This window comes from Caballeronia sp. LZ001 (assembly GCF_031450875.1).
Classification (GTDB): Bacteria; Pseudomonadota; Gammaproteobacteria; order Burkholderiales; family Burkholderiaceae; genus Caballeronia.
Map to the genome: position 1 here is coordinate 341516 of NZ_JARTVX010000006.1, position 111010 is coordinate 452525.

The following is a 111010-nucleotide window of genomic DNA, read 5'->3' on the forward strand; positions in this document are numbered from 1 at the left end:
TCCTGCAGCGCAAGCGCTTCAAGATGATCCGAGCCGTGCACTATCAGCCGATCAGGTACGTGCCGAGCTGGAAAAATCTCGCACGCGCCACGAATGAATTGGCGCGTACAGTTTGCGCCCGAAGCGCTTAATCAACTGCGGAGACTTGAAAAGCGCATCGCAAACTCGGGCGCTCCGATAGCGGCGGCACGATATGTTGATTCGATCGTCGATTTCTGCATGAAGCTCGATACGTTTGCAGCGCGAGGTGTCGCCCGTGACGACTTACTGCCTGGACTTCGGATCACTCATTTCCGCAAGCGCGCGATCATCGCCTACACGTTAGAAACAGATGCCGTCTCGATCTTGGGCATCTTCTACGGCGGTCAAGATTATGAGGCAGCGCTTGCGCCTGAAGACGGGTAGAACGTTGACAGATGGAGAGTACAGATCGTCTCAAAGCATTGAGCAAATTAATCGATTCAACATAAGTAACATTAACGTAGTTAGTTTGCAGTCCTTATGGAATGCATGTTCAGTCGGCTTTTCCGAGCTGTCGATGTTTAGATTGCAATTACTGAAATTCGCGATGGTGGTCATCGCGGGGGCGCCTGAATGTGCGCTTCCGACCCGTTTACATCCTTAGTCTCTCAAGCTGCCGACGGCGGCTCCTGACTAACCGGGTACCCGCCCGTTTGCGCCAAACCGTGCCTGATTCTGAAGTCGTCCGTCCGCACACGAACTGCGCGTGGCGCGGTGCCCCGCACAGTTGAATGCCGAAATTTCAAACAGCCACAGTTGCCCGCAGACGATTGACAAGCTGATTATCCTTGCCCTGCACCGTCGCCGTCAGCACGAAATTGAACTCGATCTCCTTGTACGCATCTTCCTTCAGCCCGAGCGCCTGGCCGCCGGTCTTGTCGATCACGGGCGGAATGAGGTCTTCACGCGTGGCATAAGCGAAGTCGTCCCAGATGAGCGGATCGCCTTCGATATTGATCTGCGTCGTCAGCTTGCGAAGGCCGTCGCCGGTGACGAAGAAGTGCACGTGCGCCGGACGGTTGCCGTGCCGCGCCAGCACATCGAGCAACTGTTGCGTCGCACCGTGTGGCGGGCAGCCGTACCCCACGGGTATCAGCGTGCGGAACTCATAGGTTCCGTCGCCGCCCGTACGCACTGAGCCGCGCAGATTGAACGGGCTTTGCGCGCCGGTCGGGTCGAAGTGCGAGTAAAAGCCGTTCGAATTGGCGTGCCAGCATTCGACCACTGCGCCCGCGACCGGGTTGCCGTCCGGATCCGTGACGGTGCCGCGGATAACGAGCGGACCCGCGTTGGCATCGGCGTCGAGATCGATTTTCGACATGCCATCTCGTACCGGCGCACCGGCCACATACAGCGGACCTTCGATGGTGCGGGGCGTGCCGCCATCGATTTCGGCCTGCTTGTCGGCCGCGTCCATGCGGATGTCCAGAAACTTTTCCAGTCCGAGTCCCGCAGCGAGCAAGGCGGCTTCGCCATCCTGCCCGAGTTTGTTGATGTAGTTCACCCCAGCCCAGATTTCATCGGGCGTCATGTCGAGATCGTCGATGGCCTTGAAAAGGTCGCCCAGCAAACGATGCGTGATCTGCTTCGCCCGCGCATTGCCGCTTTCGCTCTCGAGATTCGTGGCGGCCTTGAGCAGGTCCTGCACTTCCTGACTGACAAATACCTTGACGTTCATGATTTCTGTCTCCACTGATATTGGGGGTCTTTTTCTAAGGCTCGCACTCATGCATCGCCGTCGCGGATGGACGACGGGTGCCGGCACAACGGCGTCACCGAAATCTTCATGTACGGAAAAAGCGGCAAGGCGATTAGGATGTCGTGCAGTTCCGCATTGCTCTCGACATCGAACACGCTGTAGTTCGCATACTCGCCCGCAATGCGCCAGATATGACGCCACTTGCCGCTTCGCTGAAGCTCCAGCGAATAGGCCTTTTCGCGCGACTTGATTGAATCTGCGATATCGACGGGCATGTCGGGCGGAAGGTGTACGTCCATTCGTACGTGGAAAAGCATTGTCGGTCTCCTGATGATTTATTTTCTGACTTTCTTCAGCCCGTCCCGCGTGAAGCGTTTGAGCTTGTCTTCGTCCAGTTCGATACCAAGGCCCGGACCGCTCGGCACCGTCAGTTCGAAATCGCTGTACTCGAGCGGCTGGGTGAGGATGTCTTCGGTGATGAGCAACGGCCCAAACAACTCGGTGCCCCATTGCAGATTGGCGAAACTCGCGAAGAGATGCGCCGACGCCACCGTGCTGAATGCGCCTTCCAGCATCGTGCCGCCGTACAGTTCGATGCCCGCCGCATCCGCAATGGCCGCCACGCGCTGCGCCGCGAACAGGCCACCGGTTTGCTCGATCTTGATCGCGAACACATCCGCGCCCGCGTGCTTCGCTATCTCGAAGGCGCTGTCCGGACCTTGCAGGATTTCATCGGCCATGAGCGCGACGGGAAAGCGGCGCATCAGACGTGCGAGCGCGGCGGCGGACGCCACGGGTTGCTCGACGAGTTCGCAGCCTGCATCGGCCAGCGCGGGAATGGCCCACGCCGCCTGCGTTTCGCTCCACGCCATGTTGACGTCGACGCGCACCGCGCCGCGATCCCCAAGTTCGCGTTTGATCTGCGCAACGTGGGCGATGTCGGTCGTCAGTTCCTTCGCGCCGATCTTGAGCTTGAACACCTTGTGGCGGCGCGCGTCGAGCATGCGCCCCGCTTCCGCGATGTCCTTCGCGGTGTCGCCCGAAGCGAGCGTCCACGCCACGGGCAGACGCTCGCGCCTGCGGCCGCCGAGCAGTTCGCTCACGGGCACGTTCAGACGCTTGCCGTGCGCATCGAGCAAGGCGGTTTCGAGCGCGCTTTTGGCAAAGTGACTGACCTTCACGAGTTTGCCTATGTATGCCATCGTGTCCTGAACACGCGTGGCATCGCGGCCGATTGCGGCGGGCGCGAGATAGGCATCGATTGCGAGCTTCATGGACTCGGGGCTTTCGGGGCCGTACGCCATACCCGCGATGGTCGTGCCCTCCCCGATTCCGATGACGCCATCGCTGCAAAATACTTTCACGAGCATCAGTGTCTGACCGTGCATGGTCGCGACCGAAAGCTTGTGAGGGCGGATGGTCGGCAGATCGACCAGAAAGGTTTCTATACGCTTGATCGTTGCGTGACTCATAGCAAACCTCGCAATGGTATGGCCGTATTGCGGAGCGTCTCGGGATCGAGCGGATTGCCCGCAGCGATAAGTCGCTTGCACGCGCCGATGTCCCGGCCCGCGTTGACGCCGGCCACCGCTTCGAGCTGACGCGCCTCATTCAGGCCCAGCACGCAGAACGACCCGCTCGACGGATCGCCACGGGTGATCAGCGCATGTGCGGCATGGAAAAGTCCGAGCGTCTGCAGGTTGCAGTCGTACTGATCGGACCAGAGCCATGGGATTTCCGCATAGTGCCCGGCGCCACCCAGCATGTTCTCCGCAGCGACCACGGGCTGATTCTCCGCGACTTGCCAGGACTCCACCCGCACATGCCGCCCGAGCCGGGAGTTGAAGTGCGACGTGACCTCGCCTGCGGCAAAGATGGACGGATCGCCGGTCCGGCATTGCGCGTCCACGACAATGCCGTTCTCTACTGCGAGTCCTGCTTGCAAAGCGAGTTCGGTATTGGGAACCACGCCGATCCCGACTACCACGATATCCGCGTCGATTGCTCCATGGTCGGTTTCGACAATGGTACTGGCCGCACCCTGACGCACCGCGAGCGGTGTCGTGCCCGTTCGCACGTCCACACCTTTCGACCGATGCAAATCGTGAATGAACTCCGCAACCGCACGCGGCATCGAACGCATGAGCAGCCGCTCGGCCGGTTCGACCAGCGTGACCGCGCAACCGGCCTTCGTCGCCGATGCCGCCACCTCCAGCCCGATGAAACCGCCGCCGATCACCGCGACGCGCCGGCCTGGCATCAACGCACGACGAAGCGCCCGCGTGTCTTCCACGGTACGGATGTAATGCAGCTTCACGCCCTCGTCCACATGACCGGGGAACGGACGCACGCGCGAACCCGTCGCAAGCAGCAGACTTTCATATTCGATGCGTGCGCCGCCATTCAGCACGACGCAGTTTTCCGCGCGATCGATGGCGTCGACCCGCACGCCGAGCCGCACGTCGATACGCGCTGTGTCGTACCACGCGGCATCGCGAATAAAGATGCGCTTTTCGCCGTCCTCGGACAGCAGCGCGGCTTTGGACAGTTCGGGGCGATCGTACGGCAACGCGCGTTCGTCGCCGATCATGACAATCGCTGCGTGCGCATCCTGTTCGCGCAAGGACTCGGCAGCGCGACGCGCGGCATGCCCCGCTCCGACGATCACGAGATGCTTAGTCGACATGGATCTCGACCTGTCCGTCGACGATGCGGATGGGATACGCGCGCACGGCTTCCGTCACCGGCGCGCAACGCGGCGCACCCGTGCGGATATCGAAAAGTCCTTGATGCAGGGGACACTCCACGCAGCCGTCTTCAACGAAGCCTTCCGACAAACGCGCATGTCCGTGTGTACACAGGTCGTGCAGCGCGAACACTTCATCGCCCATGCGGAAGACCGCGACGGGTTTATCGCCCGCAACGACTGCGGCGGGCTCGCCTTCCGTGAAATCGTCGACATGGCCGATGACCTGCCACACATTCGAGAGCTGTTCCATATGCGCTCCTCAGATCGGCGTGGCGAGCAGTGTCTGCACGCGCGACGTATCGTAGATCACGCGCTTGGACTGATAGCGCAAGCCCTCTTCCGTGCGTACGACGCGATCGAAGTACTTGCCCGCCTGATACACATTCGACTCGCCGTTCGTGCGCGTCTGGATCACCACATAGTTGCTTTCCGTTTCGATCACGCCGTCTGTCTCGCCAGTCACCGTGAGCCCCGACGTCATGTGCCGGTAGCTATGCTCTTCGTAGATATTCGCATGACGCAGCGACACCACGCGATCGCGCAGCATCTTCTGGTTCGTGCAATGGATGATGCCCACCGGTAAGCCCAGGTCCGCGTTTTCTTTCGGCACGATCTCGTAGAGACAGTCCTCCGTGAAGAGCGCGGGCCACGCTTCGAGCTTGTCGTTATCGAGCGCGTTGATGTATTGATCCTGCAGGATATGCAATTCGAACCACTGCTTCATCTGTTCCATTTCTTGCCTCGCCGCCTCAATAGCCCATCAGCTTCTGATAACCGACCCAGAACTTGCGGATCAGGCTTTCGGTAATGACCGTGTCCTGCTGGTCCGGGTTGCCGCGCGACATTTCGATGACGGAGGTCGCATCCGCATCGCGCACGGTGCCGCGCTGGACGAGTTCGGTCGCCTCGGTGTCTTCCATCGAGATATAGCCTGCCGGGCCGACGAGATTCGCCTGCTTGATGCGCAATGCGCGAAGCTCGGGCGTGTCGTCCGCATAGCCGAAGAAGTGGAAAACCAGCTCGAAGTTGTTCGGCCCTTTCGGCAGCAACTGACGCGCGACGAGCGTGTTGTGGATCTGCTGGATGACGAGTTGCGGGAAGATCGGCTGAATATGGTTTGTCGTGTCTTCTTCATATTCGGAGACGAGACCGAGGATGGAATCGTCTTCGAGCGCGAAGCCTTCATTGAACGAGCGGATGTTCTGTTGCTTGTACGCGGACGACGTGTCCTCGCCCGTCTTCGTCACCGTGATGATGCTGTGCAGGCCATGCGACGCATCCGGAATGGAACGCGCCTTCATGCCGACGCGGAAGATGTTGAAGGTCGTATGGAACAGATGCAGCATGCTCGCGTGGTACGGGTCCTTCACGTTCTCGAAGTACAGCTTCCAGTTCGACTTCGAATACTGGCGCGTGCAGCCGAGATATTCGATCGGCTTGTGAAAGATGCGGTCGATCCACGGACGCATTTCCGCGCCGAGGTAGTCGGGCAGCGGCGCGACTTCATCGCTGAAGCTGGCGAATACGAGGCCCTTGTAGCTTTCCACGCGCAGCTTGCGCAGACTGTGATTTTTCGGGTCGAAATCGGCGGGCATGCCGGTCATGCCCTTCTGTCCGCGCCGGAACGGCACGCCGAGCAGAATGCCGCTGTTGTCGAAACTCCACTGGTGGTACACGCACGTATGCGACGTGGCATTGCCGCGCGATTTTCGGCACACGGATGCACCGCGATGCGCGCAGCGGTTCACCCACGCGGCGAGACCGCCGTCTTCCAGACGCGTGACGACGACGGGCGTGTCGCCCACGAAGGTGCTCTTGTAGTCGCCTGCGTTGAGAATTTCCGCTTCCAGCGCAACGAAGTTCCAAGTGGCCCCGCGAAAGATGCGCTCCTGTTCGCGGTCATAGACGGCCTGCGAACTGAAGACTTTGTAGGGCACGCGCGAGCCGTCGTCGTGCGGAAAGTGGACATGAGCCGAATCGGGCGAATCGGGCGGATTCTGAGGGCGAAATACCAGTTCTGCCGTTTCCACGGAAGTTCTCCTGTTGCGGGTCGGCGTGATCGGAACGTCACGGTGTCATCGCATTTTTGGAGAGAGACAATGACGGGTCTATCCACCAAAAACATCCGGTATCCCGTACTATCCATAAACGGCGGTTTTATTTGCCCGGCTTGCCTGCAACGTCTTTTGCACTGCAACGAAAGGGCTTTCCGCGCATAACCATGTCCCCGACTTTCTTTGCGCCACTGGCGCTTCGCGACTATCGGCTGTTCGAATCGAACGATCACGACGAGACGCGCGATCTGATTTCGCGCGTCATGCAGCCGCATGTACTGGAGCCTGCGGGACGGGCGTGCGGGCGGTCGTATATGGACTTCGTGAAGGTCGGACGGCTCGGGCTGGGCGCGATTTCATTCGGCACCTCCATGCATGTCGATGTCGAATCCGTCGATGGCTACTACCTCCTGATGTTCTGCCTCTCGGGTCATGCCCGGGTCCGCACGCTCGATGCCACGCTCGACGTCGATCGCAACAACGCCGTGCTGTGCGCGCCCGGTCAGCCGTTCGATGCGTGGTTGTCGTCGGATTGCGAGCAGTTCGTCCTGCGCATCGACGCGGATGCGTTCAGAAAGGCGGGAGGGTCGCATGAACCGGGCGTGTCCATCGACAGTCCGGCCTTGCAGGGATGGATGCAGCAATTGCGCGCGCTGACGAGTTCAGCGGCGCTGCTGGAAAGCGCGCGGTCGAATATGCAGATTGCCGGGCATATGGAACGGCTGCTGATCGATCTGCTCGCCGGTGCATTGCCGGGCGCACCGGGCGCGCTCCCGTCGGTGGCGCCGGCTTTCGTGAAGCGCGCGGAAGAGTTCATCCGCACACATGCGGGCGATGCATTGCAACTGGAAGATATCGCGAGCGCGGCGGGCGTGTCGGCGCGCACCTTGCGTGAGCGCTTTCAGGCCGTGCGCGGTGTCAGCCCCATGCAGTTCGTGCGCGACGTCCGCATGCAGCAGGCACGCGACGCGCTGCTGGCCGCCGGGCCGCAAGCGCGTGTCGCGGATATCGCGCTGGCTTGCGGCTTCTTTCACCTCGGGCGGTTCTCGATTGCGTATGCGAAGACGTTCGGAGAGATGCCTTCGGAGACGTTGCGCAGACGTGGGCAGGCGTCCTGACGATGGCGGACGATGGCGTTCAGTTCACAAAGCAATCGCAGTTGGCCAGTTCCGCCGGAACCGCCAGACCGAGCGCCTTCATCTTGCGGCGATTGATCAGCGCCTTGTAATCCGCGGGCACCGCGACATAGACCGGCATCGCCGATGGCTTGACGCCCTTGAGCATCTGCAAGGCCATGTCGGCGGCGTGGGCGCCCTGCGATTCGTACGACGGCGCATATGCCACCGCGATAATGTCGCCCTTGCGGATCAGTTCGTGTTCCGCGCTCAGAATGGGCACGTGCCGCTGATCGACCACGGAAGCGACCGCCGGCAGCGACGACTGAATCAGGCTGGAGCCGATCGCATAAAAGAAGTCGATACCCTGCAGCGAGCTGGCGCGTTGCGGCACATCGACGGTCGAATCCGCAGAGGTCGGCATTATCTCCAGACCGGCTTTTGCGGCGGCTGCCTTGAGGCTGGCGATGGCCGCGACATCGTTGACTTCGCCAGAGTTGTACAGCACGCCGAATTTCTTCGCCTTCGGAAAGACCTTTTTGGCAAACGCGAGCACCGCGTCGTAATCCGTCACGCTCGACGTGCCGTTGATGCGGTTGCTGCCATGCTTCCAGTCCGGCACGATGCCCGCCTTCACCGGATCCGTCACCTGCGAGAAGACCAGCGGAATGTTCTGGTTGGCGATGTTGCGCACGGCGGCCTGCGTGACCGGCGTCGTCACCGTCAGGATCACGGACGGATGCTGCGCTTCGATCTGCGCCAGCGTCTGCGGAATCAGGCTGGGTGTGAAGTTCGCGTCGCTGTAGGCGTAGCGCACGTTTTTATTTTCTGTATAGCCATGCGTCTGCATCTCGTCCTTGAAGCCCTGGATCGTGCGCGACAGCGCCGGATGAGGACCGAAATTCGCAATGCCGACCACAATCGGCGCGGGCGTCGGCGCTGCCGCAGCGGCCTGCGCGTGTGCGTCCATCGTGGCCAGCGCGCTCAATCCGAACGTCACCGCCGCCAACAGCACTGCCGGCGCGCGCCGCTGTGCGCTGGATCTTCGAATGCATTCGCCAAACAGTTTCATATCGTGTGGGCCTTGAAAAGAGACAGGGTAGCAACGGACTCATTGTTGGCATGCGAGGGCCCACCGCCCACATCGCCAAAAAAGAAAATTCCGATTACATATCTATTCGGGCCGTTTCGCGCCGCGCAGATGGCGCGCATCCTTGGGCGCGAAGCCGTAGAAGTCGCGAAACGATGTCGTGAAGCTCGTCGGATGCTGGTAGCCGACCGCCGCCGCTACTTCGCCCACGGACTGCCGGTCATCGACGAGCAGACGCAAGGCCTCCTGCATGCGCCGCCGCAAGCTGTAATCGAACACGGTCACGCCATGCAGAAACTTGAAGCCGCGCTTGAGCTTGGACGAATTGGTGCCGACCGCGCGCGCCAGGTCGGGAATGGTCAGGTCTTTTTGAGGTCCGTGTCGATCATCGCGCGGGCGCGTTCCATCAGCATGAGATCGCGCGACGAGAGAATTTCGTCGGGCGCGTCGCTATTCAGGCTGTCGATCCACACGCCGACGCTCGCGTACAGAATCTCCATGCATTTCGCTTCGACGAACAGCAGATCGCGCACACCCCGATGCGGACTCGCAAGCAGCCGCTCGATGGCCTGCACGGCGTCCAGCGTGAGGCGCATCTGGAGGTTGTAGAGTTCGTCGGGCTTCACGGCGGCAAGGCGCGCGCGAATGTCGTCGCCTTCCGGGCCGAGCGCGTCGAGCAGACGCTGAAAAAAGGACGATGACACATACAGCGCCAGCGCGCGGCGCGGGCCTTCGGGACAGGTGATCCGATAGTGCAGCCCCGCGCCCTGATAGCAGATGATGAAGTTCGGCGCTTCCACCTGCACGTCGTCCGCATCGTCGACGCCGACGCTCGCCATGCCGGTCACGAGATAGTGGAATTCGATCAGGCCTTCCGGCGGCACGGGCTCGGTGCGGGCATGCGCGTAGCGGCAATAGGAAACCGCGACGTAGATTTCATCGCGTATCGAGATCATTTTCCACGCGCCTTCGCCGCCGTCGCCAGGCACATCGACAATACGTCCGTACAGCCCCAGCGCCGGTGCAGTTGCACAGCGCGAATCGTCGCGCAGAAGGCGGTACGCTTCGGTCAGCGGCGCGCCCGAATGCGCGAGCGCCGTGCGGAAAAGACCGGCGCGGCGTGCGTCGCCGATGCTTTCTGGTGAAGATCGATCCATGACGGTTCCATCGTCTAGAGGATGACGACGATTCTAGCGATGCAATCCACGCCGCCAAAATTCAACGCAGCGCATAAGCGTGTGCTGCCGATGCCTCGCTCACATAGCCCAGCCGCACGTCGTCCGCCAGCTGCTCGCGGTCACGCTCGCGCGCCGCGCCGATGCCCGCGCCGCCGGGCAAGTCGAGGCAGAGGCGTCGTCCGCGCGGCACGGTTTGCAGGCCCATGGCGGCCATCGGCGTGCCGTCGTCGAGCGTGACGGCACCGGGTGCGCCTTCGCCGCCGCCATCGCGTCCACGCGCGGCATGCACGATGCGGTCGTACATGCCGAAGAACTGGAACGGCGCGCCATCCACGGATGCGATCTCCAGCCGCTGACCCAGCCCGCCACGCCAGCGTCCGGGACCGCCGCTGTCCGGCCGCAGTTCCTTCTTCCAGATCAACACCGGATAAAGCGATTCGACGATCTCGCACGCAATGGCCCGCACGCCGCTCGGGAACGCGGTGCCCGACATGCCGTCGTCGCCGGTGCGCGCGCCCGAACCGCCGCTGTTGAAGAAGAGCGTTTCGAACGCGCGAGGCTGCTGCGCCGCCGATGCATCGGGCAAGGTCTCGCCCGCCGCCATCCACGCCGCCGCGCCGCCGCGCAACTGCGCGCCCCACACGCAGGACGCGCCTTCCGCTGGCACACGGTCCGGCAGCACGCCCGCGAGCGCGCCGAACACCACGTCCGGCAGAAACTGCCCGATGATGTGCCGCGCACACACCGGCCAGGGCCGCTGCACGTTGAGAATGGAGCCTTCGGGTGCACTGATGTCGAGCGGTTCGAGCGAGCCGGCATTGTTCGGCACCTCGGGCGCGACCGCCGCCCGCACGCCGAACGCCGCATAGGCGCGCGTGTAGTTCAGCACGACATTGATGCCGCGATGGCTCGCCGCCGACGTACCCGCGAAATCCACCTTGACGCGCCCGTTCGCTACTTCGAGCGTCGCCACCAGATCGACGGGCGTATCGAAACCGTCGATGCGCATTGCGTACGGGTAACGGCCTTCGGGCAGCGTTGCGATGGCCTGCTGCATGGCGGCGCGCGACCGGTCGATGATCGCATCCGACACGCGCACCATGTCGTGCTCGCCGAACTCGTCGAGCATGGCGACAAGACGTGCGGCACTGGCTTCGTTCGCACCCACGTAGGACAGGATGTCGCCCTCCGCTTCGTCCGGCGTACGCACGTTAGCACGAATGATCTCGATGAGATCGGCATTGATCACGCCCGCGCGCGCGAGCGGCAGACGCGGAATGCACAAGCCTTCTTCGAACACCGAGCGCCCGTCCGGACCTTGCCCGATGCCGCCGATATCCACCTGATGGCACGTACACGCAAAGAACGCGATCACGCGCTCGCCGCGAAACACGGGCGACACCACCGTCACGTCATGCAAATGCCCCGACGCCAGCCACGGATCGTTGGTGATGAAGTGGTCGCCGGCGCGCATGGTCGCGAGGGGAAACACATCGAGAAAATGGCCCACGGCGGCGGCCATCGAGTTGACGTGGCCGGGCGTGCCGGTGACGGCCTGCGCGACGAGACGCGCGCGGGCATCGAATACGCCTGCGGACAGGTCGCCCGCTTCGCGCACGGTCGGGCTGAAGGCGGTGCGCATCAACAGACGCGCCTGTTCCTCCACGACGGCGATGAGGCGATTCCAGATCACTTGCAGGCGGATGGGGTCGAAAGCGGCGGTCGATTCATTCATGGCGTTCAATTCCTGACGATGCGGCGATCGAGCCGCAGATGACCGTCCGCGTCGATGCGGGCATCGAAATCGGGCGGCACGACGACGGTGGTTTCACGATCGACGATGACAGCGGGACCGTCGATCGCCGCGCCGTTGGCGAGCGCATCGCGGCGGAAGAAGCGCGCGGATAAGCGTTCGCGGCGGGACTGATCGAGCACGAGGCGCGTGGTTTCCGCTTTTTCTTCTGGAGGCGCGGCTGATTCCACGGGCTGTGACACGGGCGCGGCAGTGAGCGCTTCGCGCTGCGGCGCGCTCACGCGCACGCTCCAGCCGAGCGTTTCGACCGGCGCACGCGGCACCAGCCGGCCGAAGCGCGCGAGATACACGGCTTCGAAGCGCTCGCGCAGCTTTGCAACGGCGTCGGCATCGAGCCGCGCGGAGGGGAGCGTGACTTGCAGTTCGTGTCCCTGGCCGCGATAGCGCATCGACGCAGTCGCTTCGATGCTGCACGTCTCACGCGGCGCCACGCGTTCGACGATTGCCGCCGCTTCCGCTTCCAGCGTTTCGAGCAGCGCATTCACCGCGCCGGTGTCGAGTTGCGCAAGCGGTTCGAAGCGGCTGCGCACCGCATCGAACGCGACGGGCGCAAGCAGGAAGCCATAAGCGGAACCGACGCCTGCCGCCGTCGGAATCACCACATGATCGATGCCGAGCTTTTCCGCCAGCCGCGCCGCATGCAACGGCGCGGAGCCGCCGAACGCAATCAGCGTGCGTCCCGCCACGGACTTGCCGAGTTCGATGGCATGTTCGCGTGCGGCACAGGCCATGGCTTCGTCCGCGAGTTCGGCGACTGCGTAGGCGGCGGCATCGGTTTCGACGTTCAGCGGCGCGCCGATATCCGTTTCGATGGCCCGGCGCGCCGCGTTTGCATCGAGCGACAACGTGCCGTTCGCAAAGTACGCGGGATCGAGACGGCCGGCGCTCATGTGCGCATCGGTGAGAGTGGCGCGCTCGCCGCCGAGTCCGTAACACGCCGGCCCCGGAGCCGAGCCAGCGCTCGCCGGGCCGACCTGCACGCGGCCGAGCGCATCGACACGCGCAATGGAACCGCCGCCCGCGCCGATCTCGCACAGCTCGACCACCGGAATGCGCAACGGAATGCCGCTGCCCGGCTTGAAGCGATACAGCCGCGCCACTTCCAGCGAACGCGACATGTGCGGACGGCCATCGTCGATGAAACAGAGCTTCGCCGTGGTGCCGCCGATATCGAGCGACAGCACGCGCGGCAAAGCGAGCGATTCGCTGATATGCGCCGCCAGCAGCGCGCCACCCGCCGGGCCGGATTCGAGCAGACGCACCGGCAGGCGGCAGGCGGTATCGACATCACAAAGACTGCCGTCGGAAGTCATCAGCAAGAGCGGTGCATCGATCGACAAGTCGTGCAAGGCGTCGCCGAGACGCGCGAGATAGACGCCATCAGCGGACGCACGTAAGCGTTCACCGCCGTCGTCGAAAAGCGCTCGAACTCGCGCACTTCAGGCGATACATCGGAGGACAGACTGATCGACAGATGCGGCAGACGCGCGGCGAGCCATCGCGCGGCTTCGGCTTCATGACGCGGATTCCGGTAGCTGTGCATGAAGCCGATGGCGAGACTCTCGATTCCGTGTGCCTCCAACTGAGCGGCAATGCCTGCGAGCGCATCGAGATCGAGCGGCGCCAGTTCGTCGCCTTGGGCGCTCAGGCGGCCTGCAATCGTGAAGCGCAGGTCGCGGGGAATGAGCGGTGCGGGTTGCCGCACACGCAGGTCGTAATGATCGGCGCGCGCTTCGAAGCCGGTTTCGATGACATCGCGAAAGCCTTCGGTCGTCAGCAGCGCCGTGCGTGCGCCGCGCCGTTCGATCACCGCATTGGTGGCGAGCGTGGTGCCGTGGACGATGGCGCCGAGCGTCGCGGCATGAATACCGGTTTCGCGCAGCAGATGCTGCACGCCTTCGAGCACGGCGCGCTCGGGGGCGTCGGGCGTGGTGAGGCGTTTGTGGGTGTGGCGGACAGCACCGGCTTCGAGCACGAAATCGGTGAAGGTGCCGCCGATATCGATGCCGAGTCGCGGTCTGGACTCGCGCTCGCCGGGCGCAACGGTTGGGCTCATGACGTATTCGAAAGTGATCGGCGCGCGTGGATGCGCAGCCTGAAACTCAACGATACAGATTAGCTTTTTTGACCGCGTTCGATATTGGAACTGTGTGCTTCGTTATTGGCTTTTAAGGCGCGCCGAAAGACGCGCCTTGCCCTGTTACGATCAGACTTCGGCCAGCTTGTCGAGCGGCGGCACCGCGCCTTCGTTCGCCAGCAGCGCGCGCTTGCGGACATAACGCATAATGCTCGTCGCACCATAGCGGGATCCGCCCATGCCCGACTTCTTGAACGCGGTCTTCTCGCCCGCGAACATCATCACGCGCGGCAGTTCGGTATCGTTGATGCTGACGCCGCCCGCTTCCATCTTCGTCGCGAAGTCGCCCGCCGTGTGCGTGTCCGGACCGAACACCGCCCCGCTCAGGCCGAACATCGTATCGTTCATCAGGCGTTCGGCTTCTTCGTCGGTCGTAAAGCGCATCACCGGCACGACGGGGCCGAACGTTTCAGCGGTCATCAGCGTCATGTCGTGCGTCACGTCCGTGACGATGGTCGGGTCGATCCACACGGAGCCGTCGACCGTTTCGCTCTTGCCGCCCAGCACGATCTTCGCGCCCTTGGCCACGGCGTCGTCGAGTTGCAAATCGATGATCGATGCCTGTTGCGCAAAGATCATCGGACCATAATGGCCGCCGTCGCCTGCCGCGTGGCTGCGCCTGAGCGTTCGGGCCTGAGCGGAAAGTTCGGCGACGAGTGCATCGTAAAGGGATTCGTGTGCATAGACGCGTTCGATTGCGTAGCACACCTGCCCCGAGTTATAGAGCGCGCTGCGCAGAATGCTGGTGGCCGCACGCTGCACATCCGACCCGGCGAGCACCACGGCCGCGTCTTTGCCGCCGAGTTCGAGGAAGGCCGGAACGAAGGCTTGCGCCGCCGCTGCCGCGATCTTCTGGCCGGTCGGCACGCTGCCGGTGAACACGACCGCATCCGCTTGCGCTACGATCGCCGCGCCCGTTTCCGCGCCGCCCTGCACGAGATTGACGATATTTTTGAGCGCAGGCACGGCATCGATCGAACGCATGAGCGGTTCGACGAAACGCGGCGTGACTTCGCTCGGCTTGATGACGACCGCCGCGCCTGCGACGAGCGCGGGAATGGCATCGATGAAAGACAGCACGAGCGGAAAATTCCACGGGCTGATGACGCCGACTACCGGATACGGCGCATACGTCACCTTGAAGACGATGTCGGGATGCGCGTCGAGCTTGCGGAAGGGCGTGGTGAGCACTTCGGGCGCGGCATCGCAGAAGCCGTGAATGAAGTGGATGACCGCGCCGAGTTCTTCTTCCGAGATGCGATGACGCGCCGTATCGACGGACAGCGCCGCCACGATCTCCTTGCCGTGCGCCTCCAGTTGCGCGGCCCATTCGCCCAGCGTCTTCGTGCGATGTTCGAGACCGCGCGACTGCCATGCGCGCTGCTCGTCGCGCGCCTTCGCCATCATATCGCTTACGTCTTGCGCGGATGCGGCATCGAACTCGTAATCGTGTTCGCCCGTGCGCGGATTGCGTACCTTGATTGCCTTCATCGTCGTTCCGTTCTGTTGTCTGCCCGGTGCGGGCGTGGTCCCAAAGTGAGGACGATGCTAACAACAGAAATTTCGGCACGGCAGGCACGCACACGCGATGTGGCCGAATTCCTATATCTGAATGCCTTGTTCCAACAATCAGGGTTTAGCCGTTTCTTCGGTCTTGCGCACGCGCAGGGTCGCTCGCGCGGCTTCGGGCGTTTCGCGCTGTTGCGTAGCAGGACTCGCGAGACGGCGCGCATCCTTGGGCGCGAAGCCGAAGTAATCGCGGAACGCAGCGGTAAAACTGGTCTGATGCTGATAACTGGTCGCCAGCGCGACTTGCCCGACCGGCATGCGTTCGTCGACGAGCAGATGCAGCGCATGATTCATGCGGCATCGATGACCATATTCGAAGATGGTCATGCCATATAAAAACTTGAAGCCGCGCTTGAGTTTCGACGCATTGGTGCCCACCGCGCGCGCCAGTTCGGGAATGGTCGGCGCAACGCGCAAATCCGCGACGATCATCTTCTGCGCCTGTTCGATCAGCCGCAGATCGCGCGCGGAGAGCGTTTCGCCGGGCGAGTCGTCACGCAGATGTGTCAGCCACATTTCGATGCACGCGCACAGAATCTCCGTACACTTGCCTTCGAGATAGAGCAACTGTCTCGCGCCACTGTACGTCGATGCGAGCAACTGTTCGGCAATGTGCAGCGCATCGACACTGAAGGGCATCTGACGGTTGTAAATCTGATCGCGCTGGATGGCGGCCAGTTCCGCGCGAATCTTGTCCGCTTCGCCGCCGAGCGCATGCACGAGACGGTCGAAATAGCGCCGCGTCACATACATGCTGACGGACTGCCACGGCCCCGGCCCGCACGTCACCTGATACTGCACGTCCGCTCCCTGACTGCACACCAGCAGGTTCGGCGCATTCACATGCAGATGTCCGGTATCCGAAAAGTCGACGCTCGCGGGGCCTGCGATCGAGAAATGAAACTCGACGAAGCCTTCGGGAAGAATGCGTTCCGAGCGGCTGTGGGCGTAGTTGCAGTCGGAGACGACCAGAAAGATTTCATCGCGGATGCTGGCCATCTTCCAGGCACCTTCTTCGGCATCGCCGGGTACGGTGATGGTCGCGCCGTAGAGGCCGAACTCCGGCACGCTGATGCAATCCGGGCGTACGCGCAACTGGTAGAACGCCTCGGTAAGCCGCGCCTGCGGTCCAGCAAGCGTGTTCCGGAACAGACCCGTATTCGATTCGCTCATCGTGTCTCCGTGCTGATGGTCGCGCCTGCGGGGAGAAGCGGTCAGGCTTGCCGCTTCGGGCGCGCTCGATGATTTATCTGACTGCATTATCGGTCGCCAAAACTCGGCGATGCGTCTGCACGATGTTTTCGTGCATCGGCATGAAGAAAAACCGCTTTTCCTAGGTTCGCGTCGTGTTTGAGCATCCTCGCCAAAATTGCCACGGTTATAAGAAGGCACGGGCGCATGCCGCGCCCCTTTTATGCCATTTCTGCCTTCTCTGCCCGACACTCACGATGCGACATTACCTATCCCGGCTGCGCGCACGCGGCGATCTTCTGACCGTGACGCGCGAAGTCGATCCGCGCTTCGAAGCCGCCGCCGTCGCGCGGCGTCTTCAGCGCGAAACCACCAAGCCCGTGCTCTTCGAGAACGTGCGCGGCAGCAAACTGCCGGTCCTGCTCAACCTTTACAGCGATCACGAGCGCTTGCGCGAGATCATCCGCTGCGCGCCGGACGAGACGTTCTGCGCGCGGCTGGATCGAGAGATCACGCTGGCATCGACGCTCGACACCGCGACCGAACCGGTGCCGATGCCGTCGGACTGGGTCACGGGCAAGCTCTCCGATCTGCCGATCCTGACGTATCACGAACGCGACGGCGCGCCCTACATCACCTCGGGCATCTTTCTCGCGAAGGACCCGGACAGCGGCGTGCCCAATTTGTCGTTCCATCGTTCGATGGTCGTCTCGGATGACGAACTGCGCATTCGTCTCGGCAGCAGTCATGATCTCGCGCAGTATCAATTGCGCGCGGAAGCACGCGGCGAAGCGCTCGAAGCGGCCATTCTGATCGGCGCGTCGCCGGAACTGTTCATGAGCGCGTGCGTGTCGCTGCCGCCGGAAGGCGACGAACTCGCGCTCGCCGCAGCGATTCGCGGCGGGCCGCTCGGCATGCGCCGCGCGGTCACGCTCGATCTGGACATTCCGGTGGCGGCGGAGATCGTCATCGAAGGGCGCATCCTGCCGAACGAGCGGCGGCCGGAAGGACCGTTCGGCGAGTTCATGGGCTATTACGTCGAAGTGGGCGACAACCATGTGTTCGAAGTCACGCACGTGGGCTGGCGCGAAGGCGCGGTGTTTCATGGCCTGATATGCGGGTCGGACGAAGACTTGCGGCCGCTCGAAGCGGCGACGGCGGCGCGTATCTACAAGGCGGTATCGGCGCAAGTGCGCGGCGTGCTCGACGTCACGTGCAAGCCGACCGTGATGAACACCATCATCAAGATCGATAAACAGTACGACGGCCACGCGCAGCATGCGTTGCTCGCGGCGCTGGGATCGCATCTGGACTACAACAAGCTGTGTATTGTCGTGGACAAGGACATCGATATTTACGACATGAACGAGGTTATCTGGGCGTTTTTGACGCGTGGCCGCGCGGATACGCGGACGATGGTGATCAACGGCGTGCCCGGGTTCTATCGCGATCCGCACAAGGATCATTGGGGACGTCTTGCCATCGATGCCACGAAACCGTGGGGACGTGAAGCCGAATTCGAACGGAAATCGATTCCGGGCGTCGATACGCTGGTGCTCGACGACTATCTGCCGAAGGCTGTGCAGCGATGAGCGGCTCGACACGTCCGCGGCGCATCGTCGTTGCCATCACGGGTGCGACGGGCGCGATCTATAGCGTCCGTCTGCTTAGTACGTTGCGCGAGCGGGAGGTGGAGACGCATCTGGTGGTATCGCGTGCCGGATGGCTGACGCTGCACGACGAACTGGCGATGGACCGGCACGCCATGCGCGGCCTCGCCAGTGTGTGGCACGAGGCGAACGAGGTCGGCGCGACCATCGCGAGCGGGTCGTTTCAGCATGACGGCATGGTCGTCGCCCCCTGTTCGATGAAGACGCTCGGCGCGATTGCGCACGGGCTCGACGACAACCTGGTTACGCGCGCGGCGGATGTGACGTTGAAGGAGCGGCGCAAGCTGGTGTTGCTGGCGCGGGAGACGCCGTTGACGCTGGCGCATCTGAACAACATGACGCTGGTTACGCAAATGGGCGGCGTCATCATGCCGCCGTTGCCGTCGTTTTATGCAAAGCCGGCGACGATCGAGGAACTGGTGGACTACACGGTGCAGCGGGTGATGGATCAGTTTGGGTTGAATGACGAGTCGGCTTATGCGCGGTGGAAGGGGTTGGGTGGTTGACGCAAAGAAGAAGGCCGCTCGAATATCCCGAGCGGCCTGTTTTTGTTTCCGGTGCAACGACTAGGCACTTACCCCCACCGCCTCCACCTTTTTCTTCGCCCCCCCGCGCTTCTTCCGCTTCGCCATCGAAAGCAAGGTCAGCAGCACGAACAAAGCCGTGACGAGCTTCAGGTCCGATGGCTGGAAGCCGAGCGCCAGCACCACCGAGATCAACTGAAAGTACACGATCGACCCGAGCACCGGCGCGATCACCGGACGCGTCATCGACCGGTTACCGATGACCGCTTCACCGAGCAGCAACGCGGCGAGACCGTTCACCAGCACGCCGAAGCCCATGTTCACGTCCGCGAAGCCCTGGTTTTGCGCAAGCATCGCGCCGCCCATTGCCGCGAACAGGTTCGCAAGCCCCAGTCCCACGAGCGTGTACACCTTCACGTTGATGCCCTGCGCCTTCGCCATCGACGCACTCGAGCCGATTGCACGCATGGCCAAACCATGTTCGGTGCCGAGGAACCACAGCACGCAAGCCGCAATCGCCACGTCGATCGCGCCCAGCATCAGGATGCGCGGCATATAACCGCCGCCATCGCCCGGCAGCCACGAAAACACGCTGAAGAACGCGAACAGCGCAGCGTTCGGCTGACCCATCACGCGGATATCGACCGAATAAAGCATCGACAGGACGAGAATGCCGCACAGCAGCGTGTTGATTTTCGCCTTCTCGTGGATATATCCCGTCACCAGTCCCGCCAGAAAGCCCGCGAGCGCGCCGCCGAGCAGCGCCATCACCGGATTCAGGCCGAGCATCAGCAGCTTGGCGCACACGCACGCGCCGAACGGGAACGCGCCCTCGCCCGTCATGTCCGCGAAATTCAGGATGCGGAACGGAATCATGATCGCAATGGCGATCAGCGCGTACGTCAGGCCCTGCATCAGGCCGACCGGAACGAGGTCGAAAAAGCCCAGCAAAAGGTTCATGAGTTCACCGTCTTTGCCGTCACCGGCCCTTCGTTGAAATACGCCATGAGTTTTTCGACGGTCATCGCGCGCTTCGCATCGCCCGACAGGTCGCCGACGATCTGGCCGTCGCGCATCATGATTAGCCGGTTGCCGAAGTCGATGGCGTGCTGCATGTTGTGCGTAACCATCATGGTCGTCAGGTTCTGTTCGCGCACGACCTGTTTCGTCACGCGCATCACGATGGCCGCGGTGCGTGGATCGAGCGCGGCCGTGTGTTCGTCGAGCAGCAGCAGTTCGGGCCGCTGCAAGACCGCCATCAGCAGCGACAGCGCCTGACGCTGGCCGCCCGACAACAGCGACGCCTTCGTCTTCAGCCGCTTCTCCAGCCCGAGATCGAACGATGCAATCCGGTCGCGAAACTCCTTCGACAACGCACTCGTCAGACCGAAGCCGAAGGAGCGCTTCAGTCCGCGCCGGTTCGCCACTGCCAGGTTCTCTTCGAGGCTGAGCGCCGCCGCCGTCCCCACCGACGGGTCCTGAAAGACGCGCGCAAAATGTCTTGCGCGCTTGTGCGTGGGCAGCGACGTGACGTCGTGGCCATCGACGAAGATCGCGCCGCTGTCAGGCGTCACTTCGCCCGCGAGCAGGTTCAGAAACGTCGATTTGCCCGCGCCGTTGCCGCCGACCACGACCGCGAAGTCGCCCGCATACAATTTGAGCGATACATCCGACAACGCAACACGCTCATCCACGGTGCCGGGATGAAAGGTCTTGCAGATTTTCTCCGCCGACAACATGGGAATATGGCGCTCGCGCATTGTAGTGACCTTGGCCTTGCTGCGGCCGTTCAGTTGATGAAGCATTTGCAGTCCTCCAACGCGGCAGGGACCATCAGTCCCAGCGCTTGATACTGGCTCTTGCTGATCTGCGTGACGTAATCCGACGGCTCCGGCCGCGCGGGCGGCAGCGTCTGCGTCTTCTCGCCCTTGAGCACGCGGCCCGCGAGCCTCGCGGCATTTGCGCCGACCGATTGCAGCGACACCGCGTACGACGCCGTCGCCATGCCCTTCTTGATAAACTCGGTCTCCGAACTCAGGATCGGAATCCTGAGGCGCTGCATGCTCGCGGCCACGGCGGGAATGGCGGATTGCACGAGGTTCGACCCGGTGATGTATACGAAGCCCACGCCCTTCAGCAACTGCGTGCGCTGTGCAATGTCGTTGACCGAATCGACGCTGACCGGCTTGAACGTCAATCCGGCGCGCTGCGCCGCTGCTTCGAGCGCCTTGGTCGTCACCACGTCGTTGGCTTCGCCGGGGTTGTAGAGCGTGCCGAATGACTTCGCCTCGGGGAACGCCTTCTTGGCGAACGCCAGCACCGCATCGAAATCCTGCAGGTCCGACGAACCCGTGAAGCGGTCGCCGCCCTGCTTCCAGCTCGGCACGAGGCCGGCCGCGACCGGGTCCGTGACTTCGGTGAAGACGAGCGGCGTTTTCGTATCGACGACGGCGGAGCGCGCCACCTGCGAAACGGACGTCGTCACCGTGAGGATCAGCGCCGGATGCTTCGCGGAAATCTGCGAGAACATCTGCGGCATCAGCGCCTGCGTGAAGTTGGCATCGCTATAGACGTAGCTCACGTTCTTGCCTTCGACGTAGCCTTCCTTCGCCATTTGCTCCTTGAAACCTTCGATGGTCTTCGCAAGCGACGGATGCGGCCCGAGATTGGCGATACCGATCACCGTCTCGTCCGCCACGGCGGGCAGCGCGGTCAGGGCAAGCGCGGCGAAGCACAGCGCGCCGAGCGTCGCCGGCAACTTGCGATTCCTGACGCGTGCAGGCGTGATGCAATTTTTCATATTGGATTCCGGGGAAACGCGGGACGCCGAACCGAATCGACGGACTGGCATTAATTTAATGCCGATGTTTTGCGCAACATTAAAGCGAGCCGCACAACTGCCGTTTCGCTACAACTCGCGCCGTTTTGCCTAAGTTTCAGGCGGCCACGCGAGGCCGCGCGGCGGGCATGCGTCCGGTCAAAATGCCCGCCGCGCGCTCGCCGCTGGAGCAGGCGCCCGTCAGCAAGGCTTGTGAAAGCCAGTCGCCGCAATAGACGACCGGCGATGCGCCGCTCTGCCCGCGCGCTTCCTGCCAGCGCCAGAACGCATTCACGCGCGCGCCGTAGCCCGGCGAAAACACCGGCAGCTTGCGTGCGATCCACTGATTCGTGACCTGCACGACGTGCTCGTCGAAGCCGGGAATGCGGGCGCGCAACTCATCGCGGATCAGCACGTCGAGTTCGTGTTCGAGGCCGCGCCGGACGGCTTCATCGGCGGCTTCGGGCTTGAGCTGGCAGTAGATCTGCGTGAGCGGACGGCCGTTGGCAGGCGCGGCCGGCAATTGCTGATAGGTGGCGATGCGTCCGGGCAGACCGCGCATCGCAAAGTTCATCTTCGGCGGCAAGGGCTGCGCGAAGCCGTAATGCACGACGCCGAGCGAGTTGTAACGCACGGCATCGAACATGCGGCGTTCTTCGGGCGACGGCTCGTCGATCAGCGCGCCCGCCAGCGAGCCTTCGACCGCGCAAACGGCGTAATCGAAATGCTCGGTTTCGCCGCTCGCCAGCAGCAACGCCGCGCCGTCCGCGTGACGCCTGAGCTTGTGCACGGGCATCGCCGTCCGGACATCCAGTTGCGATGCCAGCGCCTGACACACGCGCCCCATGCCGCCCTTGAGGGTATGCACCGTGCTTTCGCCGATCATGTGCGGCACCGTCGATACATAGAACAACGCCGACAGCGTTTCCGGGTTGAAGCTGCGCGTTGCCCGGAACACCGGCTCGATCATGCGTTCCAGCACGTTCGGGCCGAGCGTCTCGCGGATGTACGCGGCGAGCGTCATGTCGTCGAGGCGCGCATCGGCATTCAGGGCGCTCGTCGCCCAGTCCGGATCGACGTGCGGCTTCGCGCGACGCATGGACAGCGCATGCGTGACGAGCCGCATCCGCTCGCCCATGCCGAGACCGGGTGTCGCCAGCGAGCGCGGCGACGGCATCAGTTCGATGGTGTGCTCACCTTCCGGCGACACGCACTGCGCCGTCAGCCGGTGCAGCGGCACCAGCGCATCCTGCATCGACAGATCGGCGACGAGGCGGTTGAACGCCTGGCCGAACGGATAGACGAGCCGTGCGCCGCTGTTGTAGACGAGGTCGCCAGTGCGCCGGTCGCCCATGCGGCCGCCGACGACGCTTTGCGCATCGAACACGGTCACCTGCGCGCCCGCCTGCTTCAGCCGATACGCGGCCGTGAGTCCCGCGATGCCCGCGCCGATCACGGCGACGCGCGGCCCGAAAAGAGATGAATTCGTCATGTGCATAAGTAGCTCGTCAGCCAACCGGCTTGGTCACAGAAGAAGGCACGCGCAGCTCGATCAGCCTGACGCCGCCGGACGCCAGCGCACGATGCAGCGCAGGCGCGAAAGCGTCCGTGGTTTCGACGGTTTCGCCGGGAACGCCGAAGGATTGCGCGAACGCGGCGAAATCGATTGCGCCGAGCGCCGTGCCCGTCGTGCGTCCGAACTGGCGGCGTTGCGCACTGTCGATTGCGCCGTACGCGCTGTTGTTCACCACGATCATCAGCAGATCGACGCCCAGGCGCTGCGCCGTCTCCAGTTCTTCCGCGTGCATCATGAAGCAGCCGTCGCCCGCAATGGCCACGACGCGCCGCGATGCGTCGAGTAAAGCTGCGGCGATCCCCGCCGGCAGGCCGTAGCCCATTGCGCCGCTTTTCGGTCCGAGCTGCGTGTTCGGCCGGCGATGACGCAAGTAACGCTGCGGCCAGGTGGCGTAGGCGCCCGCTCCGGAGGTGACGAGGGTATCGTGGGCAAGGGTTTCATCGAGCAAGGCGTAGACGGCGCGCAGATCGAGCGGGCCGGGACACGTTCCGCTTTCGATATACGCCAGCCGTTCCGCACGGGCTTCGCGGACCCACGCTTCGTCGCTTTCGCGTGTCTGCGAGACCGACACCCACGCTTCGACGAACGCGTTGGCATCCGCTGGAATGGCAAGGTCCGCGCGATACGCCGCGTTCAGTTCCGCCGCCTCGGGATGCACATGGACGAGCGCATTCGCCTGCTTCGGCGGCGTCCATAGCGTGAAGCCCGCGAACGCGCCCGCGCCGACCGTGTTCAGTTCGCCGAGCCGTCCGTTCAGCATCACGACGAGATCGGCCTGCGCGATGCGCGGCGCCAGCGCCCGGTCGATACCCAGACCGATCTCGCCCGCGAAGTTTGCATCGTCATGATCGACGAGATCGCGCCGCCGGTACGTGGTCGCCACCGGCAGGCCGTTCGCGCGCGCCAGCGACGTCAGCGTGCGCAACGACTCGCTGCGCCATCCCGTGCCGCCGACGATGAGAAACGGCTTGCGCGCCTGCGCGAGCATCGACGTGAAGCGCGTCATGTCCTGCGGCGCAGGCGCGGCGGCAGTGGGCAAAGGACGCGGCAGGTCGGCGACATCCGCAGTTTCACGCGACACGTTTTCGGGCAGCACGAGCACGACCGGACCGCGCCGGCCCGACATCGCGATGTGCCACGCGCGCGCAAGCATCTCCGGAATCCGCTGCGCGGATTCGATCAGCCCGACCCACTTCGTCAGCGGCCCGAAGACCTGATGGAAGTGCGAGACGCCGAGCATGGCTTCGCGTTCCGCGCCGTGCATGTCCGCCTGGCCGACGATCATGATCATCGGCGCGCTGTCGGTGTAGGCAGTGTGGATGGCGAGCGTCGTATTGAGCGCACCGGGCGCACGCGCCGCGAGGCACACGCCGGGCTGGCCGCTCAGCTGGCCGATCGCCTGCGCGGCGTAGGCCATGCCCGCTTCGTGCCGGAAACTCGCAAGACGGATAGACGGCGCGCGCGTCGCCAGCGCATCGACGAGTTCGAGAATGCCCTCGCCCGGTATGAACGTGACGACGGGAACGTCGAACCGATGCAGCGCATCGGCGAGAATCGCGGCCCCGTTGCGAGGCGCGGCTGAGGTCTGGTCAGGCAAGGGAACATCCTCGAAAATGCGCGCCCGCGAAGGCGCGCCTGCGAAGCATCGGAACCATCAGAAACGATGGAAGATGCCGGCCGTCACCGCGAGCTGGCGCTTGCTCGTCGATGCCCCGCCGCTGCTCGCATATTCGATGTTCGCGTGCTGTGCATCGCCGGCGGCGAGTTGGAAGATCGCATCGACGTACAGGATGGTGCGCTTCGACAGGAAGTAGTTGTTGAAGAGCGAGAACTCATGATACTGCGGAGAAAAATCCGTGGGCTGGACCTTTCCGAGTGTGTACGTGTAATCGAAGGAAAGCTGATACGCCGGCGTGATGTAGCGGCTCACGTTCGCTTCGACGTTGGTGTAGCCCGCGCGGCCGTTGGCCAGGCCGAGCGCCGCCACGCCGAGGTTTTCATAGCGGCTGTGCGTGACGACGAGGCCGTACGTCGTCTTCCCCGCCGTGTAGGAGCCGCCGCCGCCGTAAATCTCCATGCTCGACGGCGACACCGCTGCTGCAATGGTCGGCGACTGCGCCGAGATCGACGGGAACAGCGCCGTGTTCCAGATGCCTTCGCTTGCCGCAATCGACGGGTGATTCATGCGCATGTAGGCCGCCGAGAGCTTGAGCGGGCCGTTCGCATAGTTGAGGCCGAAGCTCTCCGCGCTCTGGTTGCCGAAGCTGCCCGCGACGCCGCCAAAGCTGTACATCGCGCCGCCCTGAAGGCCGTGATAGTTCGGCGTCACGTACTTCACCGCGTTGTTGGTGCGGAACTGGAAGTTGAAGTTGTTGTTGTCGCCGACGGTCGCCGCGTAGCCGTTCCACATGTAGGCGGCCGAATATTGCGCGAGCCAGTCCTGCGTCAGGTCGTACTGACGGCCGAAGGTGAGCGAGCCGTAGTTGTCGGATTGCAGTCCGACATACGCCTGACGGCCGAACTGACGTCCGCCCTGCGCCGATGAACCCGTGTTGGGATTGAAGCCGCCTTCGAGCTGGAACACGGTACGCAGTCCGCCGCCGAGGTTTTCGACGCCGCGGAAACCCCAGCGGCTCGGACCGTTGGCCGTCGATACGGACGCGCCCTTCAGCGAATTGTTCGTGTAGATGAGACCCGACATCACCACGCCGTACAGCGTGACGCTGCTGTCGGACGGCGCGGTCTGCGCATGAGCGGCGGTGGCGGCGGTGGTGGATGCAAGCAGCAGCATCGTGGAGCAGACTCGTTTCATGTTCTTGTTCCGTTCAGGCGGTCGTGGGCGGCATCGGTGGAAAAGCGCGTATGGGTCAGAGCAGCGCATGGCTTGTATGGCCACGAACCGCAGAGTAAAAACCACCATGAGCATCGACAATCGGGTAAAAAAAGTTAGAACCGATTTCCTTCATTTGAGGATCGGTTCGCTGGTGCCGAGTGTGGGATTTGTCATCGTGCGTGCGTCGGATGCACGGTGCAAACGATTGCACGGACGGGTTGGAAGCCAGCCGTCCAAAGAGATAGGCGATCGGATTTGTTTATTTTGTCGGCCTGCCGGTGCGCGGCGCTTCTTCTCACAATGAGCCAGAGCCAACTCTTCGGGCCTTCGACTCATGCGTTCTTCTTCTTCGTTGCGCACTCGCACGATTCACGGCGTAAGCATCGGCATTCTGATGCTCGATACGGGCTTCATGCGCCTGCCCGGCGATATCGGTCACGGCGACACCTGGCCGTTTCCGGTGCAGTACGCGCTGATGGAAGGCGTCACCGGACCGATGGTCATGGCCGCCGCCGCAGGCGACCGCGAAGCCGCCGCACCGCTGATCGACCGTTTTGTCGATGCGGCGAACCGGCTCGCGCGTCTGGGCGTCGACGGCATTGCGACGAGTTGCGGTTTTCTGGTGGCGTTTCAGCGAGAGATCGCGGCGCGCTGCACCGTGCCGGTTGCGACCTCCAGCCTGCTGCAACTACCGATGGCCGCCAGCGTGCTGAACGGCGGCAAGCGCGTGGGCGTGCTGACGGCGAAGCGTTCCGCGTTGACAGCGGCGCATCTGCTGGCGGCGAATGCATCGCCGGATGTGCCGGTTGCGGGTTTGCCCGAAACCTCGCGCTTCTTTCAGAATCAACTCACGAATGCCGCCCATGTGAGTTTCGACGATCAGGCACACGACATTCTCGACTGCGCCGCGCGCCTGCTGGACGAGCATCCGGATATCGGCGCGATCGTGAGCGAGTGCGCCAATTTTGCGCCTTATTCATCGCTCATTGCGGAGCGATTCGACGTGGCCGTGTATGACGTCGTGAGCCTGATCGAATGGTTCCAGCAGGGGTTGCGGCCCCGGCGCCTGAATGCCTCCTGCCCTGCCTGAACTGCCGCTCGGACCGATAGTGTCTTCTGACTGGACGGGCGGGAGCGAACCGGTCAGCCAAATCAGTTCGACGTTGCGCCGGCACTCCCGTGTTACCGATAGTCAACTACGGCTGCACGCGGTGCTTGTAGTCGTGCACCGTTTCCTTCGCGTAGTTCCAGTATTGCCCGGCGCGACCCTCGCGACCGCGCATCTGGCGCAACTGCTGTTCATCCAAATCTTGCGCGCACACATGGAAACCGACGCGGTGCTGTCCGCAGGCTGGTTTCGCGCGCTGAGCGACCGACGTCTTGCGCCCGCCCTGGCCTTGATGCACGGCGAACCCGCGCGCAACTGGCGTCTCGAAGAACTCGCCGATGCCTGCGCGATGTCGCGCACCACTTTCGCGCTGCGCTTCAGAACGACGGCGGGCGTGCCCGCTCTGACGTGTCTCGCCGAGTGGCGCATGCGTCTCGCAGAGCGCGCATTGCGGATGGCGCGACGCCATTCGATGAGGAGTACATACAAAATGTGTTAATGTTAGTTATGTGAAATTTGAGATTTCACTGTGGGGCTTGGGTTTACTTGCGTTTTGCCAGCTCGCGAAAGCTCCACCGACAAAACTGCGCTATCCTGGCTGCCGGGATCGTCGACGGCCGATCGTGGGCTTGACGGCGAACGGCAGGACGTGACCCTGAACGGACGAACGGTTCCTCAGAGGTCCAAGGGCCGCTAAGGGAGACAAGCCATTCATCCAACTCACTTGCGTTCCGGTGCCACATGCTGACTCCGCGCATAGCCACCGAAACATCTATCGCGATCGAAACCTGGGCCCTGCGGGCGAGGGGTTGACTTATTTTGGATTGAGGTGATCGATCGGCGCTCAGAAGAAAAGTTGAACGGCCTTAAGAGGTCCATCACAGTCAAGCGATTCGGGCTACGTCGTGTTTCGTTATAGATCATAGGCGTGCGAGTCCAATAAGTCCCGTTTTCAGAGGCGATCACTTCGGGTTTTTGCAGGACCTGCATGCTGCGACTTTCAGGCTGCCGTGGATGAGCACGGGGGCTGCTTGAGCCGATCGATACGAAGCTTCAGCATGCCACGGTCTTCATTTATGAGCGTGGCGTGGCTTGCGCTATCGGTTTGGCTCGGACCTGTCGGCATCCAATATACGCCGTCCTCTGTAAAGAGTTTGTGCCATTCGTCGAAACGTCGCTCGTCCAGCAGCCGCGCCTCGCGATAAATGAACTTGATCGCTGAATCGATCGACGAAGCGTTGGCATTCATATGTCATCCTTAACAGTGAAATGCACCATCGATGCGCAGCCAGATAGAATTGGAATGCAAGGGCGAAACTACGAAGTCTCGCTCTTCAGCCATCAAGTGCGAACCACGGGGGTGCCGACCGCTATGCGTCCAGAACCAGTTGACTCTAACAGGCTCTCGAACGCATATCTGCATGACGCGTCCCGATCGCTTCTCTTCTTCACTTAGACAGTAGTCGCGGTGCTCCACCCTGCCCTCGACTACCGTCGTTTGGCAGATGCCGCACTCGCCCCGTCGACAGTCATACAAAGGGTCGAGTCCGGCCTCAAGCATCGCGTCCAGTATCGTCTGGCCGGGCCCGACTAGCAGAGATAACCCCGATTTGCGATGTCGAGGCCAATTTGAAATGTCCGATATCGGGGGTGCGGTGGAATTCTTGGACTGGGTTATGTTGTCAGTCCGAGACTCTCCCGATATTCGATCGGACTGAGTGCGCCAAGCGAGATCTTGATCCGTTTCTCGTTGTACCAGCGAATGTACGAGTCAACGACCTCAATGAACTGGTCGGTGCTGATGGCTTGCCAGTCCCGAGAGTAAAACAGTTCCGTTATTAGCCGTCCAAAGAAGCCTTCGCACGCCGCGTCATCGGGCGAGCAGCCCTTGCGCGACATTGAACGAATCAGATTGGCCTCCCGTATTCGGCAAAGCCAGCCTGGCCAGCGATAATGCGCACCGCGATCTGAATGGACGACAGGTCGGCTGTTGCTACTGCCTAGTGCTTCGATGGCAGCATCGAGCATCGTATTCACAAGCTCGACGTCTGGTCGCGTACCGATCGACCAACTGAGCACAAGCCCATCGAAGCAGTCAATGATCGGCGACAGATAGACTTTGCCGGCAGGAATCTGGAACTCCGTGATGTCCGTGAGCCACTTTTCATTCGGTGCTGCGGCCTGGAAATCCCGGTTGATAAGGTTGCCCGGAGCAGGACCGATTTCTCCAGCGTAGGAGCCATACCGACGTCGACTCGTCGTGGCCGCGCTTAGCTGTTCCTGCTTCATCAAGCGCCGAACGACTTTTTCCGAGATGAAGACTTTCTGCCTGCCAACCGCCGCACGCACCCGGCGATATCCGTAGCAGCGGTGGTTCAGTTCAAAGATATCTGCAATGGCAAGGCGTACACCGGCATACTTGTCGGCAGTCTGTAAGTGCGTGCCGAATACCCGAAGTCTTCCCGAGAGCGCGTTTCTTTCGTTCGGGCTGCAGCTCATCGAGCCAGGCGACGAGCGTCCCGCGTCCCGGATATCCCAAGGCCCTTGTCGTTGCTGCCAGACACTGGCCGTGGCTCATGTAGTGGTCCGTGGCCGCCTTTTTTTGTTCTGCCGAGTAGCGCGGCCTCAAGCAAATACGTTCCCTCGGCAAATCCAGGAATCGCTCGTACGCGTGATACCAACGTTCGAGAGATTTAGTTGTGGGATAGCCCAATTGACGAACCGTCGCGGTAAGGCGCTTCCCAAGCGTCAAATAGAGCTTCACTGCTCGGATGCGGTCTTCGTACGAATACATGGACTAGCTCCTCATAGTCCAAGAATTCCGCCGCACCCCCTATACGGACATTACAATCTAGCCGCTACATGCGAAGCTCGACATCGGTAGCGTTATGTCAAGTCCTCAGGATCGTGCTGTCCGCTGCGTGCCGGACACCCGATGCCAGGTTAGCATCCCGATTTGTACCGCAGCGCCACGGATTTTGCATCGCTACGCTGGGTCGCTTCGTAGATCGCCGCGGAGCACTGACGGTGGAAAGCTGGCGAACAGGCTATCTCGGGATCCGCCAAGTACTGCGCGATCTGAGCGAGTTCGAGCTCAACACTTTCTACAATTTCTCCAAGCAAGAGATCGCGCTCATCGAGACGCGGCGCTCGGATCTATATCGTCTTGCCGTCGCGCTGCACGTCGGCTTCATACGAATGTCCGGGCGATCATTGGACTCGGATCGCCAGATACCTGCGATGTTGTGGCGACACCTCGGTCGACAACTGCATGTCCAGCCGCCCGATCTCGGCACTCTGCGTTCGATCTGTGACGGACGCCTCGATACGCTGTCAGACGTCTTCGGCGCACGGGCAGCCGGTTTTCGTGTTTTCGGAACCGCCGGGACCCCTTCCTCCGCTACTGGCTTAGCTGCGGTCCTTCGCTTCGTAGCAGGATTCGCTTCGCATTGCCCTTGGAAAGGCTTGCCCTTAGCGCCTCCATGAGATCGATGACCTCGGCGGACGCAATTTCTTCCTGCGTTTCCGTGGCCACAATCTGCTTACCTGCGATCTTCTGGTCGATGGCGGCCAGTACCCGTTTCTTTTCTTCGTCTTCATACGCTGCCGCGTCGTACACGTCCGCCGCACCTTGCTCGATGATTTGCACGGCCAGTTTCAGCTCCGACTCCGACACCGCCACGCGTTCAATACCAAGATCTTTTAGAGAGCGTACCTCGTCAGCGAACAGGAGCTGCTGAAAGACCATGCCGTCCTCGGACGGACGTACCTGAACGATGCGCGTCTTACCTTTGTAGCTCCACTTCGCGAGCGCGCAACGACCGGTCTTGGCGAGCGCCTCCTGTAACAGGCTATAAGGCTTGCCACCACGCTTATCGGGGGCGATAAAGTACGCCTTGTCGTAGAAAATCGGATCGACCGACTGTTCAGGGACGAACGACACGATCTCAACGACGTGACTCGCGCCCTCCTCTAGCGCCTTTGATTCTTCGGCGGTGAAGACAACATAGCTATCTTTTTCGAACTGGTAGCCGTTCTGCATCGACGATCGTTCTACCACCTGTCCGAACGACTCCGATACGTATTGCTGCTTTACCCGTGAACCGTCAGGTGCGAGCGTGTTGAAACGAATTTACGATGAACTCTCGGTCGCTGAATAAAGCCGAACCGGAATGGACACCAGGCCGAAAGACAGAGAGAGCGACGCAATCGAGCGAGCTACCATGAGGCTTCCCCTCAGCCGGCATCCTGATCTTGCATTTCGGCGGACGAAAGATGCGATCCATCGCCCGAAGCTAGTAGGGCGTGGAAGCAGAATAGCACTGGTCACGCTGTCATTTGGAGCACCCAAACTTTTGGTCGCACCCTTTTTTTACGCGCACTTCGACCATTGCGATGATGTGTGATGGAGGCCATCGGTACGTCCATTGCTCAAGGCAGATCGCACACGAAGGTTCAAACGACAACGATCATGGCCCCGTCACGCAAGGCTAGCTCCCAGCCGCTCGATGAATACAAGCAACGACGAAACTTCGCCTCGACACCCGAGCCGCGCGCCGATTTAAGCGCCGTCGCAGGCAATGCCTTCGTTGTGCAGAAACACTGGGCAAGCCGTCTGCATTATGACTTTCGACTGGAGCACAATGGCGTGCTTTTGTCTTGGGCGGTCCCTAAAGGGCCCTGCTACGACCCGGGGAAAAAACAGATTGCTATCCACGTCGAAGATCATCCGGTCGACTACGCGTCGTTCGAGGGTGTCATCCCGCCCAAACAATACGGTGCTGGCCGGGTTATTGTCTGGGACCACGGCACCTGGGATCCCGCGGGAGACCCCGGCCGCGGCATGACCAAGGGGAAGATCTTATTTCGCCTGCACGGAGAGAAACTCGCGGGGCTCTGGGAACTGGTGCGTATCGCCAAGCCAGGGGACAAGCAAGACGCCTGGATGCTGTTCAAAAAGCGAGACGAGTGGGCACGTTCGATCAACGAGTATGACGTCATCAAAGCGCTCCCAGACAGCGTCATCGCGCATCCACTTGGTCTGCTGGAAGAGCGTGAGCCCAAAATCGGCCGAAGCGTACGCGATGCAGATCCAACCATCGACTTGTCTGCCGCGGTGCGTTCTCGCATGCCGGCGAAGCTTGAGCCACAACTCGCTACGCTGTCTGCCGCGCTGCCTAAAACAGGCGACTGGATCACCGAGAATAAGCTGGACGGGTATCGTCTCCTTGCTCGGATCGACAAAGGCCAAGTCAAGCTACTCACACGCAATGGCCACGACTGGACGACAAAATTTCCGACCTTAAGAGACGAGATACAAAGGCTTGCCGTCACAAGTGCCTGGCTCGACGGCGAAATCGTCATGCTCAAAGACGGCCTTCCAAGCTTTTCTGCCCTCCAACAGGCGATCGACGGTCCGACCAATCAGGACATCCTCTTCTTCCTGTTCGACTTGATGTACTTAGACGGGAGAAATCTCAGGCGTGTCCCGCTTTGGGCCCGACGCGCCCAGCTTGCAACCCTGGTTCAAGAAAGCAGTGAACACCTCATTTTCAGTCAAGATTTCGATGCGTCCCCTGCACAGATGTTCGAGGCTGCTGCAAGCCTGGGTCTCGAAGGTCTGATGCTCAAGCGGCGCGACGCACCTTACGAGTCGGGACGAACAGACACTTGGTTAAAGGCTAAGGCCCGGCTGCGCCAGGAGTTTGTGATTTGCGGCATGACTGCCCGCGCAGGGAACACGGGAGAAGTCGGCAGTTTGCTTCTCGGCTATTATGCGGGCGACAAGCTCCACCATGCTGGGAGTGTTGGCACCGGTTGGAGTGCGAAAACCGCACGAGACTTATGGAAGCAGCTTGCGCCGCTTCGCTTAAGCGCACCGCCGTTCGACACGCCCGTGAAAAAGCCAGGACGATGGTCGAAGCGAGCAGCCGGTAGCGAAGCGTGGGTGCAGCCTCAATTTGTCGCGGAGGTTGAGTTCGCCGAGTGGACCGGTGACGATGTCGTTAGACAGGCATCATTTCGGGGGCTAAGACTTGATAAGCCTGCACGCAGCGTCGTGCGCGAAGGAGGAAAGACCGAACGTCCTGTGCTCGCGCCGAATCTCAAGATCACCCATCCAGAACGGGTGATTGATGTCGCGACAGGAGTGACGAAAGCTGAGTTGATCCATTACTACGCGAGCGTTATCGACTGGATGTTGCCGCATTTGAGAGATCGCCCCATCGCGCTCGTCAGAGCGCCGGAGGGTGTGTTGGGTCAGCTCTTCTTTCAGAAACACGCCGAGAAGACAGCAATGCCTGGTTTAACGGCTCACGATCGCGACCTATGGCCCGGGCATCCGCCACTACTCACGGTCGATACCCCAGAAGCGCTTCTGGCCGCCGCGCAAATGAACGCCATCGAGTTCCACACATGGAACTCGGTTGCCGCTCGTCTTGGTAAGCCGGATCGGGTGATTTTCGACCTCGACCCCGGCGACGGCGTCAAATGGGCTCATGTGCAGGAGGCGGCACAGTTGGTACGTGCCTTACTCTCCGAATTGGGGCTGAAGGCGTGGCTCAAAACGAGCGGCGGAAAGGGATTGCACGTCGTTGTACCGCTCACACCGCGTCTTCAATACGCGAGCGTCAAAGCATTTTCACAAGCGTTCGTGCGGCATCTAGCCAAGACCATCCCAGAGCGTTTCTCGGCAATTTCGGGGCCGTCCAACCGCGTAGGCAAAATCTATGTGGATTATCTGCGCAACGGCAAAGCGCAAACGACAGCCGCGGCGTTCTCAGCACGCACCCGACCGGGGCTCGGTGTATCGATGCCCATTGGGTGGGAACAACTTGCAGAAGTTAAAAGCGGCGCGCAGTGGACCGTCCAGACCGCACGTGAATACCTGAGCTTTCGGACGGAAGACCCCTGGAAAGACTACTGGTCCACTGGGCAGACACTGACCTCCGCCACGAAACGATTGCCGTAACGCGAATGCTATGACGCGGCTGCCGTGAAGCGACCTTAATAGTTCGGCACCGACAGCCATACACATCCGAAAACGGTAGAAAAAATTGAATAGTTTGAGTCAACTTTTTGAGAACGCGGAATGATTTTCGACGACGAACGGCTTTTTGAGAGGAGGAGATGATGGACGTGCCAATGACCGAGGAACAGATTAGAAGCCTTGCTCACCGTCTCTGGGAAGAGGCCGGAAGCCCCGACCGACGGCCTTTACATGTTGAGCCCCTTCAAGTCCGGCGAAGCACCGCTCACGCCGTCACGGAAACGGCTATCGATCAGTCCGCCACAAGCTTCCCGATGCCTCTTTGGTGCACAATCGGCACAAAGGCCACAAGGATACGACATGAGTACGATGGACGACCCAGATTCGATTTCCCTGGCATTGTCTGACGGCACCAAGGTTTCTGCACTACTCCACGTGCCGGAGGACGCGCGCGCTTTGTATGTCTTCGCGCACGGTGCGGGAGCGGGCATGCAGCACGCCGGCATGTCGTCATTGGCCAACGCGCTTGCGGTGGTCAATGTCGCCACATTGCGCTATCAGTTTCCGTACATGGAGCGGGGCTCCAAGCGAGTTGACTCGCCGGCCGTGGCGCATGCTGCCGTGCGGGCAGCCGTCGCAGACGCCCGGCGGCGGCTGCCCGCCCTGCCGCTCTTCGCGGGCGGCAGATCGTTCGGCGGCCGCATGACGTCCCAAGCTCAAGCCATCTCCCCGCTCGACGGCGTGCGTGGCCTCGTTTTTGTTGCGTTCCCACTGCATCCGGCGGGCAAGCCCGGCGTGGAACGGGCAAAGCACCTGGCGGACGTCATGGTACCGATGCTCTTCCTGCAAGGCACGCGCGACAAGCTGGCCGAGCTTCACCTTCTGCGGTCGGTCGTCGAACCGCTGGCGCCGCGCGCCGCGCTGCATCTGGTGGACGACGCAGATCATTCGTTTCACGTGCGCGCGTCCTCTGGCCGGACCGACGCAGAGGTGCTACTTGAACTGGCACGCACGATGTCGATGTGGTTCTTCTCAGAAGGAGAGTTCACGCGCGCCACCTGAGCAGGCACAAGAATGCCCATAGCAGAGTCGGCACGAGAGTCGGCGGACTCGCCGGGCTGTCCTCCCCCGCTCAATCACTTCGCTATTTACAGATGGGTCCGTCGCATAGCCGCGATCGCCGCCTTATGCGTGGCCACGGACGCATGACTTTGCAGTCGCAACTTGGTTGGAAGAAGCCAATCCTGCCTTCTCGAAGGCATTTTCACCGAGAGTTATGTAAAGACGGCGCAAGATTTCGCGCTGACGGTCGCGGTGCATTGCGACGACCAACGCGAGCTGATTGTTGCTGCCAAGCCCGCGCAACCGATTGATATTTACCTCAAGATGAACTCCGGAATGAACCGCCTGGGCTTCACGCCGGACCGTTACCGCGCGGCTTGGGAGCGTGCAAACGTGTCCAAAGGCATTGGTAACATCGCGCTGATGACCCACTTTGCGAACGCCGACGAAGGTAGCGTCGATTGGCAGCTTGAGAGATTCGACGAAGTAACAGTCGACATCCCGGGATTGCGCAGTCTCTCGAATTCGGCAGCGGCGTTGTGGCACGCTCGCGCTCATCGCGATTGGGTGCGTTCAGGCATCGTGCTCTACGGTGGTTCTCCTTCCGGACGCGCGGATGACCTCGGTGACCTCGTGCTGCGTCCCGCGATGACGCTCAGCAGCGAAATCATCGGCATCCAGAACATGCACGCGGGAGAAACCGTCGGCTATGCACGAAGCTACCGAGCAGATGCTGGCATTCGAATCGGCGTTGTGGCTTGCGGGTATGCAGACGGTTACCCACGGCATGCTCCCACAGAAACGCCTGTCTCAGTCGATGGCGTCACGACGCGCACCGTCGGTCGTGTTTCGATGGACATGCTCACGGTCGACCTTACGCAATGTCCCAATGCTGGTATCGGTTCAAAAGTAGAGCTATGGGGCGAGCAGGTCCGGATTGATCACGTCGCATCCTCGTCGGGCACGATTGGATACGAATTGATGTGTGCACTCGCTCGCCGCGTCCCCGTCACCGCGACGACCTAAACAGCGCCTGGCTAGTACAGAGCGAATCACGATTCCAGTATCAATCCTTTCTGAGGCAACATGAATTAAGATAGAAGCCCCGCAAGCGCCCGCAGCAATTGGCCCGTACTCGCAAGCAATCGCGAAAGACGGCTTTTTGTTCGTTTCGGGACAACTTTCGCTCGACGCCCAATCGGTGAGATGGTCGGCTCAAATGCCGCGCAGCAAATCGAACAATGTCTAAAAACATGGGGGCCATTGCTGAGGCTGCCTAGCGCTGGCAGGCCAAGTCGCGTCAAGGTCGTATGGGCTTGCCTCGTGAATTTTTGTCTGGCCGTTGCGTATCTAATAGATAGCTAACGATCGAATTATATTGGCTTAGTCTTCGCTGCGTCACTCGAAGCGAATCTGGCTTGACCTGAAGTCGCAGTCCTTAAGTGGCACAAGGTGACGGCAGCAAGACTTCCGACAGCAAATCGCAGCGGGCATGCACTCGGGACGGCGCCATGTCGGTATAACCGGCAGACATGCTCATTGTCCGGTCAGCGCTGCATTCCCGGAATTTCCTCACGCAGTGACATAACTAGCGTACCGCTACCGATCGGGTCGTCACAGTCATTGTTATCGTCGAGTCGACTTATGCGGCAACGACTTTGACTCGAGGCTCAAAAACGGGGCCAGACAGCGAAAAAATAGCATCAAACCCATAACCGGCATAAAGCCGAGGTGCAGCGCCGGCCGGAATGTTGTAGTACCTCGGCTCTCTCTCAGGTCCTGGCTGGCCGAATGGACGTCCAGCGCTGCGCCTTTAATCTTATTAAGTAATCGTTTTCATGTCACGTAGAAAAATGCCCGAAACAACGCGAGTTTTTCAATCGCCGAGTCATGAAGCAAAAAAAACCGACCTAACGGGTCGGTTTAAAAGTTCTGGCCATTCCGAGGGCCTGCCAGAACCTGAGAGACGATTCATCAAACAAGTCCTCAAAGTTCAGAGGAACCGGTACCAAGACTTTACCAGAACGCGGCGCACCGATTGTGCGCCTCCTTACACTCCACCTGAGGATCCGATCGATCAAGAGAGGGCAAGAGCCCGTCACAGAAGTCCAGCACAGCGTAATCGCAAACGAGTTCTTTGAATCGAGTGTCGATTACGGCGCCCGGCGTAGCCGAGATTAAACCTGAGTGCGACCTTGTCACGCAGTTGGTCGAGTGGTGCATTCATAGCATTGCAAGTCAAATTGTTCCCGCCTAGCTGCGGGCGGTCCGTGCTCTGCAAACGTCGTTCCACCCGCCATGAGCTCCCCTTATGGACGTCAAGGATGGTCCTTATTGGATGGGAGCAACAGCGCCTAATTTTTGCGCTATCAAGCGTTCATAGACCCCGTACTTCAACTCGACCTCTGCCTCGCTGAGGACCGCGACTGTCACAGTAATCCGGTCCAACGGCAGTCCCATTAATGTTGTTAATGCAAGCTCCAGAGGCGCGACGCATGCCTTGTCCTGGGGGACAGTCGTCGCCACACTGACGATGTAGACCCCGTCTTCGTCTCGCAGTAGCACTTCGACTAGCCTTGCTCGGGCGCTCATCGTATGTTCGATGCCAATTTTGGAAATTTCTGCCAGCGTGCGTAGCGTTTCAGTCGGAAAGCCGTGCGTCGCGCTTAGCCGTGTGCGATGCTTACCGAGCGTGACCCATTCTGTATTGAAGCTCATGGTTATGCCCCGTTACTAGTGGAAGATTGGGGCGAGGTTATGATCCGAGTCACCGTTTTTCAAGGGGCGCAGTGGGCTAACAAATTTTGAAAATCGCACCTTGAAAAACCCGTAGCAATCGCCTATTTTCGTCTCGTTGCTTGAGCAGTCGCGTACGTCGCGCTGCGTGTTTCGATTTATTTGTCAGCGGTCAGGCAGATGAAATGGAGCGCGTCGCCCGTTTGTCTCCTTGCCGCATCTATAGGAGAACCCGACCATGAGTGACCTCTTTTTCGGAACGAGCCTTTTCGAAGACTTCAATCGCCTTCAAAATCAGATGTCCAGCCTGTTGAGCGGCTCGCCGTCTAGCCTTCGCGCTGCACGCGCAGGGACATTCCCGCATATCAACATGGGCGTCACCGATGACTCGGTAGAAATTGTTGCGTTTGCTCCTGGCATCGATCCGACGCAGCTGAACGTCACAATCGAGAAAGGGCTGCTGTTAATCAGTGGCGAGCGTCAGAATGCAGCGCGCAGCGACAACGCGGAACAAACGCGTACCTATGCGCAGGAGCGGTTCAACGGTTCGTTTCGGCGAGCAATCGAGCTGCCGCGCGATGCCGACCCGGACAAGGTGCAAGCTCGCTATGCAAACGGATGTCTAACGGTGAGCGTCGGCAAGCGAGAGTCGTCCAAACCGCGTGCTATCGCCGTCCAATAAAAACCCGCGCTGATCCTTCAACGAACGATTTTTGGAGCAAGCCATGAATGACAAGACTCAACTTACCGAAACGAACAAAACTTCGGTTGCGCCGCGCGGCACTTTGCCGGCAGCGACGTCACGTGTGGCCCCGATGGTGCCGCCGGTTGACGTGGTGGAAGACAGTCATGGGATAACGTTGTGGGCTGATTTGCCGGGCGTAACCCGCGACAAACTGGATATCCGGGTGGAAGGGCCTAACCTTTTTATAGAAGCGGAGGCAGTTGTACCGACGCCAGCCGAGATGCGGTTGCAACATGCTGAAGTTCTGCAACCACGCTATGCACGCGCATTTGCACTCAGCGGTGATTTTGACAGTACCAAAATCGAGGCGAACCTGAAAAATGGGGTGCTTCGCTTGACGGTGCCGCGTCGTGAAGAAGCCCGGCCGCGCCGGATTGAGGTCACCGCGAGTTAAGACGCTCGACTAGTGCCGCCGACGTCTTTCGGAACGGAGCAAAAGTAAAATGGCCAGGCGCCTCGGCGGCCTAATCGTGGACGAGGCCTATCAAAGCCTCGTCCACGTCCTTCGCGCGGGACCTATCGGGACCGGAAGCTCTATATTTAAGGACTGGCTATCCCCTTGTCTGATACACCGGTCAAAGAAGCCGACAAAGTTTTTCCGTGGTTGCATCTGGGCAGTGCGTTCGCACCTTGCAAAATCATGCCCGAAGTCGCTTTGGCAATCATGAAGCCTCCTGTTCAAGGTACACCGCTCGTGGCATCGAATTAAAGCCTGTAGCCGGCTTGCAAGGCTTCGACAGGCACCCCAGGTGACCGTCTTGCCAGGCGCTCGAAATCGATCGGATCGTGACCGGAGAACACGGTGATATCGCGCGCGGAAGGGTCGTTGCACAACGCACGCAGCCGTCCCTGATTTCGCCGACGTGCATTACCGTCCTTGCCCATCATCCACTGATAAAACGCGAGCCCCGCTGTGCAATGCGGACGAACGCCATCCATCTCGGTGTGGTAAAAATAAGCGTCTGTCGCGTGCAGCAACCAGCGCTTCCCCGCGCGCACCGCGACTCCCGCATGCCCAAATGTGTGTCCGCGAAGTGGAATAAATGCAATATCGTCGCTGAATCCCGCAAGCGGCAGTACGCGCTCAAAACCGTACCACGTGTCGCCGCCGCGCTCAGCGTGGACCTGCCAGTTGGCTCGCGTTGACCATTGCTGCGGCCGGAAGCGCTGACGGTCAAGCCAGGTCAGCTGGCGCGCAGCGTACTCGCGCTCGATTTGAAGCATGTGGACCGTGGCATTCAGGAAGTCGTCGAGCCCGCCGGCGTGATCAAAGTCGAGGTGACTCAGCAGGATATGACGCACGTCGGACGCGCAAAAACCCATTCTCTCTATCTGGCGAAGCGCCGTCATCTCTTCGCGAAAATCTGGCTTTAGCATTGCAAGAAAGAACGTGCTTAGACGACTGCTCGGATCGGCGACATCGCGCAGGCCAAAGCCCGTATCAATCAAAACGAGGCCACCCTCTGATTCGACCAATAAACAGTGACACGTCAATTCTCCGCGTCTCAGAAGACTGGCGGTGCGGCCGTCGAAGAGCTTTCCGCCGAGCGGACAACTCGAAATGCAATTCAGATGATGCACGCGCATACCGTCACCTCCTTGTCGATGGCAGCGAGCAATCAGTGCGCCTTGTCCTTACCTCAAAGATTCGTTCGACAGCTGAGCGACACGCCGCAGGCAGCATCAAGCTGTTCGAGCGGTGTCACGGATCGGCGTAATGACGCCGGGATGATCGCCTTAAAGGCGCCAGTTTGAAGTGAAGTAAAGCGCGGATTCGAACGGACTTAAGAATGCGTTTTTTTATCCGATTTTGCAAGCCGCGTCTGGTCGGGTTCGGGCATTGGTCTGGGCATGCGGAAACTGTCACCATCGAGCACGATGCGATAACCGTGTAGATAGCATTCTTCCGAAAGCAGCTCGGCACAAACTCTCGGACCAGCATGCCGAGCACAAAACATGAGAAACCGATAAGAAGTTCGACCACTAGCATACGTTGTTACGCCGTCCTCGCGAAGCGCATCCTCTACAACGTCACCTCAATATCGGGGTGGAACCGCGCGTTAGCTTCAACAATCAGCGGGTAACCGGCGCGCAACGAAATTGCTGTCAAAGCCTGATGGCTAAAATTCGTCATGACGGGATGCGTGACGATCTGGACATGCTTTAACTCGTCCAACTCCAGCAGCTTGGCTATCAGGTCCGGCCGGCGAGCGACGAAGTCCGATGCACGGTACCGGTCATATTTGTGCTCTGCCTTCTTGCCCTCGCTTGCGATGACCCACTCGCGCCAATTACCAGCCAGCAACTCGATAAGCTCCTTGTTGCTTCGAATGATATTGAGCACATCGTGATCTTTGACGGACTCTGGCGGCATCACCTTCGGATACAAGGGACGCTCGAAACCAACCAACAAATCGACAACATTTCGAGTTCGTTGGCATCAGCGTAATGGCGCGCGTACATCAAGCCATTCAGCCGTTGATGACCGGACAGTCCCGTTATGAATCCCGGTATCGACTTCACAAGCCGTTGCAATCGGCAGGACAAGCGTTCAACGACTCGCTAGCTCAGCAGGTTATGAAGGACCTCATCGATCCGCCGGCAATGCGTGCCATAAAGGACCTCATCGATCCGCCAGCAATGCGTGCCATGAAGGTCGCTCTATGGGCGGGGAACCGGCACATGCAGCGGAAGTGGCAAACCAGATCGCGGACAACAATCTGGCATTCGAAGTAGCCACTGCTGCGGACGACCGCTCGAGCCTCATGTTCTCGATGGCCCGCATGCGTACGCAGTTGTTGTCTGCCGTCGACAGCGTGAAGACGTCCGCGAATGCGATCGCTAACGCGAGCCGTGAGATCGCCGTCGGCAACACGGACTTGTCGTCTCGCACAGAGCAGCAAGCGGCGTCACTCGAAGAGACAGCCGCGAGCATGGAAGAACTCACTGCGGCCGTGAAGCACAATTCCGAAAACGCGCGTCAGGCAAGCGGCTTGGCCGGCAATGCCCGCGACGTTGCGCAAGAAGGCGCGACGATCGTGACGAACGTCGTCGGCACGATGGCAGAGATCGAGCAAAGCTCGCACAAGATCGCCGAGATCATCGGCATGATCGAGGGCATTGCGTTCCAGACGAACATCCTGGCGCTCAACGCGGCGGTCGAGGCCGCGCGTGCCGGGGAACAGGGGCGTGGCTTTGCTGTGGTGGCGGGCGAAGTGCGAAGTCTGGCCCAGCGATCGTCCACCGCCGCAAAGGAAACCCGCGAGTTGATCGAGGCGTCAAGTTCGCGCGTCCACGCTGGCACCGCCCTTGTCGGGCAGGCCGGAGAGACGATGACCAAGATCGGCGCAGCCATCCAGAAGGTCACCGACATCATGGACGAAATCGCGTCTGCTTCGAACGAACAGAGTCGCGGCATCGAGCAGGTGAATACGGCGATTGCCCAGATGGACGAGGTCACCCAGCAAAATGCAGCGCTCGTCGAGCAGGCCGCCGCCGCTGCCGGTTCGCTTCAAGATCAGGCCGAAACGCTGCGCGCGACGATGGCCGTGTTTAAAACCGAAGCATAAGCAGGCGTTGGCGAGCGGTCTGCTGACGGCTCGGCCCTCTTTAAAGAAAGAAGACGCCCCACCCTGCGCGGCTATGTCCGCTTTGCGCGGGGGGTCTTTGCCGCGTTGGCCGTCTTTGCGGCCTTAGTGGAGCGCGCGGGCGTCGCGTTTGTTTCTGACTTCGGCTTCTTAGTGCCAGCCCATTTGGTATCAGCAGCGGAGATCAGAAACTTGGTCCTGTCTTTCACCGATGCCAACCATCCCGGCGCCTTGCCGCGGCCGCTCCACTGTGCTCCCGATTTGGGATCTCGGTACTTCGCCGGCTGGGGACCGCGAGGGTAGTTCCCGGTGCGCTTGCCCGAGTCGCCATCGTTAGACTCGTTTGCCGCAGAGACCAGAAATCTCGCACGATTCTTAGCGTTCGCTATCCACGACGGCGCTCGGCCTCGACCGCTCCAGGTCGCGCCCGTCTTCGGGTCACGATATTTGCCCGTCCCAGCTAGCGCAGCGTTGGCCGAGTCCTTTGCTGTGCCGACTCTTCCGCCATTGGTCAGGTCGTCGACTGTCAGGCCGTGCTCTTTCATAAGCGAATGAATTTTTGCGACGGCTGCGATGGCCTGTTTTTTTTGAATCGCTTCTGCTCGAGCCTGCAATTTCCTAATCCTTTCTTCGATGTTTGAGAGGGTCGTCATTTTCTCCCCTTAGGTCGCCTGACGTTCCGCACTATGCCATATGTCTTTTCTTGCAGGATCGGAGACGCAGGCTAACGAACTCGCAACCGTCGTTGGTCAGTTCCTCGTAACTTGAGGCGGGGAGGGGCGAGTGACTTGACCATGCGCGGTTATTGGTAAGCTCATAGGCGTTCCAATAGCCCTGCAGTAGAAGCAACGAACCGATGTCCAAGAGAAATCCGACGAAGTCGCAGCGCGCAGTAATGGAGTTGCTCGATCAGGGCTTACCGATTGAGCAAATTGCATACAGTCTTGGCAAGAGCGTCTTGGCTGTGACAAAGCAGCTAAACCGAATCAAACGCCCGGTCCGTGAAGGAAGGATCGATCCTTCTCCCCTCCCGATAGAGCGCGCCGCAAGCGAACGCGCATCTACCTTGCGGGCTTCGATGCATTTCGGCGCGACGCCAAGGAACACGGCGAACGCTTGAAGCAGCTGTGTCGCGATCGCGGCTTCGTTGGGCTCTATCCGCTGGACGGCAATGTCCCCTCCTCTTCTCTCTCACCGCAGGACGCTGCCCGCCACATCTATGCGGCGAATGTCCAGTTGATCCGTTCGGCGGATATCGTCATGGCTAACCTCGATGACTTTCGGGGCGCGGGCGAGCCAGACAGCGGCACTGCTTTCGCAGTGGGCTTCGCCGTGGCGCTCGGGAAACCCGTTTGGGCATATCGATCGAGCGAAGCGACGCTCGTTCAGCGTGTTCAAGCAGCGGCGACGACGGGAAGCGACGGCGCTTACTGCGCCGGCGGCTATCTCATTGAGGACTTCGGCCTGAGCGTCAATCTTATGCTGGCCTGCTCCGCTCGACTCGTTGTCGGCGGACCGGCTGCTTGCCTTGATGCCATCAGGAGCAAGGCAGATGAGGACACCCCGGGTCTTGGTTGCTCGGGGTTGGCGAAGCGTTAGCTTCGCTGTATGGTTTGGGGTGAGCGAACTTCAGTATATCTATTTCTATGCCCGACGACGACCTGTGGCTTGCTGCCCCCGAGGACGCCTATGCGCAATGGCAACGTGAAGAAGCCACTGGCGCAGATCGCCGCGCCTTTGCCGACCAGTCGATCGTTCAACACCGGTCGATGTTCTCGCGTTTCAACGACTACCTGATCGCACATCATGCGAGCGTGGCGAGCTATGGGGCGGACCACCTCGACGGTTTCTTCGCTGATCTTGCGCAGGATTGCGCGCTCGGCACGACCACCCGCCTTCGCTATCTCAAGCTGATCGACCGGTTCACGCGGCACCTCGTCAACATCGAACTGCGTGCGGACAATCCCGCCGCGCAGATGCTCATCAATGAGAGTTGGCCAGAGGACGAACCGACGCCGATCTATCTTTCGCTGGAAGACGATGTGCGCCTACAGGGTGTCTGCGTCGCCACGCAAGGCGCTGCGTTCAAAGAACTGCGGAACACAGCAATCGTGGCGCTCTTTCTCGCCTCGGGTTTGACGGCGGCCGAGTTGAGGCAACTGAGGGTCGATGATCTCGATGTCGCCTACGATCGCCCTACTGTCTTCGTCGACAAACACGGGCCTCGCATCGCGCGACGGGTGCCCGTCGATGCTTTTGCTACAGACGTTCTGCGCGCCTACTATGAAGCGCGTCGAAGCATCCAGTGCGTGACGCAATGGTTGTTCATTGCCACCGCAGCAGGAAAACCGATGCAGCCGGACACGATGCTCAAATGCGTGCGTGTCGCTCTTAAGCGGGCCGGTTTGACTGCGGCCGATGAGAGCCCGCGCTTGCTCCGGAACACTTATGGTCGCCGGCACGTCGCAGCAGGCAGGACCAATGAACAGGTGAGCAACCTCATGGGCTTATCCAGCCACCGCACCGCCACTCGCCTTCGTCAAACTCTTGATCCTAATAAGATGTCGGAAGCACAGGAACAGGCTACAGGCTTAGAAGCCTTCCGACCGGCTTCGGCCAAAAGCGCTCATACTTGGTCTCAATAATCGGGCGTGTTTTCACAACTTGTCTCGGTCAGCAAGTAAGCCTGCGTGTACAACATAATTGTGCGTGCTGTGGCGCGAGCAGAGCGGCCCCGGCGTACGCGAAAGGACTCACACGATGCTACGCAAACGACCTGTCGACGCGGAAACGCATGGTGCCGAGCGCGGACTTGACCGCTTCGAGGGATTCAGTGACGCGGTTTTCGCGATCGCACTGACCCTGCTAATTGTCGAGATCAAAGTGCCCGCATCTCCAGAGGGCACGCATGGCTACAGCGACCTCGCAAGCGCCATGGCGGAGCAGTGGCGCGAATTCCATTCCGTGGCCCGAAAGAACTATCGCTGCCGAATAATTCCTGGGCAGCTGGCGGCGAGGGAGCGGCAAAGATAGAAAGGAGTAGCTATTTTCTAGCTTCGAATGCTCCTCTTCTTTTATCAATTCGAAAAGGACCGCGGGAGCCGTCGATACGCCCGATGCGGACACCGCCGTGTTCCGTCTCGCGCAGCCTTCACCGTAGCGAGTTGTTACTAGTTTTCTCGGCCTCGCTCAGCTCCTCTCTGGGGTTATACCGCGGCTTGGGCGGTGGCAGCAAAAAGAAGGCGACGCACAGCAGTGCAATGGCTACCCCGATCCAAGACGCCGTGATCGCGACGAATGCTGCAGCGATCTGGACCAGCGTCGCGACGCCGAAGCGGCAGCCTATCAAAAGCAGCGCGCTGGCGAGCGCCGGTTTGCTCGATCTTCCCTTTGCCGCCCGCGCCGCCAGTCCGACCGTGCTCGTCGCCAATACGCTGCCCGAACCGTCGCATCGTTTGCCGTGACTGGCGAGGTTGCGACGCGGACAATCGGCCAGCTCGCGGCCCAAATCGGTCATGGCGAAATTCAAACCCGGCCGCGCGCGATGAGCCTTGCCACTTGATAGCGGCCTCGCCGCTCGTATCGCGTGCAAGCAACTTGCATGCGATCTGTCGCTCCGCAACCTCGCTTAACGAAACTGCCCCTGCCCTTTTTATTCAAACCGGTAGCCGTGCGAAGCAAATACCGAAAACATGTTCGACGCCCCCAAGGACGCAGGCCGCGTGTGCATCATCGAGACGTCCTCGGCCAGCATCTCGAGCATTCGACTCACGTCGATCGCGCCATGAGTTGTACTCCCGTGGCGCCCCACATTCCGCTCGCTTGCAGTAGACGCCACCATCACCAATCCGTCGTAGACCTTTTTGGTCAGCTCCAGCTCGATTTTCATGTTCGCCTCAGCAGTTCTGTCCAGCCACGCCTTCACCGATGCGATCGCCCGCTCGTTTGCGGCGGCCTTCGTGTTGGCATAACCGATGTCCGTGAATTTGAGAATGGGGTCGTCGTCCTCGTTTTCCCAAGGGCCGCGCTGGCACTCGGCCCATGAGTGCCAGAGGGGATTCTTTTGCTCAGAAAATAAGCGAATTGTCCATTCTCAATATTCGGCCGTCTCTACAAATTGCTCAGTCTAGGCATCTCTACAACGTTATTCACTTTATTGTGGATAAGCAACTTGGGTATGGGTATTAGACCGGTAGCGGCGTTTAGCGCCGTTTATTCTCGCGCATGTTTCGTCAATCCAAGATTCCGGTTTCTGTTAGCTTCCCGATTCGCGCGTGGTCGCTGCTATCAGCGGGCACTTCGGAGTCGACGCCGAAACGTTGGAGCGCGCGCTCGAACCCACGAACGTGGCCGTGCTCAGCTCCGCGAGGGAAGCAGAACTGGCTTCGTTCCTTAATGACCATCCCGGAAATGTTAGCCGGCGCCAAAGCAATGAGCGAGAAGCACGGAAACGCGCAGTTGCGTTGGCTGAGGAGTTGGTCACCGAATTGGAAGGCGAAGTAAAGCACTAGCACCGTGCCGCGCAACGCTCAGGGCCAAATGAGCGTTGGGTGGCGCCCGCGCGTTCGGCCATTGGCCACGCGCCCGACAAACCATCATCGTCGACGCTCGCGGACACCGCGAGGGGCGACGAAGAGTATCATCCGCGTTTGACCGAGCAACGGCAGCCAGCAGGATGAACGAATACACGATCACTGATATCGAGAACGCCATCAACTACTAGCGATCGCGGCAGGCGGCGACAGATGACTTCGCTGTCTGCCCCAAAGCAAGAGTACTGGCGAACGTGTACGGAACGATGATCTACCATCAACGAGAGCGCGCCGAAGCGAGAAACTTGACGCGGAACAGAAGGAGGCGATGAAACTTTTTTGATCCCGACGAGAGAGGACAAACGTGTCGAACGTCGCTAGCGCCCTGATATGGGTCGACGCCGTGGCCGGCGGTGGCCGCGTCGAGATATATTCGCGAGAGGTATCGAAGGCGGGTGCGCTGCGCATGTTTGCATCAGCCAGCAGCGACACACGAGCGTTCGAAGAAGACCTCACCGACTGGGTGGCAACGGAGATAATCGGCGACCTTTTGTACGCCGGCTATTTCTGCCCTACGAGCAAACGCCTAGACGAGGAAAAGCAAGTGTCGTTCGCGCTTGTACATGCTTGCGACGCCATCAGCAAACATTTCGGCATTGATGCTGGAGTCCTCGAGCGCGCATTGCGGCCCGAGAATCTGGCTGAGTTGGCTGCAGCACGGGACGCAGAGATCGCATCTCTGATCCATGATCTTCCCGAACTTATGAAGGACGCCGAAGCCGTGCGAGAAAAGCATGCGTCGGTGCGAGCGGCTCTTGCCGAAGAACTGGCGACGTCAATCGCGGCCGGCAAGATTACTTCGCACTGAACGTCCAAGACGCCAAATGATGCGCCATTACCAAGCATTTGAAAGCGGTTCAAGACCTTCACAGCCTCCTGCATTCTCGACGCAAGTGCCACGGATCGCCAGGAACAGGAAAGCGCTGACAACAACGTAAGCGGTAGATTTAGCACACCGAATGGAGAATCATCTGCAGCTGACGCGCGAGCGTAGCAGCATCGCGCTGGTCGGGTTGACCGACGATGTCCACATTTGGGTTTCGATCGTGCGCGCCGGCGTGGTGGTCGAAGCGTGCTTAGCGCTTCAACTCACGCGCGCCTCGGCTTGCCGCTTCGCGTAGTTAAACGGCAGCAGGTCACTGATATCCGCGTCAGCGGCGCGCTGCGGCAATTCGGTCAGCACATGCAGCAACCAGGCGTGTGGTTCGACGCCGCAGGCGCGACATGTAAGCATCAAGCTGTAGATCACCGCGCTTGCCTTCGCGCCGGCGACCGTGTCGCTGAACAACCACGATTTTCTCGCAGTGGCAAACGGCCTGATGTCGCGCTCGATGACATTGTTATCAAGCGGCAGACGGCCGTCGTCTACGTAGCGGATCAGATACTGCCATTGCCGGCGGCAGTATCCGATGGCCTCGCCGAGCAAGCTCTGCGGCAGAACCTTCGGCTCCAGCTCGTCGAGCCACACCTTGAAGGCTGTCAACAACGGCACGCTGTGCTGCTGCCGCAGGCGATACCTGTAATCGGTCAGCATTTCGCCTTCTAGAACCGTCTGCTTTGCCAGCCCCTCGACCTGATACAGCGCCTCGAAGAACTCGAGGGCTTTCGTGATACGTGGGCTCGGCTTGTTCTTCTGGCCCTTGATCGCGTCCGTAAACAGCCTCCTCGCGTGCGCCAGGCATCCGAGATGCGTCGCCGTCTTGACCGTGCGCCAGGCAGCCCAGCCGTCCGTCATCAGCGTGCCAGCGTAATCACGGAGGAAGGCACGCGGATGCTCCCCACCGCGCCCAGGTTGATACTCGAACAGCACGACCGGCTGCTCGCTGTCCGCTGCGCTCCTGTACACCCACATATACGACTTGTCCTGCGCCTTTCGATCCTGCTCCTTGAGCACCTGGATCGTATGCGATCCACGAACGACGCCCCTCAGAGTAAGGTGGCGGAGCGCGTGAGGTGTGGTAGTGATGCGGGTCAGCGGAGGTCGGCCGGCATTTTCCAGGGAAGCAACGCTTCGTAGTCGTCGACGGTCTTCGCCAGAGGCAGGCGCTGGAACATCCAGGTGAGGTACCGGTAGGGATCGATGCTGTTTGCTTTGCAGGTTTCGACGAGCGTATAGAGATTGGCGCTCGCGTTCGCGCCTCCGACGGTGTCCGAGAACAGCCATCCGCGGCGCCCCACGCAGAATGGTCGAATCGCATTCTCAACAGCGTTGTTCGAGATAGGGTAGTCGCCGTTCTCGACGTAACGAATGAGCTTGGGCCACTGCGCGCGCAGGTACGTCAGTCCCTTGCCGAGGAGGCTTTTCGGTACGACGCCGGGCGATTGCTCGAGCATCAGCGCGTGGATGGCATTGAGTACGCGCGCGCTGTATCGTCGTCGCAACCGCTGTCGTCGTTGTGAGGTCCACGTCGTACTGCGCGCCTCAGCCGCGAACAGCTTGCCGATCAATTTGATGAAGCGCGTCGCCAACAGATCGGACGTTCGGGCAGCCTTTGGTACGCTGTCCTCTGCTTTGACGAAGTACCGTCTCAGGTGAACCCAGCATCCAAGGTGCACGAGCTGGTGACGCCGGGCAATGTCGTTGTAGGGCTCGTAGCCATCGGTCATCATGACCGCGCCCTCCCGGATCCCGGTGAACAGCTTGTCGGCCAGCCTGGTGCCACGCCCCGGTGTATAGGTGAAGCATCGGATGGGCACGCCCGAATCGGCCATCTGCGCCCAGAGATAACTCTTCGTTTGCGGTCGACGGCCCTTTTCCTTCAACACCTGGAGTGTCGTCTCGTCGCAGTAGATCAGCTCGGCATCGAGCAACGTATCGCGCATCAGGTTGATCACGGGTTGCGTTCCGAGACCCACACGGACCATGCTCGCAGCAATCGTGTTCGACGAGATGTCGCCGCCGAAGCGACGTAGCAGACCGGCCTGGCGATACAGTGGCATCCCGAACTGATACTTGCCGGCGGCGATCCATGCAAGCGCCGATTCGCTCAACAGGCCGCGAGGGATGATGCGAGGCGGCGCCGGCGTCACCTTGATGCCGAGATCGCAGCACGGACACGCAAATTTGACGCGTTGGTGCTGGATCACGCGAAGCTGCTCCGGAATCACGTCGAGCTGCTCGCTGATCTCCACGCCAAACTCGACGAGCGCGTGACCATCGTTCATGCAGAAGCGTTCAGCCTCAGGCAGCTCGTGCCGCACCACGTCGCGCGGCAGGTTGGGATCAAGCGGCTTGCGATGGCCCCGCTTCTTGCGCGTATGCGCGCCGACCGTCGATTCTGGCGTATCTTCCTGAGCAGGTGAGCTGCTCGCGCCGAGCACCTCGGCTTCGTTGAACAGGCTCGGTTGATCCGAATCTCGTGCCTCGCTCTTTGCGCCGAACAACTCGTGACGGTAGGCCCGGAGTCGTTCCTCGGCGAGATCGCGTTCGGCTGTCACGAGCCGCAGGGCGCCGCGTAATGCCTCCTGTTCTTCTCGCAACGCACGAGCGGCATCGCGTTCGGCAAGCAGCTCTTTCAGTTCGTCGGCGGTGATCGTGACGTTGACCGGCATGCTGGGTTAGACCAGCACACCGTCTGCCTGTTCAGCTCACACGCAGATATTCCTGCTTCGGATGTCGTCGAATCGTAGTGATGTCATCGCCATCGAGCAGTGCGTGCAGCACGTTGGTCGTCATCGACACGACCTCAGCCTTGTTGTCGGGCCAGATGAAACGGCTGGCCTCCAATCGTTTCATCATCAGCCAGAAACCGCTACCATCCCAGCCAAGGATCTTGATCCTGTCGCGACGCCGGTTTCCGAAGATGTAAAGCGGCGAGTCCATCGGATTCAGGCGCATCGACTGTTCAACGAGAATCGACAGGCTGTTCATGCCGTACCGGAAGTCAACAGGATTGCGATGCAGATACACCTTCAGATTGTCGTCGAACCGGAACACGGCATCCTCCCAAGAATCTGAACCAGGGTTGTCAGCTCATCAATGGTCGCGATAGCTTTGCCCAGTTGGAGTTTGACCCCGTTCGAAAGATGCACATGTAGCGTGAGCGTCATTGACAGGGGCGGCGGTGCGGACGCAGGCGGTACCGCAACGACAGATACGAACGCAGGTGGTGGTGCCGCGGCAACGACGAGTTGGTGAGAACTCGGAGGATCGATCGCCACGCTGTCAGTCGCATCACCCGAATGCGGCAAGTCGTCGCCGTTATCCCGCGGCGTAGGCGAGACGCCTTTCTCGCGCTCCATCAGGTATTTCGTGATCCACTTGCGCAGCAGGTTGGCGTTGATCCCGTGCTCTTGCGCCATGCGCGCCACCGAGACGCCAGGGCGTAACGCCGCCTCGATCAATGCCCGTTTGCCATTTTCATCGTAGCGGCGACGGCCGTCGCTGCTTTGCCGAACTACTCTCAGCTCTGAGTCTTTGTCAGCCATAGGTGTCCACCTCACAATGAACTGACCCCCGAAGGTTGCACCTATCTTTGGGGAATGTCTTGGGAAAATATACAGAACAAGCGAAGCTCGCTGCCGTTAAGGATTATTGCGCTGGCCATCACGGGCTCAAGGTCGTCGCGCGACGTCATGGCATCAACGTAGAATCGCTGCGTAGATGGGCAGCGCTTTACCGCGTACATGGCGCTGAAGGTGTGCAGGAGAAGCGTAGAGCGACCTATAGCTTAGAATTCAAGCTATCGGTTTTGCAACGTATGCGAGATGACGAATTGTCCTACCGCCAAGTTGCAGCCCTCTTTGATATCCGAAATTTCAACATCATTGGCAACTGGGAACACGCATACGACGAAGGCGGCATGGCCGGCTTGTCGCCGTACGCTTCCGTGCGCCGCCCAAGAATGAAAAAGCCGTCAACTAAAAAGCCTCAGCCGAAGTCATATGATGGCAGCTCCCCTAGCCGCAAAGAGTTGCTGGCAGAACTGGATCATCTTCGAATGGAGAACGCATACCTAAAAAAACTCGACGCCTTAGTTCAAGCGAAGAAGCAAGAAGCGCAGCAGTAAAAGCGCGAATCGTGCTTGAACTAAGGCAACAATATCCACTCGCTGGCTTGCTCAAGGTGGCGGGCCTGGCACGGAGTACCTTCTACTATCAGAAGAAGGCGCTCGGGATTGCCGACAAGTATGCAAGCCTGAAGGTCCGGATTCGCTCGATCTTTGACGAGCATAAGGGGCGGTATGGCTATCGCCGCATCACTGCCGTGATACGGCAAGAAGGCACCAAGATCAACCACAAGACAATTCAGCGCCTGATGGGTGAACTTCGGCTGAAGTCGTACGTCCGGTTGAAAAAGTACCGTGCATTCAGAGGCGAGGTGGGCCTTGCGGCACCGAACATTCTTGAACGGCGATTCGATGCGAAGCGTCCGAACGACAAATGGGTAACTGACGTCACCGAGTTCAATGTCGGTGGCGAGAAGCTGTATCTCTCGCCCGTTCTCGACCTGTACAACGCCGAGGTTATCGCTTTCGAGATAGCCCGACGACCTCTGTTCAACATGGTCGGGACCATGCTCAAGAGAGCGTTCGCGCGCCTCGGACCGAACGACAGACCCATACTCCACTCGGATCAAGGCTGGCAATACCGAATGCCGGTCTATCGGAAGGCTTTGGACAAGCATTCTGCTAAACAAAGCATGTCGCGCCGGGGCAATTGCCTCGACAACGCGGCGATGGAAAGCTTCTTTGGCACACTAAAGTCAGAATTCTTCCACCTAAACAAGTTTCGAGACGTTGATGAACTCCACGCCGGACTGAAAAACTACATTCACTACTACAATCACAAACGTATCAAGATGAAGCTAGGAGGCGTGAGCCCGGTCGCATACCGGTCTCTGCTCGCAACAGCATAGCTGTCACACCGTCCAACTTTCGGGGGTCACTTCAGTTCGCATTGACCCCAGCCTTCAGTGCCAGACCAGCCAATGACGCGCCCGGTTGGCGGCATGACTCGATCAACTTACGCTTGCCCTCCGGATCGTATCGATGCTTGCCATCCGCGCACGTCCGGGTCACTCGCAGAGGAAGAAAGTCAAAGTCAGTGTCGGTCATCATTTGCGTCCGCAATTCAAGTCTGCGGACGCAATCTTGGATTGATTCGGCCGCGCCGGCTATGTGCGGAGAATTTCGCGCTTACACAACAACTGCGATGCGACGCTCGGTCCCCATATTTCAATTGCAGGCTAGACCGGCGTTGATGACCTAGACGTGGGAGGCGCACGCCCGACCATCTTCGCCGATAAGCATGGGGCCCGCATCGCGCGTCGGGTGCCGATCGAGACGTTCGCCGTCGATGTGCTGCGCGCATATCTTGACGCGCGCCGCTCCATGAAGTGCGCAACGTCTTGGCTGTTCGTTACGACCGCCTCCGGCAAGCCGATGAGGCCGGACACACTGCTGATCTGTGTGCGCGCCGCTTTGCATGAAGCCAATCTTTCCGCACTGGACGAGAGCCCGCGCCTGCTGCGGAACACGTTTGGTCGACGCTTTTTCATCGCGGGAAAACTAATGAAGAGGTCAGTGTCCTGATGGGTTTGTCCAGCCATCGAACGACGACGCGGTTACGTCAGACCCTCGACGGAACTCTAATCGAAGGCTTGCAACGGTGACGTTGGACTTTGCAGCGTGCCAAGCAACAAGGCAGCTTGCAGGCGACGGTTCGAACTCGCAAATGAGCGCACCAGTCACAAAGCGGCGCTGAAAAAAGAAGAAACCCGCTCGGTTGGGAGCGGGTTGAATCCATATCAGGAGACATGGAGGAGACGGGGTTAGTATAAACCCGTATCGCAGCTTTGCAAGGGGCCGTCGGCACGGAACAACACTAATCGGGGTCCGCATTCGGGCCGGCTGTTTGCCCTGTGCGTGTCCAGGAGGTGGCTCCATGTAACCCACGCATTCTTTAAACAAGCCGCGCACGAAGCGCGATCCGCCGATACCCTTCTGTCGGCGCGCTATGCGCTCACGATCCATGACGATCATCGGCGACGACGAAGATCGGTCCCATTGGCCGATGGACTCCAGCATCGAGCTCGGACGAATTAACGAGGTGCTACAGATGACCGGTATCGACACCACTCAGCCACTGCCTCCGCCGCAATTTCCATCGCGGCAATTTTCACCGCGGCGAAGCTTCCAGCGCACGGACGTGGACGATCCGCCCACGCCACCCGATCGCGGCGAGTCCTGAGATGGGTCGCTGGAATGGTCCGAGCAGGCCCGCGTACGCGCGCCGGCAACGCCGGCAGGCGAGATGCCGCTCATCAACGAGCCCCGGCTTGCCACTCTGTTGGTTCGTCACCCTGCGAGCGGTGACTGGTCTTACAAAAATCAAATTTGACGGCTATCGCATGCTCGCTCGCGTCGAGAATGGCACCACGACGCTGATTACGCGCAACGGGCACGATTGGACAAGCCGCATGCCGCGCCTTCGGAAGGCGCTCGCATCGATTGATGCCGACAACTTGTGGCTCGATGCCGAGGCGGTTGTGCTAGACGCGTCGGGTAAGCCCGATTTCAATGCGTTGCAGAACGCCTTCGATCGTCGACGCACCCCCGATCTCGTTCTTTTTGTTTTCGATCTGCTCTGACTCAATGGTGTCGACCTACGTGAGCAGCCGCTGCGTCAGCGCCGCAAGCTGCTTCTCGATCGAGCCGTTGGACGCAATCGAGAGCCCGCTCATCCGCTTATCCAATGACTTTGCCGACGACCCTGCATCGCTAATTGCGTCCGCGTGCAAGGTAACTCGAGGGCATCATCGGCAAGCGCGGCGATGCGCCCTACCGCTCTGGCCGATCACCGGACTGGATCGAACTCAAGTGCAAGTCTCGCCAGGGATTTGTGAATGGCAGGTTTTCACGCGTCAAGGGCGCGAAATCAGGTGTACGTTCGTTGCTTCTCGGCGTGTACGAAGAAGACGGATCGCTGCGCTATGCAGGCAATGTAACGCCTCATTTCACGCCGTCACACGCGGCTGCCTTCGCCAAGCGTGCGGAATCGCTTTGGCAGAAGAAATCGGCGTTCTACACTACACCGGCGCCAGAGCGCGATCGCGACTTTCACTAGTTGGCGCCCGACATCGTTGCCGGAGTCTCGTTTCCGGAGTGGACGCCCTCCGGCGAGATCCGGCATGTCGCAACGGACGCAATTCGAGCACCGTGGCAGCGTTTTCAGTCCGCGCCCGTCCGGGGCTGGCCGTGTTGAGGCCCATCGCATGGGATGAACTGAAGGAAGTAAAGAGCGGCGATCAGTGGACCATGCTGGAGGCCGTCAAGAGGCAACACTCTCTGGACCGCGACCCGTGCGACGGCTACTGGCGCACGCGGCAAGGCATTACGCTCGCAATGCGCCGGGCCGTCGGCATGAAGTAGTCGTGAAGGCTTAAGTCCGCGATTGCGAAACCGATTCTGTACCCGAGCCCGTACCATTGAGTGCCTCATGCTGATGAGCGTGGGTCGCGCCATACTTCAATTCGAAATGTGCGCCCTTGCCGCTTCGCGTCGGCGGAAAGTGTTCACTTTTTACACAGGTGACCTCGAACGTGTCCTTTCCATCATCGTGAACGACCGAGTAGATACCCGACACCTTCACGATCTGTCCAGGTTTATAAGCTGTATCGCCTGCCATCATGTCCTCCTGGTTGACGTGGATGATGACCGAGTAAAGCAACCGCTGTGCCCCGCGTTCGTACGGCGCGCGCACCGCGCGACGTACGTCATCGACCTTGAAGTTCATCAGATTGCATTCCCTGTCAATGTTTCTAGCTTGTTTGAGGCTAGCCGATCACTTCAGTTTCGGGTTCATCGGGTCCATTGGGGTCATCGGGTTCACCTCTACGAGGCGGTGGTTTGAGTCCCGCAAGTACACGCTGTCGCAGGGCCTGCTCGTTCAGCAGCAAGCGAATTTTTTCGAGGGCGACCAGTTGCCCCAAATTTTCTTCAACCCACACCTTGTGCAGGCAGTCGAAATAATCGCCGATCTGCTGCATGACCTCCCGGGCCTGTGCGATCTCGAGCAACATGCGCTCGACGTCCGCGTTGCCGCGATACTTGCGCCAGAACGTTCGGCCTTCTCTGATGCCGACAGGCTCGAAGCGAGGGAGCTTGCGAGCCATCTAGAGCGGCGACCTGGAGCACTTCAGGTCCGCTGTGCAAGCATCGCCCGCGTGCAATTCGCAAACCACGCCTTCAGTGTAAGCGATGCTTGCGACTGCAAACTGCAAAGCCAGCAAGCGCTTCGACCGCGTTCTTTGGTGTTTCTCCAGTTTGTCCACGCGTCCTCCCAGGAGGTCTATCGCGACATGTTAGTCAGGACCGGGACGATCAGCGTCTTTTTGAATAAATCGCTGCGTAGTAGCGGCGTCGGCTTGGAGCTGCGCAGCGCACGCCCGCCTAAGCAGCGAGCCGGTGTTCGTAATAGGGCCGGTCGCGATCGTCGAGGATCGCATAGAGCGCGGCCAAATTGGAGGCGTCTGGATTCAACCATGCCTCGACGTTGTCGGGCTTGATTGGGACGATACAGCGGTCGTGGCCAGCGGCCTGCACTTCCGGCGGCGGTTCGTCTGTGATGGCCGCGAATGAGAGCAAGTCAGGCTCCCCCGGAGCGCTCCATTTCGACCACAGGCAAGCGACATACATCAGCTGCCCGTTGTTCGGGCGAAACTCGAGGACCACATTTTCGTCCCGCTGATGAGTCTCCAGCAGTGTCCCTTCCATCTTTGCCTTGCTGACGTTCTCGTAGAAAACATCAACCAGCATGAGGCCATGCGTGTGACCGAAGCACGGCTTCCAGAAGCCTTCGAGATTGTCGCGCCGCGCATTGTAAGTGCCGGGGTACTTCACGTCGTAGTTGGCCGGTTTGCCTGCGATTCGGCACTGGTAGCGCATCGGCTTGATGACGTACTCGCCGTTCTCGATCACTAGGACCGGTGCGAACGTGCCCGGGAAAATCCGTGCGTCGCGCGGCCTAAACTCGGTTCGGTTCAGGTCCTCCAGGCGTCGCAACGAGGCTTCGATCTTGTCAGTCGCGATCCGCTTGCTTTCGGTAGCGGCTTTAGTGATTTTCGTTTGCAGCGTGCGTTCAGCATCTGCAAGACGCGTGCGCTGCCTGAAAAGCTCCTGCTCGATCTTTGACGTCTGCTCGACATTGAACCGATCGATGACTTCTTTGATCTGGCGTTCGTCGTCGCTTTGTGGTTCGCGAAATGCGTCCTCCATCGCCTTCGGAATCTTGGCCTTGCTGCCTTCGGCGCGCTCCCAGAACAAGCGCGCAAATTCACGAATGTCCATCTGCGCGCCGAACATCTTGACGTATTTCCGGTAGTCCGCCTGAATTTGGGCCGAGTAGCACACTGTTGTCTCCCTGGGTATTGACCTTAAGTCCGATCGTGAAAAGGGGTCGCTAGCTCGCCGTGCCGGTGGCGTCACGGCACAGCCGCATCATCTTCTGCACCACCGTGCTTGCGTGATTCAGGCCCATGTCATCTGTGAACAGTGTCTGCACGTCCGACTGGCGCACGGCAATGCCCGCCCCCTTCAGATCGCGCCGCGCGATCTGAAGGGCCAGTTGGCCGATGCGGATGCGCGCGAGCCAGTCCATCGTGACGAGATTGCGCTTAAGCCAGATGCGGCAGCTCTCCACCACGTGATCGACGCGCCATTCGTGCGTCAAAGCGTAAGACGCGGCTACGGTCGCCACCAGAAAGCAGAGCAAATCTGCACGTGCGCCAGTCAGTTCGTCGATATCGGGTTTCATCATGTCGATCCTGCTTTTTCTCCGTATTCCACCATGGTACCGATCGGCCGACCTCGGTTGCAGATGCGGACGCGCTGCGGGCTTTCAACGGCGCGCTACCGTCGTAGGCTGCAGCGCGATTCCGTGGCAATGCATGAGCCGTCGCCCCCGGCAGTAATGGCGATCGCGCACGCTGCCGTCGACTTCCCAACTTCAGCGATCTCCGACATGGAATGTCTGGGCTAAGCATATTGGTCAGCTTTTTTGGGGTCCAGCTAAAAGGGCGCAATTCACTGCTTCATTTTCTGCGCTAAGATACTACTGTACATCCATACAGTGTTTTTGAACCTCCTTTGCCATGGCCGCTCTGCCCAAGCACATTGAAGCGATCCATCCTGCGATCTGGCGTGGGTCGCAACTCGCGCGGGCCTACGGCAAGACGATCGACACCGGCTACGCGGCCCTGTCGGCGGAATTACCCGGCGGGGGCTGGCCCATTGGCTCCTTAGTCGAGTTGCTCATCCAGCAGCCGGGAATCGGTGAAATGCGCTTGCTTAATCCCGCGCTGATTGCCGCGAGCCAACGACCGGTCGCGCTGCTGCAAGCCCCGCATGTGCCGAACAGCCTCGCCTTTGCCTACTTGGGTGTGCCGCTGAACAAGCTCACGATGCTGCGCGCGCCAAAGACTGCGGATGCGCTCTGGTGCGCCGAGCGCGTACTGAACGCACGAAGTTGTGGCGCCCTGCTCTTCTGGCAGCAGCACATTCGATCTGAGGCGTTGCGGCGATTGCATCTGGCGGCACAAGCAACCGAAACGCTCCTGATTCTGGTTCGACCGCTCGCCGCCGCCCAGGATTCGTCACCCGCGACGTTACGACTGGGGGTGCGGCCCGCCGACGGCGGCATCTTTGTCGACATCATCAAGCGACGAGGACCCACCCGAACCGAGTCACTCTCCATCCACCTTCAACCGTCTCCGATCCTGCTCAGCCCCCATGGCCGTATTCGTCGCCATCTTCCTGCCCCGGCTCTCGCTGGAGGTATTCCGTCCGAGGTGGTCGCCTCCGACTGAACACGGATATGTGGTGCTGGAACGCGACAAGGTCATTGTGCTGGACCAGGCAGCACAAGACGCGGGGGTGAGAGTGGGGATGAAACGAGGAGGTGTCACGACACTCGCGGCCGATGCGCTGATGGTTGACCGCGACCCGATGCGTGAACACGATGTACAGCGTGAAGTCGCCTTTGCCTTGCTTCGCTTCTCGCCGCAGGTCGCCATGCGCGAGGAAGAAACCCTCATTGTCGATGTCACCGCCAGTCTTCGGCTTTTCGGCGGCATTCGACAGGTGTGCCGGCAGATCGACGAGACGGTCAGGACGATCGGCGTCACCGCCCGCATGAGCGTAGCGCCGACCGGCCAGGGCGCGTGGCTGCTCGCCAAGCGCGGGCGCAGACGCGTACTCAAGATGAGCTCGCTCGAACGCCACCTTGGCGTGCTGCCTTTCGTGGTGGTGCCGGAGATTCGGTCGTTCAGCGACTGGTTCAATGGTCTCGGTTGCCGAGTGCTCGACGATATTCGACGCCTGCCGCGTGCAGGGTTAAAAAAGAGGTGTGGCGTGGACTTATTGGAGTCGCTTGACCGCGCCTATGGCCTGTCTCCTGAACTCTACGAGTGGCTTGAGTTGCCGCCCGCTTTCAGCGCGCGCACCGAACTGCTTGATCGGGTCGAGCATGCCGAGGCCGTTCTCTTTTCCGCGCGCCGTCTGATCGTCCAACTGTGCGGCTGGCTGAGCGCGCAGCAACTCGCGCTCACGCAGGCCACGATCACGCTGGAACACGAGCGCGGTCGCCAGGCCATTGAGCCCACGCAGATCGACATTGCGCTTGCCGAACCCACCTGGCACGAGGAACACCTGGTCCGCCTGCTCAGAGAGCGACTTGGACGTATCGAGCTCGAAGCAGCCGTCATCGCCGTGCGGCTGACCGCATCCCGAGTCCAGCCGGCCGAGCCGCCGAGCGATTCGCTGTTTCCCGACCCGGGCGGTTCGACGGAAGATCACAAGCGGCTGCTCGAATTGCTGGTGGCGCGCTTGGGGCCAGAGAATGTCCTGCGGCCTGCGCCCACCTCAGACCACCGGCCTGAACACGCCAATCAGTGGATACCGGTCCAGGACACCGCCCAAGCGTGTCCGCCCCCGGCCGAACTTCCGCGCCCCACCTGGCTACTCAACGAGCCGGTGCGGCTCATGATCAAAAACCACAGACCGTTCTACGGCTCGCCGCTCAAACTCGTTTCCGCTGGCGAGCGTATTGAAGCGGGCTGGCACGACGGCGAACTCGTGACGCGCGACTACTACGTCGCGGAAGCCACCGACAAGAGCTGTTACTGGATCTACCGCGAGCGACCGAGCGTGAATACCGAGGAAGTCCGCTGGTTTCTTCACGGCCTGTTCGGATAGCAGGTGTTGACGCCGTGGATCTGTTTTCGTCGACCCTACCCGACTACGCGGAGCTATTCGCGTTCACGAACTTTTCGTTTCTGCACGGCGCATCGCACGGCGAAGAGTTGGTGTTGCGCGCGTCGCAACTGGGATACTCAGGCCTTGCGATTACCGACGAATGTTCGCTCGCCGGCGTGGTGCGCGCGCATGTGCAGGCAAAGGAAGACAAGCTGCCGCTTGTCATCGGCTCGTATTTTCGGCTCGTGCATGCCGACAAAACTCCCGCGTTTGGCCTCATCCTCCTTGCGCAAAATCGCAACGGCTACGGCAACCTGTCCGAGCTAATCACACTCGCCCGCATGCGGGCCGCCAAGGGAAGTTACCTGCTTACGCCGCACGATCTTTCCAGACCCGAAAAAGAACACGCTCATTTGCGTGGCATGCCCGACTGCCTGGCTATCCTCGTGCCGGATTTCCCTGCGAAGGAAGAAGCGCTCTCGGCACAAGTCGAATGGCTCAACGAGACCTTTCCCGCTCGCGCGTGGGTCGGGTTGATCTTGCACCAGCGCGCGATGGATGACATCCATCGCGGCAGTGTCGAGTACGTCGCCGACCGACATCGCGTCCAAGTTGTCGCGCTAGGTAATGTCGTGATGCATGTGCGCTCGCGCAAGCCCTTGCAAGACACGATGACCGCAATCCGTATCGGCAAGCCCGTGGCCGAATGCGGCTACGATCTCGCACCGAACGCGGAGCAGCACCTGCGTTCACGGCTACGTCTGTCGAATCTGTATCCGGCGCACGCGCTCGCTCAAACGCTCAACATCCTCGAGCGTTGCACGTTCTCGCTGGACGAATTGCGCTACGAGTATCCGGATGAACTTGTGCCGAAAGGCTTCACGCACGAAGCCTATCTGCGGCAGGAAACTTACATCGGCGCTCACAAGCGCTTTGCGGCCGGCATTCCGCATGAGGTGCAGCAGCAGCTCGAATACGAGTTGCAATTGATCGGCGAGATGCGCTACGAAGCTTACTTCCTAACAGTCTATGACATCGTGCGTTTCGCACGCAGCCAGCACATCCTGTGTCAGGGACGCGGCTCGGCGGCAAACAGCGCGGTCTGTTACTGCCTGGGCGTGACCGAAGTGGATCCCTCGCGCGGCAACATGCTGTTCGAGAGATTTATCAGCAAGGAACGCGGTGAGCCGCCTGATATTGATGTGGACTTTGAGCACCAGCGGCGCGAAGAGGTTATCCAGTACATCTATCGCAAGTACGGCCGAGATCGCGCGGCGATTGCGGCAGCGGTGTCCACGTATCGGCCGCGCGGAGCATTGCGCGAAACTGGCAAGGCGCTCGGCATCGATCCGCAGATCGTCGACAAGGTCGCGAAGAGCCATCAGTGGTTCGATAATTCGCAGGACCTGTTGCGCCGCTTCGAGGAGTCAGGGCTTGACCCACAAAACCCCATCATCACAATGTGGGCGAAACTGGCCGCGCAGATTCTCAACTTTCCACGACATCTATCGCAACACTCGGGAGGCTTTGTCATAAGCCGCAGCAAGCTTACGCGGCTCGTGCCCGTCGAGAATGCGGCGATGGCCGATCGCAGCGCCATTCAATGGGACAAGGACGACCTTGAAGCGCTAGGGCTTCTGAAAATCGACGTGCTCGCGCTCGGTATGCTGTCGGCCATTCGACGCACGCTCGATATCGTCTCTGAACAACGCGGCGAACGCTTCGAGATGCAGGACATTCCGCCAGAAGACCCCGTGACCTACGAGATGATTTCACAGGCGGACACGGTCGGTGTGTTTCAAATCGAATCGCGTGCGCAAATGAGTATGCTGCCACGCATGCAGCCACGAACCTTCTACGATCTCGTGATTGAAGTCGCCATCGTGCGTCCAGGACCGATTCAAGGCGGCGCAGTGCACCCCTATCTGCGGCGGCGGCAGAAGATCGAACCTGTTTCGTATCCGAGCGCGGAGCTGGAGACCGCATTGGGTCGCACCCTCGGCGTGCCTATCTTTCAGGAGCAGGTGATGCAGGTTGCCATTCTGGCAGCAGGCTTCACACCGGGCGAAGCCGATCAGCTTCGCCGCGCGATGGCGGCATGGAAACGCAAGGGTGGTCTCGAAAAGTATTACGACCGCATCGTCAACGGCATGAAGGAGCGTGGTTACGACAGGGCATTCGCTGAAGCCATATTCGAGCAGATCAAGGGCTTCGGCGAATACGGTTTCCCGGAGAGTCACGCCGCAAGCTTCGCGCTGCTGGTGTATGCGAGCAGCTGGCTCAAATGCCATGAGCCGGCGGCCTTTCTCGCGGCGATGCTCAACTCGCAACCAATGGGCTTCTATTCGCCCTCACAACTCGTACAGGACGCGCAGCGTCATGGCGTTAAAGTCGTGCCGATCGACGTGACGGTCAGTGGCTGGGACTCGGTGCTCGAACGTCAGCCACGCGGCTCAAAAATGTTTGTTCGTCTTGGACTTTCTTTGTTGAAGGGTATGCGTGACGGCGCCGCGCAGCGCATCGAGAACGCCCGAGCGGTGAGACCATTCGGGAGCGTGAGTGACTTGGCGCGCCGAGCCCAGCTCGACCGCCATGATTTGCAAGTGCTAGCGGCTGCTAACGCCCTTCAATCGCTCGCGGGCAACCGACGCGAAGCGCTCTGGCAGTCGGCCGCTGCCGTGCCTGACCGAGATCTCCTAGCTGAAAGTCGGATCGACGATGAAACACCCGTGCTCGGCGCGCCTTCCGAGGCACAAGATATCGTCAGCGACTACAACTCGACGGGGCTGACGCTTGGCCGGCATCCGTTGTCGCTTTTGCGCCCCACGCTTTTGGAGCAGCGCCTCATGCCGGCCTCGACTCTGCGAACCTTTCGAAACGGGCGTTTGGCTCGCGGCTGCGGGCTCGTGACCGTCCGGCAGCGACCGGGGACTGCGAAAGGCGTGATGTTCGTCACGCTTGAAGACGAAACGGGAAATGTGAACGTCATCATCTGGCCATCGCTGCTTGAGAAGCAACGCAGAGAAGCGCTGGGCGCCGCACTGTTGGCTGTGTACGGCACCTGGCAATGTCAGGGAGAAGTGCGACACTTGGTTGCGCAACGGCTTGTGGATATGTCCCACCTTTTGGGCGGTCTTACAGCCGTCAGTCGAAACTTCTGTTGAGGTCCTCTGCAGGTCGAAAGGCGCATGACGACCCTTATCCGACGGTCGGGGCGTGTTTTCCGCGCGACCGGTATGCGCGGCGAAGCAGCCGCTCACATACTGTCGTCGGTGGCAGGGGCGGTCGAATCAGGCTGGCTGAGAGCGGCTAAAAAGATCGTCGCACGAACGTGCCTGTGCAGGCGCGGAGCACTGCGGTTTCGTTTCATTATCGAGCAAATGCCGGTTGATTAAACACTCGGCTGTCATCGTTGACGACCAGCATAGCGTCGATGGCAGTCAGCGTCGGCGAAGGGGACCGAGCCGACCGCTCCCGTGACGAGCGCTTGAAAAATCGCTTGTGTCACCGTTGCGGATTACCGCCGCGCGGATGAGGTGCGGCGACTGACTCGCGCGACTATCATCGCGGATACCGCACACACCGTCATAACGCCGCTCAAGCCGATCACGCCAAAGCGCGGAAACAGCATGACGACCAGCGAACTCGTCACCGCGCCGGACAGCATCTGTACCGATGTCAGCAGACCGCCCGCCGCGCCGGCCAGTTCGGGGAGCGGATCGAGCGCACGACGCGCCGCGCTGGGTGCGGCCAATCCAAAGCAAAAGCTACTGACGAGAAAAAGCGGCATCGCGGTGCCCAGTGTGACGCAGTCAAGCGAAGCCAGCGCGATCAGGCCTATGCCCGCAATCGCCGCCAAGGCAATCGCCACGAACAGCGATCGTCCGCTCGATACGCCACGTCGCGCGAACACGCCGTTGAGCGCCGCGCCCGCGACGATGCCCGCGCCCGTCGTCGCGAACATCGCGGCATAGACGAGCGGGCGCACGTGCAGCGTGCCCAGCAGTACCAACGGCGAACCCGCGACATACGCGAACATCCAGCCGAAGCCGAGTCCGTTGATGACGATCGCGCCCGCCGCATCGCGATGGCGGAGCACCGTCGCGTAGTTGCGCACAAGCTTCTTCATCGAGAACCGAGCTGTCGCGATGCGCGCGGATTCACGCAAGCCGCGCCATGTCACAAGTGCCGCGACGAGCCCGCAGCCCGCCATCACGCCATAGATGCCGCGCCAGTGGATGACCGCCAGCAGCGCGACGCCCAGCGATGGGGCGACGATCGGCGCCACGTTCGCGACCACGGTGATCGACCCGATGCGGCGCTGCATCGCCTCGCCTTCGAACAGGTCGCGCACAATGGCGAGCGCGATGGTCATGCCCGAGCCCGCGCCGAGTCCCTGCACGAAGCGCGCGAGCAGCAGCACGCCGATGGAAGGCGTGCATGCCGCCAGCACGCCTCCGGCCGTGAAGATCACGAGGCCCAACAACAGGAGCGGTTTGCGTCCGTACGCATCGGACAAGGGCCCGTAGACGAGCGGACCGATGACGAAGCCGGCCATGAATAAACTTAGCGTGAAGCCGGCGGCGCTGCGCGTTGCGTGCAGCGTATCGCCGATTTCGCCGAGCGCGGGAAGCGCCATGTCGATTGAAATCGGCGGCAGCGCGGCTAGCCCGCCCAGCAAGATGGCGAACAGAATCGACGCAGGCGCAAGGCGGGCGTCTCTCATGGCGTCAGAACGACACGGCCCGGCGTGCCTGCTTCGACGGCGCGGTAGGCGGCGACTGCCTCGGCGAGCGAAAAAGTTTGCGCGATGAGGGGCGGCAAGTAACTGCCGTCTTCGAAACCGGGCCGAAGCGCTTCGAGTACCGATGCCGCCGCGGTCAGATCGCGCTTGAGTGAATCGACGCCGAACAGGCGGCTCTCGTTGTGATAGAAGTCCGCGAGATCGAAACTGACCTCGCGGCGGTCGGTCGCCGATATCTCGACGAGACGCCCGCACGGGGCAAGCATGCGGACGGCAGTCTCGAACATGGAGCCGCCGACAGTATCGAGCACCACCGACGCGCCGCCGTCTGTCAGCGCACGCAGCTTGTCGACGGCATCGCCGGTGCCGATGTCGATCAGCTCATCGACATGAGGATTCGGCCGCGTGCCGCGCGCCACGCCGATGATCCTGGCCCCAATGTACCGCGCAATCTGCGCCGCCGCGCTGCCCACGCCGCCAAGACCGATGATCGCGACGGTATCGCCCGAGTGCACCTGCGCCGCTTCGACGATGGCGCTCCACGCTGTAATGAAGTTCACGCCGATGGCCGCTGCCTGCGCGTGCGTCAAGGTACGCGGCTTCTCTCGCAGACTCGCGACCGGCACCGCGATCTGCTCGGCGTGCGTGCCGTCACGCGTGAAGCCAGTGTCGCCGCCCGAGCCCCATACATCCTTCCCGAGCCATTGCACTGGACCGTCGATGACGACGCCCGAATAATCGCGGCCCGGCGTGCGCGGCAGCGTCGTCTGACTCATCCGTCCGGCCACGTTCTTTACGTCACTCGGATTGATGGATGCCGCGCGCATCTCCACGATGGCGGTCCCCGTCCTCGCAACGAGCGCCGGCTGATCCGCGACGAAGAGGACATCCGGCTCGCCATGGCGGTCGAATCTGAGCGCTTTCATAACGTTTATCGCTCCGTGACTGGTTAAGATGGAGCGATTATTCGCGATCGCAGCGTCGCCAAAAAGAAGCCACGAAGGCATAGAATCTTTGCGCCAATCGGAAAGATGAGGCGGCAAACGATGACAGATGAGATCAACGACATGCGCGCTTTCGCGCAGATGATCGACGCGGGTAGCCTGTCGGCAGCGGCGCGCGCGACCGATTCCTCCCCTGCGGCAATGAGCCGGCGGCTCGCGGCCCTCGAGCGGCGGCTGGGCGTGCGCCTCGTCACGCGCACCTCGCGCCGCTTCGAGTTGACGGCGGAAGGCGCCCAGTTTTATGAGCGCGTGCGAGCCATTCTCCTGGCCGTGGAGGAAGCGCAGGCCGAGGCGAGCGCGCAGTCGCACATGCCGCGCGGACTGTTGCGCGTAGGCGCTCCGTCGGAGATCGGACGCAAGCAGATTGCGCCCATCATCACCGCGTTTTCCGAGCGGTACCGGGAAGTCGAAGTGCGGCTCGTGCTGTCGGATGTAGGACTCGACGTGATCGACGACAATCTGGATGTCGCGCTGCGTATCGGCTTGCCGGCGGATACGGGCGTCATCGCGAAGAGACTGCTGTCGAGCAGGCGTGTCGTCGTCGCGTCGCCAGACTATCTTGCGCGACACGGCGCACCGCGCAGACCTGGAGACCTTGCCGCGCACGATTGCATCCGGCTCGTGCGCGGACAGCGGGTGTTCGACCGCTGGCGCCTGCTCGAAGATGGGAGGCCGCGCGATGTGCTGGTGAGCGGAAGACTCTCGACCGCGAGCGGTGAGGTGCTGCACGACTGGGTGTGCGACGGGCGCGGTCTCGCGCTCAAGGCCCTATGGGACATCAAGGACGACCTAGAAACGGGAAAGCTCGTCGAATGTCTGGCGGACTACCACTGCGACGAGATTGAACTGTACGCAGTCTTTGCGAGCCGCCGGCATCTGCCGCCGCGCGTGCGCGTGTTTCTCGACTTCGTGACAGAGACCCTTGGAAACGCTACGACCGTCGCGCTAGGATAGGTGGGATGGCCGTTTAACGTTTTTTCAAATTCTGTTGATGCCGCCGACGAATCGAGTGGGCCGATCAAAGTTGACACCCAGCGTCGCGTGTAAGATTCCCGCTATGAGCGATTCCTGGAACAGACCCATGCCAATCGAGTCAGAGCGCCTGATCTTGCGACCATGGAAAAATGCGGACAGGCAGCCTTTTGCGGACATATCGGCTGACGAAGGCGTCATAGAGCATCTGCTGCCGCTTACCGCACATGACGCGTATCACACATGGATCGACCGCCAAATCGAAAATCAGCAAAAGCACCGCATGTGCTTCTGGGCGGTCGAGGCCAAGCAAGATGGTGCGTTTGTCGGCGCGGTCGGCCTACTCCCAGTCACTTATAGAGCGCATTTCACGCCGGCGGTGGAAGTTGGCTGGCGTGTTGCACGGCCCTTCTGGGGCTTAGGCTATGCCCCAGAAGCTGCCGCAGCCGCAATTCGCTTCGGGTTCGAGTCGCTCCAGTTGCCCAAGATTGTGTGCAACGCCGGCTCTGCCAATGAGAAATCGATGCGGGTTATGTCGAAGCTCGGAATGCTGCGTGACCTAAACGGCGATTTCGACCATCCGCTGGTCCCGGAGGGAAATCCACTGCGCCGCCAGGTCCTGTACCGGCTCACGCGGAGCCGATGGCTCGCACAGTCCGCGGCAGCCAGCCTTTGAAGTCGAGTCGTGGTTGCCGCGTCGTCAATCAAGCGCATTCGTCGCCACGCCAGGCCTGAGCAGAGATTCGAGGCGTGGTCGTCGCCGCTTGCCAAGAACCGGCGTTTCGGTCACCGCCGTCTCTAAGAAACATCGGTTCGAGACGCGTAACCGTCCGCTTTCAGACGGTGAATTGCCGGCCAGATGTCTGGCCGTCGGCATAAGCGGAAGACGGCTTATGGCCGGTAACAGCGTTCGATGCCCGCGAAGAGGATGAACGCGGGTCTGACCAGCGATACAACAGCACGCAGCGCTTTCTGGTATCTGATACTGATCGAGTTTCCCTCGCTTTGGGGGACGCTTCGCCGTCACACCGACATTCTCAGCGACCGGCCTGCAAGATTCGGTACGCCCACTCAATTTGCTCCTCGTGGCTCTTGGGCGGCATGATGGACGGCCCTTAAATTCATGGCAAGCGCTTTCGCCGCCGCACGCAACGCTTTTATGGCGGCGAACCGGGACGCCTCGGATGATGCCGTTCGATGTGGCCAACCAAGAGCTGTCCTAACTCCTCAACGAGACGGGCATAAGCGTCGCGGTTGTCCATGGCGCTTTCCTGTTTAAGCGCGATGCATCATCGTTGTCTTTCGCATCATCTTGTTTTCCAGTGCGTTCAGCAAAACAGTCTCGGATCGAGCCCAAACGCCTCCTGATGAATGACTTTCAGTTCGCGGTAGTCGCTGTGAAGAGGGTTGAGGATAAGGTTCCAGTCAGCCGGACAAACTACAGAAGGCACTTTCATCGCGACCGACGTTCCTTGCATAAGCCAATGGCGGCCAACGTCGACGGTCGACGCAGGTATTGGCAACGCGGTCCAGTCTCCAGGCAAAACTGGTTCATAGCCCTCGTCAACCAGATGATCGGAGATTTCTAGCTCTACGAGAAAGAGATTTCCCGCCGGAGGAATGCCTGACGCATGCACACGCACCTCAAGGACCGCCGTTGCCGCATTTAGACTCGTGTACAGGGCGGGCATTCCGACCGGATTCCAGCGTCCGCCAGCTATTGCCGCGCCATTGCCGCTCAGATCGTCAGCCCGATATTTTCCGGGCTTATCCTTGGCCAACCGAAAAAGCTTCATACGCCGACGCCGAACTCAATCCGCTGGAGGATTCTCTGCACTTCATCGTACCCGGCCTGCGTGTCTAGCATCGAGACGGGACTTTCGCCGCCCAATTCCGCGTGGGGAGCCTGCATCCATTTTGCAGCAAGCTCGCCGCTTTCAAATACGTCAGCGGCGTGCGCGTGGATCAGGATGACTCTCGACACGCGATCAGACTCTCCGCTACTCAGGCGGTCGCCAGCGGCAAGCTTCCGCGTCACAGTGCTCGACGGAATACGCAGGCTTGCAAGCAGCGATTGGATGCTGGTGTTCAAGACCTCAGAAGCGACAAGACCGATGATGTTCGGCTCCAGGCCCAGCCGGATTTCACGGCTTTGCGCTATCGGGTCGAGTTGGATAAACGCGGTCAGTCGCGAAGCGCGTGCGCCGCTTGGCGTGGCCTTGTTGGGCGAGGATCGAGTCGCAGGCATCATAGTCTCCAAATGGGTATGGCCATATGCCCATTATGGCGTTTTGCCCATTTGGTGTCAAGGCGACTATCAAATGAGCAAAACGACGCGTCACCGGCGTTCGTCAGCTCTCGGCGAAAGGCGCGCGAAAAACCTCCGTTTTCGCCTGCGCAACAATCCGCTTTCTGTTCACCATGCTTCTGCTATTCCGGGCAGGCGTGCGCGCCTCGCATTGGGCCGCAACGCGCCGGTTCCGTAGGCTATTCCGTTGCCTTGACAAGACGCTTCTCGGCCAACACTAGTTTTGTCAACGACCCGCTCATCTATGACGGGTCGGTGAATAGAAGGAACGATCAAAACGCCCGCTCAGGCGTCCACGAACTTAACGAGGTTTGGTTTGAAACAGTCGTTTTCTGCATTGCCGTCCATCCGCCTTTCCGCTCTGACTGTCTTGACCGTCGCCGTGCTCGCCGCATGCGGCGGCGGCTCCGGTTCCTCCGATTCCAACAGCACAGGTGGCTCGAACAGCACAGGGAGCCAGAGTGGCACGCCAGCCGCGTCGCAGAAAGCGAGCTTCCTGCCACCCGCATCCACGGCGCAGAGCGTTGCGGCAACGGGAGACCCCATCGCCGACAGCGTCGCGTACCTCAACGCCGTACGGCATAACGTCGGCTACAGTTCGTTCCTCTGCTGACCGGCAACGAGAAGGAGTTTTTCGAGCGGCTTCGTCGCGCGCTTCCCGAGGCGTTGATTTTTCCGCAAGTCGCAATGTTAGCGATCATCCTGCCGCAAGCGCGGCAGTCATAACTGAATACTGCCGACCCGTCTGCGACATTCAGTGGTCGCTCATTTCAATGTCTCTTACAAGAGCGGAATTGACGCTCAAGGTAACCGTTGCGACTCTGATCGAACGAATCAAGACCCTTTCGGCACGTGCACTGGTAGTGCGTCGATGATCGAGGCGGGAATGTATTTACCGGAGCGACGACGTCCACGGACACGGCTTCATGCGCGGGCGTAGGCCGGTCTGGCGCCGCGTAGTCCGTCGGCGTCTGAACGATGGAAAAGCCACCACAAGCAGCGATCTCCTTCAAACCGGCTGTCCCATCGTCCAGCTCACAGTCAGGCACCGCCGATCGCGCAGGGTCCATAGGCCTCTGCAGCAGATCAAAACAGGGGATCAGCCTCAGTTTCCGTGACGTTGTCTTTCAAATCACAAACCGGCACAAAAACCGGCACCGCATCCGGTATATGCGCACCGGGTATGTCTAAAAAGCCATTGATTTATAAAGAAATAATACATTGTTTATCCGGCATATTATCCGGTACACTACTGTCATGGATACGACAAGCATGGGACCGATGGTTCCCGAAGAATCATCGTCTCGACTTCTCGAGGATGACATGTTGGCCCTCGTCGCAGAGGCGAATCGACTAGCGGGCCGAATTCATCCCGTCTTGCTAGACTCGATCGGTGACCTTGTCCGCTCCATGAATTGCTATTACTCCAATTTGATCGAGGGTCACGACACCCATCCGCGCGACATCGACCGGGCACTTGCCAACGACTTTTCGACCGAACCCAAGAAGCGTGACCTGCAGAAGGAAGCGGTCGCGCATATCCACGTTCAACGGTTGATCGATACTGGGCGTGACCCCGATGCGTGGCCGGCGTCCGCGGCTTATGCGTCGTGGTTGCATGAAGAGTTTTGCTCACGGCTACCGCCGGAGATGCTGTTCGTTGCCGACGAGAAGACTGGCGCGCGTCTTGAGATCGTTCCCGGCGAATGGCGCAAGCGAGACGTGCAGGTCGGCCGGCACATTCCGCCGCCGCACGAAGATCTGCCTCACTTCATGTCGCGTTTCGATATGGCCTATGGATCGCCGCCGCTCAGCAGAGCCCGACAACTTCAGACTGTCGGCGCCGTCCATCATCGCCTGCTTTGGATTCACCCCTTCCTCGACGGCAATGGCCGAGTCGCGCGACTGATGTCCCACGCCTTGTTCAAACGGCTCGAGGTCGGAACCAGCCTTTGGTCAGTGGCGCGGGGTTTGGCGCGCGATGAGGGACGCTACAAAGAGTTACTCGCGCAGGCCGACAGGCCGCGCGAAGGCGACCTCGACGGGCGTGGCAATCTAACACAGCGCGGGTTGATCGAATTCTGTAAATTTTTCCTTGATCGTTCAGTCGATCAGATCCGTTTCATGAGCGGGCTGCTCGATCCGGCGACGCTCCTAACACGCATCGAAATCCACATCGAAGAGGAGGTGCGGGCGAAGCGACTGCATAAGCGTAGCTTTGCAGTACTGCGCGAAGCAGTGATGCGCGGCGAAGTCGAGCGCTCGCAGATTCCCACGCTTACCGGCTACGAAGAGCGCGGCGCGCGCAATGTCACGGCTGGACTGGTCGACCGGGGGATGCTGACCGCAGCGACCCACCGAGCGCCCCTGCGTCTGGCTTTTCCTGTCGACGTGGCCGAGCGCTGGTTTCCCAATCTCTACCCTGCCAACGCAGGATCGCGGACATGACAGAGAAAATCGTTGAGCTCATCCGGCGGTTTTCGCCGATGTCGTCTCGTTCGAAGGAGTGGGACTTTCTCATGCCCGGTCCGGGCAGGCCTAAGCGATGGCATGAAATTGAGGATGAGTTCCGCGTTCTGATAATTGCCGATCCAGGCGCTGGCAAGACATTCGAAGCCCAGAAGCGTGCGCGTCGGATCAAGGAGCGTGGCCGCCACGCCTTTTTCATCCGGATCGAGAAGATCGACGCGACCTTCGACCAGTCGTTTGAGGTTGGCACGGCGGCCGAGTTCGCCGCCTGGCTCGCCTCAACGGACGAGGCTTGGTTCTTTCTCGACTCGGTCGACGAAGCCCAGTTGGAGACACCGCGCGCGCTGGAAGATGCGGTTCGCATCTTCGGCGCCAAGATTTACGCGGCGCTGGATCGCGCGCGCATCTTTATCACGAGCCGCGAGGATGCTTGGCGGGCGCTACCTGACCAGACACTGATCGAACAGCACCTGCCCTACGGCGAGCCAACGCCTAGTGAAGAGGATGACAACACAAGCCGCGAGAACGACCCTATGCTCAAGCAGTATCGGCTTGCTGGCCTTTCGGAGGACGAGATGGCGCTGTTCGCCGGCCATTATGGCGTGAGCGACGTCACCGAATTCGTCGAAGCGGTGAAGCGTGCTAACTGCTGACCCTCGCCGAGCGTCCCTTCGACCTGAAGGCGCTGATTGGCGTCTGGATTGCCGATCATCGGCTCGGGAGCCGCTTCGAAGTGCTGCAGCGGATGATCGCCCTGCAGATCCAACCGCGGTCGGCCGCATTTGCCTCGGTCCGCCTTAACGCCGCCAAATTGCGGGACGGCGCCCGCATACTGGCAGGCGCAGTGACGATGACTGGCAAGACCGTCATAGGCCTTCCCGCAGGTGTTCATACCACCGATCGCATCGACCCGCGTGCCTTACTGACAGGCTGGGCCGACACCGAGATCGACTCGCTCCTCCGCACCGGCCTGTTCGATGACATCGTTTATACCAGCGTCCGGTTTCGCCACCGCGAGATCCGCGAGCTACTGAGTGCGGAATGGGCAAACGAACTGCTGAATCAGCCCGGCGCCCGTGCACGCGTCGAAGATCTCTTCTTTCGTGAAAGCTATGGCGAGCAAATCATCGTACCGCGGACGCGCTCGATCTTGGCTTGGTTGATCCTGTTTGATGAAGCGGTGCGCGACAAAGCCCTCGCCCTGGCCCCGGAGATCGCGAGCGAAGGCGGCGATCCGTCGCGCCTGCCGCTTACGATCCGTCAAGGCATGCTTCGAAATATCGTCAACCGGATTGCCATCGGAAGGGAAGGATGAGTCTCATGGAAAATAGTGCGATCGAACGCATCGCCGCTCCCGACCTAGCAACCGATGCGTTGGCGCTGCTCAACGAGTATCGAGACAATGACGACGTCATCTTCTTTCTGGGCCGGCTCGTCTGGCAGGGTGAGATGGCGAGCTGTGCGCCGGCACTCTTTGACATCGCTGCCGACACATCGCGCGGCAAATATGCGCGCATCGCCGCGATCCGTGGCGTCATGGCGGTAGGCGATGAAGTACTGAAGGATAAGCTATGGAAGACGATCGCCGCGGATCCTGGCCCCTTGGACCGCGCCGTTTTCGCGGAGCTGATCGATTGGGCGGCGCCGACCACGGCCAGCGTGGCTCTGGTACTGCGAACGCTTGCCCACGCGGCACCGCACGAGCGCTTCAACGTGACAGGTTTAACCTCTTCGCTTCACCAGTTCGTCGACAAGTTGCCGGTGATGGCAGACGCAACCGAGGATCATCCACTCGGGAGCCTGGTCGAGGGTCTGAATGGTTTCCTTGATCGCGAGCCCTTTGTAGAGCGCGGTGAATGCCATATCTCGGAAGAATTCATGTGGCTGATGCCCGTCGCCCTACACGCCGTCGATCGCTTGGTCGCTGCACGATCGGCGCAGGCGCTAACGCTGGCGGCAATTGCAGTGCTGTGCAATTTTCCGGCTCTGCGCTTTTGGCGGAGCGGCGATGTCGAAGAGCATAAGAACGCGCTGGACAAGAACGTCCCGCGCTGGCCGGAGCTCAATGATCTCCTCTATTGGAAATCGATCGCAGTATGCCGCGCGCATAGGGCCGCCAAGGGCGAGACGCTGACCGATGATTGGCGGATAACCCATCTCGGCCATTTCTGGCGGTTTGGCGCCGAGGATTTTGAGCGCTGCCTCGAATGGGTCGCCACTAAGCAGGGGGATGACCGAGCGGTGGCGCTATCGCGCTGTCTCCAAATCTATGTGGATGCCGATCGACCGTCGGCTTGGCTCGCTCCATTGCGCGCAGCGGTCGATGACGACGCGGCGCTTGCCGCGACGCTGGAAACGCGCCTTGATACAAAGCCATCGCCGGAGATAGTCAGGTTGGACGCGGAAACCCGGCGGTGGAAGCGCAACAGCGAGAGGCGCGAACGTAAGCAGAAGAAGGACCGCGGCGATTGGATCCGCGCGCTCATGGCCAATCCCGATCGGGTGTTGCATCCCGAAGGTTTCCAGCCAGGGGAGTTCAGTGGCGATCAATATCATCTGCTTCTCAGTGTCATGGATAGCGGTGTGAGCACCAGCCGCGAAAACGGGGCGAATTGGCGGACACTGATCCCCGAGTTTGGAGAGCCGGTCGCCCGCGCCTTCCGCGATGCCGCAATCGCGCATTGGCGCGTCTATCGGCCGACCTTGCGATCGGAGGGCGGCGAGACCGGGTCGACGCCTTATTCGCTGATCTTCGCGATGACCGGCCTTGCGATCGAGGCGGCGGAGGACAGCGCCTTTGCCCAACGGCTGACCGAGGAGGAAGCGCGGCACGCTTTTCGTTATGTCACCTGGGAGTTGAACGGCTTTCCAGTATGGTTCGAGACGCTATATCGCGCCTTCCCGGATACGGGGTTCGAGGCCGTGGCAACCGAGCTTGTTTGGGAGCTCGAACATACCGGGGAGCACCCGCTCCACCATATTCTGCACGACATTCTCTATCATGCACCGTGGTTGCACAGCGACGTCGCGCCGTTGATCCTAGATTGGCTGGCCGCGCATGATTTGCGCAATGCCGATGCGCTACGCTATTGCCTTAACATCTTGGCGGGGAGCAGTGTTGCCCCCGGCGTTCTCGCAGCGCTTGCGGCGAAGAAAGCCACCAATGCCACGTTGCAGGATCAGTCGCCGCGCTGGTTCGCGCTCTGGGCGGATACCGATTCGGCGACTGCGGTCCCTGCTTTGGAACGTCATCTCGAAGCGCTAGCGACGACCGATGCGTCAATCTTTGCCCAGCTGTTTATCGTCGCTCTGCTCGGCGATCGGCACGGCACGGGCACGCGCGTTGGCGCGTATCGCAACGCCAGCGACCTAAAACGGCTCTATGTTTTGATGCACCGTTACATCCGGACTGACGAGGATATCGATCGCATTGGGAAGGGTGTCTATTCGCCGACGCTTCGCGACGATGCGCAGGACGGTCGGAGCACCTTGTTCAACATGCTCGTCGAGGTGCCCGGTTCTGAGGCCTATGCGGCGATAAAAGCGCTCGAAGAAGAGCATCCCGAGTCCGCTTATCGGCGATGGATGGCGGTGCGGGCGCGTGAGCGTGCGACACGGGATGCCGACGAGCCGCTTTGGACGGTCGAGCAGGTCCGCGACTTTATGAGAAAGGGCGACAGCTGATGTATTGCTGGCAGATCTGCGTGTAGCGCAAGGCCCGGCGGCATTGCCTTTGCTGCGACGTATTCTTCCCGCAGCAACTGCAATGTCACGCCCCTTCGGCCAGCTCCCGCCGGCGAGAAGATGTTCGCCGACTACGCCGGGCAAACAGAATACATAAGCGTTGAAAGACACCGGCGTATCTACCGGGGACGGATGGGCATGCGAATCTGGTCGCCCTCGGTCAGATGTTCATTTCCAGATTTGCCCGGCTATCTGCGCAATCAAAGCCCGCTCACGCCATACGACTGCTCAACGTTCTACGGCGGCTATGGACGAGGCCTACGGACTACGCGCCGGATTGGAAGAATACCGAGTAGCGGAGAGCGTTGGCCGCTGGCGCGCGGCATTTCGAGAAATGGCTGGAAGGAGCCACTGCCGCATCTGGCACATGCAGCGGGCCCTCGGACGTCCGAAGTTACGCGGCACTGGGCGTCTGCTTGTGGCCGGATTGGGGCGGTGCCCCCGGCAATTCGCTCGCCGGAAACCGGCCATTGAGCGAGGGCGAACGAGACCTTGGCTGATCAAGCTGAATGTCGACATCGACCGGCGACTCCTGGCCGGCAGTTTCCGTCAAAGGCAGCAGCGGACGATCCATTTGAGCAAATCTAAACAATAGGCATGCGAGCAGATGCGAAGGCAAGCGCTCGTGCCGTTGTAATGGCTCGCCCGCACGGCTAAGTGTCAACAAAAGCGCTTTTCAGAGGCGGCTTCGTCTACGATTGTTGACGCTTTTCCTTTGCCTCAACGCAGCAAATGCGCTCACGTCCTTACGGACAAGTGGCTCGAAGTGTTGTTCACACTTGACGGGCACCTTAATCCGCGCATGCCCTAATCCGTCTACCGTCACGCACGCCATTCTCAGGTGTGCGTACTAACGTGCCACGTCCAATCGTCGACACCACGAACTGGCTTGCCAACGACGGCGTCGTGACGTGAACCTGTACGGGCAACACCGACGCTTCGATAAACAACTGCAGCTCGTCCAGCACCGAGTGCAAGAAGTTTGCGATTGCCGGATTCTCGATCGTAGTGTCGCCGGACTGAACATGGTGGGTGATTGTCGTGCCGCCGGCACGGCGAATCGCCTCAAGCATCAACACCAGAGTACACGTACTGTCCTTGCCGCCCGAATATGTGCAGCTCAGGCTATGCCCAAGTTCGATGTAGCGCTGCATGACGCTGATCGCAGCTTCCATCTTCGAAACAATTTCCTGTTCCATCTTGTCGCTCCGCAAAAATAGGAGCGACCCTTACGGGATGCGCTCCCGCAAGGGTTAATGGTTGAATCAAATCAAAAGGTCAGCCGTCGCACGTTGCGCCTCTTCAAGGCCGTCGTGCGCTGCTGCGAACATGTCGCCTTGACGCGTTGCGCGATCCAGCCGAGGAAGCGTCTTCGCATACCGGCTCACGCTCGTACCGTCGAAGCTGTCCGCACCGGCGGCCGCACAAATGCGAATGCGCCGAGCCGAGTTCACGCGACCGACGTGCAAGTAGCAGTGACGCCGTCGCGCGAGGAACCCCCACACGTGCGCCGTCTGCTCTTTCCACTCCGTTGATCCGCCGATGAAGATGCCAACCGCAGGGGACAAAAGCGACGCAAGGTCATCGACCTGCATACCGTTCTGAACTGCGATCAGCATCCGGCACGGCATCCCGCGAAGTCGTTCGAGCCACTTCAGCGAGTAGTCGAGCGAGGCCATGCCACCCATGACGATGTCCGGAAGGACAAGCCAATCGGCCCGCTCGCAAAGCCGTTCGACAGCAACAGAAAACGCGTTCTCATCGAAGGGCAGGCCCTGCTGGTACGCGGTCCAAGCGCCGTTATCCAATGCGTAGCGATCGAAGCCCTCGGTACGCAACTCGCCCTTGGCCGAGACCAACAAGCGCCAGTCGGCCCCCTTGAGTGCGGCCAGGTTGCGGCGTGTGCCTGTGCGACTGGCGTAACCAACAAGCGGCTGCCGATGCATGGCGATCCGCTCCTCAATTTCAGGGTCATCGTCAGCAGATCCATCGACTACGTAGTACTCGGCGTACGCCATGAAGGCTTGCGCGTAGCCGGTCTTCTGGCCGCTGGCGTATTGCTCCAGCCAGGGCGGCGTCATTGGCGCACCCCGTTTTGAGGCTGCACTCTGCCGCCGATGATCAGGAAGACCTTGGTATCAACGTTGCGGACCCACGGGCGAACTTCACCCGCGTGCGTCGCTGTGCCGGCGATATAGCCAATCGCCGCTTCGAGGTTGGGAAACCGCTCGGGCGATGCGCCCAGCTTGGCTGCTTCAAACATGAAAACACTCCACAAAAAAGAATGCGGAGCGACCCCAGCGGGCCGCTTGACCGCAAGGGTTGAAAAAAAAATTGGACGGCGATCTGTGCCACTTACTCGATCAGATTGACGCTCCGCCACCAGCGACCGCCCGAAGGCAGGGCTCTGACGAAAGCGAAGCTCTCCGCTTCATCGCGCGTGAGGTCGATCACCCCGCCCTTCAATATCGCCGTCTGGAGATAGACGACATTCGCGAGGGCGAGCGCGCCGTGCTGTTCGGCGATAGCGGTCAGTGCTTCGACCGCATCCAGCAGTTCCGCATGGAACTGCTTCGCGTCAGCGGCGAGGCGCAGAGACACGTCAGCGTCGGCGATCGCGGACACCACCGCATTGCATTGGGCTTGTGGGTCGTCGGGCTCGTACTGCTCGGGTTTGATCCAGCTTCGGATCACCATGTCATTGAGTACATCGTCGACGAAGTCGGTGCAGGAATAGGCCATGGAAGGCTCCAGTCAAGAAGGGAAAAGATTGCCGCTATCAGATGCGACGCGGACGGCCGGTATCGAACGCAGCCGCGCGACGCAAGTACGGCGGACGTTGCGGCTGCGACTGAGCATTAGCCGGTGCAGCTTGCTGCGCAGGCGGCCGGTGAGGCACCGCATTCGAATGAGACGGATTGCCGGCTGCCGCGAGCAGCAGCATCAGAAGGTTTGCCATAGGGATAGCGCCGGAAGGCGCGAGCGAAGGGTCGGAAAGACGAGAAGCGCCCCTTGTGGGGGCGACTCCCCACAAGGGTTGATAAAGAATCAGGCGGCAAGCGCCTGCACGTCGATGACTGCGTCCGCCTCTGCCACAAGGTCGGGCGTCTGCGAGATGAAGAACTCCCGCTGATACCCACCTTGGCGCAGTACCTCGCGCTTCATTCGCATGAACTGCACTTTGCGCTCGGGATCGAGCGGGCCGTCTGACTCGTCGCTGAACAACGTCTGATACGGCTGACCCGTGTTCTGCGCGAGATAGAGCGCGATGCCGCGCGTGAGACACTCGTTGATCCAGACTTTCTGACCGCCGGACATGACGGAGACCGACTTGCTGCTGTCGGAGTCGGCGTCGTGAACGAGGATCTCGAAGCCCTCACGCAGTTCACCGCTCGCGAGCGTGCGCTGCGTGCGGATCTCCACCGTGAAGCGCATACCGTAGCAAGCGAGCAGCAGCTCGTTGACGGTATGCGTCAGCGCCGGACCCGCGTCATCGATGGTCAACGCGATCACGCCGTCGTTGCCCAAGCCCTTAGCCAGCAGCTTCCAATGAGCAATCTCGTCGGAGAGGCGATCGGCACGCAACTGCGTGGCCGAGAACTTCTCCAACTCCAGCGCCAGCGCTTCCGCTTCGGCCTGCAACACACTCTGCACGCGGATCGATTGCTCGATCCGACCATCCAATGCAGCGACGGCCTCGCGGTTCGCCGTGATGTCGCGATCCAGCTTCGCAATTGCTGCCGTAACGTCGACCGAAGCGAGTCGTCCGACCTCCTCGGTAATGCGAGCAAGCTCCGCTTCAATACGCGTCTTCTCAGACTGGTACTTGGCGGTACGTGCGGCACTTTCCTCGGCGATCGAACGCAACTCAGCTTGCGCCGCTTCGAGTCCAGATATCGCGGCATCTAGCAACGGCTTCGTCGCAGCAAGCTCAGCCGCCGCCTGCAGTGCACGGCGAAGCTGCGCGGCCGCATCGGTGATGGCGAGCATTTCGACGCGCTTTGCCGCCAACTCGGCCGGCACGCGAGCCAAGGCCTCGGCCTGCGCCTTCTTCTCGCGATACTCCGCGCGAAGATTCGCCACCGAAACACGCTGCACTTCCGCTTGCTCTTTCGCTTGAAAGGCTTGCGCGAGCAGCGGACATTGCGCATGCATTGAATGACCGACGCACGGCACCTGCTCCGCCACCGCAGCCTGCTTGTTCAACGTGTCGAAGTGCGCGGCTTTCGTCGTGCCTTGGCTCATCAAACTGGTAAGCGTCGCATCGAGGGTGGTCAACGTCGCGCGTTTGACCTCCAAATCGGCAATGTCGCGCTGCAAAGGAGCAAACCTCGCTTCCTCGCGCGCAATCGCCAACTCGGCCTCCTCGCGCTTCGCCGCCGCACCGAGGATCGCCTCGCGGCGAGCCAGCGTTGCTTGGTGCGTGGCCACGGTTCGACTCAGCACGGAAACGCGCTGCTGGCAGCGGACCGCTGCCGCTTGCTCGTCGTCGGCTGCACTTTTCAGGGCACGCCCCAACTCGTCGCGGCGCACGCCCAGCTCTCGCAGGCGCGCTTCGGTGGAAGCTGATTCGCTTTGCTTGGCCGCGAGCGTCGCCCGCTCTTGAGTCAGCTTGCTCGCCTGCTCAAGCGCGGCATCGCGTTGCTCCCGAGCGACACGCAGGATGGTGCCCTGCGCGACGATCGACTGCTCAGCGTCTGCTTTGCGTTGCCGTTTTCCAGCTAGCGCACCAAGCTCAGACTGGATGCCTTCAAGCGACTTGCCGAGCACCTTCGCGACCTCAGCGGCCTTCGCCGACAATGCTTTCAGGTGGTCGATGCCAAGAAGTTCAGCCAGCAGCGTCTTGATCTCGCCCGCACCGTAGGACGCGAGCGGCCGCCGGTTCTGAGCCGAGAACACACTCGTGAAAAACGTTTCCAACGAACCGTTGATCGCATCGACACAGCGGTTATAAGACTCCGCCTTGCCGTCCGACACCGTTCCGTTAGGCAGCGACACCGGGCGCCACGTACCGTCGACGCCGCGATAGGCAAGGTAGTACTCCGCCTTGCCTGTCTTACCGGGCTTGCGAAACGTGAAGGAAGAGCGATAGCGAATGCCGTCGTGCTCCCATTCGAGTTCCTTCAACGCATTGGTGCCACAGATGTGATCCCAGTACGAGAAGGCGTCGACTGAGAGCTTCGACGCCCTGGACGGCATGATCGGATACGGGTGCAAGTTGTCCATGATCGTTGTCTTGCCCGCCCCGTTAGGGCCGGTCAAGGCGATCAGGCCATCCGGCAACTTCTCCAGATCGAGCGTCACGCTGTCGCGTTTCAAGCCATCGCGCACGCCAACGAAGCCTTCGAGTGTCAGTTTCAGAGGCCGCATGACAGGTCCTCCGACACGCTCATCGAAGCAGACATCGCTGCCATCTGCGAGTAGAACGCGTCGTCGTCCTCGTTGCGAAACGGCTCGTTCAAGTCAGCAGACGCAATGGCACGGGGCGGCGCTTGAAGCGTCCCATCGAGCGCGGCAGCTACCTGATCACAGACTCTGCCGAACTCGCGACGCGCGTTCGTCAGTAGCTCCGACCAGCCGCCATGCCCGGTAAGGCTACGGATCTCAGCAGCAGACCACTGACTTGCATAACCTTCCTGATAGGACCAGAGAAGGTGCTGCATTTCAACGGTCGGCGTAACGGCGATCTCGCACGCGCCGGGCGTCGTGGCGAGCAGCAACAGCGTCTGACCGGACTGCGCCAGTACCGCGCCGCGGTGTTGACCGAACGGCTGATGCTGAATCGCAGCGGTAAAGCCGGCCAAATCGACCAACGACTTTTGAAGATCACGCAACGAGCAGTCGCCCAAGGCAAAGCTGCGAACCCAGTTCGGGCCTGCGGGATAAAGACCAAACATGATGCACTCCGTTATGGTGGGCGGAATGCGGCCCCGGTAGGGATCGCTCCCCGCCAGGGTGAAAGAAAAGATGAACTGCTAGAGAAAGGTCCTGCCACCACTAATCGATGCGTCAAAGACGCGGTGAAACCTCTGTTTCGATAGCGACGATCAAAATCGGCTATCGGAACACGGCTCGCGTGTCCAAGCGAGGGAGCCATACTGGCCTCCTCTGCATGAGCGGCTACTTCATTCGCTAATTAAGCCACGAACAGGTCATCGTTGAGCCACGAAAGCTGACTTGCCGAGGCCGACTCGACGATTTCCACCGTCGCATCGGGCATGGGCAGTGCTTCGTCGCCAACATCGCTGTCCGGAGCTACGTGGGCCGTCACCGGCGCAGGCTCGGATATGCTCGACAATGCCTCAGCGTCGCTCAGTCGCGCCAGCACGCCAGCGGCGATTGCCTCCGCGTCCCCGGTTTCCAACAACTGCAGCCGGTCAAGCAAGGGCGCGGGATCGACATCAGCGTGCTCGCACCAACGCTCGAGCTTCCGGTCAATCGACGTTTCGAGGCTGATGCCTTGGGCGCGCGACCGGACGACGGGAAGAATGCGAGCTTCGACCTTCAGCTCGGCCGCGTTGCCGAACAGCGCCGCGATCGCGTCGCGATCCACTGACTGTTTGTGCTCTTCGTCGACCTGCCAACGAATTCGCACGAACTTGTCGGTCGCATCGAGCGCGCTTTCCGTCAGGCGTTGCATGTCGGGCGGTCCGTCAAAGTCGACGCAGATCGTCTGCCGAGACGGCGTCACGACCAAATCAGCTTGCGCGCTTCCCACCTCTACATTCCACAAGAGGAAGCCCTTGTCGCCTTCCTCCCCGTAGTGGAATCGCCCGATCGAACCGGGATACGCCACAACGCGCCCCGCTCGCTCCCACTGCTGTGCTTTATGGATGTGCCCGAGCATGAACGCATCGCATTCGGCCTCGAACAGACTACCAAGCGAAAACTCATGGTCGAACCCCGCCATCGTCACGCCGTGCTCGGTCGTACAACCGTTGACCGTGCCGTGTGAAACCCCGACAGTTCGGATGCCCGCGGCACGAAGCTGCTGATTGACGCGCCCTGCTGCGGCGAGATAGTCGCCCAGCACGGCTTCAAGACCCGTCCCGGCTTCCTTGGCACCAACAGCGACCGCCAGCGCCCCCTTATTGACCGTGGGCAGACACGTGAACACGACATCAGCGCCGATTGCCAGAACCTCGCGCAGCTCGTCGTCCGAGAACACCGGGCCGTCCGAGGGGTAGAACCGCCCCTCGTGAAGGCTTACCTGCTGCACGCGTTCGGCAACATAAATCTGATGCGTCGTTGCCATCAGTTCGAAGTTGCGCAGCGTGCCCGGAGGCTCATGGGAGAACGTGCCCTGCAGCATCAGAACCGGCATGCTGCCGCTCAGACCGTTGATGCGGCGTGCGAGGCGGTTCAACGACGGCGCGTGTGCGTCCAGACGATGGTCCGTCGCATCACCTGAGATAACTGCCACGTCGGCATGGGCCAGCACCGCATGGTCGATGCCGAAACCGAAGCATCGGTCCGACTCTTCGATGTTGCCCGGCGCGTAGTGCAGGTCAGAAAAATGTGCGATCTTCAAATCGCCTCCTATAAAAGAAAAAAGGCCACCCGAAGGTAGCCAGTATTTGCCGACGCACCGCTACGGCGCGCTAAGAAAGGGATTACTTTGAAAGCGTGTCGCGGACTTTCATCAGCGCCTTCCCCAGGAGGTTCTGGCCGCGCCACTTCGATTTGTCCGTGATGTCAGGATGATGCTCGCCTAAGCCCGCGCCCCAGATCAGATCATAAGGACTGGCTTCGACAAGCTCGGTCGGTGCGGTCGCGAGCAACAAGGTCCGCAGGCCCGGATGCTGCGCGAACTTCTCACGGCATCCGACGTAGACGATCGACTCGCGCTTAGCCTTCCAGGTATCGAAGTCGAAGCCCCTGACCTTCCGGCCAAGCGCTTTCTGCTCTTTCGGTAGATGCGTGGCAAGCACAGCTTCGGCAATGTCCTCGTCACCGAACAGCTTGGCTTTCGAAAACATCATGAACTGCTCTACCGACCGAAAATCGACGTCATGGTAAGTAAAGCGGCACGGGTGCCAGTTACTAAAAGCGTCTTCCGCGCCGAAGAACAGCGTGAAGTTGCCGACTCTACGCATCGGAAGCTCCTTCGCGTAAACAAGTTAGATGGGCCGCCAAAGCGGACGAATTCGATGCGCACACACAGCGCGGTCGAAAACATTTGAGCAAGCGGTTCTTGCTGAAATGCTCTCATGCGCGAGCGATAAAGGTAGTGAGACGCCGAGGAAAGGATGCCAGCCCCCGTAGGGGACTGGCCAAGGTCAGACGTAAGCAGCTTGTGCAATCGCGTCCTGAATTTCGACGTCAAGCGAGGCGGGATCGTCGAGCGCGTTCTTAAGACGCGCATTCATCGCATCAACGTCAGCGATGCGTTCGATCCAGCCGCGACCGTACGTCTGGTGCGCGTATTTGCGAAAGCCGTTTTGTCGTTCCGGCTGACTTAGGCCCAGACGATGCAGCAGGTCCGACATGCGGTGACGCTTGTCTTCCAGCGTCTCATCAGGATCCGGCGAGTCGTCGTCATGTCCATCATCGTGAACGACCGATGATGCGCCGTCGCCCGGATGTTCTGCGCCGGCGGCTTGACCATCCGGCTGAGGAGCCGCGTCGCCGATCGACTGTACCGTTCCGTCCGACTCCAGCAGAGCCACTGCGCGACTAGCTGCATCAAGCGCCGGCGCCGGTTGAGCCTCGTCCGCGCCATCCAGCAGCGCGCCTAGGTCAATGTCGGCATCGAGCACCGTCAGCATCTGCTTCTGACGCACGGGCTGGCCGTTGTCATCTATGCGCGTGATGTCGAACTCCTTTTTCGAGAGCCAGAACCGCGTGCCGGTGAGCCTGCCACGCGCGAGCGCCACAGTCTGCATCGCCGAATACGCCTTCTGCAGCACGTAGATGGAATTGGTCGGCAGTTCGATCAGGCCCAGCCCCTTCACATCGGGCACAGCAAACAGGAAGTTCGCCGTCAGATTGCACTTGCGGTCCTGATACTGCGGACAGACGTGAGCATCACAGACGCCATCGGGAATGTCGTCGTCTTGCCGGTGAACGACCAGTCGCCCACCGAAGGATCGCCGCGCCCGCTGTGCGCGGGCGTTACGCTCGACCGGTGCATACGTCTTGCAATAGCGTTTGCCGTCGCGGTCGTATTCCGAGAAATACTGTCGCCCGGTTGTGGTGTACGCGGCCATCTGATTCGGCACATTGCGCAGCCAGTCGTCGAACGCGAACATGATCGGGAAACGGTACAGCCGCAAGCCTTGCCCGCGATCCTCACCATACAGCCGCAGGATCTCATCGGCCGTGTCCGGATTGGAGAAGTCGGACCGTCTGCAGACGAAGTAATCGACGTTTCGCGGAACGAGCGCGTTGCGCAGCTTCAGCGACGTTTCCAGCAGCTTGCCGATCGCTTCGAACGACTCACCCGCGGCCACCATGTCGTTATAGAGCTTGACCGCCTTTTCGTTGGCTTGGTGCGCCCGCGTGAGCACCTTGATACCGGGGCGAATCTTGCCGATCGTGGGCGGGCGAATAGCTCGTTCTTCAACGAGGCTACGCGGCGCGTGATCGAACATCTGAACAACTGCATTCATGATGGTTTCCTTGCGAGAAAGAAGATGGCGTTTGTCCGCAGTGATTCGGCCTGAGATTGCATCTCTCGGGCTGCCGCACTGCCGCGACGTTCGCTGATATGGGAAATGAAGACTGAGCGCTCTGCGTCGCTGAACATCGCGACCCGAGCTACTTCGCACCGCTCACGCCAAACGGGGGACGTGGTGTCCGCCTGCTCGCGCTCGGCATTGATTTGATGCGTGATGGCCTCGGCGATACGTTGATTGAGGCGGTCGGGCAACAACATGGAACAGCACCTCCGTTGAGAAAGGTCCGGCCGCAGGAAGCGACAGACGAAAAAAAAGCCCGCTCCGGTGAGGGAGCGAGCTTCGTGAAATCGATATAGAGACCTACGCGCCACGTCCCTTCCGGGGACATGGCGTGCAGGGAGCGGCCGGCATAAGCCGGTGTCGCTCGGTCAGAGAACGTAAAGTCGTTCTCGCGCAGCATGGTCACGCCGCGCAACAGCCCTTTTCGGAATTACTTCCGCCGCAGGAATCACGGATCAGCCAACTTCGATCGTTCTACCCAGATCAGGCTCTGGAGAGAGAACACCCGAAAACCCGGGTTCGAACGATGTACCGGCGCAAATGAATGCGGCTCAGGTACGAGTATCACGGCTGAAATTGGGGAGTGTGTAGCGAGCACACTCAGCACAAGGAAGATTTCCACACCGGTAGCTATCCGGTCGGAGCATGCCAACGCGCGAGGCGGGCACGACTTGCAGAAAAAAGATGGACTCCGGGCTTGGAGTCGAGGTCGATGCGTCGGTGACGCGGGGAATGGAGTTGAGTATCCGCGTTAATGACGCACACGTGCGCTCGAAAGCTCACGAATTTGACCTAGCTTTCGCCGCCTTGACTCTTGCCTAAACAATGAAAATCTTATGTGAGAGAGAACACAGACATACCGAAAACGATCATGGCTGGTACCGACATGGAAGCACCTGAAGACGGATCAAGACCAAGCTCACCTCCGGTCGCGCCGACTGGCGAGAGCGGTCTTCGGCGGCTCGACCGCCTGACCAACGACAGTCGGCTCGCGCGAATCCATGCGGATACGCTGGCCAAGACTGAACTGCCGTACCACTCGGGATTCGCACGTGAGTTTTTGCGGGGCGACTTCAACTTTGCAGCAGCGAAGATGACCGTCGCTCGCGGCGGCAAGCTCATCGCTATCGAATCTGAATTTCGAGTGGCCGAGGGCTGGTTCCGCAAAGCAATGGCTTGGGCCAATGAACTGCCCAAGAGGCAGACTGCGACGTATCCGGAGATAGTGACGCTCGAAATCAAGCACGCCATGTCTGGACGATTGGTACGCCTGCTCACAATCTATGACCAACTCTTCTTACTGACGATGGGCGCACTGATCGCTCGATCGTTGGGCTCGGAAGCTCGTCAAAGCACCCTCGATGCCGCTCAAACGCGGATTCGCAAGATCGCCTATCTCTGCATTTTCGACAACGATCGCTTTGCCCCCGAAGGTGTGTTGCTTCCCGACCCTGGTCAAGCCCACTAAACCGTCTTGAGCGCGCGCATGCGCTCTCTGTCTTGACTAGCGGCAGCGCTGGTTACGCTCGACTTAATGCAACGACGAGAGGACCTCAAATGGACCTACGCGATATCCAGCGACTGCACGCACAGTTCGCATCCGACTCGATGACCATTGATCTGCCACGGCAGATTGCGGCCGTTCCGGCGCCGGCGGACTTAGCTGCCGATGACAGGGCACCCACTATGAAGGTGCGCCTCCCGAAGGCAGCGCCCACCGCCCGCCAAACGCTCGTGGCGGTGGCAATCGCCGCTGTGGTCGGTATGGCAGGCATGCGGGCCGCTTCTCTCTACAAGTCACTGGGCGCACCATCGGTCCACACCGCTCGTCCGGCTTCAGGCGAGGGCAAGCTCGCGGCAATCGAACAGACCGTCGCACCAGCGACGCACCCGATCGACGCGGAGCCGCCTCATCCGGTTGCCGTGGCACCGATGCTCACCGCGAAGGACCTCGCTCCTTCGGGGGTTGGCTTGACGGCTGACCAGTTCAGAAATTCGCTCGGGAGCAACGCTCCTGCCGTTGACGCGACGCCATCTAAGGCGGCCCCGGTTTCGACGGAGGAGCAGCGAGCGGCGGCGTCGCCGATTCATCAAGCCCGTCGTGACGCGGACGCGACACAGCAGCCTGCAGCCAACTCCCCCGCGATGAAGGCGGCCGCACCCGCAGCGCAAAGCGCTGGGCAGCAACCGACGACGTCGGCCACGACGGCAACGCCCGCCGCGACGACGCAAGCCACAGACGGCGCGACGACAGAGACGTCCACGCCGTCGCACTCGCACAGCTACCGCCACCACGCAAAGCGCGCGCGCGACGAGCAGACCACGGAGTCCGACGGCGCAGCCGCATCGAATAAGAAAGTAGCACCCGCGACCCGCGGCGGGTCGAACGAAGTGCAAATGTTCTAGGAATCGACACCATGAAAACCGAACTCAACATCACGCTTATCGCGCGCGGCTGCGCCATCACCGGCGACATGGTCGTGGATCACGGCATTTCGTCTTTCGGCCTGCTCGACGGCGGCATCATCTCCACGCAGGGTCTACTGCACATCGGCGAAGGCGGTCTCGTTAAGGGCAGCGCACAGGGCGAGCACGTTCGCATTGACGGGCGCGTTGACGGCGACGTGCACGCGCGTGGCTCGCTGGAAATCAACGGCCAAGTCTCGGGTGACATCTTCTACTCCGGCACGATCCGCCTCGGTCCGCGTGCGTCGCTCAACGGCACGCTTAAGCGCGTTGCCAGAATGCTGACGATAGAGGCCGATTCGGCGCCGGACGAAGGGCCTATCGCTGGTCCGCGCTTGGACGATGCGAAGGGCCAGGAGCGCACGGAATCGAACGTGACGGAGATCTCGCGCGCCATCGCCTGAGCCCTGAATAAGCCTGTTTATTTGCCGATAACGGGTCAAAGTCTCTAAGAACCCTGATCATGAAACCCATCGAACCGATCTTCGATTTCGTCACTAAGACGTGGGACGCGGCAGCGCAAGAAGCCGCGTTCGAAGGCCATTGCTTTTGCATGCTCGATACGGGACGACTGGTAAATAGCCACGCGATGCCCGTTGACACGCCGCACTGGAACCGTCCCGCATACCAGTCCGTCGCAAGGTAAAAACTCGCTTTGAAGCCGAGAGCTTGACGGCTTCGATCACCGCCCGCATCCGCATTGATACGGCCGTCCAAGCGAACGAACAAGCGGCGGGCTTCGACGCCTACTGCTCAAAGCCGACGGATCCGGCTTGCCTTGCGCCCGCTGCTTCAAAGCCTATGCGAATCACGACGAGGAGAATCCCTCTGCACCCTACGCTGCTACCACCGGTGCGAGCCGAGCCTCGACGACAAACCGTGATTCGAAGTTTTTCGACGTGCCCGAGATCATGAGCGACTCTCTCGCCCGCGTCATTGCGACGTAGAACAGTCGCCGCTCCTCCGGTTCCGTCGACTTCGCATCGGGGACAATCGTCTCTTCGCTGCGCGCGATCCAGACGTGGTCCCACTCCAGCCCTTTCGAGCTGTGCATGGTCGTGAGGATCAGAGCGCCTGCAGTGGGCTCGTTGTTGTCCTGCCGAAGGAACAGCAGCCGCTCTGCGAACGAACCTGAGAGCCGCGACAGGACGGCATCGGTCGCCTGAATGGCGCGTATCGCCGATTCCTTCTTGGCGTACTTCATCATCCATTCGGCCACGCCAGAGAGCGTGAGCGAATAGAACTTCCGGTCGCAGAGGCTCTGCCACTCGGCCAGACGCTTCATGAACTCGCGGTAGTTCGTCGCAACGTCCTCCGGCAGCCCTAGCTTGACTAACTCAGCGCGGCCCATCTGCGTAAGCTCTGCCCCCATGTCGGCATGCAAGGCGCGCAACTGCTGCGCGGTCAGGCCAAGGTGGGCGAGCACGGCGTCGAGACCCGTGTCTTTGATGCGCTCGACTATTTCGAGGAGGTTGCACATGAGTGCGCCCTCAGGGCGGCTCAGCACCGATGCGCCTGATGCGCGGTAATACTTGATACCGTGAGAGCGGCAGACGGATTCGAGCGGGTCAAGGATGCGGTTGGTGCGCGCAAGGATGGCGCAAGATTGACCTTCGGCAAGCAGTGGCTTCAACACCTCGACTGCAGCGGTCGCTTCCTCGTACTCGTCCGGGTGCCGCGATGTCAGGACGCTCCCGCCCGCCCCCTTCTCCGCGCGCAGGACCTTCGCGATTCGGTCCACGTTGTTGCGGATCACGCGGTCGGCCGCGCCGAGGATCTCTGCACGACAGCGATAGTTGCTGCCGAGCACGACCGGCTTCGCGTCAAACGCTTGGATAAACGACTCCATGCCGCGATAGCCCAGCGCCTCGCGAAAAGCGTAGATGCTCTGGTCATCGTCGCCGACGACCGTCACGATCGAACCGGCCTTTGCATGAAGCTCGATCCACCTGTATTGCAGCGGGTCGGTATCCTGAAACTCGTCAACGAGCAGATAGGTGAACGCGTACGGGGCGATGGTTCCGTTTTCCATCCCCTCCACGGCGAGGCGCAGCATGTCTTGGAAATCAATCTTGCCGTTGCGGGCAAGCGCGTCCTGATAGGCGTGGTACAGCTCGCCGTCGGCAGTGTCCGGATCGCACCGCCCGAAATTGGTTTTGATCTTCTCGATCGTTGGAATGACGTCTTCTGCCTTCCCGTCGCGGCCGAGTTCCTGCATCACGCGGATGAGCAGACCGAGCCGGTCACCGTCCGAGGCGATATCAAGCGCGCGTGCGCCGGGGCGCTTCAGTTGCTTGAAGGCGAGCGAATGGAAGGTGCCGGCGATCAGGCGCTTCTTCACGGATTCGCCGGCGGCCGCCAGGATGCGCTCCCGCAGTTCGAGCGCGGCGTCCTTGGAGAAAGTGACGGCGCCGACCGTCGCGGCGCTGTCTTGCAGCAACAGGGCTGCTTTCGTGGCGATCGTTTTCGTCTTGCCCGCGCCCGGGCAGGCGATCGCCACGCAATGCTGGCGCAACTGGGCGACTTCCCGTTGCTGGGGATTGAGCTCGTCCAGCATCGCGCCTCCTTAGTTGCCGCGGACCGTCGTCATCAGCTTCAGGTGCGTCATGTACCCGCGAATGCCGAGCGGATTGAAGCGCTTGAGGAAGTTGACCGCCTCATCATCCACGTCGGACTGGTCGCGAATGCCGTTCCAGACCATGAAGTCGAAGTGATCCATCGCACGGTCGAACTTCATGATGGCGCTCAGCACGCGCATCGAGAAGCGCGAGTACGCCTCGACCTCGATGTCCATTGCGGGCATCGGAATGGTCGGCTCGAACACGAACTCCTTGTTGGCGCGAAGCTCCGCTTCCTTCTGCTGCCGGAAGCCTTCGGCGACGCGCAGTTGCTCGTCCACGTAGCTCTCGATGCCTGCGAGCAGCTTTTCGAGCGCACTGTTGACCACTTCCTTGTCGCTCTCGCCGAAGGTCGAGCGGCCGAAACGCTGCATGTTGATGCTCATGCGGTTGATGTACGGCCACCATTGTTCGAACAGCGGCTTCAAGCGGGTATGGTTCAGCCGCACGCGGGCGGTCACGACTGCTGCGCCGGAAAGCTGGCGGTCCAACAACTGACGGCCGATCTCACGGCGGCGCTTGACGATCGCAATACGCTCGGCCGCAGGCAAGTCGCGAAACAGCTTGCGCGTCTTCGCCACTTCCGCCCGCTTCATCTGCGCGTCGTCGGACGAGATCACGCCTTCCTTCTGGAGGCGATCCGCATCCGCCTCCATCTGCGTCAACTCGCGCTCAAGCTCTCCGTCGTCCGCGCCGTCGGTCGTGAGCGGCGCCTCGACCGTACCTTGTTCGAGTGCGCTCAACGCGACGTTCTCTTCACTGCCGGGTTCGACAACCGTGCTCATTCGCCATTTCTCCTGTCTGGACCGCATGGGTCCCGTTTCATCGTGGGTGATCAGGCAAGCAAAGCGCGTTGCCTATGGGGTCCATTGTTGCGGTCCGGGGCACCGGTCAACGTCCGAAACAGCGACTATTTCGCGCGCCTTTCCGACGACGGAGCCTAGTGGGAACATGGTTGCGCGCAGTGCCGCGTTGGGCTCGCACGCACGGTACGGTCATCCGCGCGTTCAAGAATGGAGGTCGGTGAGAGCAAGGACAGGCCGGCTCGGGGCGAGACAGCGCTTCCGTGAGGGAGCGCCGAGGAGGGGGTGCTTATGGCTGGGGACCGTATCATGATGAAGCCCGTTTGCCACAAAGACGCTGTTTTTTGTGAGCTTTCCGGGCTTCGCCTTACTATTTGCTTCCTAGCGCGCAGATTGAAACGACTCTGCGGCTTTCCACAGAAGCGCGCCTAACAACGCTGCGGCCGCGACCCAGTATCCCGCTAGCACGGGCAACGGCGCAACGAGCACGGCTAAGAGCGTGCCGAAAACCAGCAAGAGGCCGTGGCTCGCGAGGTGGAAAGACAGTGGGCTGACGAAACCCGCCGCCGAGGCTTTGATCTTTCGCCTAGCGGTGCCATCGATGAACATTCCAAGGGCAAAAAGGATTGTGCCCACGATCCATAGCTGCATCACCATGGCTCGGAAGACGATTCGATAGACGAGCAGCCAGAAATTCTCGGTCCACGTATGCGCGAAGCTGGAAAAGCCCCCGTCGTTCATCCCGCCAACACTCCCGGACGCGTTCAGTGTCCGGTGCAGCAGGCCGGTATCAACGAACGCATGGCGAAATATCTCGTTCGCCCGGCTCACCGCAGTATCGACTTTCTGCTGCCCAACCGTGTCCACCAACGACTGAGTCTCGACGTCCGGCACCTCGAATAGCTTCCGGTCGGGCATCGCAGGCATGACGGCTATTGCCAACACCGGGACCAACAGAAACCAGACCTTCAGGTGCGAACCGAAGCGGCTAGCCATGTAGCACCTTTACTGCTGCCAACACGGGTATCAGAGCTACGGCGAACAGCCCGCACCAGAATAGCGCCGGGCGATACTCGGCGATGGTCGCCAGGGCGTAGCAACGTGCGCCGGCGCCATGGGTGAACTCTTCGGGGACGGCGGCGTTCGCATCGCCGTCGAATGCCATCGCGGTCTCGAGTGCTCGCTTGGCCGTGCGGAAATCAGTCTGCGACAACTTCGCTATCATCGTAACGGTGAGCGACATCGTATTCCTCGAAGTAGCGGCGGAACGTCTCGCCGTGCAGCACGCGGGATGCGAGCTGGAATGCTGCGGTACGCTGCGTGATATGGTCCGGACAGCGCTCGTCGACCATTTCAAGCTCGTGGTCGGGATGGCGCTGCTCAAACGCGGTGATCGCCTCCACCATCGGGCACCACACTTCCACCTTCTCGCCACGGCGCGCAACGTAACGACGCGCGTAAAGTGCCTGGGCCGGCTCAAAGAGACCTTGCATGAATGCCACGTACGGCTCGCCGTTGCGCTTGGCCCGCCTGTAGCTGTCGAGTGCCGATTCAATCATCTCAGCAGCCAACGGCCGCTTGTCTCCCATGAATCGTTCGCCGATGAAGTCGGCCACGCGGGAGCACGCGAGCTCGAGATCCGGCGACACGTTGAACACCGGCATGAGCCGGTGCGACAGCTTGTGATCGCGGATGATGTGTTTGTATGCAGCGGACATAGTTTTAGGTTTAGCCTTCGATGATGGGAATTCGACCCTGATACACGGCACCTCCCGAGATGCGCATGAAGTACTGCAAGTTCGGCAAGCTATGGAGGAGGCGAACCGGGATCAATGGCACCTTTTCAAGCTGAAGTGAGCGCGATTGCGAGCCGCTGAATTCCAGTGCATGCGCCTCAGTCGTAGTATTCAAGCTGTTCGAAACGTTCACCACGTGGATCGCGGTTTCACCGACCTTGTCGGAGAACCACTTAGCAGTATCTGAGTCCTCCAGTCTGAGGACAATCTGGTTGTTCAGGTTACCCAAAACCTGCAGCATTTTTGCTGCGTTTCCGAGTTTTGCTTCTAGGTCGGCGCGCGCCTGAAAAGCGACAAACGCCTTGAACCCGGCCCCGCGTCCCTTGTTGAGGATCTGAATCACCTGCTCGTTGATGGCCTCGGCGATCTCGTCGATGATCAGCACGACGTCGGGCTTCTCCGCGTAGAAGTTATAGATCGCCCCGCACACCGCCGCGACGTCAGACAGCGCCATTGAGGCGATCGCTTTCTGCACGATGTTGTTCGACAGGGAATCCAGGCCCATGTAGAGGACCGCCTTCTGCTTGATGATCTTGTCGATGTCCCATATTTCACGCTCGTCCTCGAAGTCATCTGCCTTCGGTGCGAGCATTAACCCGGTTTCGCCGGTCGCCAGCATCTGCAGCAGCGGCAGCGCCGAGGCGATGATTTTCATGTAGTGCTCGCGGTCGTGCGTGTGCGTCGCGATCAATCCGTCGATCGTCTCGTGCCCGCGATCGTGGGCGGCAAACCGGTCCAGATACAGCTTGACCATCCCGTCAACCATTGACGCGTCGTTGCGGCGCTGCGCGTCTTTGACCGTTGCCGTGACCGTCAGCTCTTCCCAGTCCGCCAGCCCATTTTCGATGAAGAAGCGGCGCAGGCCGCGTTCCAGCAAGTTGGAAATCCCCGACTGCGCGTACTTGAGAATCGATCGCAGGTTGGGCTTGTCGCCGACGTACAGCTCGCCCTTCACCGCGCGGTCGATGAACAGAAACGCGAAATCCCGGAACTGTCCCTCTTCCATCAACTGTGCAATCCGCGATGGAATTTCCGACGGCTGCGACCAGTTTTCGAGCGGGTTCAGGCGAATCGACTCGTGCGGTTTGGCCTGATTGAAGTAGAGGAACTTGCGGCCGGTGCGGGCGCACTCCTTCTCAACGCGCTTTTTCCACTCGTCGTCGTTTTTGGGGTCGACGATGATCAGAACGTCTTTGGGGTTATGGATCACCTGCGTGGAAATGACTTCATACGTCCGGGTCTTGCCCGCGCCTGTTGTGCCGGCTACGAGCGTGTGACCGCCCATTGCCTTGTAGTGAAACGGCACCTTCACCTTCTGCGGCTCCATGCCGTGGATCCACGATGATCCCTGGGGCATGCGATCCCGGATGCTGTCGCTCGGTCCGAACAGCCGTTCAATGCGCGCCTCGACGGTCCGACCGATTTCGGTTTTGGGCAGCCACTTGGGCAACGACGGAATATCCGTCACCGGCATGCGAAGAATCTCGTGGGCGATCTGCGTGTGCTTCTGCGTCCATTCGTAGCCCGTGCCCAAGTACATCGAGTCCGCTTTTTGCCGCATCGTCTTCTGCGTGGCGAGGAGCTTGTCAATATGGATCTTGCTGAGCCACTTCGTGGAAATCGCCATGCGAAAGCTCAGCGCCTTCCAGATTTGCAGTGCGCGTATCGACAGCAGCAGCACACCGGCCAGAGCGAATGCCCAGCCGTACGGCATCCCCGAGACTAGGATTCCAACGATGACCACCGGCCAGACGACGAATGGCCTGAACTCGTAGATGGGTCGGAAGTGGTTGACGTAGCTCATGCCGCTGGCCGCTCCATGATGAGACGCCCTGCTCGCTCAACGATGCAGATATCGGTGCCATGAGCGCGCATGAGTAGCTGCCGCTTCTTTAGTTGCTCGACGAGCGTATCGCTCGTCATGCCGTACGCGCCGACAAGGCGCTTTTGCACGGCAAGGCCTTTTTCTTCCCAGGTGACCTTCGCGTTTCCCGACGCGACGTCGCCCGCGAGTGCCTTGAAAAACTCTTTCATCATCGCGGCACCCGGCCCCAGCACCTCAGTTAGTTCCTCGTCTGACGGCCCGGTTCGGCTGCCGGTGCCACGGCCGGTATGAGCCGCCGCAGGGTCGATCGCTGCCGGGCGCCGTGGCGCGGGGGTCGGGACTGTGGAGGACTCAGTCGTTGCGGCTGCATCGCCCGGTGCTTGGCTGCGCTCCAACGCGTCACGCAACGACTGAGACAATTTAGGCGGGGCTCCTGAGACCTTCTCGTCAGCGGAGTTCGTTGCGGCCGCGCTGGGCGTTGTCGAAGCCGCGGCAGTCGGGGCCGCCATGTCGCCGGATGCCGGCGCTGGATGCGGATGTGGCTCGTTTGAGGACGTCTCACCGCCTGCCGGGGCCGTCGATTGGACAAACTGCGGCTCGAGCGCGAGGGCGACATGCACGGCGGACGGAACATCGTATTTGACCGGCGCAAACACCGCCTTCTGCGCTTTGCGCTCAAAGTCCACGGCAACGTCCATCGCCTGCCGTACCACTTTATGGACGAGCGGCTCGTAACCTTGCGGACTGCGCTCTGGATTGATCGCGTTGAAAAGGTCGTCCAGCACCCCGGTGTCAAACCCGGCGAGCAAGTCCGGCGCGATGACAGTCTGGGCGAACATCGCGGTGCGCATCCGCTCGTTCTTGAGCGGCGCTGCTCGCCGTTCCACCGTGTATTGGCCGCCGCCCAGCCATGCGCCGAACGCGCCGTGCGCCGCCGGATTCCACTTCGACCGGTCTGACAGGCGAATCATCTCGAAATGACGGAATGGCTCGTCAAGCAGAGAACACGCAGCCGCCAGGAAGACCGCATAGTTGTATTGCGGCTCGAGCCGCCGCCGCTTGTCGGACGTGAGGTCCGCGGCGAACTTCTGCGCACCGGCCAGCCGCATCGCATAAAACGTCGACTCGATCGTCGCGCGGAAAGCACCGCCCGGCTCACAGTGCAGATCCGGCGTGAGCGGCATGGAGGAGAACCAGCTCGCGCACCGGCGCAAGACGGACACCCACTTACGTGCGAATTCCGCCTCAGTGCTTTCGTTCGCGCACTGGCGAACGAGCTCAATGCGCTTATGGTGCGTCGCGAACAAGTCTTCGATCGCGATAGCTTCGTGAGCAATTGTCATGGGATGAACTTGCTTGCCAGCTTAAGGGCACCGGTACCGGTTGCCGTCGCACCGCCGCCGAAGATCGTTGCCAGCTTCGGAATTTCGAAGGACAGCAGCAGCACGAACACCGCCAGGTCGAAGACATACGCCCCGTTGACGGTGGTAGATCCGCCTACGTGCGTCGCCTTGCTTACCGCGTCTGAGATGGACGTCCCGACGAGCTTTATCAGGACTGCCACCACAACGGTGTACATCCCCGCGCTGATCATCCAATCGAGCCACTTCTTAAAATAGCTGCGCGTGTACGAGGAGAAGCCGAGCGCGATTGCAATCGGGCCAAGGACGATACCGACAGCGGCCTGAATCTGGCCAATCGCGGTGTAATAAACGAAGATGATCGAGGCGAGAACCATGAGCATCCCCGCGAAGGCGAGAACGATGACATCGGTCAACAGCGCAGGAATGTCCCACAGCTTGACCGTCTTGAGCTTCGCCGTGAGCGCGTCGATGATGGTCCCCGCTAGGGAGGCCATCTGGGAGCCCACCGATCCGTTGTCGGAATTGCTGATATGTGCCGCCAACTGCTCAAACCACGTCCAAAAGCCAGCCGCCGACGACGTGTAGCCAAGGTACAAGGCGACGAAGATGCCGAGGACGGCCACTTCCTCGAACAGGTCGACCCACGCGGAAATCGGATGGTGTGTCCCGGCGAACCTCACTCCGACGAGTACTAGCGAGATAACGCCCAGGCCCCACGCGAACTTATTGGCCTCACTCATCACGTTGGAACTCGCATCCACTGCCGTCGTGACGACGTTCCCGAGCAGAACATGGATCTGCTGTGCGGCGCTGCTTGCCCCCTTGCTAAAGTCGCCCGCCTGGCTTGCCAGCAGTGCAGCCGAGGTAGTCGACGACGCCGGCACAGCGGGGGCCGCTTGTGCCATTGCGCGGCTAGCAGTAAAGCCGATGCAGCAGATCACCGCCAGAAAGACGAGGAGCGACCTTGTGAGCGACATTGCTGATCGCACCATCATTGCCCCAGCACCTTCGAGGATCCGATTTGAGCGTCGAATGCCGCTCGTTCTCTGTCCTGTTGCGCCTTGAGCGCCGCCTGACTCGCATTGTTCGCCTGCTGGTCCGCGACCGTCGCCGAATCCTTGACCGCGTCGCTGCGCTGCTTTGCCGCCATCATCGTCAGGAGGTCGCTGTTCTGGCTGGAGATGATGTCGAGCATGTGGGTGGTCAGCTGAGCCGTTGCCTGCATCGTCGGCGACATGTTCAGCTGGTCCTGAATTTCCTGCCGGCGCTTCGCGAGCGTGCTGACGTGCGAGATCACGTCGTTGCCTTGCTGGAAAAGCTGCTTGGCCGTCTTGTCGTTGTTCTGCAATAGGGTGTTCTGATCCGTGAACCACTGGTCGGCCGACTTTCCCGATTGCGTAATCAACGCCTGCACCTTGCTCGCATACTCGGCGTTGCTTTGCAGCCCACCGTACAAATTTTTCAAGGCGTCGGTGTACTTGCTCAGGCCCGAAATATCGTCCTTGATGCTGTTGAACTGCGCCAGCATCGCGGCCGGATTGAGGTTGGTCGCCTGCTTCAACTGATTTAGCATCATCTGGTACTGATAGACGAGGTTCGAATCTTGATAGACCTCACCCTTCACGGCTGCCGCCGCCGTCATCGTGTTTTGAATGAAATTGGACGCGTCGAACACCGGCATGTTCGCGTTGGCGTGTTGCACGAATCCCAGCGTCAAAACGCCGGTGGCTGCGACGCAGCGGAGCAGTTTCTTCATCATGGCGATACCTTTATCTAAAGCGTTCAAGCGTTGGCGAGCACGTCGCGCACGTAGTCCTCCCGCCATTGCGGGCTGCCTGACTTGACGTGCTTGTCGAGGAGCGCCTGCGCGCGACCATCCGAGCGCAGGTAGGCGAGCGCCTCCTTCGGGAACTGCGCCTGCAGCATCCGGCTTTGTTTGGCCGTCACCCACAGGTAGTCGCGGTTGGGCACCGCGTCAGAGATCATCTTGATCTGGTGCTGCGTGAGACCAAACACGTCGCCGTACAAGCCTTGGTTGTTGATTGCGTCGCTGTTCGGCAGGTAGATGATGTTCGGGATGTTCTCTTTCAGAATCTCGAAGTTCGGCACACGGGCCAACTGGCCGAGCGACTGCGTCGCCATCACCAGCGCGGCGTTGAGCTTTCGGATCGTCACGGCCCAGATTTCGAGGCGCGCATAGAACTTCGGGTACGTGAAGAAGAAGCCCGCCTCTTCAATCTCGATCACGGTGTAGCGCTTGCCGTCAAGAATCTGCGCGATTCGGTAGAACGCGTAGTCCATGAACAACGCGGCGGCCACGGGGAAGTTCTGGAACAGGTCGCCCATCTCGATCGACAGGTCATCCGAGATGGCGAAGCCGTCTTCGGCGTGGTCGAAGAACTTGCCGTTCTTGTTGCCTTCGGTCCAGACTTGAAGGCGTTCGCGCAGATCGGCGGGCAGCAGCGTGATCAAGCTCGACAGACGCCACTTCTCAGGCGGGAAGCCGAGCGCCAGCGTCTTGATGCGGTCGTAGATCTCAGTCTGCTGCTGCGGCGTGCAGGTGTAATCCTCGCCCTCAATGGCAAGCTGCACCCAGTCCGCGACGTAAGACCAGTGCTTTTGGTCGCCGATCAGCGAGAGCGGATTAACGGAGGTCGCCGCCTCGAATCGCCCCGTTGCATCGATGAACCGGCCGCCACCGAGCAGCGTCGGGATACGGGTCGATCGGTCCTTGTCGAAGCGAATGCGACGTGCGCCGTGGCGGCCCGTCTGCGTCATCAGGTAGTTCAGAAACACGGACTTACCCGCGCCGATCGGACCGACAACGAGGGTGTGCGCCTTGCCGCCAGGATGGTGCAAGTCGAAATACTGAAGCGTGCGATGGCGGGTGGGCAGACACGTCAGCGGCCCGGTTTTCGTACCGGACTGCTGCGTCAGCCATTCATTGACCTTCGAACCCTCGCCCACGCTGCAGAGCGGCGCAATGTCGGAGACGGCAGGCGTCTCAACGAACTGCAGGCGCTTTTGCTGATCCCAGCGACCCGGCAGCGTCGCGCTCCACGAGGCGAACAAGTTCGTCTTTTCCAGAATCACGCCAAAGCCCGCGTTGCCGATGACGCCGACCACCTGACGCGTCGCGTCCTCGCACTCTTCTGGCGTGCTCCCATAAACGACCACCGAAATATTGGCGAAGCCGTACTGCTGGCCTTCGGCGTCCAGCTTTGCGAGCGCGTCACCCGCCTCCTTCGCCAAGATCTCACGGCCTTCGTCGTTTTTCTGCTCTTCCTTCGTTGCCCACTGCTTGAGGATTGCGACCGGGTTGAAGGCCGCGACCTTGTAGAAGCCGCGAATCTTTTTGATGTACGCGCTCGCCCGCGAGGTGTCGAGGAAACGGAACATCACGCAGACGTCCAGTTCCGCGTCTACCTGCGAGAGGACGTCGAGCGCCGCTTCCTGAAAGCCCATCCATTCCTTAATGCCGATGATCCGCGCGTACACTTTGCCGTGCGCCGATTCGAACATCAGTTCCGTGGCGCCGATCGTGACTTCCGTCTCGGTCAGGTGCGTGTCGAGCATGGTGACCGGATAGCGCACGCGGCGCTTGGGCGACGACGGATTCGCTCGCTGATGCAGAAACGACAGAACATTCTGAAGCTGCAGCCGCTTCATCTTCAGGCGCGTGACACCGCCAACAAAACCGTCGATCACCGACTCGAACCGCTTGATCTCATTTTGAATCTTCGTGAGGTCGAACGCGAAGGCGCTGCGCGCGAGAATCGTGTCTTTCACCGCTTCGAACATCGCCACAGCCAGGTTCTTGCCGCCGACTGTCATGTGATAGCTGATCTTGTCGAAGATCCGCGAGATTCCGGTTTCGGGCGTGAATGCGAGCGCGAGCGAGTGCGAGTTCTTGAAGTACTTGCCGCTGCCGATGATTGCCTGATTGATCGCGTCGACGCGCGCATCGGCCTCCGACGCGAAGGTACCGTCCATGCCACCGCGCACGCGCCGGTGCGACATGCGCCACCACGCGGTCACGCGGTGATCGAAGTTACGGCACGCGTGATCGAGGTTGTCGCGGGCGGCGGTGATGTCGGCGGGATTGGGCGAGTCCGCGTCGATGCCTTCGAACTCGAACACGGTCAGCAACGACCCGTCCTTATTGAGCACCAGCTCGGGCGTGACCATCGTCGCCCACGGCGCGATCTCCTGCACCGCGCGCTTGGTGAACATCATTTTCAGCATGGAAGGTCCTGATCAAACCCATACGGGCGCTTGAAGCGCGCGCTAAAACGGCTGCTCGGCCCCGGCTCATAGACGTCCGGGTAGCGGTTGTACACCAGCATCACGATTCGCCACCACGGGTCAGTCGAGCTCTTCCATCGCAAAAACACATGCACCAGCACGCCGACGACGAGGAACGCCGGGGTCCAGCTCGTGTAGGTGAGCAGCGCGGTCATCGTCCCGTTGAAAACGGCGAGCCCCCGGTCTGCCCCGCCCATCTGGCGCGGCAATGAGAGGCCTCGACTAACCTTGTGCTGGCGCATATCAGCAGGCGTTGGCCATGTGAAAATGATCGCGCATGATCGGCACGGCGACCGAGGCGATACCGAGGCCGACCAGCACCACCGAGAACGTCTTCGCGATATTGCTTTCCGAGTTCGCGACTGCAACTCCGCCGAGCGTGATCAGTACGATGCCGATGCCGTACAGATACGGGCCGCTGATCAGGTTGCTGATCGTGCAAATGATGTCCGTCAGGCCCGTCAGGCTTGAGAAATCACCCGCTGCCATCGCTGCCATCGACACGACGCTCAGCAGCGCCCCAACCAGCATCGGCTTGCCCGGACGCAGACGTTTTGCCACCTTGGCGGCTCTGTTGAGTACCTTCTTTCCCTTCATTTGATGCTCCCGTTAAAAAACGCGTTGTAGGTCGTAATCGTTGTTTTTGAATCCCCGGATTTCGAGGATTTCGGAGACGTGCCGCATCTCGCCGGTGCGCTTGAAATGCACGACGTAGTTGAAGCAGTCAGCGATGTTTTTGCGCATGTCTTCCAGCTCCCACCGCGATCCGGTCGGGATGCCCAGCATGGCAAGCGATTCGAGGCGGCTGAGCGCCGTGCGCGCGTTGTTCGCGTGAATGGATGCGAGACCGCCGTCGTGGCCGGTGTTGAGCGCCTGCAGCAGGTCGTACGCTTCGCCGCCGCGCACCTCACCAACGATGATGCGGTCAGGGCGAAAGCGCAGGCATAGCGCGACGAGCAGCTGCGTCGTGACATTGGTGTCAGCGTTGGACAGCAACCGCACGCGGTTCGGCACGTGCAGCTTCAGTTCCATCGTGTCCTCGATGGAGATTACTCGCTGGTCGGATGGGATCTGCTCAATCAGCGCGTTGAGGAACGTCGTCTTACCCGCGGACGTACCGCCCGCGACGAGCACATTCTTGCGCGACTGGACAAGCGCGACGAGCGCGCGCATGAGGGCTTCGTCCTCGATGCCGTCCTCGAAGTGAATGGCTTCCGCGTATTCCGGTCGGGCGTTCGCGGCCGAGAACGCGCCCATGCTCACGTAGTCTGAGAGCGTCAGTTTGGACTCACGGTGCTTCCGGATGCTCAGCGCATGACCGTCGATTGAGGTCGGGCTCATGACCGCAGCAATACGCAGGTTCTGGTGACCCGCGTTGATGATGCCCTTGTCGCTGCCGGCCTTCGCCGACTTCTCAACGGACGAGGCGAGCGAGTGGATCGCGCCTTCGAGCTGTTCCGGGCGCAGGTCGATGTTTTCGCGCGTCATCACGCCACGACGCTCCACCCAGACGTTGCGGTAATCGTTGATCATGATTTCCGCGAGGTCGGGCGAATCCAGCAGCTCGCGCAGCGGCGAAAGCGCATGGAAGAACATGCGCACGGCTTCCGCTTCGAGGGGGCGCAGCTTCAGCAGTGGGTTATCGGCAGACTCGGACATGCGATGCTCTGTGGGCGATCTAACATGTCGGGTATTGTTGGTGGTGCCACGCGCACGCGGGTATGAAAAGACGCCTCAAATTGATCGGCTTTCAGGACATTGCCAAACTATCGCCCCCGGGATTTGGGGCCGGCCTGGCAGAAGGGCCAAGTGAATTATCATGATGAAACGCATTTGCCAGAAAGACGCTAAAAATGATGTAGCTTTCCGGCTACCGCCTGCGGCGACTGGCTGTTAAGCATTTCCCATCGTCCGCGGCGGGCGTTGCTCGTAGCGTTACGTGCCTGACATTTCACGTGTCGCCGTCGCCCGCCGTGAGCCGCTTTGTTCGTTATTCCGCCCTGAGTCATCGGCGATGCGCATCGGAAAACCAATCAAACCGCTTCCCCACCCAGATTGCGACTATTGCGGCAATCCAGCCGTTCTCGCCCGTGCAGGCGACGACGCCTACCCTTACCGGGACGACCACGGCCCGCTGTGGCTTTGCCAAAACTGTCATGCGTGGATCGGCGTGTTCCCGCGCAGCAAGCGGAATGTCCCGCTCGGACGCCTTGCTGACGCGCGCCTTCGTGAACTGAAGGCGAAGCTCCACACGGCGCTTGAACCGCTGGTGGCGGCGAAGGTCCGCCGCGACGGCTGCAATGTCTTCGAAGCGCGCGCGAAAGCGATGAAATGGCTGGCTGGCGAGATCGGCGCGGACGTCGAGAAGTGCTCGATCCATACCCTTGACGCGGACCAGTGCGCGCGCGCGATAGTGGTCGTCGACGAGTTCCAGCGCGCCCGCACCGCCACCGCCTCTTCAGAACCGGCGTGGGAAGATCGTTAACCCGGGCAGTCAAACATACGTTTCCTATGTCCAGGACCCTTCCCTTCCAGCGTTCGTCTCAAGCCGCCCGCGCGCGCCTAAATAAAGCACAATTGCTCCCGATTCCCCGCGCGGTCGTCGACGACCTGGCGCTCCGGGCGCATCTCTCCTTGGAGGCCCTCCGCGGCGACTGCGACGAGATCGCTCCCGCGCAGCACATCACCGAGGCGGTACTACTGGCTAAGTTTCTTTCCGAGGCAGGCCACGGTGAGTTCTCGCACGAGACGCTGCTGGCGGCCGACCGCGCAATGGCGTAGGTTTTCGACGGCGGTCGAGAGCGCGGGGTTTGGCGGATTTCCTCCGACGCGGCGTTCGCTTTGCTGACCGCAGTCATCTGCATGTACGACCAGCAATTGCAGACGGTGAGCCTCGGCGCACTCACCGCGGCGAGCGAGCGCCTTGAGCGGTTCAAAGGTGGCGAGGCATACCAGCCGCTGCAAAAGCGACGCGCGTGAACTGCTGAAGACGAAAAAAAAGCCCGGCAAATCGCCGGGCTCGTTTTTCAAGGGATGCCCGGCCCAGCCGGGGTCTAGCAGATCACCTCCATCGTTTCCCCAAACGGCGCCTTGCGGGCGCGCGTCAGAGGGGTGGTCGATGCCCACAGCACCGGGTAGTGCGGCGCGACGGTGGGAAAGCGTCCGACCATATCTGTCAGGTAGACCAGAAAGGCGGGGTTCATGCCGTCTTCCGCGACCCGATTGACCGGGTCGACGAACGCCGTCCCGCCCCCGCCGCGCACAGGCTTGATATCCGGCGAGTCGCCTCGCTCGAAGATCTGCACCTGCGTGACGCGCGTGTCGCAGTCCATCACGATCAGGCGCGCTGGCTTTAACGAGTGGAAAACCGCGAGGATCTCCGCATCGAACTGCGCCTGCGTCTCGTCGAACACCGAACCGCTGGAGTCACGCACGAAGACCGCATCGCCGATCGCCGGTGTATGCAGCGACGGCAGATAGAAGCCGAGATGCAGATACCGGCGATTCGGCGCCGCGAAGCTGTAGTCCGACGGCGACGACTGCTGGGCAAAGCGATGCAGCACCGCGCGCCAGTCAACGACAGGCCGCACTGCCTCGCCCGCCATCGCCTGCAGGTCACCGGGAAGCTTGCCGCGCATCGCGGCCGCTTTCGCGGCTTGCGTGACGGCAACCTTCCACTCCGCCTCTTTTACCGGCTTGTCCGGACCTTTGTAGGGCCGCACTTCGCCGAAAGAGCCGGGCTTCGCTGGCTGGGCGGCGGGCGACTGTCCCGGCGCGGTGCCGTTCTGGCCACCGGGCTTCGGAGTCTGCCCGCCGTTCGGCTGCTGCTGGTCTTGCGGACCCGGCTGCGGCGGCTGCGGCGGCTGTTGCGGCGGCTGATTCGGCTGCGGAGGCTGTTGCTGCTTTTCCTTCGCCTCCTGCGTCAGCAAACCGTAGATCTCCTCGGCCGACTTGCCCGTATAGCGGGGATCGACGAGCGCCCCTTTCGGCAAAACCATGCCCGACGACAAGACGATCGGGTTGATCGCGTAGTCACAAGCATCGTTCCATCGGTCGGGGTCACGCGCGCCCTGACGCCAGCAATGGCCGTTGGCCACGTGCAGCACCTCGTGCGCGACGACGCCGCGCACTTCGAGGTCGCTGAGCGACTCCATATACGTCGGGTTGTAGCCCAACGTCTCGCCGTCAACCCAGAACGTCTTGGCAGACGGATCCTCGCGGACATTCAACCGGAGCGCGAGCGCCCCGAAGAATGGCTGTGAGAGGACGAGCTCGGTCCGCTGCCGGGCAATGCGCGGATGGACCGCGCTACTGCCCAACACCACATCATTGCGGTCCATGACGCCCCCTTACGCGACGAGGCGCAGTTGGCTCGCGTGCGCCGATTCGACTTCCATCGGCTCCGGCTGCATGCCCATGAAAGCGGCCATCAGCCCTTCAATCTCCTGTGCCTTGCTGGCCACCTGAGAACGAAGCACGCGCGAGTCTTTCAACTCAGCCCCCGTGTGCACGGCGAGATGCGTCTTGGCCTGCTCGAGGATGTGCGTGAGCTGCGGGTCGTTCGCGAAGTTGAGCTTCGGCAGCAACGCGCAGAGCTCCCGCACGTTATTGGCCACGTCCAGTCGCACGTTGCCGGTCGCGTACAGGCGGTTAGCCATTTGCGAGACGGCTTCATACAGACGCCGCACCAAGTCCTCGTTCGCGGTCGCGATCGAGGCTAGAACGTGCTGGTCCAACTCGCTCTTGAGCGTGCTGAGCACGTTCGCCGGCAACTCGACGCCGAACTGGCTGGCGTCGGGAAACGGCAGAACCGCCATCTTCACGCCGAACTTCGTGGACAGTTCCGCGAGGGTCGGATAGTCCGCCTCGTTGAAAAGCCCGTTCAGTTCTTCGCGAGCCGCCTCCTTCAGGTTCAAGTAGTCGGTGAGAAACACGGAGACCGCCAAGTCGAACTCGTCTTTCAACGAGCGCATCTTTTCGGCGAAGTCCATGTAGACCATCGTCGGCAGCAGACGCACACCGAGCTGGTCGTACTTCAGCGTATGGTCGTAGAAGTACGAGCGGATACGGCCGGCGAGCGTCACAACTTCGGCGAAGCTCGGCGCGTGCTCGGGCAACAGGCGTTTATTGAATCTGCCGATGCCCTTCGCGTGGTGCTTACTCTCGACTTCCTGCGTCACCTTGCCGTCGAAACGGCGGGCAACCCAGGTGGAAATCGTGACGGAGCAAAGCATGACCTTCGATTGGATGGAAGTGATGTCCATGAGAAAACCTCGTAGAAATGGAATGGATAAAGCCAGGAAAAAGGCCCTGTGCGTCCGAAGACACGACAGGGCCAACATGGGTGATGCTGAGAAAAGTGGAGTGCTTTGTTACTCGCCGCGGATGATCTTGCCGATCTCTCCGCCTTGCGCGCCAATGAAGGCATACGAGTTCTGGATCTGAGGGGTGCGCTGAACTGCATCGCGCACCAACAGCGCCGCGAATTCGCGGTGACCTTCACCAATCAGACGCTCGGTGTAGCGCACGACGCGATCGAAGTTGTTTTCGTTCGCGCGTGCCGCAAGCGCTGCCGCGATCGCGTACAACGCCGAAGGCGTTGTCGGGATCATGGCCGTGTCGGGCGCGAGAAGAATCGCGTCCGGGTTCGGCAACTCGCGGAAGATCTGAAGGAACGCGACCAGTTCCGTCGCGGCGCCCTCGCCCACCGAACCGGCGTAGGAGATGTGCTCCAGGTGCTTGGGGACTACATCCATGGTTTTCGCCACGAACCCCCAGCTACGCGGACTCGGGGCGTTCTCGATATCGCGCGACGTCTTCTGCACGGACAGCAAGTCCGGACGGAAGCGCAGGAACGCGATGAGCGCGGGCGGGATGTTTTCGCGCACGGCCCATTGCGTCCAGTCGTCGATGGTCGGTTCCAGCTCGACCACCGTGGCGAAACGCGAGATCACCGGATCGAGAATCCCGGAGACACCCGCGTTGTCGGTGCGGCGGTTTGTGGCAGCGAGAAACGTCACCTGCGGCGGCAGAACGTGCTCGCCGACGCGCCGCGCGAGCAGCAGTTGCATCTTTGCGGCTTGCACAGCAGGCGAGGCCTGCCCGAGATCGTCCAGAAACCAGATCAGCGGGCGTCTGGCGGTCATCGCGCGTTCCAAATCCCCGAACGGCAGGAACTTGGCGGTCGTGCCATCGGGCGAGGGAAACGGCAACCCTTTCGAGTCGGTCGGATCCTCGACAACCGGGTGGCTGATGAGTAATTCGTGATCAGTCGCATGCGCGGTCTGTTCGACGATGTCGCTCTTGCCGATGCCGGGGCGGCCAGTGATGAGCACCGGCAGACGCTTCGGCACGTACAGCGAGAGGAGTTCGGTGAGTTGAGCGGGCGTGACTTTCATGATGGCTTCCAAAGAGAAGCCCCACAAAGACTACGCCCGTAGGGACGTGGTCCCTGTGGGGCAAGATATGAAAAAGCCGGCTCGTAGCCGGCTGGGTCGATGCGTCAGTGACGCGGGTGATAGATGCAGTGTAGGGGTCGGGCGATCAGTCAATCCGTGCAAAGGTCACTAATTCATGGTGCCTTAAGCCATCTCCACGGCCGACGCGGCTAAAAAAAACCCGGCACGATGGCCGGGTTAATCGATAGAGAATCAGCTTGCGCGCTGTTCAAGCGCCACGCGCATAAGCGAGCGTACCGTCGTTTGCGCGAAGCGATACCTGCAATTGCCGCACGGGGTCAGCGAGCGCGTAACGCACGCTGGTCCCCTGCCGCACGCTGACGATCTGCGAGAAGCCTTCCGCGATCGTCCGCTCCACCCACTGCGCACCGGTCACGACTGCACCGTCTTGCATGCGGATGCGCAATTTCGGCCGCCTCGCGAGCGCGTGCAACCTCGCGGGCGACGCGCCTTGCCTCACGTTGCGAGACCGACAGCGCTTCCCACTCTGCTTGCTGTGCGGCGTCCATCCCCGCCAGTTGGAAGATGCCCCGGCGCCGAGCCGCAGCTCGAACGCCGATGAGCTTGATGCCGAACACCTCGCGGACCGATTGCTTGGTCGCGCGGTTGGCGTCGTCTGGCCGGTCCAGGATGCTGAGGAGATAGGACATGTCGGCCGTCTGCACTTCGAACAGGTCAAGCCCGCGACGGCCGCTTTTAGCCGCCTCTTCGTTGGCTTGCGCCACCTGATCCGAGGAGAACAAATACAGCGGCTCGCGTGCCAGATCAAAAGCCAGATAGAGCAGTTGCCAGTGCTCGCGCCGGATTTGCCACGCTTCGAGCGTGGCGAACGACGGTCTGAAGTATGCCGCGTCGATCTCGTCGATGAGCGACAGGAAGAGGCTTGTCGCCGTTCCGGGCCGACGAACGGTCAGCTTGCCGTTATAGCGCGTGACGGATAAGGCGTGGCTGACGAACGTGAGCGCGATCTCTGCCGCGTCGACTGCTGCGACGCTCGCGTCGTCTCGCAGGTAACGGAGCACCTCGAGCATCGTACGGAAGGAGTGGGCGGAGCCCGAGAAGGAAAGCTGATACATGGTCGATTGCCTCGGAGAAATTGCGGGCAATCGCGCCCTGTCGGGTCGATGCCCGGCAAGGGTTAAGTGCGCCGAATGGCGCTGGATGAGTTGAGAAGCTATTAGGCCGCGTCGATGAGACGGGCGATCAGACGCGCGAGCGACCACGCGTGATCAGTCGAAAACACCTTCGCGCGGAGCAACGGCATGATTGCGTAGGTGCGGTCGAGCGAGTCGCTAAGCTGCGGTCGGCTGATGAAGTCGACATGAATAAGCCAGCCCTCGCTGTTTCCGATGCACACGGAAACGGAGATTCGTTCGTATGACGACGGCTCGGGCCACGGTCTGCTGTGGCGCGCTCCGTACATCGCTTCGTTAGCGTCGTCCTGCAGGTTCGCGTGACAAAGCCACTCCGGTTCGAGCTCCGTTCCGCGCAGAAAGCGGCACAGATCCTGGAAAACCTGATCGATGGTTTTGCCGTCGGTGTCCAGGCGGGCGACTGACTTGATATCGATGGCGCCAGCAGCGATGGCACCGCCCGCCGCCACATCCGGGTTTGCTTGAGACATGAACTGCTCCTGAAATGAAAAACGCGCCCGAAGGCGCGTTAGAAAAAGGAAGTCGAAAAAAAACCGCACGCCAAAGGGTGCGGTCTTGTCTTTGGACTCAGCTCGCGCTGCGTCGAATCATTTGCCCCAATCGCGCTCGCGATCGGCTTTACGGCCGTTATTGGACGTCCACATGAAAAAAGCTGCAATGGACACGCCAAGGACTAACGTAAAAATTGATGCACCCATTTCATTCTCCTTTCATTGCGTGATAACCCGCGTACCACAATACTACTCCAAGCGACGCGAGAATCGTTGCGCCGACGACTGTCGAGAAGTCCCACGAGGACGCGGAATGGACGTAGCCCACAGTGCCACCGATAGACGCAGCCGATAGGGTATGGAGGTATCGCCCGTTCTGCTGGCGTTGGTCCTTCGACGGCGTCGCGACCGCATGCAGGATTTGGCGGATTCCCGGGGGCGGGTCCGCAGGAAGAACAACCACATATCCGCCGTTGACGACGGGCGTGACCGGCAAGACGTGCCCTCTGTACTCCAGGCTGAACGCCGGAGAACACTCAGACTCGTCCATCTTGCTCAACAGTCCGAGCAATCGCGGAGCCAAGTGAACCTGGCCTGTCGCGGGATCGAGCGTCACTCGGTCCACGATAGTGGTTCCGGAGCTGTACTCAATCTTCACTTTCGCCAGTTTCATCGACGACCTCCGCACTTCAAGTCAATGCCGCCAGCTAAACGCAGGCCGTCCAACATCGCTCGATAGCCCGCGGGCGTCTCGAGTTGCGTCAGTGCGACGTGGTTCTCGCCACCGCCCGTCAGGTCGGAGCGGCCGCGCCGGGTCCTGAAGCACAGCGCGACACCTGAACCACCTCGCCGCTCGAGCACGTCGACAAACAACGTCTCCGTGCGCAACGACACCCGTACCGCAGAACTGCCGCGACGCGTATCGGTGACGATTTCGTGAGCATGCGCCGGAAGACGCAAGTCCTGAGCGACGCGTCGCAGAACGCGCGCCGCATGACGTTGCAAGGCCGCCTTCGCGCCAGCATTGGCGCTGCCGCGGTCCGCATAAAACACTCGGGGAAACTTCATGATTGCCTCAAGTAAAGACGAGGCAGGTCCCTTGCGGGGGCCTGCCCCGCAAGGGTTGGCGCGGTTTTCACCGCGCATTCAGAAGATGCGTACTGCGATGCCCGGTTAGAGGAATCGCGCCTTGTAAGCGTCGAGCGCTGGCTTCAGGCGTCTGAAGCTCGCGTCGCCGTAACCGTCGCTGATTCGCCCAACCTCGGCGAACATATGCGGCCGTGCGCCCAACGGGCTAAATTCCGGGTGAGACACGATCGCCATGAACTCGTCAACGTCGCCTGCTTGTGCAGCGACCTCCACCGGGAGCATCCCGTAGAAGTTCTTGCCGTTGACGTCGTTGGTCGAAGCGTCCCAGCCGCTGGTCTGCCCGTGGGTGATCAATTGATAGTGGTTCATCGATAGTTCATCCAGTTGGTCGAGGCGTTGCCGCCAGTTAGTGGGTAATCCGGTAGCCGGACCCATTCGAGACGAGAAACACCTGCTGTCCGGGCGCGAACTGCTGGTCATCGACCTGCGTCACGACAACGGTTTGGCCATTGGCGCGGCGAAGGAAGACTTCCACGCCGCTATGGCGAGACATCACGGAACTGACACGCTGTGCGATCAGCCCCGAAGCGGAGCCTGACAACGCACCTGCGATGTAGCGGCCGCGACCATTGCCGATGACTTGCGAGCCCAGGAAGGCACCCGCTGCTGCACTGACGATCGAGGAAATGCCCGATGAGTCGGAATTGCTCTCGATCGTGATCGGACGCACGCGCAGGATGGTTGCCTGCTCGAATTGCCCGATACGTTGAACGTCGTAGCGCTGATAGGTGTTCGCCGAACCGAAGTCTGCAGTGGCGCAGCCGGTCAAAACCGAAAGAAGCAACACAGAGCAGAGAAACTTGAACATGGATCACCTGAAATGAAAGCGGGGCAATCCAGTCCCCGAAGGGCTGGTTTGCCCCAAAGGGAAGAGGAACGAGAAGTACGCAGCGGCAAGCTGCGCGAGTCAGTGGGTGACCGAGGCGATTGCCGTCGAGAGCGACACTACGACAACGAGAAACGACAGCATCTTCCAGGCTTCGGCGTCCTGCTTGGCGTACCAGGCGAGGCTGCTGAGAGCGTGTTTGAGCATCGGAAACATGAGCAACTCTTGAGAAAGGCAGGAGCCGCCCGCGATGGGAGGCTCCCATCGAAGAGATTTGGAAACGAAGAAACGGCGTCCAGCGAACTGCACTGGACGCGTCATTTACGAAGACCTACGAGGCGGTATGGCTGAGGTGATGCAGTCTGACACGACCGCTTTGCACCAGATGCCGTTCGGCTTGATGGTCGAGCGAAAAGTCCCAATCCACCATTGCCGTGCCGTCGCTCCACACTGAATGAATACGACCGGTGTAAAGCTGCGGCGGACTGGCCTCGACGTCCTGACCGACCACACGCTGATTCGCCATGAAACCGTTCATGCTGGAGACTTTGACGACAGGTGCGAGATTCCGGGACATAGACAACTCCAAAAAAATAATGGGAGCTGTCTCCCGGAGGGATAGGCTCCCAACGGGACGAAAAAAGGCGACCAACGAGGGTCGCCTAGAAGATTGCCGTCATGGACGGCTGGAGAGAAAATGGTCCTCCAGCACGCTGGAGGGGTAGGTCGATGCGCAAAAGCGCGGGGAATGGAGCCAGTCTACGGAGTCCATCGCGCAGTCCAAGT

116 protein-coding genes and 8 pseudogenes (1 of these 124 only partly in view) are annotated in these 111010 nt (G+C 60.7%); 44 read left to right on the forward strand and 80 right to left on the reverse strand.

Annotated features, from left to right (window positions below; genetic code table 11):
• Nucleotides 1–97 carry the end of a type II toxin-antitoxin system ParD family antitoxin gene (locus P9292_RS42330; RefSeq protein WP_309966206.1) on the forward strand. 173 nt of this gene lie to the left of the window's left edge, so only the last 97 of its 270 coding nucleotides appear in the window; its start codon lies off the left edge, out of view; the stop codon is at nt 95–97.
• Nucleotides 94–405: a type II toxin-antitoxin system RelE/ParE family toxin gene (locus P9292_RS42335; RefSeq protein WP_309850771.1), complete on the forward strand. Its 312-nt coding sequence runs from the start codon at nt 94–96 to the stop codon at nt 403–405. Before P9292_RS42330 ends, P9292_RS42335 begins: the two co-directional genes overlap by 4 nt.
• 358 nt (nt 406–763) lie before the next feature.
• Here P9292_RS42335 and catA read toward each other — a convergent pair whose 3' ends face one another.
• Genes catA through andAc form a run of 7 tightly spaced genes read right to left on the reverse strand, consistent with a single transcriptional unit; the run spans nt 764 to nt 6484 of the window.
• Complete coding sequence (gene catA, locus P9292_RS42340; protein ID WP_309966209.1) at nt 764–1699, reverse strand: catechol 1,2-dioxygenase; 936 nt, start codon at nt 1697–1699, stop codon at nt 764–766.
• 47 nt (nt 1700–1746) lie between these two features.
• Nucleotides 1747–2037, reverse strand: a complete 291-nt coding sequence (catC, locus tag P9292_RS42345; protein ID WP_309850777.1) for a muconolactone Delta-isomerase — start codon at nt 2035–2037, stop codon at nt 1747–1749.
• Nucleotides 2038–2055: 18 nt separating this feature from the next.
• A complete protein-coding gene (locus P9292_RS42350) occupies nt 2056–3192 on the reverse strand; it encodes a muconate/chloromuconate family cycloisomerase (RefSeq protein WP_309966212.1) in 1137 nt (378 codons plus the stop codon).
• Nucleotides 3189–4406, reverse strand: coding sequence for an anthranilate 1,2-dioxygenase system ferredoxin--NAD(+) reductase (andAa, locus tag P9292_RS42355; protein ID WP_309850783.1), 1218 nt, complete (start codon nt 4404–4406; stop codon nt 3189–3191). The genes P9292_RS42350 and andAa overlap by 4 nt, the downstream gene beginning before the upstream one ends.
• Complete coding sequence (andAb, locus tag P9292_RS42360; RefSeq protein WP_309850786.1) at nt 4396–4719, reverse strand: anthranilate 1,2-dioxygenase ferredoxin subunit AndAb; 324 nt, start codon at nt 4717–4719, stop codon at nt 4396–4398. Before andAb ends, andAa begins: the two co-directional genes overlap by 11 nt.
• Nucleotides 4720–4728: 9 nt before the next feature.
• Nucleotides 4729–5202 carry an anthranilate 1,2-dioxygenase small subunit AndAd gene (gene andAd, locus P9292_RS42365; protein WP_309850789.1) on the reverse strand — a complete coding sequence of 158 codons (474 nt, stop codon included), beginning with the start codon at nt 5200–5202 and terminating at the stop codon, nt 4729–4731.
• Between the two features lie 16 nt (nt 5203–5218).
• Nucleotides 5219–6484 (reverse strand): anthranilate 1,2-dioxygenase large subunit AndAc, encoded by a 1266-nt coding sequence (gene andAc / locus P9292_RS42370; RefSeq protein ID WP_309851250.1) that lies wholly within the window; start codon nt 6482–6484, stop codon nt 5219–5221.
• A gap of 206 nt (nt 6485–6690) precedes the next feature.
• Between andAc and andR the strand changes: the two genes are divergently transcribed.
• A complete protein-coding gene (gene andR / locus P9292_RS42375; RefSeq protein ID WP_309966215.1) occupies nt 6691–7641 on the forward strand; it encodes an anthranilate 1,2-dioxygenase regulatory protein AndR in 951 nt (316 codons plus the stop codon).
• Nucleotides 7642–7660: 19 nt separating this feature from the next.
• Here andR and P9292_RS42380 read toward each other — a convergent pair whose 3' ends face one another.
• The 8 genes from P9292_RS42380 to P9292_RS42415 form a co-directional block, all read right to left on the reverse strand.
• Nucleotides 7661–8710, reverse strand: a complete 1050-nt coding sequence (locus tag P9292_RS42380; RefSeq protein ID WP_309966218.1) for an ABC transporter substrate-binding protein — start codon at nt 8708–8710, stop codon at nt 7661–7663.
• 102 nt (nt 8711–8812) lie between these two features.
• Nucleotides 8813–9091 carry a helix-turn-helix transcriptional regulator gene (locus P9292_RS42385; protein WP_309966531.1) on the reverse strand — a complete coding sequence of 93 codons (279 nt, stop codon included), beginning with the start codon at nt 9089–9091 and terminating at the stop codon, nt 8813–8815.
• Entirely contained in the window at nt 9088–9885 is a 798-nt protein-coding gene (locus tag P9292_RS42390; RefSeq protein WP_309966222.1) for an AraC family transcriptional regulator, read from the reverse strand. Before P9292_RS42390 ends, P9292_RS42385 begins: the two co-directional genes overlap by 4 nt.
• A gap of 61 nt (nt 9886–9946) precedes the next feature.
• A complete protein-coding gene (locus P9292_RS42395; RefSeq protein ID WP_309850801.1) occupies nt 9947–11641 on the reverse strand; it encodes a hydantoinase B/oxoprolinase family protein in 1695 nt (564 codons plus the stop codon).
• A 5-nt stretch (nt 11642–11646) separates the two neighbouring features.
• Entirely contained in the window at nt 11647–13068 is a 1422-nt protein-coding gene (locus P9292_RS42400) for a hydantoinase/oxoprolinase family protein (RefSeq protein WP_309966225.1), read from the reverse strand.
• Nucleotides 13032–13775 (reverse strand): hydantoinase/oxoprolinase N-terminal domain-containing protein, encoded by a 744-nt coding sequence (locus P9292_RS42405; RefSeq protein WP_309966228.1) that lies wholly within the window; start codon nt 13773–13775, stop codon nt 13032–13034. Before P9292_RS42405 ends, P9292_RS42400 begins: the two co-directional genes overlap by 37 nt.
• 150 nt (nt 13776–13925) lie before the next feature.
• On the reverse strand, nt 13926–15347 hold the full coding sequence (locus P9292_RS42410) for an aldehyde dehydrogenase family protein (RefSeq protein WP_309966231.1): 1422 nt from the start codon (nt 15345–15347) through the stop codon (nt 13926–13928).
• A gap of 138 nt (nt 15348–15485) precedes the next feature.
• Complete coding sequence (locus P9292_RS42415; protein WP_309850811.1) at nt 15486–16598, reverse strand: AraC family transcriptional regulator; 1113 nt, start codon at nt 16596–16598, stop codon at nt 15486–15488.
• 275 nt (nt 16599–16873) lie between these two features.
• Between P9292_RS42415 and P9292_RS42420 the strand changes: the two genes are divergently transcribed.
• Both P9292_RS42420 and P9292_RS42425 read left to right on the forward strand, forming a co-directional pair.
• A complete protein-coding gene (locus tag P9292_RS42420; protein ID WP_309850813.1) occupies nt 16874–18208 on the forward strand; it encodes a UbiD family decarboxylase in 1335 nt (444 codons plus the stop codon).
• Nucleotides 18205–18792 (forward strand): UbiX family flavin prenyltransferase, encoded by a 588-nt coding sequence (locus P9292_RS42425; RefSeq protein ID WP_309850816.1) that lies wholly within the window; start codon nt 18205–18207, stop codon nt 18790–18792. The genes P9292_RS42420 and P9292_RS42425 overlap by 4 nt, the downstream gene beginning before the upstream one ends.
• A 60-nt stretch (nt 18793–18852) precedes the next feature.
• Here P9292_RS42425 and P9292_RS42430 read toward each other — a convergent pair whose 3' ends face one another.
• The 6 genes from P9292_RS42430 to P9292_RS42455 form a co-directional block, all read right to left on the reverse strand.
• Entirely contained in the window at nt 18853–19770 is a 918-nt protein-coding gene (locus tag P9292_RS42430) for an ABC transporter permease subunit (protein WP_309966234.1), read from the reverse strand.
• Nucleotides 19767–20549 (reverse strand): ABC transporter ATP-binding protein, encoded by a 783-nt coding sequence (locus P9292_RS42435; RefSeq protein WP_404989452.1) that lies wholly within the window; start codon nt 20547–20549, stop codon nt 19767–19769. Before P9292_RS42435 ends, P9292_RS42430 begins: the two co-directional genes overlap by 4 nt.
• Nucleotides 20550–20599: 50 nt before the next feature.
• Nucleotides 20600–21610: an ABC transporter substrate-binding protein gene (locus tag P9292_RS42440; RefSeq protein WP_309966238.1), complete on the reverse strand. Its 1011-nt coding sequence runs from the start codon at nt 21608–21610 to the stop codon at nt 20600–20602.
• Between the two features lie 136 nt (nt 21611–21746).
• Entirely contained in the window at nt 21747–23120 is a 1374-nt protein-coding gene (locus P9292_RS42445) for an NAD(P)/FAD-dependent oxidoreductase (RefSeq protein WP_309850828.1), read from the reverse strand.
• A gap of 16 nt (nt 23121–23136) precedes the next feature.
• Complete coding sequence (locus tag P9292_RS42450; RefSeq protein WP_309966241.1) at nt 23137–24801, reverse strand: thiamine pyrophosphate-dependent enzyme; 1665 nt, start codon at nt 24799–24801, stop codon at nt 23137–23139.
• Nucleotides 24802–24858: 57 nt separating this feature from the next.
• A complete protein-coding gene (locus tag P9292_RS42455; protein ID WP_309850833.1) occupies nt 24859–26016 on the reverse strand; it encodes a porin in 1158 nt (385 codons plus the stop codon).
• Between the two features lie 355 nt (nt 26017–26371).
• On the opposite strand from P9292_RS42455, the gene P9292_RS42460 reads away from it, so the two are divergent.
• A complete protein-coding gene (locus tag P9292_RS42460) occupies nt 26372–27127 on the forward strand; it encodes an aspartate/glutamate racemase family protein (protein ID WP_309850835.1) in 756 nt (251 codons plus the stop codon).
• Nucleotides 27128–27290: 163 nt separating this feature from the next.
• Nucleotides 27291–27599 (forward strand): annotated as a pseudogene (locus P9292_RS42465) (AraC family transcriptional regulator); the annotation flags it as partial.
• 546 nt (nt 27600–28145) lie between these two features.
• Here the strand turns inward: P9292_RS42465 and P9292_RS42470 are convergent.
• The 3 genes and pseudogenes from P9292_RS42470 to P9292_RS42475 form a co-directional block, all read right to left on the reverse strand.
• The gene (locus P9292_RS42470; RefSeq protein WP_309850837.1) at nt 28146–28394 is read right to left on the reverse strand and encodes an aromatic-ring-hydroxylating dioxygenase subunit beta; all 249 of its coding nucleotides are present in this window, start codon (nt 28392–28394) and stop codon (nt 28146–28148) included.
• A 9-nt stretch (nt 28395–28403) separates the two neighbouring features.
• The gene (locus P9292_RS43480; protein WP_409015643.1) at nt 28404–28904 is read right to left on the reverse strand and encodes a 2Fe-2S iron-sulfur cluster-binding protein; all 501 of its coding nucleotides are present in this window, start codon (nt 28902–28904) and stop codon (nt 28404–28406) included.
• A pseudogene (locus P9292_RS42475) lies at nt 28820–29939 on the reverse strand (IS3 family transposase). The gene P9292_RS43480 and the pseudogene P9292_RS42475 overlap by 85 nt, the downstream one beginning before the upstream one ends.
• Before the next feature lie 233 nt (nt 29940–30172).
• On the opposite strand from P9292_RS42475, the pseudogene P9292_RS42480 reads away from it, so the two are divergent.
• Nucleotides 30173–30514 (forward strand): annotated as a pseudogene (locus P9292_RS42480) (DUF4158 domain-containing protein); the annotation flags it as partial.
• Here the strand turns inward: P9292_RS42480 and P9292_RS42485 are convergent.
• A pseudogene (locus P9292_RS42485) lies at nt 30463–31370 on the reverse strand (Ku protein); the annotation flags it as partial. The pseudogenes P9292_RS42480 and P9292_RS42485 sit on opposite strands and share 52 nt — an antisense overlap.
• A gap of 246 nt (nt 31371–31616) precedes the next feature.
• Here P9292_RS42485 and ligD point away from each other — a divergent pair.
• From ligD to P9292_RS42510, 5 genes and pseudogenes are all read left to right on the forward strand, one after another.
• Nucleotides 31617–34115 carry a DNA ligase D gene (gene ligD, locus P9292_RS42490; protein ID WP_309966244.1) on the forward strand — a complete coding sequence of 833 codons (2499 nt, stop codon included), beginning with the start codon at nt 31617–31619 and terminating at the stop codon, nt 34113–34115.
• A 173-nt stretch (nt 34116–34288) separates the two neighbouring features.
• A complete protein-coding gene (locus P9292_RS42495; RefSeq protein ID WP_309850840.1) occupies nt 34289–34540 on the forward strand; it encodes a DUF2934 domain-containing protein in 252 nt (83 codons plus the stop codon).
• Nucleotides 34503–35195 (forward strand): alpha/beta family hydrolase, encoded by a 693-nt coding sequence (locus tag P9292_RS42500; RefSeq protein ID WP_309851257.1) that lies wholly within the window; start codon nt 34503–34505, stop codon nt 35193–35195. The genes P9292_RS42495 and P9292_RS42500 overlap by 38 nt, the downstream gene beginning before the upstream one ends.
• Before the next feature lie 158 nt (nt 35196–35353).
• Nucleotides 35354–36221, forward strand: a pseudogene (gene alr, locus P9292_RS42505) (alanine racemase); the annotation flags it as partial.
• A 70-nt stretch (nt 36222–36291) separates the two neighbouring features.
• Nucleotides 36292–36444: a Rid family hydrolase gene (locus tag P9292_RS42510; RefSeq protein ID WP_309851259.1), complete on the forward strand. Its 153-nt coding sequence runs from the start codon at nt 36292–36294 to the stop codon at nt 36442–36444.
• 1082 nt (nt 36445–37526) lie between these two features.
• Here the strand turns inward: P9292_RS42510 and P9292_RS42515 are convergent.
• Nucleotides 37527–37913, reverse strand: coding sequence for a hypothetical protein (locus P9292_RS42515; RefSeq protein ID WP_309850841.1), 387 nt, complete (start codon nt 37911–37913; stop codon nt 37527–37529).
• A 256-nt stretch (nt 37914–38169) separates the two neighbouring features.
• Between P9292_RS42515 and P9292_RS42520 the strand changes: the two genes are divergently transcribed.
• Together P9292_RS42520 and P9292_RS42525 are read left to right on the forward strand one after the other, a co-directional pair.
• Nucleotides 38170–38613, forward strand: a complete 444-nt coding sequence (locus P9292_RS42520) for an Hsp20/alpha crystallin family protein (RefSeq protein ID WP_309966247.1) — start codon at nt 38170–38172, stop codon at nt 38611–38613.
• 43 nt (nt 38614–38656) lie between these two features.
• Nucleotides 38657–39070 (forward strand): Hsp20/alpha crystallin family protein, encoded by a 414-nt coding sequence (locus tag P9292_RS42525; RefSeq protein ID WP_309966250.1) that lies wholly within the window; start codon nt 38657–38659, stop codon nt 39068–39070.
• A 311-nt stretch (nt 39071–39381) separates the two neighbouring features.
• On the opposite strand, the gene P9292_RS42530 is transcribed toward P9292_RS42525, so the two are convergent.
• The gene (locus tag P9292_RS42530) at nt 39382–40263 is read right to left on the reverse strand and encodes an MBL fold metallo-hydrolase (RefSeq protein ID WP_309966252.1); all 882 of its coding nucleotides are present in this window, start codon (nt 40261–40263) and stop codon (nt 39382–39384) included.
• Nucleotides 40264–40699: 436 nt separating this feature from the next.
• Complete coding sequence (locus P9292_RS42535; protein ID WP_309966255.1) at nt 40700–41065, reverse strand: hypothetical protein; 366 nt, start codon at nt 41063–41065, stop codon at nt 40700–40702.
• Nucleotides 41066–41333: 268 nt separating this feature from the next.
• Here P9292_RS42535 and P9292_RS42540 point away from each other — a divergent pair.
• Nucleotides 41334–42245 (forward strand): annotated as a pseudogene (locus P9292_RS42540) (methyl-accepting chemotaxis protein); the annotation flags it as partial.
• Nucleotides 42246–42316: 71 nt separating this feature from the next.
• Here P9292_RS42540 and P9292_RS42545 read toward each other — a convergent pair.
• Nucleotides 42317–42916 (reverse strand): H-NS family nucleoid-associated regulatory protein, encoded by a 600-nt coding sequence (locus tag P9292_RS42545; protein WP_309966258.1) that lies wholly within the window; start codon nt 42914–42916, stop codon nt 42317–42319.
• Between the two features lie 463 nt (nt 42917–43379).
• Here P9292_RS42545 and P9292_RS42550 point away from each other — a divergent pair, with 463 nt between their 5' ends.
• The 3 genes from P9292_RS42550 (at nt 43380) to P9292_RS42560 (ending at nt 45296) form a co-directional block, all read left to right on the forward strand.
• Nucleotides 43380–43862 carry a nucleoside 2-deoxyribosyltransferase gene (locus tag P9292_RS42550; protein ID WP_309966261.1) on the forward strand — a complete coding sequence of 161 codons (483 nt, stop codon included), beginning with the start codon at nt 43380–43382 and terminating at the stop codon, nt 43860–43862.
• Between the two features lie 47 nt (nt 43863–43909).
• A complete protein-coding gene (locus P9292_RS42555; RefSeq protein WP_309966264.1) occupies nt 43910–44908 on the forward strand; it encodes a site-specific integrase in 999 nt (332 codons plus the stop codon).
• A 115-nt stretch (nt 44909–45023) separates the two neighbouring features.
• Nucleotides 45024–45296: a TMEM175 family protein gene (locus P9292_RS42560; protein ID WP_309966268.1), complete on the forward strand. Its 273-nt coding sequence runs from the start codon at nt 45024–45026 to the stop codon at nt 45294–45296.
• Between the two features lie 118 nt (nt 45297–45414).
• Here P9292_RS42560 and P9292_RS42565 read toward each other — a convergent pair whose 3' ends face one another.
• Together P9292_RS42565 and P9292_RS42570 are read right to left on the reverse strand one after the other, a co-directional pair.
• Nucleotides 45415–45780, reverse strand: a complete 366-nt coding sequence (locus tag P9292_RS42565; protein ID WP_309966271.1) for a hypothetical protein — start codon at nt 45778–45780, stop codon at nt 45415–45417.
• Between the two features lie 135 nt (nt 45781–45915).
• A complete protein-coding gene (locus P9292_RS42570) occupies nt 45916–46152 on the reverse strand; it encodes a hypothetical protein (RefSeq protein ID WP_309966274.1) in 237 nt (78 codons plus the stop codon).
• A gap of 888 nt (nt 46153–47040) precedes the next feature.
• Here P9292_RS42570 and P9292_RS42575 point away from each other — a divergent pair.
• Both P9292_RS42575 and P9292_RS42580 read left to right on the forward strand, forming a co-directional pair.
• A complete protein-coding gene (locus P9292_RS42575) occupies nt 47041–47127 on the forward strand; it encodes a hypothetical protein (protein WP_309966535.1) in 87 nt (28 codons plus the stop codon).
• A 71-nt stretch (nt 47128–47198) separates the two neighbouring features.
• Entirely contained in the window at nt 47199–47663 is a 465-nt protein-coding gene (locus P9292_RS42580; RefSeq protein WP_309966277.1) for a hypothetical protein, read from the forward strand.
• A gap of 276 nt (nt 47664–47939) precedes the next feature.
• Here the strand turns inward: P9292_RS42580 and tnpC (P9292_RS42585) are convergent.
• The 4 genes and pseudogenes from tnpC (P9292_RS42585) to P9292_RS42600 all read right to left on the reverse strand — a co-directional run.
• A pseudogene (gene tnpC, locus P9292_RS42585) lies at nt 47940–48758 on the reverse strand (IS66 family transposase); the annotation flags it as partial.
• Between the two features lie 68 nt (nt 48759–48826).
• A complete protein-coding gene (gene tnpC / locus P9292_RS42590; RefSeq protein ID WP_309966280.1) occupies nt 48827–50407 on the reverse strand; it encodes an IS66 family transposase in 1581 nt (526 codons plus the stop codon).
• 31 nt (nt 50408–50438) lie between these two features.
• Nucleotides 50439–50792 carry an IS66 family insertion sequence element accessory protein TnpB gene (gene tnpB / locus P9292_RS42595; RefSeq protein WP_309966282.1) on the reverse strand — a complete coding sequence of 118 codons (354 nt, stop codon included), beginning with the start codon at nt 50790–50792 and terminating at the stop codon, nt 50439–50441.
• Nucleotides 50768–51283, reverse strand: coding sequence for a transposase (locus P9292_RS42600; RefSeq protein WP_309966285.1), 516 nt, complete (start codon nt 51281–51283; stop codon nt 50768–50770). The genes tnpB and P9292_RS42600 overlap by 25 nt, the downstream gene beginning before the upstream one ends.
• A 59-nt stretch (nt 51284–51342) precedes the next feature.
• Between P9292_RS42600 and P9292_RS42605 the strand changes: the two genes are divergently transcribed.
• Nucleotides 51343–52712 (forward strand): IS3 family transposase gene (locus tag P9292_RS42605; RefSeq protein ID WP_309966286.1). Its coding sequence is split into 2 segments (ribosomal slippage): nt 51343–51820 and nt 51820–52712, totalling 1371 coding nucleotides; the frame shifts between segments, so codons are not numbered across the junction.
• 34 nt (nt 52713–52746) lie between these two features.
• On the opposite strand, the pseudogene P9292_RS42610 reads toward P9292_RS42605, so the two are convergent.
• Nucleotides 52747–52911 (reverse strand): annotated as a pseudogene (locus tag P9292_RS42610) (IS66 family insertion sequence element accessory protein TnpB); the annotation flags it as partial.
• Between the two features lie 156 nt (nt 52912–53067).
• Between P9292_RS42610 and P9292_RS42615 the strand changes: the two are divergent.
• The 5 genes from P9292_RS42615 to P9292_RS42630 all read left to right on the forward strand — a co-directional run bounded on the left by P9292_RS42615 (nt 53068) and on the right by P9292_RS42630 (nt 55227).
• Nucleotides 53068–53388 carry a hypothetical protein gene (locus tag P9292_RS42615; protein ID WP_309966289.1) on the forward strand — a complete coding sequence of 107 codons (321 nt, stop codon included), beginning with the start codon at nt 53068–53070 and terminating at the stop codon, nt 53386–53388.
• 439 nt (nt 53389–53827) lie between these two features.
• Nucleotides 53828–54046 (forward strand): hypothetical protein, encoded by a 219-nt coding sequence (locus P9292_RS42620; RefSeq protein ID WP_309966292.1) that lies wholly within the window; start codon nt 53828–53830, stop codon nt 54044–54046.
• A 1-nt stretch (nt 54047) separates the two neighbouring features.
• On the forward strand, nt 54048–54446 hold the full coding sequence (locus tag P9292_RS42625; RefSeq protein WP_309966294.1) for a hypothetical protein: 399 nt from the start codon (nt 54048–54050) through the stop codon (nt 54444–54446).
• Nucleotides 54447–54760: 314 nt separating this feature from the next.
• Nucleotides 54761–54922 carry a hypothetical protein gene (locus tag P9292_RS43485; RefSeq protein ID WP_409015646.1) on the forward strand — a complete coding sequence of 54 codons (162 nt, stop codon included), beginning with the start codon at nt 54761–54763 and terminating at the stop codon, nt 54920–54922.
• A 92-nt stretch (nt 54923–55014) separates the two neighbouring features.
• On the forward strand, nt 55015–55227 hold the full coding sequence (locus tag P9292_RS42630; RefSeq protein WP_309966297.1) for a hypothetical protein: 213 nt from the start codon (nt 55015–55017) through the stop codon (nt 55225–55227).
• Nucleotides 55228–55237: 10 nt separating this feature from the next.
• On the opposite strand, the gene P9292_RS42635 is transcribed toward P9292_RS42630, so the two are convergent.
• The 4 genes from P9292_RS42635 to P9292_RS42650 form a co-directional block, all read right to left on the reverse strand.
• Complete coding sequence (locus tag P9292_RS42635; protein ID WP_309966538.1) at nt 55238–55483, reverse strand: hypothetical protein; 246 nt, start codon at nt 55481–55483, stop codon at nt 55238–55240.
• 148 nt (nt 55484–55631) lie between these two features.
• The gene (locus P9292_RS42640; RefSeq protein ID WP_309966299.1) at nt 55632–55970 is read right to left on the reverse strand and encodes a hypothetical protein; all 339 of its coding nucleotides are present in this window, start codon (nt 55968–55970) and stop codon (nt 55632–55634) included.
• A gap of 277 nt (nt 55971–56247) precedes the next feature.
• Nucleotides 56248–57207 (reverse strand): SOS response-associated peptidase family protein, encoded by a 960-nt coding sequence (locus P9292_RS42645; protein ID WP_309966302.1) that lies wholly within the window; start codon nt 57205–57207, stop codon nt 56248–56250.
• A gap of 49 nt (nt 57208–57256) precedes the next feature.
• The gene (locus P9292_RS42650; RefSeq protein WP_309850867.1) at nt 57257–57613 is read right to left on the reverse strand and encodes a hypothetical protein; all 357 of its coding nucleotides are present in this window, start codon (nt 57611–57613) and stop codon (nt 57257–57259) included.
• A gap of 334 nt (nt 57614–57947) precedes the next feature.
• Here P9292_RS42650 and imuA point away from each other — a divergent pair, with 334 nt between their 5' ends.
• Genes imuA through P9292_RS42665 form a run of 3 tightly spaced genes read left to right on the forward strand, consistent with a single transcriptional unit; the run spans nt 57948 to nt 63212 of the window.
• The gene (gene imuA / locus P9292_RS42655; protein ID WP_250468093.1) at nt 57948–58661 is read left to right on the forward strand and encodes a translesion DNA synthesis-associated protein ImuA; all 714 of its coding nucleotides are present in this window, start codon (nt 57948–57950) and stop codon (nt 58659–58661) included.
• Nucleotides 58585–60048 carry a DNA polymerase Y family protein gene (locus tag P9292_RS42660; RefSeq protein ID WP_309966304.1) on the forward strand — a complete coding sequence of 488 codons (1464 nt, stop codon included), beginning with the start codon at nt 58585–58587 and terminating at the stop codon, nt 60046–60048. Before imuA ends, P9292_RS42660 begins: the two co-directional genes overlap by 77 nt.
• 14 nt (nt 60049–60062) lie before the next feature.
• The gene (locus tag P9292_RS42665) at nt 60063–63212 is read left to right on the forward strand and encodes an error-prone DNA polymerase (RefSeq protein WP_309966306.1); all 3150 of its coding nucleotides are present in this window, start codon (nt 60063–60065) and stop codon (nt 63210–63212) included.
• Nucleotides 63213–63565: 353 nt separating this feature from the next.
• Here P9292_RS42665 and P9292_RS42670 read toward each other — a convergent pair whose 3' ends face one another.
• Together P9292_RS42670 and P9292_RS42675 are read right to left on the reverse strand one after the other, a co-directional pair.
• The gene (locus P9292_RS42670) at nt 63566–64774 is read right to left on the reverse strand and encodes a multidrug effflux MFS transporter (protein WP_309966309.1); all 1209 of its coding nucleotides are present in this window, start codon (nt 64772–64774) and stop codon (nt 63566–63568) included.
• Entirely contained in the window at nt 64771–65718 is a 948-nt protein-coding gene (locus P9292_RS42675; protein WP_309850885.1) for a zinc-binding alcohol dehydrogenase family protein, read from the reverse strand. The genes P9292_RS42670 and P9292_RS42675 overlap by 4 nt, the downstream gene beginning before the upstream one ends.
• 120 nt (nt 65719–65838) lie before the next feature.
• On the opposite strand from P9292_RS42675, the gene P9292_RS42680 reads away from it, so the two are divergent.
• Both P9292_RS42680 and P9292_RS42685 read left to right on the forward strand, forming a co-directional pair.
• The gene (locus P9292_RS42680) at nt 65839–66750 is read left to right on the forward strand and encodes a LysR family transcriptional regulator (protein ID WP_309850887.1); all 912 of its coding nucleotides are present in this window, start codon (nt 65839–65841) and stop codon (nt 66748–66750) included.
• Between the two features lie 127 nt (nt 66751–66877).
• The gene (locus tag P9292_RS42685) at nt 66878–67444 is read left to right on the forward strand and encodes a GNAT family N-acetyltransferase (RefSeq protein WP_309966312.1); all 567 of its coding nucleotides are present in this window, start codon (nt 66878–66880) and stop codon (nt 67442–67444) included.
• A 652-nt stretch (nt 67445–68096) separates the two neighbouring features.
• Here the strand turns inward: P9292_RS42685 and P9292_RS42690 are convergent.
• Complete coding sequence (locus tag P9292_RS42690; RefSeq protein WP_309850892.1) at nt 68097–68564, reverse strand: RES family NAD+ phosphorylase; 468 nt, start codon at nt 68562–68564, stop codon at nt 68097–68099.
• Complete coding sequence (locus P9292_RS42695; protein ID WP_309966315.1) at nt 68561–69019, reverse strand: antitoxin Xre/MbcA/ParS toxin-binding domain-containing protein; 459 nt, start codon at nt 69017–69019, stop codon at nt 68561–68563. Before P9292_RS42695 ends, P9292_RS42690 begins: the two co-directional genes overlap by 4 nt.
• Before the next feature lie 373 nt (nt 69020–69392).
• Here P9292_RS42695 and P9292_RS42700 point away from each other — a divergent pair, with 373 nt between their 5' ends.
• Complete coding sequence (locus tag P9292_RS42700) at nt 69393–69689, forward strand: hypothetical protein (protein WP_309966318.1); 297 nt, start codon at nt 69393–69395, stop codon at nt 69687–69689.
• A gap of 157 nt (nt 69690–69846) precedes the next feature.
• Here the strand turns inward: P9292_RS42700 and P9292_RS42705 are convergent, their stop codons facing one another.
• Nucleotides 69847–70146, reverse strand: coding sequence for a chemotaxis protein CheB (locus P9292_RS42705; protein ID WP_309966321.1), 300 nt, complete (start codon nt 70144–70146; stop codon nt 69847–69849).
• 253 nt (nt 70147–70399) lie between these two features.
• Here P9292_RS42705 and P9292_RS42710 point away from each other — a divergent pair, with 253 nt between their 5' ends.
• From P9292_RS42710 to P9292_RS42725, 4 genes are all read left to right on the forward strand, one after another.
• Nucleotides 70400–71524 carry a Fic family protein gene (locus tag P9292_RS42710; RefSeq protein WP_309966324.1) on the forward strand — a complete coding sequence of 375 codons (1125 nt, stop codon included), beginning with the start codon at nt 70400–70402 and terminating at the stop codon, nt 71522–71524.
• On the forward strand, nt 71521–72198 hold the full coding sequence (locus tag P9292_RS42715; RefSeq protein WP_309966327.1) for a hypothetical protein: 678 nt from the start codon (nt 71521–71523) through the stop codon (nt 72196–72198). Before P9292_RS42710 ends, P9292_RS42715 begins: the two co-directional genes overlap by 4 nt.
• Nucleotides 72199–72290: 92 nt before the next feature.
• A complete protein-coding gene (locus tag P9292_RS42720) occupies nt 72291–72860 on the forward strand; it encodes a hypothetical protein (protein WP_309966329.1) in 570 nt (189 codons plus the stop codon).
• 5 nt (nt 72861–72865) lie between these two features.
• Nucleotides 72866–75229 carry a hypothetical protein gene (locus P9292_RS42725; RefSeq protein WP_309966332.1) on the forward strand — a complete coding sequence of 788 codons (2364 nt, stop codon included), beginning with the start codon at nt 72866–72868 and terminating at the stop codon, nt 75227–75229.
• A gap of 851 nt (nt 75230–76080) precedes the next feature.
• Here the strand turns inward: P9292_RS42725 and P9292_RS42730 are convergent.
• The 11 genes from P9292_RS42730 to P9292_RS42780 all read right to left on the reverse strand — a co-directional run bounded on the left by P9292_RS42730 (nt 76081) and on the right by P9292_RS42780 (nt 85163).
• Nucleotides 76081–76488 carry a hypothetical protein gene (locus P9292_RS42730; protein WP_309966335.1) on the reverse strand — a complete coding sequence of 136 codons (408 nt, stop codon included), beginning with the start codon at nt 76486–76488 and terminating at the stop codon, nt 76081–76083.
• A gap of 66 nt (nt 76489–76554) precedes the next feature.
• Nucleotides 76555–77370, reverse strand: a complete 816-nt coding sequence (locus tag P9292_RS42735) for a hypothetical protein (protein WP_309966338.1) — start codon at nt 77368–77370, stop codon at nt 76555–76557.
• A complete protein-coding gene (locus tag P9292_RS42740) occupies nt 77367–77552 on the reverse strand; it encodes a hypothetical protein (protein ID WP_250479675.1) in 186 nt (61 codons plus the stop codon). The genes P9292_RS42735 and P9292_RS42740 overlap by 4 nt, the downstream gene beginning before the upstream one ends.
• A 92-nt stretch (nt 77553–77644) precedes the next feature.
• Nucleotides 77645–78031, reverse strand: a complete 387-nt coding sequence (locus tag P9292_RS42745; protein ID WP_309850918.1) for a hypothetical protein — start codon at nt 78029–78031, stop codon at nt 77645–77647.
• A gap of 37 nt (nt 78032–78068) precedes the next feature.
• Nucleotides 78069–78248, reverse strand: coding sequence for a hypothetical protein (locus P9292_RS42750; protein WP_309850920.1), 180 nt, complete (start codon nt 78246–78248; stop codon nt 78069–78071).
• An 89-nt stretch (nt 78249–78337) separates the two neighbouring features.
• Nucleotides 78338–80659, reverse strand: coding sequence for an SMC family ATPase (locus P9292_RS42755; protein WP_309966341.1), 2322 nt, complete (start codon nt 80657–80659; stop codon nt 78338–78340).
• Nucleotides 80647–81186, reverse strand: a complete 540-nt coding sequence (locus P9292_RS42760; protein ID WP_309966344.1) for a hypothetical protein — start codon at nt 81184–81186, stop codon at nt 80647–80649. Before P9292_RS42760 ends, P9292_RS42755 begins: the two co-directional genes overlap by 13 nt.
• A 239-nt stretch (nt 81187–81425) precedes the next feature.
• Entirely contained in the window at nt 81426–82820 is a 1395-nt protein-coding gene (locus P9292_RS42765) for a metallophosphatase family protein (RefSeq protein ID WP_309850929.1), read from the reverse strand.
• An 82-nt stretch (nt 82821–82902) separates the two neighbouring features.
• Nucleotides 82903–83385 (reverse strand): NADAR family protein, encoded by a 483-nt coding sequence (locus P9292_RS42770; RefSeq protein ID WP_309966347.1) that lies wholly within the window; start codon nt 83383–83385, stop codon nt 82903–82905.
• Nucleotides 83386–83568: 183 nt separating this feature from the next.
• Nucleotides 83569–84900 carry a hypothetical protein gene (locus tag P9292_RS42775; RefSeq protein WP_309966350.1) on the reverse strand — a complete coding sequence of 444 codons (1332 nt, stop codon included), beginning with the start codon at nt 84898–84900 and terminating at the stop codon, nt 83569–83571.
• Nucleotides 84897–85163, reverse strand: a complete 267-nt coding sequence (locus P9292_RS42780; protein WP_309851262.1) for a hypothetical protein — start codon at nt 85161–85163, stop codon at nt 84897–84899. Before P9292_RS42780 ends, P9292_RS42775 begins: the two co-directional genes overlap by 4 nt.
• 677 nt (nt 85164–85840) lie before the next feature.
• Here P9292_RS42780 and P9292_RS42785 point away from each other — a divergent pair.
• From P9292_RS42785 to P9292_RS42800, 4 genes are all read left to right on the forward strand, one after another.
• A complete protein-coding gene (locus P9292_RS42785) occupies nt 85841–86437 on the forward strand; it encodes a DUF1845 domain-containing protein (protein ID WP_309966353.1) in 597 nt (198 codons plus the stop codon).
• 89 nt (nt 86438–86526) lie between these two features.
• Entirely contained in the window at nt 86527–87375 is an 849-nt protein-coding gene (locus P9292_RS42790; protein WP_309966356.1) for a hypothetical protein, read from the forward strand.
• Between the two features lie 11 nt (nt 87376–87386).
• Complete coding sequence (locus P9292_RS42795; protein ID WP_309850939.1) at nt 87387–87839, forward strand: polymer-forming cytoskeletal protein; 453 nt, start codon at nt 87387–87389, stop codon at nt 87837–87839.
• 59 nt (nt 87840–87898) lie between these two features.
• Nucleotides 87899–88081 (forward strand): hypothetical protein, encoded by a 183-nt coding sequence (locus P9292_RS42800; protein ID WP_309850942.1) that lies wholly within the window; start codon nt 87899–87901, stop codon nt 88079–88081.
• Between the two features lie 189 nt (nt 88082–88270).
• Here the strand turns inward: P9292_RS42800 and P9292_RS42805 are convergent, their stop codons facing one another.
• The 13 genes from P9292_RS42805 to P9292_RS42865 form a co-directional block, all read right to left on the reverse strand.
• Nucleotides 88271–89992 carry an ATP-dependent helicase gene (locus P9292_RS42805; protein WP_309966358.1) on the reverse strand — a complete coding sequence of 574 codons (1722 nt, stop codon included), beginning with the start codon at nt 89990–89992 and terminating at the stop codon, nt 88271–88273.
• 9 nt (nt 89993–90001) lie between these two features.
• Nucleotides 90002–90838 (reverse strand): ATPase, encoded by an 837-nt coding sequence (locus P9292_RS42810; RefSeq protein ID WP_309966361.1) that lies wholly within the window; start codon nt 90836–90838, stop codon nt 90002–90004.
• Between the two features lie 399 nt (nt 90839–91237).
• Nucleotides 91238–91852, reverse strand: a complete 615-nt coding sequence (locus P9292_RS42815; protein ID WP_309966364.1) for a DUF4400 domain-containing protein — start codon at nt 91850–91852, stop codon at nt 91238–91240.
• Complete coding sequence (locus tag P9292_RS42820; RefSeq protein ID WP_309966368.1) at nt 91845–92099, reverse strand: hypothetical protein; 255 nt, start codon at nt 92097–92099, stop codon at nt 91845–91847. Before P9292_RS42820 ends, P9292_RS42815 begins: the two co-directional genes overlap by 8 nt.
• Entirely contained in the window at nt 92056–92574 is a 519-nt protein-coding gene (locus P9292_RS42825; RefSeq protein ID WP_309966370.1) for a hypothetical protein, read from the reverse strand. Before P9292_RS42825 ends, P9292_RS42820 begins: the two co-directional genes overlap by 44 nt.
• 10 nt (nt 92575–92584) lie before the next feature.
• Nucleotides 92585–94456 (reverse strand): conjugative transfer system coupling protein TraD, encoded by a 1872-nt coding sequence (gene traD, locus P9292_RS42830; RefSeq protein ID WP_309966373.1) that lies wholly within the window; start codon nt 94454–94456, stop codon nt 92585–92587.
• Nucleotides 94453–95820: a TraI domain-containing protein gene (locus P9292_RS42835; RefSeq protein ID WP_309966376.1), complete on the reverse strand. Its 1368-nt coding sequence runs from the start codon at nt 95818–95820 to the stop codon at nt 94453–94455. The genes traD and P9292_RS42835 overlap by 4 nt, the downstream gene beginning before the upstream one ends.
• On the reverse strand, nt 95817–96818 hold the full coding sequence (locus tag P9292_RS42840; protein WP_309966379.1) for a type IV secretion system protein: 1002 nt from the start codon (nt 96816–96818) through the stop codon (nt 95817–95819). Before P9292_RS42840 ends, P9292_RS42835 begins: the two co-directional genes overlap by 4 nt.
• Nucleotides 96819–96832: 14 nt before the next feature.
• On the reverse strand, nt 96833–97666 hold the full coding sequence (locus tag P9292_RS42845; RefSeq protein WP_309966383.1) for a type VI secretion protein: 834 nt from the start codon (nt 97664–97666) through the stop codon (nt 96833–96835).
• Nucleotides 97624–100086: a type IV secretion system protein VirB4 gene (locus P9292_RS42850; protein ID WP_309966386.1), complete on the reverse strand. Its 2463-nt coding sequence runs from the start codon at nt 100084–100086 to the stop codon at nt 97624–97626. The genes P9292_RS42845 and P9292_RS42850 overlap by 43 nt, the downstream gene beginning before the upstream one ends.
• The gene (locus tag P9292_RS42855; RefSeq protein WP_309966391.1) at nt 100080–100388 is read right to left on the reverse strand and encodes a VirB3 family type IV secretion system protein; all 309 of its coding nucleotides are present in this window, start codon (nt 100386–100388) and stop codon (nt 100080–100082) included. Before P9292_RS42855 ends, P9292_RS42850 begins: the two co-directional genes overlap by 7 nt.
• A gap of 1 nt (nt 100389) precedes the next feature.
• On the reverse strand, nt 100390–100743 hold the full coding sequence (locus P9292_RS42860) for a TrbC/VirB2 family protein (RefSeq protein ID WP_309966394.1): 354 nt from the start codon (nt 100741–100743) through the stop codon (nt 100390–100392).
• A 12-nt stretch (nt 100744–100755) separates the two neighbouring features.
• Entirely contained in the window at nt 100756–101805 is a 1050-nt protein-coding gene (locus tag P9292_RS42865; protein ID WP_309966397.1) for an ATPase, T2SS/T4P/T4SS family, read from the reverse strand.
• 355 nt (nt 101806–102160) lie between these two features.
• Here P9292_RS42865 and P9292_RS42870 point away from each other — a divergent pair, with 355 nt between their 5' ends.
• Genes P9292_RS42870 through P9292_RS42880 form a run of 3 tightly spaced genes read left to right on the forward strand, consistent with a single transcriptional unit; the run spans nt 102161 to nt 103125 of the window.
• Entirely contained in the window at nt 102161–102631 is a 471-nt protein-coding gene (locus P9292_RS42870) for a zinc-finger-containing protein (RefSeq protein WP_309966400.1), read from the forward strand.
• A 26-nt stretch (nt 102632–102657) separates the two neighbouring features.
• On the forward strand, nt 102658–102927 hold the full coding sequence (locus P9292_RS42875; RefSeq protein WP_309966403.1) for a hypothetical protein: 270 nt from the start codon (nt 102658–102660) through the stop codon (nt 102925–102927).
• 60 nt (nt 102928–102987) lie between these two features.
• A complete protein-coding gene (locus P9292_RS42880; RefSeq protein ID WP_309966405.1) occupies nt 102988–103125 on the forward strand; it encodes a hypothetical protein in 138 nt (45 codons plus the stop codon).
• 74 nt (nt 103126–103199) lie between these two features.
• Here P9292_RS42880 and P9292_RS42885 read toward each other — a convergent pair whose 3' ends face one another.
• The 11 genes from P9292_RS42885 to P9292_RS42935 form a co-directional block, all read right to left on the reverse strand.
• Nucleotides 103200–104486: a DUF2201 family putative metallopeptidase gene (locus P9292_RS42885; RefSeq protein WP_309966408.1), complete on the reverse strand. Its 1287-nt coding sequence runs from the start codon at nt 104484–104486 to the stop codon at nt 103200–103202.
• A 9-nt stretch (nt 104487–104495) separates the two neighbouring features.
• Entirely contained in the window at nt 104496–105410 is a 915-nt protein-coding gene (locus tag P9292_RS42890) for a hypothetical protein (protein ID WP_309966411.1), read from the reverse strand.
• Between the two features lie 108 nt (nt 105411–105518).
• Nucleotides 105519–106544 carry an ATP-binding protein gene (locus P9292_RS42895; protein ID WP_008343193.1) on the reverse strand — a complete coding sequence of 342 codons (1026 nt, stop codon included), beginning with the start codon at nt 106542–106544 and terminating at the stop codon, nt 105519–105521.
• Nucleotides 106545–106882: 338 nt separating this feature from the next.
• Nucleotides 106883–107680 carry a hypothetical protein gene (locus P9292_RS42900; protein WP_309966414.1) on the reverse strand — a complete coding sequence of 266 codons (798 nt, stop codon included), beginning with the start codon at nt 107678–107680 and terminating at the stop codon, nt 106883–106885.
• Between the two features lie 101 nt (nt 107681–107781).
• On the reverse strand, nt 107782–108228 hold the full coding sequence (locus P9292_RS42905) for a hypothetical protein (protein ID WP_309966417.1): 447 nt from the start codon (nt 108226–108228) through the stop codon (nt 107782–107784).
• Between the two features lie 229 nt (nt 108229–108457).
• Nucleotides 108458–108922: a hypothetical protein gene (locus P9292_RS42910; RefSeq protein WP_008343187.1), complete on the reverse strand. Its 465-nt coding sequence runs from the start codon at nt 108920–108922 to the stop codon at nt 108458–108460.
• On the reverse strand, nt 108919–109317 hold the full coding sequence (locus tag P9292_RS42915) for a hypothetical protein (protein WP_309966422.1): 399 nt from the start codon (nt 109315–109317) through the stop codon (nt 108919–108921). Before P9292_RS42915 ends, P9292_RS42910 begins: the two co-directional genes overlap by 4 nt.
• A 105-nt stretch (nt 109318–109422) precedes the next feature.
• A complete protein-coding gene (locus P9292_RS42920; RefSeq protein WP_008343177.1) occupies nt 109423–109707 on the reverse strand; it encodes a hypothetical protein in 285 nt (94 codons plus the stop codon).
• A gap of 37 nt (nt 109708–109744) precedes the next feature.
• Nucleotides 109745–110206 carry a glycine zipper 2TM domain-containing protein gene (locus P9292_RS42925; protein ID WP_309966425.1) on the reverse strand — a complete coding sequence of 154 codons (462 nt, stop codon included), beginning with the start codon at nt 110204–110206 and terminating at the stop codon, nt 109745–109747.
• A gap of 99 nt (nt 110207–110305) precedes the next feature.
• On the reverse strand, nt 110306–110440 hold the full coding sequence (locus tag P9292_RS42930; protein ID WP_309966427.1) for a hypothetical protein: 135 nt from the start codon (nt 110438–110440) through the stop codon (nt 110306–110308).
• 115 nt (nt 110441–110555) lie between these two features.
• Nucleotides 110556–110801 carry a hypothetical protein gene (locus P9292_RS42935; RefSeq protein WP_309966430.1) on the reverse strand — a complete coding sequence of 82 codons (246 nt, stop codon included), beginning with the start codon at nt 110799–110801 and terminating at the stop codon, nt 110556–110558.
• Between the last annotated feature and the right edge of the window lie 209 nt (nt 110802–111010).

What these genes read in the sequence shown, in the direction of transcription:
- P9292_RS42875 (WP_309966403.1), top strand. Translation starts at nt 102,658, where the DNA reads ATGTCCAGGACCCTTCCCTTCCAGCGTTCGTCTCAAGCCGCCCGCGCG.
- P9292_RS42825 (WP_309966370.1), bottom strand. Translation starts at nt 92,574, where the DNA reads ATGTCCGCTGCATACAAACACATCATCCGCGATCACAAGCTGTCGCAC.
- P9292_RS42890 (WP_309966411.1), bottom strand. Translation starts at nt 105,410, where the DNA reads ATGGACATCACTTCCATCCAATCGAAGGTCATGCTTTGCTCCGTCACG.
- P9292_RS42390 (WP_309966222.1), bottom strand. Translation starts at nt 9,885, where the DNA reads ATGGATCGATCTTCACCAGAAAGCATCGGCGACGCACGCCGCGCCGGT.
- P9292_RS42760 (WP_309966344.1), bottom strand. Translation starts at nt 81,186, where the DNA reads ATGTTTGGTCTTTATCCCGCAGGCCCGAACTGGGTTCGCAGCTTTGCC.
- P9292_RS42815 (WP_309966364.1), bottom strand. Translation starts at nt 91,852, where the DNA reads ATGGCTAGCCGCTTCGGTTCGCACCTGAAGGTCTGGTTTCTGTTGGTC.
- P9292_RS42350 (WP_309966212.1), bottom strand. Translation starts at nt 3,192, where the DNA reads ATGAGTCACGCAACGATCAAGCGTATAGAAACCTTTCTGGTCGATCTG.
- andR (WP_309966215.1), top strand. Translation starts at nt 6,691, where the DNA reads ATGTCCCCGACTTTCTTTGCGCCACTGGCGCTTCGCGACTATCGGCTG.
- P9292_RS42750 (WP_309850920.1), bottom strand. Translation starts at nt 78,248, where the DNA reads ATGGCAAACCTTCTGATGCTGCTGCTCGCGGCAGCCGGCAATCCGTCT.
- P9292_RS42685 (WP_309966312.1), top strand. Translation starts at nt 66,878, where the DNA reads ATGCCAATCGAGTCAGAGCGCCTGATCTTGCGACCATGGAAAAATGCG.
- P9292_RS42860 (WP_309966394.1), bottom strand. Translation starts at nt 100,743, where the DNA reads ATGAAGGGAAAGAAGGTACTCAACAGAGCCGCCAAGGTGGCAAAACGT.
- andAa (WP_309850783.1), bottom strand. Translation starts at nt 4,406, where the DNA reads ATGTCGACTAAGCATCTCGTGATCGTCGGAGCGGGGCATGCCGCGCGT.
- ligD (WP_309966244.1), top strand. Translation starts at nt 31,617, where the DNA reads ATGGCCCCGTCACGCAAGGCTAGCTCCCAGCCGCTCGATGAATACAAG.
- imuA (WP_250468093.1), top strand. Translation starts at nt 57,948, where the DNA reads ATGGCCGCTCTGCCCAAGCACATTGAAGCGATCCATCCTGCGATCTGG.
- P9292_RS42920 (WP_008343177.1), bottom strand. Translation starts at nt 109,707, where the DNA reads ATGAACCACTATCAATTGATCACCCACGGGCAGACCAGCGGCTGGGAC.
- P9292_RS42660 (WP_309966304.1), top strand. Translation starts at nt 58,585, where the DNA reads ATGGCCGTATTCGTCGCCATCTTCCTGCCCCGGCTCTCGCTGGAGGTA.
- traD (WP_309966373.1), bottom strand. Translation starts at nt 94,456, where the DNA reads ATGAGCTACGTCAACCACTTCCGACCCATCTACGAGTTCAGGCCATTC.
- P9292_RS42885 (WP_309966408.1), bottom strand. Translation starts at nt 104,486, where the DNA reads ATGGACCGCAATGATGTGGTGTTGGGCAGTAGCGCGGTCCATCCGCGC.
- P9292_RS42570 (WP_309966274.1), bottom strand. Translation starts at nt 46,152, where the DNA reads ATGAAAATCGAGCTGGAGCTGACCAAAAAGGTCTACGACGGATTGGTG.
- P9292_RS42820 (WP_309966368.1), bottom strand. Translation starts at nt 92,099, where the DNA reads ATGTCGCTCACCGTTACGATGATAGCGAAGTTGTCGCAGACTGATTTC.
- P9292_RS42845 (WP_309966383.1), bottom strand. Translation starts at nt 97,666, where the DNA reads ATGGCGGGAGGACTACGTGCGCGACGTGCTCGCCAACGCTTGAACGCT.
- P9292_RS42460 (WP_309850835.1), top strand. Translation starts at nt 26,372, where the DNA reads ATGCGTTCTTCTTCTTCGTTGCGCACTCGCACGATTCACGGCGTAAGC.
- P9292_RS42805 (WP_309966358.1), bottom strand. Translation starts at nt 89,992, where the DNA reads ATGCTGGACGAGCTCAATCCCCAGCAACGGGAAGTCGCCCAGTTGCGC.
- P9292_RS42395 (WP_309850801.1), bottom strand. Translation starts at nt 11,641, where the DNA reads ATGAATGAATCGACCGCCGCTTTCGACCCCATCCGCCTGCAAGTGATC.
- P9292_RS42745 (WP_309850918.1), bottom strand. Translation starts at nt 78,031, where the DNA reads ATGGCCTATTCCTGCACCGACTTCGTCGACGATGTACTCAATGACATG.
- andAb (WP_309850786.1), bottom strand. Translation starts at nt 4,719, where the DNA reads ATGGAACAGCTCTCGAATGTGTGGCAGGTCATCGGCCATGTCGACGAT.
- P9292_RS42525 (WP_309966250.1), top strand. Translation starts at nt 38,657, where the DNA reads ATGAATGACAAGACTCAACTTACCGAAACGAACAAAACTTCGGTTGCG.
- P9292_RS42640 (WP_309966299.1), bottom strand. Translation starts at nt 55,970, where the DNA reads ATGGCTCGCAAGCTCCCTCGCTTCGAGCCTGTCGGCATCAGAGAAGGC.
- P9292_RS42625 (WP_309966294.1), top strand. Translation starts at nt 54,048, where the DNA reads ATGGGTCGCTGGAATGGTCCGAGCAGGCCCGCGTACGCGCGCCGGCAA.
- P9292_RS42720 (WP_309966329.1), top strand. Translation starts at nt 72,291, where the DNA reads ATGATCGCCCTGCAGATCCAACCGCGGTCGGCCGCATTTGCCTCGGTC.
- P9292_RS42695 (WP_309966315.1), bottom strand. Translation starts at nt 69,019, where the DNA reads ATGATGCCTGCGACTCGATCCTCGCCCAACAAGGCCACGCCAAGCGGC.
- P9292_RS42420 (WP_309850813.1), top strand. Translation starts at nt 16,874, where the DNA reads ATGCGACATTACCTATCCCGGCTGCGCGCACGCGGCGATCTTCTGACC.
- catC (WP_309850777.1), bottom strand. Translation starts at nt 2,037, where the DNA reads ATGCTTTTCCACGTACGAATGGACGTACACCTTCCGCCCGACATGCCC.
- P9292_RS42495 (WP_309850840.1), top strand. Translation starts at nt 34,289, where the DNA reads ATGACCGAGGAACAGATTAGAAGCCTTGCTCACCGTCTCTGGGAAGAG.
- P9292_RS42865 (WP_309966397.1), bottom strand. Translation starts at nt 101,805, where the DNA reads ATGTCCGAGTCTGCCGATAACCCACTGCTGAAGCTGCGCCCCCTCGAA.
- P9292_RS42515 (WP_309850841.1), bottom strand. Translation starts at nt 37,913, where the DNA reads ATGAGCTTCAATACAGAATGGGTCACGCTCGGTAAGCATCGCACACGG.
- P9292_RS42620 (WP_309966292.1), top strand. Translation starts at nt 53,828, where the DNA reads ATGACGATCATCGGCGACGACGAAGATCGGTCCCATTGGCCGATGGAC.
- P9292_RS42410 (WP_309966231.1), bottom strand. Translation starts at nt 15,347, where the DNA reads ATGAAGGCAATCAAGGTACGCAATCCGCGCACGGGCGAACACGATTAC.
- P9292_RS42445 (WP_309850828.1), bottom strand. Translation starts at nt 23,120, where the DNA reads ATGACGAATTCATCTCTTTTCGGGCCGCGCGTCGCCGTGATCGGCGCG.
- catA (WP_309966209.1), bottom strand. Translation starts at nt 1,699, where the DNA reads ATGAACGTCAAGGTATTTGTCAGTCAGGAAGTGCAGGACCTGCTCAAG.
- P9292_RS42800 (WP_309850942.1), top strand. Translation starts at nt 87,899, where the DNA reads ATGAAACCCATCGAACCGATCTTCGATTTCGTCACTAAGACGTGGGAC.
- P9292_RS42840 (WP_309966379.1), bottom strand. Translation starts at nt 96,818, where the DNA reads ATGTCGCTCACAAGGTCGCTCCTCGTCTTTCTGGCGGTGATCTGCTGC.
- P9292_RS42855 (WP_309966391.1), bottom strand. Translation starts at nt 100,388, where the DNA reads ATGCGCCAGCACAAGGTTAGTCGAGGCCTCTCATTGCCGCGCCAGATG.
- P9292_RS42675 (WP_309850885.1), bottom strand. Translation starts at nt 65,718, where the DNA reads ATGAAAGCGCTCAGATTCGACCGCCATGGCGAGCCGGATGTCCTCTTC.
- P9292_RS42925 (WP_309966425.1), bottom strand. Translation starts at nt 110,206, where the DNA reads ATGTTCAAGTTTCTCTGCTCTGTGTTGCTTCTTTCGGTTTTGACCGGC.
- P9292_RS42545 (WP_309966258.1), bottom strand. Translation starts at nt 42,916, where the DNA reads ATGACGACCCTCTCAAACATCGAAGAAAGGATTAGGAAATTGCAGGCT.
- P9292_RS42725 (WP_309966332.1), top strand. Translation starts at nt 72,866, where the DNA reads ATGGAAAATAGTGCGATCGAACGCATCGCCGCTCCCGACCTAGCAACC.
- P9292_RS42835 (WP_309966376.1), bottom strand. Translation starts at nt 95,820, where the DNA reads ATGACAATTGCTCACGAAGCTATCGCGATCGAAGACTTGTTCGCGACG.
- P9292_RS42500 (WP_309851257.1), top strand. Translation starts at nt 34,503, where the DNA reads ATGGACGACCCAGATTCGATTTCCCTGGCATTGTCTGACGGCACCAAG.
- P9292_RS42520 (WP_309966247.1), top strand. Translation starts at nt 38,170, where the DNA reads ATGAGTGACCTCTTTTTCGGAACGAGCCTTTTCGAAGACTTCAATCGC.
- P9292_RS42565 (WP_309966271.1), bottom strand. Translation starts at nt 45,780, where the DNA reads ATGACCGATTTGGGCCGCGAGCTGGCCGATTGTCCGCGTCGCAACCTC.
- P9292_RS42435 (WP_404989452.1), bottom strand. Translation starts at nt 20,549, where the DNA reads ATGTTGTCGGCGGAGAAAATCTGCAAGACCTTTCATCCCGGCACCGTG.
- P9292_RS42530 (WP_309966252.1), bottom strand. Translation starts at nt 40,263, where the DNA reads ATGCGCGTGCATCATCTGAATTGCATTTCGAGTTGTCCGCTCGGCGGA.
- P9292_RS42715 (WP_309966327.1), top strand. Translation starts at nt 71,521, where the DNA reads ATGACAGAGAAAATCGTTGAGCTCATCCGGCGGTTTTCGCCGATGTCG.
- andAd (WP_309850789.1), bottom strand. Translation starts at nt 5,202, where the DNA reads ATGGAACAGATGAAGCAGTGGTTCGAATTGCATATCCTGCAGGATCAA.
- P9292_RS42905 (WP_309966417.1), bottom strand. Translation starts at nt 108,228, where the DNA reads ATGTCTCAAGCAAACCCGGATGTGGCGGCGGGCGGTGCCATCGCTGCT.
- P9292_RS42560 (WP_309966268.1), top strand. Translation starts at nt 45,024, where the DNA reads ATGCTACGCAAACGACCTGTCGACGCGGAAACGCATGGTGCCGAGCGC.
- P9292_RS42790 (WP_309966356.1), top strand. Translation starts at nt 86,527, where the DNA reads ATGGACCTACGCGATATCCAGCGACTGCACGCACAGTTCGCATCCGAC.
- P9292_RS42730 (WP_309966335.1), bottom strand. Translation starts at nt 76,488, where the DNA reads ATGGAACAGGAAATTGTTTCGAAGATGGAAGCTGCGATCAGCGTCATG.
- P9292_RS42380 (WP_309966218.1), bottom strand. Translation starts at nt 8,710, where the DNA reads ATGAAACTGTTTGGCGAATGCATTCGAAGATCCAGCGCACAGCGGCGC.
- P9292_RS42735 (WP_309966338.1), bottom strand. Translation starts at nt 77,370, where the DNA reads ATGACGCCGCCCTGGCTGGAGCAATACGCCAGCGGCCAGAAGACCGGC.
- P9292_RS42785 (WP_309966353.1), top strand. Translation starts at nt 85,841, where the DNA reads ATGGCTGGTACCGACATGGAAGCACCTGAAGACGGATCAAGACCAAGC.
- P9292_RS42795 (WP_309850939.1), top strand. Translation starts at nt 87,387, where the DNA reads ATGAAAACCGAACTCAACATCACGCTTATCGCGCGCGGCTGCGCCATC.
- P9292_RS42405 (WP_309966228.1), bottom strand. Translation starts at nt 13,775, where the DNA reads ATGAGCCCAACCGTTGCGCCCGGCGAGCGCGAGTCCAGACCGCGACTC.
- P9292_RS42710 (WP_309966324.1), top strand. Translation starts at nt 70,400, where the DNA reads ATGTTGGCCCTCGTCGCAGAGGCGAATCGACTAGCGGGCCGAATTCAT.
- P9292_RS42915 (WP_309966422.1), bottom strand. Translation starts at nt 109,317, where the DNA reads ATGAAGTTTCCCCGAGTGTTTTATGCGGACCGCGGCAGCGCCAATGCT.
- P9292_RS42335 (WP_309850771.1), top strand. Translation starts at nt 94, where the DNA reads ATGAATTGGCGCGTACAGTTTGCGCCCGAAGCGCTTAATCAACTGCGG.
- P9292_RS42810 (WP_309966361.1), bottom strand. Translation starts at nt 90,838, where the DNA reads ATGAGCACGGTTGTCGAACCCGGCAGTGAAGAGAACGTCGCGTTGAGC.
- P9292_RS42930 (WP_309966427.1), bottom strand. Translation starts at nt 110,440, where the DNA reads ATGTTTCCGATGCTCAAACACGCTCTCAGCAGCCTCGCCTGGTACGCC.
- P9292_RS42740 (WP_250479675.1), bottom strand. Translation starts at nt 77,552, where the DNA reads ATGTTTGAAGCAGCCAAGCTGGGCGCATCGCCCGAGCGGTTTCCCAAC.
- P9292_RS42455 (WP_309850833.1), bottom strand. Translation starts at nt 26,016, where the DNA reads ATGAAACGAGTCTGCTCCACGATGCTGCTGCTTGCATCCACCACCGCC.
- P9292_RS42935 (WP_309966430.1), bottom strand. Translation starts at nt 110,801, where the DNA reads ATGTCCCGGAATCTCGCACCTGTCGTCAAAGTCTCCAGCATGAACGGT.
- P9292_RS42635 (WP_309966538.1), bottom strand. Translation starts at nt 55,483, where the DNA reads ATGGCAGGCGATACAGCTTATAAACCTGGACAGATCGTGAAGGTGTCG.
- P9292_RS42415 (WP_309850811.1), bottom strand. Translation starts at nt 16,598, where the DNA reads ATGAGCGAATCGAATACGGGTCTGTTCCGGAACACGCTTGCTGGACCG.
- P9292_RS42650 (WP_309850867.1), bottom strand. Translation starts at nt 57,613, where the DNA reads ATGATGAAACCCGATATCGACGAACTGACTGGCGCACGTGCAGATTTG.
- P9292_RS42470 (WP_309850837.1), bottom strand. Translation starts at nt 28,394, where the DNA reads ATGAATGCCAACGCTTCGTCGATCGATTCAGCGATCAAGTTCATTTAT.
- P9292_RS42440 (WP_309966238.1), bottom strand. Translation starts at nt 21,610, where the DNA reads ATGAAAAATTGCATCACGCCTGCACGCGTCAGGAATCGCAAGTTGCCG.
- P9292_RS42910 (WP_008343187.1), bottom strand. Translation starts at nt 108,922, where the DNA reads ATGAAACTGGCGAAAGTGAAGATTGAGTACAGCTCCGGAACCACTATC.
- P9292_RS42870 (WP_309966400.1), top strand. Translation starts at nt 102,161, where the DNA reads ATGCGCATCGGAAAACCAATCAAACCGCTTCCCCACCCAGATTGCGAC.
- P9292_RS42690 (WP_309850892.1), bottom strand. Translation starts at nt 68,564, where the DNA reads ATGAAGCTTTTTCGGTTGGCCAAGGATAAGCCCGGAAAATATCGGGCT.
- P9292_RS42705 (WP_309966321.1), bottom strand. Translation starts at nt 70,146, where the DNA reads ATGGACCCTGCGCGATCGGCGGTGCCTGACTGTGAGCTGGACGATGGG.
- P9292_RS42425 (WP_309850816.1), top strand. Translation starts at nt 18,205, where the DNA reads ATGAGCGGCTCGACACGTCCGCGGCGCATCGTCGTTGCCATCACGGGT.
- P9292_RS42670 (WP_309966309.1), bottom strand. Translation starts at nt 64,774, where the DNA reads ATGAGAGACGCCCGCCTTGCGCCTGCGTCGATTCTGTTCGCCATCTTG.
- P9292_RS42680 (WP_309850887.1), top strand. Translation starts at nt 65,839, where the DNA reads ATGACAGATGAGATCAACGACATGCGCGCTTTCGCGCAGATGATCGAC.
- tnpC (WP_309966280.1), bottom strand. Translation starts at nt 50,407, where the DNA reads ATGCCGGTCAACGTCACGATCACCGCCGACGAACTGAAAGAGCTGCTT.
- P9292_RS42430 (WP_309966234.1), bottom strand. Translation starts at nt 19,770, where the DNA reads ATGAACCTTTTGCTGGGCTTTTTCGACCTCGTTCCGGTCGGCCTGATG.
- P9292_RS42850 (WP_309966386.1), bottom strand. Translation starts at nt 100,086, where the DNA reads ATGCTGAAAATGATGTTCACCAAGCGCGCGGTGCAGGAGATCGCGCCG.
- P9292_RS42895 (WP_008343193.1), bottom strand. Translation starts at nt 106,544, where the DNA reads ATGAAAGTCACGCCCGCTCAACTCACCGAACTCCTCTCGCTGTACGTG.
- P9292_RS42900 (WP_309966414.1), bottom strand. Translation starts at nt 107,680, where the DNA reads ATGTATCAGCTTTCCTTCTCGGGCTCCGCCCACTCCTTCCGTACGATG.
- P9292_RS42770 (WP_309966347.1), bottom strand. Translation starts at nt 83,385, where the DNA reads ATGCGTAGAGTCGGCAACTTCACGCTGTTCTTCGGCGCGGAAGACGCT.
- P9292_RS42755 (WP_309966341.1), bottom strand. Translation starts at nt 80,659, where the DNA reads ATGCGGCCTCTGAAACTGACACTCGAAGGCTTCGTTGGCGTGCGCGAT.
- P9292_RS42775 (WP_309966350.1), bottom strand. Translation starts at nt 84,900, where the DNA reads ATGAATGCAGTTGTTCAGATGTTCGATCACGCGCCGCGTAGCCTCGTT.
- P9292_RS42555 (WP_309966264.1), top strand. Translation starts at nt 43,910, where the DNA reads ATGCCCGACGACGACCTGTGGCTTGCTGCCCCCGAGGACGCCTATGCG.
- P9292_RS42600 (WP_309966285.1), bottom strand. Translation starts at nt 51,283, where the DNA reads ATGGCTGACAAAGACTCAGAGCTGAGAGTAGTTCGGCAAAGCAGCGAC.